Below are 111,187 nucleotides of genomic sequence, written 5' to 3'. Positions count from 1 at the left end.
CCGCCGCCCTCATCGACGGGGCTCTGCGGCTCGACCATTTCGACGAGCGGCCTGTCTTGCCGCGCCTGATGGACCTTGCCCGGCGCGCCGGCCGCCGCCACGACGAGACTGCGCCCCGCATGTCGAGCGATCCACGCACCCGCTTCGTGATCGTCGATATCGTGCTTCGCGACGGCAGCGCGATACAGCGCCGCTTCGACGGCCTGCCGGGGCTGAGCGATCCGGCCGAAAAATTTCGCGACGCAACTGCGCGCAATCCCGCCTTCGCGGATGTCCCGTCGCTCGTCCGGACAATGAGCAGCACGGCCGACCTTCGCCAACTTCTGGCGCTGCTCAACCAGGATGCCGCCCGAAATCCAGAATGACGAAGGATATTGTCATGACTCGCAAAAGAGAAATCCACCTGGGCCTGTTTCTGCAAGGGGCGGGCCACCACGTATCCGGCTGGCGTCATCCTCACGCCGAGGCGGGAAGCGAGAATTTCGACTTGCTGAGACGCGTGTCCCAGATCGCCGAAGCAGCGAAATTCGACATGGTCTTTCTGGCCGACGGATTGACCAGCGGCATCGACGCTCATCCCTCGACGATCGCGCGTTTCGAGCCTTTGACGCTGCTTTCGGCGCTCGCCGTGGTGACAGACAAGATCGGCCTCGCGGCAACCGCATCCACGACTTATGGCGAGCCCTATCACACTGCCCGCGCCTTCGCCTCGATCGACCACCTGAGCCACGGCCGGGCCGCCTGGAACGTGGTCACGACATCCTATGCCCGCACGGCGAACAATTTCTCCAAGGCGCACCCGGAGCACGATGAGCGTTACGCCGTGGCCCAGGAATTCGTCGACGTCGTGCGCGGACTGTGGGACAGCTGGGATGACGACGCCTTCGTCAAGGACAAGCAGAGCGGCGTCTATGCCGACCCTGCCAAGCTCCATGTGCTCGATCACAAGGGCAAGTATTTCTCAGTCAAGGGGCCGCTGAACATTCCGCGCGCACCGCAGGGCCATCCGATCCTGATCCAGGCCGGCTCATCCGGCCCCGGCCAGGATCTTGCCGCCCGCACCGCCGACGTGGTGTTCACCGCGCAGCAGAGCCTCGAAGAGGCGCAGGCCTTCTACAAGAGCGTCAAGGAGCGCGTCGCGCGCTTCGGACGTCAGCCGGACGAGGTCGCCATCATGCCGGGCTTCCTGCCGGTGATTGGCCGCACCGCCAGGGAAGCCGAGGACAAACTTGCAGAACTCGACAAGTGGACTGACATCAAAAGCGCCATGCCGCTTCTGGAAGAACGCATCGGCCACAGCCTTGCCGATTACGATGTCGATGGCCCTCTGCCGGACCTTCCGATCTCCGACCAGTTGCGCAGCCGTGCCGAATTGCTGACCGCGCTTGCAAGGCGCGAGAACCTGACCATCCGTCAGTTGGCGCTGCGCGTTGCCGCCGGTCGCGGCCACCATATCGTGCTTGGCACGCCGGTCGAGATCGCCGACCGGATGCAGCAATGGTTTGAAAGCCGCGCCGCCGACGGCTTCAACGTCATGCCGCCGTTTTTTACCGAAGGGCTCGAAGACTTCACGCAGATGGTCGTGCCGATCCTGCAGGAACGCGGCCTGTTCCGCACCCAATATGATGGCTCGACACTGCGCGAGCATCTCGGCCTTGCGCGGCCGGCACTAATTTCGCCCTAACTGTGCGAAATATTGGCTAGACATACGACGTCAACGGAATCAGGCAGGTCGAACATGAACCTTCATCTCGAAACGGACGACGATCCGCGTACCCGCCAATTCATCGACGAGCATAACGGGCTTTCCGACAAGGAACTGAGAACACCGGAATTCGTTAGGGATCGCGATGCGATAAAAGCATTGATCGAACGGCAGGACAGGCTGATCGTCCCGATGCGCCGAGGCGGGTGGTTGTTCGATTTCCGGCAGAGCAAGGACAATCCTCTCGGCGTCTGGCTCCGCCTGCCGGCCGATCAGCAGCCCTTGCCCGATGCCGGCTGGGAACCGGTCTTCGATCTCGATGCCTTCTGCGTGAGCGAAGGCAAGCGTTGGAACTGGCGCGGCGCCGTCACCTGCCCATGGGAACCGACGCGAGTGCTGCTCACACTTTCGGACGGCGGCTCCGATCTTCTCCGGCTGCTCGAATTCGACGCCGAGAGCAAGCAGATCGTCGAGGGCGGCTTCGATACGCCAGCCGCGCGATCGCATGCCAATTGGCTGAGCCGTGACGAGATCTGCTATTTCGGCTCCATCGACCGATTTTCGGCGACCCGTTCGGGATGGCCGCGGGTCGGGCGGCGATTGAAGCGCGGGCAGCGGCCGGAAGAGGCCGCCGTCATGTTCGAAGCCGCCGACGAGGACGTCTACGGCTTCAATCTCGTCATCGACCCGGCCCTGTCAGGCGCTTCGGCCGATGCCGGATTGATCGACATTTTCGTCGCCGCCCATGAGATCGGCGTCGCCAGCGCGTTCCTGATCGCCAATGACGGCACGCAGCGGCGCATCGATCTGCCTCAGGAGGCCGATTTCCAGTTCAATCACGATCATTGCCTTTGGCGGGCAAAGACCGATGAGCGCGTTGCGTCCGGCAGCCTCGTGCTGCAACGTTTCAACCCCAACTCGGAGACGGCTCTGCTCGGGCCGGAGCGGATTCTGTTTCAGCCTGCCGAGGGCCAGTCCATCTCGCAAATGATGCTGATGCGGGAGTGGTGCGTCTTCATCATCTCCGATCGGCTGCGTCCGCGTCTCATGGTGCTGGACCTGACAAGGCCCGATGCCGAACAGCGCGAAATCGCGCTGCCGGCGGACATGCAGACGGCCCATTTCAGGCCGATGCATGCCGATCTGCATCTTGGCGACGATACGCTCTGCATCGTCGGCCAAGGCTTCCTGCAGCCTCCGGCCTGTTATCGGCTCGAGCTGTCGGAGCGCAGCAGAGAGGCCGAACCGATTTTCGTCGCCGCGGCGCCAAGCTATTTCGATGCGACCGATATGTCATCCGAACTGCTGGAGGCTGTTTCCGAGGACGGGACGAAGGTTGCCTATCGGCTGATCCTGCCGAAGCAGTGGACCAAAGGCGCGCTGCCGGTGCTGCTTTACGGCTATGGCGGCTTCGATGTTTCGCTGTCGCCGAACTATTCCGGCGTGACGGGACGCTGGCTGGAGCAAGGCGGCGCCTATGTGCAGGCCTATATCCGCGGCGGCGGCGAATTCGGACCCGACTGGTATCGCAGCGCCAAGCGGCAGGGGCGAGACCGGGCCTTTGCCGATTTCGTCGCCATTGCCCGCGATCTCGTCGCCCGCGGCTACACCGTGCCGTCGCGGATCGCCTGCCAGGGCGGCAGCAATGGCGGCCTGCTGACCGGCGTGATGCTGACGCGCTACCCGGAGGATTTCGGCGCCGTCTGGTGCCAGGTGCCGGTCCTCGACATGACACGCTTCCACCTGTTCAGCGCAGGACAAGCCTGGATGGACGAATACGGCGATCCGGAGACGCCGGCGGACCGGGATTTCATGCTCGGTTATTCGCCGCTGCACAATGTCGGGCCGGCGACCGAGGTCAGCTATCCGCCGATCTATATCGAAAGCTCCGCCAATGACGACCGCGTGCATCCCTCGCATGCGCGCCGCTTTGCCGCGCGGCTGGAGGAAGCGGGACACCGTTCGCTCTTCCATGAATTCGGCTCCGGCGGGCATGGTGGCGACGGCAATTCCGAAGAGCGCGCCGCCCGCGCGGCGATGGGTTACAGCTTCCTTCGCCAAACCATCATGCGCTAAAGCTCTTTGTTTTATACATGTCGTTATCCCGGAACCGCTGCACACTTCCGGGCGACATGTATTAGGATACAACAGAATTGGAGGAGGACAGCTTGTCGGCGCGCCTCTTTCTGCTACAAACAGGCTCAATAAATCATACTTTTTAACAGGCTCGAGCGAAACACCATGTCCCCTATCAACCTCGCCATCGTCGGCGTCGGCAAGATCGTCCGCGACCAGCATCTTCCCTCCATCGCCAAGAACCCGGATTTTAAGCTCGTCGCCACGGCGAGCCGCCACGGCACGGTCGAAGGCGTCACGAGCTACACCACGATCGAGGCGATGCTCGACGCCGAGCCGTCGATCGATGCGGTTTCGCTCTGCATGCCGCCGCAATATCGCTATGAGGCAGCCTACAAGGCACTCGTCGCCGGCAAGCATGTCTTCCTGGAAAAGCCGCCCGGCGCAACGCTCAGCGAAGTGGCCGATCTCGAGGCGCTTGCGAGCAAGCAGGGCGCGTCGCTCTTTGCCAGCTGGCATTCCCGCTATGCGCCGGGCGTCGAGGCCGCGAAGGCGTTTCTTGCCTCGACGACGATTGAAAGCGTGCATGTGATCTGGAAGGAGGATGTCCGCCACTGGCATCCGAACCAGGATTGGATCTGGCAGGCCGGCGGCCTCGGCGTCTTCGATCCCGGCATCAATGCGCTGTCGATCGTCACCCATATCCTGCCGCGGCCGATCTTCATCACCGAGGCCGTTCTCGAGTTTCCCGAGAATCGCGATGCGCCGATCGCGGCCGACATCCACTTCCGCAATGCCGACGGCCTGCCGGTTCATGCCGAATTCGACTGGCGCCAGACCGGCAAGCAGAGCTGGGACATCGTCGCGGAGACGGCCGCCGGCCAGATGGTGCTTTCCGAGGGCGGCGCCAAGCTTTCCATCAACGGTGCGCTGACATTCGCCGAACCGGAGCAGGAATATCCTTCGCTCTATCGTCGCTTCGCCGAAATCGTCAAAGCCGGCAGATCGGATGTCGACCTCGCGCCGCTGCGCCACGTCGCCGACGCCTTCATGCTCGGCAAGCGGAAGTTCGTCGACGCATTCCACGACTGAGGGTCGCAATAACGTCATAGAAACCGGCAAGATTTGCCGGCCTATGTGCAATAGTGTTCGGGGGCAGCCGCTCATGAGCAACAAAATCCGCCGCAAGGGCCGATTTTTCCGCGTTTTGAAGATTGGCATCCTTGTGGTGCCGCTTCTCGGCCTTGCAGCATGTTCGGGCGAACATGTCGTCATGCCTCCTGATGCACCGGGCGTTTCCCGATCCGAGGAATATTCCTACGGATCTGCGACCCAGGCCCAGGATTGGCAGGCCACCAAAAAGGTGCTGGACCAACTGGAAGGGCGGTTCGGAGAGAAATCCGTGCGTGTCCTGGCGCGCAATCTCGCCAGCACCACCAGCCCGCAGAGCATCAAGGCCTATTATGCCGAACGCCTTGTCCATCAAGCCGGCTGGGCGGAAATGCCGGTCAGCACTTTTGCCGACAGCGCATGGGCATTCGCTTTTGTCAGTCCGAGCGGCAAGCGGGTTTTGGCAGTGGAGGCGCTCAATCCGTCGGAAGATGCGGGAGGGATCGTCCCCCTCAACATCCTGACGAACCTCGACGAAGACAAAGGGTCGAAAGGATAACGGCTTCCGACGGCCGCTGAGAACGACGTCGGAAGACTTCATACAGCAATTCAAGATCTTACAGCGTCAGGCCTTCTTCTCCCACCGCCCCTCCGGCGTCTGCTGCCAATAGGTGAGGTTATGCCCCTCGCCTTTCAGCTTCTTCCATTGCGCACGGGCGGCTTCCAGTTGCTCCTGGTCATGACCGTCGAACATGAAGACGATGCGCTCATAGGCATCGGCCGGCGGCGGCTCGGCGCCGTCGACGATGAAACGCACGGTCGCCGCATTGGCATTGTCTGACGTCACCGTCAAAAGCACAGGCTGGCTTTCGGCGAAATCGGCCTCGTCGGTGCCGTGCGGCAGGAAGCTCTCCTCGCGGAACGTCCAAAGATGCTGATCGAGAGCATCGCGCCGCGCCGGCTCACGCGTCTGGACGGCAACGCGCCAGCCGCGCTCGACGCTTTTGTCGATGAGCGGCGGAAGCGCGTCCTCCAGCCGGCTTTCGGTCAGATGATAGAAGAGAACGTCCGTCATCAGGATTCATAATGGGCGCGGACGAGCTCATCGAGCAGGCGCACACCGAAACCGGAACCCCAGGACTGGTTGATCTCGTCCTGCGGCGAGCCCATCGCCGTGCCGGCAATGTCGAGATGCGCCCAGGGCGTGTCCTGCACGAAGCGCTTGAGGAAATGCGCCGCCGTGATCGAGCCCGCCTGCCGGCCGCCGGTATTCTTCATGTCGGCGAACTTGCTGTCGATCAGCTTGTCGTAGTCCCGGCCGAGCGGCATGCGCCAGAGCTTCTCATTGCTCGAAAGGCCGGCTGCCGTCAGCTGGGCGGAAAGCTGGTCGTCATTGGAGAACAGCCCGGCATGCACGTTGCCGAGCGCCACGACGATCGCGCCGGTCAGCGTGGCGAGATTGATCATGAACTGCGGCTTGAAACGATCGTTGCAGTACCAGAGCGCATCGCAGAGCACGAGGCGGCCCTCGGCATCGGTGTTGATCACCTCGATCGTCTGGCCGGACATCGAGGTGACGATGTCGCCCGGACGCTGGGCGTTGCCGTCGGGCATGTTCTCGACCAGGCCGATGATACCGACGGCGTTGACGGCGGCCTTGCGCGAGGCGAGCACATGCATGAGGCCGGTGACGGCTGCCGCCCCGCCCATATCACCCTTCATGTCCTCCATGCCGGCGGCCGGCTTGATCGAAATGCCGCCGGTATCGAAGACCACGCCTTTGCCGACGAAGGCGACGGGACGATCCTTGGCCTTGCCGCCCTTCCACTGCATGACCGCCAGGCGCGGCGGGCGCACGGAGCCCTGGGCGACGCCGAGAAGGGCGCCCATGCCGAGACGGCGCATCTCCTTCTCGGTCAGGATTTCCACTTCGACGCCGAGCTTTTCCAGCTCTCTCGCCTTGGCGGCGAACTCGACGGGCCCGAGCACATTCGGCGGTTCGTTGACGAGGTCACGGGCCAGATTGACGCCGCCGGCAACCGCTTCGGAATCGGAAAACGCCTTCTTGGCACCAGCCGCATCGGCGGTGACGATCGTCACCTTGACAGATTTCGCCGGCTTCTCCTCCTCGTCGCCCTTCTTCGTCTTGTAGGTATCGAAGCTATAGGCGCGCAGCAGAATGCCGAGCGCGAAGTCGGCGGCGGCCCGCGCGCTCGTCTCGAGCCCAGGCACGTCGATGAAGACAGCGGCCTTGTCGGTATTCTTGATTCTCGATGCCGCGGCACCGCCGGCCTTCAGCCAGTCATGGGCGGTGAGTTCGGCGGCCTTGCCAAGCCCGATGACGACGATGCGCTCGACGGGCGCGCCTTCGGGGGCGACGATATCGAGAGCGCTCATGGATTTCGCGGAGAATCGGGCGATCCTGGCAGCCTTGACGATCACGCCTGCCGGGTCGACCGTTTCGGCGCCGGCAGCGCTGTCGGCCTCCACGGTCTTCAACAGGATCGACAGGCCGCCATTGAGCTTTGCCGACTTTGCGAATGAAATTTCCAACTTTGCTGACATGTCTTCTCCGCTGGGATTCTTTGAAATCCGTCCCTGGCGGATAATTTCGCGTTTGGCGGGTCTGTCAATGGCTTGCGACAATTGTTATGGTCGCCCGCGGCCATCACGGCCCTCATGTTTTCGTCAGTTTCGTAGATATTCGCGTTGACAGTTTTTTCGAAAAATCGATGGCGGGGGCTCGCAATCCGCCTGCCGAAAACGACTTTCGGCGCATTCATGCTGCTGTTCTGGACGTGGTGGGCGCTGCTTGCCGTCTTCCGCGCATTCCCCGGAATAGACATCTATTTTTCCCAGCTTTTTTTCGTGGCCACAGATTGCGGTGCGACTGCCGCCGCCGGGAGCATCTGCGGCGGCTTTCCCTATCGCGACGTCGCGACCTTCGATCTGCTACGCACCATCTTTTTCCGCCTACCCTATGTCGTCGCGATCGTGATGGTGTGGAAAATCATCGAATGCTACCAGCAGCATGGCGCGACCTTCAACGCAGATCGGGCCCGCAAGCTCAAGGTCGCACTCGGAACGCTGCTGATCGGACCGGTGCTGCTCGTCAATGTCGTGCTGAAAGAACATTGGGGCCGGCCGCGGCCGATACAGACGGATATTTTCGGCGGTGCGCTGCATTTCGCCGAGGCGGGTTCGCTTGCCGGAAAATGCGTTTCGAATTGCTCGTTCATATCAGGCGAGGCAGCAAGCGCCGGCTGGCTCTTCTGCCTTCTGATCTTCGTTCCGAAATCCCTGCGTTACGCGCTGGTGCCGCCGGTGGCGGCGATCTCCATCCTCACGCCGGCGATGCGGCTATCCTTCGGCGCGCACTACCTCTCCGACGTCGTTCTTGGATGGCTTTCCTCGCTGGTCGTCTTCGCCGCACTGCTGGCGTTAACTGAGTCGCAACAGCATCAAAAAAATTCTGAAATTTGAATGAATTTTTGACACCAGCTTGTCGCAAAAGCGCGACAAAGAGCGTAGAGGGATTCTCCTGCAAAGCCGTTTGGGCGTGCAGGTGCTTTCAAGGGCAGGCATGAAACTACTCGAGACATACATATTGCGGCGCGTCGGCCAGATGTTTCTCGTGGCGCTCCTGCCCGTTCTGGCGATCATTTGGACGACACAGGTTCTGCAGCGCATCAACCTGGTCACCGACAGCGGCCAGTCGATCGGCTCGTTCGCCAAGCTCGCGACGATGATTCTGCCGTCGATCATTCCCGTCGTGCTGCCCTTCGCACTCGTCATCGCGGTCACCCAGACGCTGACGACGATGAACAACGATTCCGAGCTCACCGTCATCGACGCGGCCGGGGCGCGGCGCAGTGTGCTGATCCGCCCGATCCTGCTGCTTGCCGCCGTCATCAGCGTCTTTTCCTTCTTCGTCGACAACGTCGTCGAGCCGCGTGCAAAGACCGTCGTGCGCCAGATGATCGCCGAGACCTATGCCGACCTGCTGTCTTCGGTGATCGAAGAAAAGACCTTCCGCAAGCTTGATGAAGGTCTTTATGTGCAGATCTCGAAGCGGATGGCGGGCCGCATGCTGAAGGGCCTGTTCGTCGCCGACGAGCGCGATCCGGCCTACGAACTGATCTATTATGCGAAGGAAGGCGCCGTCGACGATACGGGCACGACGCTGATCATGCATGAGGGCGAAGTGCACCGCAAAACGCCCGATGGCAATGTCTCGGTGATCAACTTCGATTCCTATTCCTTCGACCTCTCCGACATGACCGAGAATCGCGGCCAGGCGACGCTGCGTGCCAGCGACCGTGACCTGTGGTTCCTGTTCAACCCGGATCCGGCCGACAAGGACTATACGATCCGGCCGCAGAGCTACCGCGCCGAACTGCACCGCCGGCTGACGGACTGGATCCTGCCGGTCGTCTTTGCCCTGTTTTCGCTGGCGATCGCCGGCGACGCGCGCTCGCACCGCGAAGCGCGGCTGCATCCGATGGTGAGCGCGCTTGCCTATGCCTTCGCGATGCGATGGGCGGCCTTCTACGCGGCCAATCAGATCGACACCGACCCTGAATATATTGCCGTCCTCTACGCCATCCCGATCGTCAGCAGCATCATCTCGATCGTCTTCCTCGGCCTGCACAAACGACTGGTCATGCCGTCGTTCGTTCGGGACCGGATGTCGTCCTTCTGGAGACGAACGCAGGAAAGACTGCTTGCCGCCACCGGCAGGACCGGCGGGGGCACTGCCCAATGATGTTCGGGACATTGTCGCGTTATTTCTTTCGCCGCTACCTGGCGACGACGGGCTGGTTCCTGATCGGCGTCTCGGCGATTTCTTTCCTGCTCGATTTCAGCGAGACGGCGGGCCGCATGTCCGGCCTGCCCGGCTACACGATCAGCGGCGGCATCCTGATGACCGCCGTGCGCCTGCCGCTCATCCTGCAGCAGACCGTGCCGTTCATCGCGCTGTTCGTCGGCATGACGGTGCTGATCGGGCTCAACCGCAAATATGAGCTGGTCGTCACGCGCGCAGCCGGCATTTCGGTCTGGCAGTTCATGTTCCCCTTCATCGCCGGCTCGCTGGCGCTCGGCCTGCTGACGATGACGGCGCTCAATCCGCTCGCGGCCTGGGGACAGCGCCAGGCGCTGCTGGTCGAATCCGACTGGCGCGGCGAGAACGCGGTCCTGCGCAAGGCGCCGCAGATTCCGTGGCTGCGCCAGATCAGTGGCCGAGACGATGTCATCATCGGCGCTCAGACGGTTCAGGAGAACGGAACCAAGCTGATCGACGCCGTGCTGATCCATTTCGATTCAGGTGGTCAGGTCATTCTGAGACAGGATGCCGCCACGGCAAAATTGGAAGATGGTTACTGGCAACTTAACAACGTCGTCGAGCGTAAGCCTGGCGAAATCCCCCTGCGTAAAGCTTCGGTTCAACTTCGCACCAATCTGAAACAGGATTTCGTCCAGGAGCGGCTGACAGCGCCGGAAACAATTGGTTTCTTTGACCTTTCCAACCGCATTGCGGCTGCGAAATCCTTCGGTATTTCAACCAAGGCGTTGGAGACGCAATTCAACTCCCTGTTGTCCCAGCCATTGCTGCTGGTGGCCATGACTCTCATTGCTGCAACAGTGTCCCTAAAATTTAGCCGGTTCAACCAATCCCGCTCCGTGATTCTGGGTGGCATCCTCTCGGGCTTCATGCTTTATGTCATCACCGTGCTTGTAAAGGCATTCGGAAGCAGTGGAGTCGTGCCTCCCTTCGTGGCGACGTGGATACCGGTGGTCGTCGCGCTGGCCTTGGGTGCGACTATTCTGCTTCATCAGGAGGACGGCTAGTGGCGGCAGGCGACCGCAAGTATTTTAGTAAACAGCTGGTTGCCCTGCTTGTCGGCGCGACTGTATCTTCCTATTTCGGCAGTGCCCCGGCCTCTTACGGCCAGGCCAGCGCGCCCGAACAAACGATAAAGAATAAGATTCCTGAAGGGGCGAAGCTTCTGCTTTCGGCCAACGAACTCCTCTACAATCGCGACGCCCAGTTGGTGTCGGCGGTCGGCGGCGTTCAGATCAATTATGGCGGCTACAAAATGGTCGCACAGAAGGTCGAGTACAATCAGAAGACCGGCCGGATGATGGCGCTCGGCAATGTCGAGCTGGTCAGCCCCGACGGCAACCGCATCTATGCAGACAACCTTGACGTGACCGACAATTTCGCGGACGGGTTCCTGAACGAACTGCGCATCGAAACAGCTGACAATACGCGTATCGTCGCCGAGAGCGGCGAGCGTGTCGGCGGCACGCAGATGATTCTGAACAAGGGTGTCTATACGGCCTGCCTTCCCTGCGCCGAAGATCCGAAACGCGCGCCCTTCTGGCAGGTCAAGGCCAAGCGCGTGATCCAGAACGGCGTGACGCACACGATCCGCCTGGAGCGCGCGCGCTTCGAGCTGCTCGGTTATCCGATCGCCTTCGTGCCGGTCATGGAAGTTCCCGACAATACGGTGAAGCGCAAGTCCGGCTTTCTCTTCCCGACGATGAGCCTGTCGCAGAATCTCGGCTTCGGGCTTTCCGTTCCCTATTATTACGTGATCTCGCCGAGCATGGACGCGACGGTCACCGCCACCGGCTACACGGCCCAGGGCTTCCTCGTCGAAGGCGAATTCCGCCAGCGCTTCGAAAATGGCACGCATATCCTGCGCGTCGCCGGCATCGACCAGGCAAAGCCGGACAATTTCAGCTCCGGCACCAGCGATGCCGAAGCCGGCCAGCGTGGCATGGTGGCGTCGAAGGCCGAATTCCGCATCAATCCGCGCTGGACGTTCGGCTGGGACGTCATGATGCAGAGCGACAACAATTTTTCACGCACCTACAAGCTGCGCGGTCTGAGCAGCACGGATCGGACCAACCAGATCTATCTGACGGGGCTTGGAAAACGCAATTATTTCGATATGCGGGCGTTCTATTTCGACGTCCAGGATGCCGACCGGACGAACACGGCCGAGAAAAAGCAGGCGATCGTCTATCCCGCGATGGACTATCACTATGTGGCGCCGCAGCCGCTTGCCGGCGGCGAGCTTTCGGCCGATGTCAACCTGACGAATATTTCGCGCACCCATGACGACTTCTATACCGTCGACGGCTTCGACCGCTTCCGCGGCCTGAAGGGCCAGACCTCGCGGCTGACTGCCGAACTGCAGTGGAAACGCACCTACGTCACGCCGACCGGCCTGGTGATCACGCCGCTGCTGGCTGCGCGCGGCGACGCCTTCGCGCTGAACATGGACGATCCCACGGGCTACACCGGCAACTATGTCGACGGCAATTCCGCCACCCGTTCGATGTTCACGGCCGGGCTGGAGATGCGTTATCCGATCCTGATGACGACGGATAACAGCACGCATATTCTCGAGCCGATCGCACAGATCTATGCCCGCCCCGACGAGCAGCTGGCAGGCCGCCTGCCGAACGAGGATGCGCAAAGCTTCGTCTTCGACGCCACCTCACTGTTCGACCGCGACAAATTCTCGGGCTATGACCGCGTCGAAGGCGGGACCCGCGCCAATGTCGGCGTCCAGTACACCGGTACGTTCGACAGCGGCTACAAGCTGCACGGCATTTTTGGCCAGTCCTACCAGATCGCCGGTCAGAATTCGTTTGCGACCGATGATCTCGTCAATGTCGGCGCGGATTCCGGCCTTGAAACCACGCGTTCCGACTATGTCGGCCTCGGCGGCGTCGAGACACCGTTCGGCCTTTCAGTGACCGCCTCCTACCGCCTCGACGAGAAGGATTTCGATTTCCGCCGCGGCGACCTGACGACGGCTTACCAGAACGACACCTTCTCGACGCAGGTGACCTTCACCCATCTCAGCGCCCAGCCGGAATATGGCTTCGACGAAGACAATGACGAGATCCAGACCAGCAGCAGAATCAAGTTCAAGGATTACTGGGCGATTTTCGGCGGCATCGCCTGGGATCTGAATAATGATGTGATCAGCCGCCGGACGCTTGGTCTCTCCTATGACGACGAGTGCACGATCTTCACGATCGCCTACACCGACAGCAGGGATTCCGACGACGAGACGGCAAGCGACTGGACGATCGGCGCACGGCTGACCTTCCGCACGCTCGGCGACATCAAGATCGGCACCGACAGCCTGGAGTGACGGCAGGCGGGCGCAAACATCGCCTGAAGCCATTCTTTCGCCGTAAGCCTGTGCAGGACATTGCCGCCAGTCGATATCTGAGGCATAGGGGTTTCGCGCCGTGACGGGAGCGATTTCTGCATGTCTCGCACTGTGGTAAGGACGCCGCGAACACGTCTCGCGGCGCTATTGGGAGGTCAACAGATGATTGACGCGAAAAAAGCCATAACCACGTTCCTCGCCGGGGCGGCGCTTGCATTGCTGACAAGCCTCGCCGGTCCCGCGCTTGCGGCAAGCGAAGTCAAGGCCGTGGTCAACGGCACCGCCATCACCAGCGGCGATGTCGCCAAGCGCCAGGCCTTCCTGCGCCTGCAGCACACGAAGGCCGATGCGAAGACTGCGCAGGAGCAATTGGTCGACGAGACGCTCAAGCGGCAGGAGGTCTCCCGCGTCCATATGTCGGTTTCGCAGCAGGACGTCGATGCGTCTTTCGCGCGCTTTTCGAGCGGCAACAAGCTTTCCGTCGAGCAAATGTCGCAGATCCTCGATCGCGCCGGCGTCGGCGTCGATCATTTCAAGGCTTTCATCGCCGTACAGATGAGCTGGCCGCGCGTCGTCAACGCGCGCTACGGCTCGACCTCGCGGCTGTCGAACTATGATCTCGTCTCGCGCATGATGCAGAACAACAAACAGAAGCCGGTGACGACGGAATATATGCTGCAGCAGATCATCTTCGTCATTCCGCAAGCCAAGCGCAGCGCCATCACCGGCAAGCGTAAGGGCGAGGCCGAGGCGTCGCGCTCGAAATTTCCGGGCTGTGATCAGGCAAAGGTCTTTGCCGCGACGATGCGCGACGTGTCTGTGCGCGATCTCGGCCGCATGCTCGCCCCCGAGATCCCGCCGGATTGGAAACCGCTGGTCGAGCAGGCCAAGGGCAATACGACGGGCACCCGCGTCACCGACAAGGGCGTCGAATATCTGGCGATCTGCAGCCAGCGCCAGGTCTCCGACGACCAGGCCGCCGAAATGGTCTTCCGCCAGGAGGATCTCGACAAGTCCAAGGCCGGTAAAAAAGATGCCGGCCCGGAAAATGAAAACAGCAAGAAATACCTGGATGAACTGCGCAAAAAGGCGCAGATCGCCTACCGCTGACCGACGATGGCGACACCGTTTTCGCGACCGCTTGCGCTGAGCCAGGGCGACCCCGCCGGCATCGGGCCGGATATTACGCTGATGGCGTGGCTGCGGCGGCGCGAACTCGGGCTGCCGCCTTTCTTCCTGATCGGCGATCCTGATGTCCTGGCGCTGAGAGCCCGCCAGCTCAATCTGGCGGTTTCGATCCGCGAGACGCACACGGCCAGCGAGGCTGCCGGCCTATTTGCCGACGCGCTGCCGGTCATGACCGTCCCGGCCGGCATCGAAGTGGTGGCCGGCGAGCCGCATGCGGCTACGGCGAAGGGCACGATCGCATCGATCGAGAAAGCCGTGTCGCTCGTCATCAGCGGCGAGGCGCTCGCGGTCGTGACCAACCCGATCGCTAAGGCCGTGCTCTACGAGGCGGGTTTCCGGTTTCCCGGCCATACCGAATTTCTCGCCGATCTCGCCGCCAGGGCGACGGGCCTGCCGGTGACGCCTGTCATGATGCTGTCCGGTCCGAAACTCCGGGCCATTCCCGTCACCATCCACATTCCGGTCCGGGACGTGCCGCAGGCGCTGACCGGCGAACTGATCGTGGAAACCTGCCGCGTTGCCCATGAAGACCTCAGGCACCGCTTCGGCATCGAGGCGCCGCGGCTCGCCGTTGCCGGCCTCAACCCGCATGCGGGCGAAGGCGGGACGATGGGCCGGGAGGACGAGGACATTATCCGTCCGGCGATCGAGCGCCTGCGCGACGAGGGCATCGATGCGATCGGCCCCCTGCCCGCCGATACGATGTTCCATGACGAGGCGCGGGCGCGTTACGACGTCGCCGTCTGCATGTATCACGATCAGGCGCTGATCCCGGCCAAGGCACTCGGTTTCGACGACAGCGTCAACGTGACGCTCGGGCTTCCCTTCGTGCGCACCTCGCCGGATCACGGCACCGCTTTCGGCATCGCCGGCAAGGGACTGGCGCGCGAGCAGAGCCTCATTGCCGCGCTGAAGCTCGCCGCCCAGCTTGGCCGCAGCGCCGAAAGCCGCCGCTGATGGCTGCACTCGACGGTCTGCCACCGCTTCGTGACGTCATCCAACGCCACGGCCTCGATGCGCGCAAGGCGCTCGGGCAGAACTTCCTGCTCGATCTCAACCTCACCCAGAAGATCGCCCGCACGGCGGGGACGCTCGACGAGGCAACCGTCATCGAGGTCGGCCCCGGCCCCGGCGGGTTGACCCGCGCGATCCTGGCGCTCGGCGCCAGGAAGGTTATCGCCATCGAGCGGGATACACGCTGCCTGCCGGCGCTCGCCGAGATCGCCGATCATTATCCCGGCCGGCTCGAGGTGATCGAAGGCGACGCGCTGAAGACGGATTTCGAGACATTGGCGCCGGAAGGCCCGATCAAGATCATCGCCAACCTGCCCTACAACGTCGGCACGCAGCTTTTGGTCAATTGGCTGCTGCCGAAAGCCTGGCCGCCGTTCTGGCAGTCGCTGACGCTGATGTTTCAGAAGGAAGTCGGCGAGCGTATCGTCGCTGGCGAAGACGATGATCACTACGGCCGTCTCGGCGTGCTCTGCGGCTGGCGGACAGAGGCCCGCATGGCTTTCGACGTGCCGCCGCAAGCCTTCACACCGCCGCCGAAGGTGACGTCGACGGTCGTGCATCTCACACCCCGCGAAAATCCCATCCCCTGCGCTGTCGCCGATCTGGAAAAGGTGACGCAGGCCGCCTTCGGGCAGCGCCGCAAGATGCTGCGCCAAAGCCTGAAACCGCTCGGCGGTGAGCGCCTGCTCATCAAGGCCGGGATCGATCCGGCGCGGCGAGCCGAGACCCTTTCCGTCGAAGAGTTCTGCCTGTTGGCGAACAGCCTTCAAAGCTCGGCGAAAAGCCAGCCGTTCTAGAGCATTTCCGTTTTTCTTCGAATCACGAAAATGCTCTATCTCTTTGTTTTCACGCAATTCCGGACGCAAAACCGCTGTGCACTTTTGCTGGAATTGCTCTAAAGCGACGGCGTTTCTTCCAGCAGTCCGCGGACGAAGTCGAACATGCCATGGCGGCGGTCGCGGCGCAGGCGTTCGGCCTTGACGATCGACTGAACGGCGTCGAAGGCGGTGTCGAGGTCGTCGTTTACGATGACATAGTCATATTCGCGCCAGTGGGCGATCTCGGCGCGGCTGTTGGCGAGGCGCGTCTGGATGACCTCTTCGGAATCCTCGGCGCGGCGATGCAGCCGCGACTGCAGTTCGGTCATGGTCGGCGGCAGCACAAAGATCGAGACGACGTCGGCCGACATTTTCTCCTGCAATTGCTGGGCGCCCTGCCAGTCGATATCGAAGAGCATGTCGCGGCCTTCGGCCATGGCCTGCTCCACCGGCTCGCGCGGCGTGCCATAGAAATTGCCGTGCACCTCGGCCCATTCGAGCAGCGCATCGCTGTCACGCAGCCGCTCGAACTCACGCACGCTCTTGAAGTGGTAATGCACGCCCTCAACCTCGCTCGGGCGGCGCGGGCGCGTGGTAACGCTGACGGAAAGGCCGATATTCTTGTCGATCCCCAGCAGCGTGCGCGCGATGGTGGACTTGCCGGCGCCCGACGGCGACGAAATGACAAGCATCAGACCGCGGCGGGCGATCTGCACGGGCGAAGTTTTCGCCGGTTTCATGTCTTACTCCAAATTCTGGACCTGCTCGCGGAACTGGTCGATCACGACTTTCAGCTCGATGCCGGCAGCGGTGACCGCCGAGGCATTCGACTTCGAGCAGATGGTATTCGATTCGCGGTTAAATTCCTGTGCAAGGAAGTCCAACCGGCGCCCTGCAGGGCCACCTTTCACCAGAAGATCGCGCGCGGCGGCGATATGGGCCTTCAGACGATCGATTTCCTCGCGCAGATCGGCCTTGGTCGCCAGCAGCGCGGCTTCGGCATGCAGCCTGTCGCGGTCGAGCGCGGCCATGCCGTCCATCAGCAAGGCGACCTGCCCGGCAAGCCGCGCAGCGATCTCCTGCGGCGAGCGCGACGGATCGGCCTCGATCGTCCGTGCCAGGCCATCGATCGTCGCGACATGGTCGAGAAGAATGCGGGTCAGCGCCGCCCCTTCCTGTTCGCGCATCGCCCTCAGATCGGCAAGCGCGGCCAACAGACCGGCAGCGATATCGGCGTCACGGGCGGCAAGCGCCTCCTCGCCATCCTCGCCTTCGCGGAATTCCACGATGCCGCGCACCAGGAGCAGCGTATCGAGCTTCAGCGGCGACGGATCGATCACCCCGTCCAATTGCTCGCGCATGGCCAGCACGGCGGCGAGCGCCTCCCTGTTCAGCACCGCCTCGAAGCGGTTCTCGTCGGCGGTGACGGATAGGGATGCCTGCAGGTTGCCGCGGCTGAAGCTTTCGCCGGCGAGGCGGCGGACCTCCGCCTCCATGCGTTCGAGGCCGGGCGGCAGGCGCAGGCGCAGATCAAGGCCCTTGCCGTTGACCGAGCGCAGTTCCCATGCCCAGCGCCAGCGGCCGCTCGTTCCCTCGCGCCGCGCAAAACCGGTCATGGACTGCAAAGCCATGCGAACCTCCCGAAGGTATCAGTTGATCTTCTTTTTCTTCGGCGGCACGACGGTCGCGCCACTATCCGCCGGCTGCTCTTCCGGCTGGCCGTCGACTGCGATGTTCGGATCCGAACCCTTGTCGGCTTCGAGCTTGCGCCAGCGCTTGACGTTGGCGTTGTGCTCCTCGAGCGTGGCCGCAAAGACATGGCCGCCGGTGCCGTCGGCAACGAAATAGAGATCCTGCGTCTTCCAGGGATTGGCGACGGCTTCGAGCGCATCCTTGCCGGGATTGGCGATCGGCGTCGGCGGCAGCCCCTTGATGACATAGGTATTGTATGGCGTGTCCCGCTTCAGGTCCGACTGGTAGATCGGCCGGTCGGCCGGTTTACCCTCGCCGCCGAAGAGACCGTAGATGATCGTCGGATCGGATTGCAGGCGCATGCCCTTGCCGAGCCGGTTCAGGAAAACGGAGGCGACATGGGCACGCTCGTCGGGAACGCCGGTTTCCTTTTCGACGATCGAGGCGAGCGTCACGAACTCCTCCTTGGATCGCAGCGGCAGCGAGGAGTCGCGCTTGTCCCAGATCTGATCGACGAGCTTCTGCTGCGCAGCCGCCATCTGGTCGATGATTTCCGAGCGTTTGGTGCCGCGCGAGAATTTGTAGGTATCCGGACGCAGGCTGCCCTCGGTCGGCAGGGCGGCCGGCAAGTCGCCTTCCAGCACAGTATCCTGCAGCATGCGGTCAAACATCTGGCGGACCGTCAGGCCCTCCGGGAAGGAAACGGAATAGAGAATGGACTTGCCCGATTTCAGAAGCTCCATGATATCGCTCATGGAAGCCCTCGCCTTGATCTCGTATTCACCCGCTTTCAGGCTCTCACCGGCAGAAAGATGCGTTGCCGTGAGATAGCGGAAGATGCGGGCATCGCTGATGATCGCATTGCGCTCGAGGTTCGAGGCGATTTCGGCCAGACCAGCGCCGTTGCGGACGATGAAATTGGTGTTGGTCTGCAGCGGACCGGGGTTTCGATAGGTCGATGTGGCATAGTAGAAGCCGATGACGGCGACGACGCAGACCAGAACCGCCATGGTCATGATGAAGTTCAGGAAAAGAACCACCTGTCCGCGGGCTTTCTTGGACCGCTTCGGCGGCTCCGGAACGCGCTCCGGACGCAGGGCTTCGCTCGGCGACTTCGGGATGATCGGTCCCTTCTGTGCCTGCCGGTCGTTCTCGCCCTGCGGGGTATCGTTGCTCTGGTTCGTCGTATCGCTCACCGGCAATCCTCTAAAACTTGACCCTCACTTCGCTATTTCGCGAAGCAATGCGGCAAAAGCAGGTTCTGCCGCCGTTCAACGGCGCCGCTGCCGGTCGTTATGCTCCCGCACGTCCCGCTACGCAACGTAGGGAACGGCCGCCCTGCGGCGCAAGGGACACCCGTTACGCCGCGTAGAGGCCCTTATTGTGCGTAGCGGCGCAGCACGAGCGACGCGTTCGTGCCGCCGAATCCGAACGAATTGGACAGCGCCACATTGATTTCTCGCTCGCGCGCCTTGTGCGGCACAAGATCGATCGCCGTCTCACGTTCGGGATTGTCGAGATTGAGCGTCGGCGGCGCGATATTGTCGCGGATGGCGAGCGTGGTGAAGATCGCCTCGATGGCGCCGGCAGCACCGAGAAGGTGCCCTGTCGCCGACTTGGTCGAGGACATCGAGATCTTCGACGCCGCATTGCCGACCAGCCGTTCGACGGCGCCGAGTTCGATCGTATCGGCCATGGTGGAAGTACCGTGGGCGTTGATGTAATCGATATCGGCCGGCGTCAGCCCGGCCCTCTTCAGCGCCATCGCCATGCAACGGCCGGCGCCCTCGCCGTCCTCGGACGGCGCGGTGATGTGATAGGCATCGCCCGACAGGCCGTAGCCGACGACTTCGGCGTAGATCCTGGCGCCGCGCGCCTTGGCGTGTTCCAGTTCCTCGAGCACGACGATGCCGGCGCCCTCGCCCATGACGAAGCCGTCGCGGTCGCGGTCGTAGGGGCGCGAAGCCTTTTGCGGGTCGTCATTGTGCTGGGTCGACAGCGCCTTGCAGGCGGCGAAGCCGGCAAGCGAAATGCGGCTGACCGGGGATTCCGTGCCGCCGGCGACCATGACGTCGGCGTCACCCAGCGCGATCAGCCGAGCCGCATCGCCGATCGCATGCGCGCCCGTCGAGCAGGCGGTGACGACCGAATGATTGGGGCCGCGCAGCTTGTGGCGGATCGAGACCTGGCCGGAGACGAGGTTGATCAGGCGGCCGGGAATGAAGAAGGGAGAAATGCGGCGCGGGCCCTTGTCGCGCAGGGTGTAACCCGCCTCGACGATGCCTTCGATGCCGCCGATGCCGGAGCCGATCAGCACGCCGGTGGCGATCTGGTCCTCATCGGTTTCGGGGTGCCAGCCGGCATCGGCAAGCGCCATGTCGGCGGCGGCCATGCCGAAGATGATGAAGGGATCGACCTTGCGCTGTTCTTTCGGCTCCATCCACTGATCGACATTGAATGTGCCGTCGGTGCCGTCACCGACAGGGATACGGCAGGCGATCTTGGCGGGAAGGTCGTCGACTTCGAATTCGGTGACGAGGCGGGCGCCGTTCTGGCCGGCAAGCAGCCGGGACCACGTCACCTCTGTTCCGCATCCCAAGGGTGATACCATGCCGGTACCGGTGATGACGACACGTCTCATCGCGTGCTTCCCCCCGTCTCTTATGTTCTATGGAGAAATATGCCGAAAAGAAAAGGGCGGACTCCAGGCCCGCCCTTTCTCAAATGCACAGGATCAGGCCTGGGCCTTCTCAATAAACTTCACGGCATCGCCGACCGTCAGGATCGAGTCGGCAGCGTCGTCAGGAATTTCAACGCCGAATTCTTCTTCGAAAGCCATGACAAGTTCGACCGTGTCGAGCGAGTCAGCGCCCAGATCGTCGATAAAGCTGGCGCTCTCGACGACCTTGTCGGCATCGACGCCAAGATGATCAATAACAATTTTCTTTACGCGTTCTGCGATATCGCTCATGTCGGTTTCCTCGACCTTATGTCCTGATCGGAATGCCATTGCGGCACCCTTACCCTGTTTCAGCCTGCGATGTTTTCAGACATCCTCGGCAAACTCGTTTACCCGGCTTCAGAGATGTCCCAGGCTTGCAAAAAGCCCGCCGGTCCGTCTGCTTTCTCGGGACGACTGTTCACAGTCATGGCCCGCTTAACATGCTTTATGTCTGCCGCAAAGCCAGAAAATCAACGGTTCGTGATTGCTCAACATGCTATTGGCGGAATTATACCCATGCCAACAGTTTGTCGTTTCAGATCATCGCCATGCCGCCGTTTACGTGCAGCGTCTGGCCCGTCATGTAAGCAGCCTCGGAGGAGGCAAGATAAGCGACCGCCGAAGCGACCTCGCCGCCCGTACCCATGCGCTTCATCGGGATCGCTCCCATGATCGCTTCCTTCTGCTTGTCGTTCAGCTTGCCGGTCATGGCGCTCTCGATAAAACCGGGCGCCACGCAGTTGACCGTCACGTTGCGGGTGGCAATTTCCTGCGCCAGCGACTTGGTGAAGCCGATCATGCCAGCCTTGGAGGCGCAGTAATTGGCCTGGCCCGGATTGCCGGTGACGCCGACGACCGATGTGATGTTGATGATGCGGCCATAGCGGCGACGCATCATCGGATGCGTCAATTCGCGCGTCAGGCGGAAGGTCGACGTCAGGTTGACTTCGAGCACGCTGTCCCAGTCCTCGTCGCTCATGCGCACGAACAAGCCGTCGCGGGTGATGCCGGCATTGTTGACGAGAATGTCGACGCCTTCGAGGTCGGCCTCGGCCTTCTGGCCGAGCGCCTTGACCTCATCGCGGTCGGAGAGGTTGGCCGGGAAGATCTTGACGCGCTCGCCGAGTTCGGCGGCCAGCGCTTCCAGCTTCTCGACGCGGGTGCCGTGGAGGCCGACGATAGCGCCCTGCTTATGAAGAAGGCGGGCGATTTCCTCGCCGATACCACCCGATGCGCCGGTGACGAGAGCCTTGCGGCCGGAAAGATCGAACATGGAAACGTTCCTTATATCTGGAGATACCAATCAGGCCATGAGGGCGGCGACGGCCGCGTCGATATCCGCCGGACCGTTGACGGAGATGCCGTTGATCGTTTTGTCGATGCGACGGGCAAGGCCGGTCAGCACCTTGCCGGAACCGAGTTCATAAAGCGTCGTGACGCCATTTCCGGCGAACCATTCCACCGTCTCGCGCCAGCGGACCTGGCCGGTGACCTGCTCGACCAGGAGGCCGGCGATCTCGTCGGCGCCGGTCACGGGGGCGGCACGCACATTGGCAATGAGGGGCACGACCGGATCGGATTTCGAAACCGTTGCCAGTGCTTCGCGCATGGCGTCGGCGGCCGGCGCCATCAGCGTCGAATGGAAGGGAGCGGAGACCGGCAGCAGAATGGCACGCTTGGCGCCCTTGTCGGTCGCAAGGCCGGCGGCCTTTTCGACGGCGGCCTTCTCACCAGAGATGACGATCTGGCCGCCGCCATTGTCGTTGGCGATCTGGCAGGCGCCGACGGCAGCCGCTGCCTCGCAGACGGCAACGACGTCGGCGTGTTCGAGGCCGATGATCGCGGCCATGGCGCCGACGCCGACGGGGACGGCCGCCTGCATGGCATTGCCGCGGATGCGCAAAAGCCGCGCAGTATCGGCGAGCGAGAAAGTGCCGGCGGCGCAAAGTGCCGAATATTCGCCGAGCGAGTGGCCGGCGACATAGGCGACCTTGGACTTCAGATCCAGCCCCTTGGCTTCAAGAACGCGGACGACCGCGATCGAGACGGCCATCAGCGCCGGCTGGGCGTTCGCCGTCAAGGTCAACGTATCCTCGGGACCATTGAACATGACGTCCGAAAGCTTTTCACCGAGTGCCTCGTCGACCTCGTCGAAGACGGCGCGGGCTTCGGCAAAATTCTCGGCGAGATCCTTGCCCATGCCGACGGCCTGACTGCCCTGGCCGGGAAAAGTGAAAGCGATGGTCATTTTCATGTCCCTGATTGCGCCCCTTGAGGCTGTTTTGCCTCCAATTGACATTCTTTCCGGCAGAGTCAAGTGGCGGCCCCTTCTGCGCAAAGCCTTTCGCACGCGCGCAAAAGCCCGGTTTTTGCTCTTGCGCTCGGCCAAATCCAGCCTAGATTTGCGCGGACCCTCCCAAGGCTTTCACCTCTCTTCCAAGGTTTTTCCATGAAGTACAATTCACTAGGCCGCACCGAGATTTCCGTTTCAGAGATCTGCCTTGGCACGATGACCTGGGGTTCGCAGAACAGCGAAGCCGACGCGCATGCGCAGATGGACTACGCCGTCGAAAAAGGCGTCAATTTCTTCGACACGGCCGAGCTTTATCCGACCACGCCGGTTTCGGCCGAAACGCAGGGCTGGACCGAAGACTATATCGGCAGCTGGTTCGAAAAGACCGGCAAGCGCGGGGATATCGTGCTCGCCACCAAGGTTGCAGGCCGCGGCCGCGACTATATTCGCGGCGGCCAAGGCGCCGATGCAAAGAATATCCGACTGGCGCTCGAGGCCAGCCTGGCGCGGCTGAAGACCGATTACGTCGATCTCTACCAGGTCCACTGGCCGAACCGCGGCCATTTCCATTTCCGCCAGAACTGGAGCTACAATCCCTTCAACCAGGATCGCGACAAGGCCGTCGCCAACATGCTCGACATCCTGGAAACGCTCGGCGCGCTGGTGCAGGAAGGCAAGATCCGCGCGATCGGCCTTTCCAACGAAACCACCTGGGGCATACAGAAATATCTGACGCTTTCCGAACAGAAGAGCTTGCCGCGCGTTGCCAGCGTCCAGAACGAATATAACCTGCTCTACCGTCATTTCGATCTCGACCTCGCCGAACTCTCGCATCACGAGGATGTCGGGCTGCTCGCCTATTCGCCGCTTGCCGGCGGCATCCTGTCCGGCAAATATGTAGATGGCGGCAGGCCGAAGGGTTCGCGCGGTTCGATCAACCCCGATATCGGCGGTCGCCTGCAGCCGTTGCAGGAACCGGCGACCAAAGCCTACCTGCAGATCGCCGCAACCTTCGGCCTCGACCCGGCGGCCATGGCGCTCGCCTTCTGCCGATCAAGGCCGTTCATGGCCTCGGTCATCATCGGCGCAACCTCGATGGAGCAGCTGAAAGTCGATATCGGCGCGGCCGAACTGACGCTCTCTCACGAAGTCCTGGCGGAGATCGCCAAGGTGCACCGCCAGTATCCGCTGACGCTTTGATCATCTTGCCGTAACGCCCCCCGACGCCGACCATCGGTTTGCGTCGGGTCCGATTGCACTTGCCTTTGCCCAAAAAATCCGTATAAGCCGCCCTGTTCGTTAACCCGGTCTTCTGGCTGGTGGCTGAACGGAGGGCCGGTTTCTTTTTGGAAATCGTTCGGAACGGAAGCGTTCCAGCCTCCCGTGTCTCCGCTCTCGACCGTCTCGGAAACGCTTTCTTGCCTGGGTTTACCCAATCAGGAGCAGTCGTTGAGGCTTAGCCGCCGAATATCGGGTTGAACCAAACGCAAGAAAGGCAAAGCTGTCATGGCTCTTTATGAACATGTATTCCTTGCCCGGCAGGATATTTCCGCTCAGCAGGTCGATGCCCTCGTAGAACAGTACAAGGGTGTGATCGAAGCAAACGGCGGTAAAGTCGGGCGTATCGAGAATTGGGGCCTCAAGTCCCTCACCTACCGCATCAAGAAGAACCGCAAGGCGCACTACGCCCTGATGGACATCGATGCACCGGCTGCTGCCGTCCAGGAAATGGAACGTCAGATGCGCATCAGCGAAGACGTTCTTCGCTACATGACGATCGCCGTCGAGAAGCATGAAGAAGGTCCGTCTGCCATGATGCAGAAGCGCGACCGTGACGACCGTCCGCGTGAAGGCGGCCGTGGCCCGCGTGAAGGCGGCTTCGGTGATCGCGACCGTGGCCCGCGTCCGCCGCGTGAAGGTGGCTTCGGCGACCGTGACGACCGTCCGCGCCGTCCGCGCGAAGACCGTGTATAAGGGAGATCCGAGATATGTCTGAAACTTCCTCCGCTCCGGTCCGCCGCCCGTTCCATCGCCGCCGCAAGACCTGCCCGTTCTCCGGCGCCAACGCGCCGCGGATCGACTACAAGGACGTACGTCTGCTGCAGCGCTACATTTCCGAGCGCGGCAAGATCGTTCCGTCCCGCATCACGGCGGTTTCCCAGAAGAAGCAGCGCGAACTCGCCCAGGCGATCAAGCGCGCCCGTTTCCTCGGCCTGCTGCCCTACGTCGTCGCCTGATCGGCCGACACCAATACCATTGAGGGAAGGCATTCGTGCCTTCCCTTCTCCCTTTCGCGATGGGCGCGGATCGGAACTCTTAAAACCCATGTTGAGACGTTTCTGAATTCGATTCAGCAACATTCTCTAACTGCTTGATGAAGCAGGACAGCGACCTTGAAACGACTAAACATTAGAACGCTGCTGATCGGCGCACTCGCCGGATTGACCGCCGCCCTGCTGGTGCTGGGCGCGAGCATGCAGCCGTCGTTTTTCAGCGCGCTTCTCTACACGGCTTCAGCGCTGCCGATCCTGATCGTCGGGCTCGGATGGGGCAATGCCGCGGCGATCTCGGCCGTCACCACCGCTGCCGCACTCGGCGCGATCTTGATCTCGCCTTCCTTCGCGCTGATCATGACGCTGGTGACGCTTCTGCCGGCCGGCTGGCTGAGCCATCTCGCCAATCTCGCGCGTCCCGCCTCCGAACTCGGTGGCCCCGACCACCTGCTTGCCTGGTATCCGCTCTCCGATATCCTGCTGCATCTCTGCGGCCTGGTGACGCTCGCCGTCATCGTCATCGGCGTGATCATCGGCTACGGGCCTGAGATCACCGATCCGATCGTCGACCTGCTGATCACCTCGCTCAAACAGCAGCAGCCGGAATTCATGCCCGATCCGGCGGCGACCGCGCAGACCAAATCGCTGATCCTGCTGATGCTGCCGGCTTTGCAGGGCGGCATGTGGGTCTCCATGCTGTTTGCTGCCTATTATTTTGCGGTGCGCATCGTCTCAGCCTCCGGCCGCGGCCTTCGCCCGCGCGAGGACATTCCCTCGTCTCTGCGCATGAACCGCAACTCGATCTTCATCTTCCTGGCCGGGCTTGCCGCCTGCTTCTTCGGCGGCGTTCCGGCGCTGGTCGGCGCGACCGTGATCGGCACCTTCGGCGCCGGTTTCATGCTCTCCGGTTTCGCCTCGCTGCATTTCCGCACGCGCGGCAAGGACTGGCGCATGCCGGCCCTCATCCTTAGCTACCTGGCTTCGATGCTCATGCTGCTGCCAGCTCTCCTCATCCTCGTCCTTGGTCTCAGCGATACGCGCAAGGCGATCGCGCTGACCCCGACGAAAGATGCTGATGCCCCCAAACAACCCGATACGAAAATCTGAGACACAAGAAAGGAAAAAGAAAATGGAAGTCATTCTTCTCGAACGCATCTCCAAGCTCGGCCAGATGGGCGAAACCGTCAAGGTTCGCGACGGCTTTGCCCGTAACTACCTGCTGCCGCTCGGCAAGGCGCTGCGCGCCAACGCCGCCAACAAGACCCGCTTCGAAGCCGAGCGTGCGACGCTCGAAGCCCGCAACCTCGAGCGCAAGTCGGAAGCCCAGAAGGTCGCCGACGTTCTCGACGGCAAGTCCTTCATCGTCGTGCGTTCCGCCGGCGAAACCGGCCAGCTCTACGGTTCGGTCGCCGCCCGTGACGTCGTCGAGATCCTCGCCGCCGAAGGCTTCAACATCGGCCGCAACCAGGTCCACCTCAACACGCCGATCAAGTCGATCGGCCTGCACAAGGTCGAGCTGCAACTGCACGCCGAAGTCGAAATCCACGTCGAGCTGAACGTTGCCCGTTCTGCCGAAGAGGCAGAGCGCCAGGCCAAGGGTGAAGAACTCACCTCGGTCGACGCGATCTACGGCGTCGACGAAGACGCGCTGCGTCCGGAAGACTTCTTCGATCCGGAAGCCGACGGCGTCGACGAAGACGAAGCATAATTTTCGTCGGAGCGATCCACGAGAGAGAAAGCCCGGCCATCGCGCCGGGCTTTTTCGTTTACACACCTTCGACAGACCGTTTTCCACCCCTTCGACAGGCGCGGCCGATCGGGGTCGCTTTTTTAAGGGGATTTCCTGGATGTTTTTGCTGCGCGCCTTATCGCGCCACGCTAAAATACCCTTCTCCGAAACGGATGCGCTGAGTCGGCGCCAGACCGTGTCGTGCGGGTGACACTGCCGGTATTTCTCCTTTGTGTCGCCCAGGGCTGTGGAGAAGTCGAACAACGTGCACAGCGTTCAGGATTTAGGCGAAGAGAGCTCCCGCTCCTTTCGCAGCCTCTTGATTTTCGCGTCCGGAATTGCAAATCCGGAGCTGGAAAAAGACAGAACGGATGATGATGAACGACGCCGCTCGAAAGATTGCAGCCGTTGCTCCGTCGGAGCAGCATTATCGCGAAGCACCCAACAATATCGAAGCCGAGCAGGCGCTTCTGGGCGCGATCCTGATGAACAACGACGCCTATTACCGGGTGTCGGACTTCCTGAAGCCTATCCATCTCTATGAACCGCTGCATCGGAAGATCTTCGAGGTTGCCGGCGATATCATCCGCATGGGCAAGATCGCCAATCCGGTGACGATCAAGACCTTCCTGAAGGCCGACGAGAAGGTCGGCGACATGACGGTTTCGCAATATCTGGCGAGCCTCGTCAGCAACGCCGTCACCGTCATCAATGCCGAGGATTACGGCCGGGCGATCTACGACCTGGCGCTGCGCCGGGCGCTGATCACCATCGGCGAGGACGTCGTCAACATCGCCTATGACGCGCCGCTCGACATGCCGCCGCAGTCGCAGATCGAAGATACCGAACGCCGCCTCTTCGAACTGGCGGAAAACGGCCGCTACGACGGCGGATTCCAGGCCTTCAACGATGCCGTTGCGCTGGCGATCGACATGGCGGCCGTCGCCAAGGAACGCGATGGCGGGCTTTCCGGCATTTCCACCGGCATCCATTCGCTGGATTCCAAGATGGGTGGCCTGCAGCGTTCGGACTTGATCGTGCTGGCCGGACGTCCCGGCATGGGCAAGACCTCGCTTGCCACCAATATCGCCTATAATATCGCCGCCGCCTACGAAGGCGAAGTCCAGTCGGACGGCAGCATGAAAGCGAAGAACGGCGGCGTCGTCGGCTTCTATTCGCTCGAAATGTCGTCCGAACAGCTCGCCACCCGTATCATCTCCGAGCAGACGGAAGTCTCCTCCTCGAAGATCCGCCGCGGCGACATCAACGATGCCGATTTTGAAAAGCTCGTCGCCTGCTCGATGATGATGCAGAAAGTGCCGCTCTATATCGACCAGACCGGCGGTATTTCGATCGCCCAGCTTTCGGCGCGCGCCCGCCGCCTCAAGCGCCAGCGCGGCCTCGACGTGCTTGTGGTCGACTACATCCAGCTGATGACCGGCTCGGGCAAATCCAGCGACAACCGCGTCCAGGAAATCACCCAGATCACCACCGGCCTGAAGGCGCTCGGCAAGGAGCTCAACGTTCCGATCATCGCGCTGTCGCAGCTCTCGCGTCAGGTCGAAAGCCGCGACGACAAGCGCCCGCAGCTTTCCGACCTTCGCGAATCCGGCTCGATCGAGCAGGACGCCGACGTCGTGTTGTTCGTGTTCCGCGAGGAATACTACGTCAAAAATTCGGAGCCGCGCGACATCCACGATCCGAAATATCCGGAATGGGAAGCGCTGTTCGACAAGGTAAAAGGTACGGCCGACGTCATCATCGCCAAGCAGCGCCACGGGCCGACAGGCACGGTGAAGCTCGCCTTCCAGTCGGAATTCACCCGCTTCGCCGATCTCGCCGATCCCTCCTTCACACAGTACGAGGAACATTGACGCGGTTTTCCGGGTCAATTTCCCCTAGAAACCTGTGGCCCGCAACAAGGCCACCGTCACAACGCCGCCGACGACGCTGGCAAGCATCGGCAGGCGGCGGGCGGCCAGCGCCGTTGCGGCACATGCCAGTGTCTCCGCCCAGCCGGTCGCAAAGGCGGTCGGAGCGATCACGGCCATCAGGACCGCAGGCGGGATCGCCTCAATCGCCGTTTTCCAGCGCTCGTCCAGCTGCACGTGACGGATGAGGACGAGACCGCTGATGCGCGTGAAAATCGTCGCGAATGCCATCGCGAGGATGGCAAGCAGGGTATTGATATCAAGCGTCATGCGGCCTGCTCCTGGACCCCACCCTTCCAGAAAGCCATCACCAGTCCGGCCAAAGCGCCGGCTGCGATATACCAGACGCCCGGCACGAAATGATGGACGGCGACGGCTGCAATTCCGCTCGCGGCCAGAATTGCGCCCGTTTCCGGTCCCTTCCAGAAGCCCATGACCAGCACGACAAACACGGCCGGAAAAGCGAAATCGAGACCGATGACCGCCGGATCGCCCAGAAAGACGCCGAGCAACGCGCCTGCGAGCGAAGAGCCGACCCAGGCGACATAGAAGGGCGCGACGATGCCGGCATACCAGACGGGCGTCAGCCGTGTGCTGCCGGCGCGGAACTCCGCCATGGCCCAGAGTTCGTCAGCGAGAAACAGCATGGCGGCATAGCGCTTGATGGTGGAGAAGGACTGCATCTTCATACCGAGCGACGCGCTCATCAGCACATGGCGGATATTGACCAGCAGTGTTGCGAAGCCGACGCCGACCCAGCTTGCCGGATGCGCCCATATATCCATTGCCACGAACTGCGAGCCGCCGGCGAAGACCAGCGCACTCATCAGCGTCGTTTCCAACACCGAAAGACCCTTGGTGGCCGAAATCGCGCCGAAAACCAGACCGATCGGAGCAACGGCGACGACAAGCGGAAAGATGGCGCGCATTCCGGCAAGAAATTCGCCGGTAAGAAATTCGCTGGATGGCCGGCTTTGCTGCAACATGGCAACCTCCTGATTGAGATCACGGAGCAGTAGCCCAGCCCGACACAGCCGTATTGAACGAAAGTGATCAGCCAGTACGGAATTGACCGGGTGTTACGCCTGTCCGCGCCTTGAAGTGCCGGGAGAAATGCGCCTGATCGGCAAAACCGCATTCGAGCGCGATATCGGCGGGCATGCGCCCCTGCCGCAGCAGCCTGCGGGCCACCTGCACGCGCCGGTCCGTCAGGAAGGCATGTGGCGTGATGTGGTATTCCTTGCGGAAGGCGCGGATGAGATGCGCGCGGCTCAACCTCGCCACCCCGGCCAGTTCCTCAAGGCCGACGTCGCTGTCGAAATTCTCGATGAGATATTCGCGCGCGCGGGCGACGGCGCTTCGCTCCTGCGTATCGACAGGCACGACGATTGTGCTGCCGTGGCGCGCAAAGATCGCCGCCAGCACCGAGAACATGCTTTCATCGGACTCCAATGCACCTGCGCCCCTTTCGAGCGTGCGGTGGGCGGCGTGAAAAGCATTGGCGAGTTGCGGATCGCGTGGAAGCCCGCCGGAAAAAGACGGCGTCGCGTGAAAGGCCTTGCCCGTCACATCCTCCAGAATATCGATGAATAATTTCATGTCCGGATAAATCATGCGGTAGCGGTAGCCCTCGCCGCCGGGAGCGCCGTCATGAATGACGCCCGGATCGATAAGATAAAGGTCGCCCGGGCCGGTTTCCTCCCGCCTGCCGCTCAGCGTGGCGATCTGGCTGCCGCTTTCAATCGCGCCGATGCTGAATGTATCGTGCGCATGCGGCGCATATTCATGAGTGAGAAAGGTAGCGCTCAGACACTCCATGTCACGGAAGCGGCTGTCCCGCCAAAAGCGGGCCGATTCCACGTTGGCGAGCGGCATAGCCTCCGCCGCCTCTTTCTGAGATACGTTCTGCATGCGGGTAGATTAGCGCCGAAGCCGCCATGCGTCTTGAACAAAAGTGATCGTACAGGCGGCAAAGGATGGTATGTGACCGCCCGCGCTTTCCCTTGGCCACAATGCTCACTAGACTGGGTGAGGTGATTTTCCTTTCATTTATTCACGGCGATTCATGACAGATTTTCCCATTCCCTTCGACGACGACGATCTTTTCGCTTCCGCAGGCCTGCGGCTGACCGTCGACTTGACCGCGCTTACGGAGAACTGGCGCGATATGGCGCGCCGCTCCGGTGCAGCGCGCGCCTCGGCCGTCGTCAAGGCGGATGCCTATGGCATGGGCATCGAGGATGCCGGCGAAGCGCTCTATATGGCAGGCGCCCGCGACTTCTTCGTCGCGACCGTCGACGAGGGCGTCACCCTTCGCCTCTATGCGCCGGAGGCGCGCATCTTCGTGCTCTCCGGCATCTGGCCGGGCACCGAGCGACGCTTCTTCGACAATGATCTGGTGCCGGTGATTTCTTCCGACGAGCAACTCGCCTTCTGGATGGCGGTGCTGGCCGATTACGGCGACTACCCCTGCGCGCTGCATGTCGATACCGGTTTCAATCGGCTCGGACTACATATCGACGATGCGATCGCGCTCGTCGACGATGTTTCGCGGCCGGCGAGTTTCGCGCCGGTGCTTGTCATGAGCCATCTCGCCTGCGGCGACGATCCCAGCCATGCGATGAACCGGCGGCAGCTCGAATCATTCCACAGGGTTAGCGCCGCCTATGAAGGCATCGATTCAAGTCTTGCGGCCTCGGCCGGCATCTTTCTCGGCGAGGATTATCACTTCGACCTGACCCGCCCCGGCATTGCGCTCTATGGCGGCGAAGCGGTCTGCGGCATGACGAACCCGATGCGGCCGGTGGCAACCGCGGAAGCGCGCATCATCCAGGTGCGAAATGTCGAGGCCGGCGAGACCGTCAGCTATGGGCGGGCGCTGCAGCTCAACCGCAAAAGCCGGCTGGCGATCGCCTCGGCCGGTTATGCCGACGGCTATATGCGCAGCCAGTCGAGCGGCGGCGTGCCGCTGCGCCAAGCGGTGCCGCAAGGCGGGCAAGGCTTTATCGCCGGACACAAGGTGCCGGTTGCCGGCCGGATCACCATGGACCTGACGATCTTCGATATCACCGACCTGCCTGACAATGCCGTGCGCGCCGGGGATTATGTCGAGCTGTTCGGCAAGAATATGCCAGTCGACGACGTGGCGCGGGCAGCAGGCACGATCGGATACGAGATCCTGACCAGCATGGGGCTCCGCCATGAGCGGCGCTATGTCGCCGAGGAGTAGAGTTCGCCCGTCAACGGCTGCTGAGCGCAAGGCGGACGCCGAGCGCTACGAAAAGCGCGCCGAGGCTGCGATCGAGCCATAGCCCGACTTTCTGATTATGCCTGAGCGCATCGGCAAGGCGCCCGCCGAGAAGGACGAGCGGCGGCTCGATGAAGGCAGCGACGACAATGATAAGCCCGCCATGCAGCAGGAGTTGGGCCCATGCCGGTCCTGCCCCTTCGACGACGAATTGCGGCAGGAAGGCCAGGAAGAAGATCGCCACCTTCGGATTGAGCAACGACACCAGGATTCCCTGCCGGTAGATCCTTGCGCTCGGCATTTCTTCACCGGCAGCCTTTATCAGTCCATTGCCGCCGCCGGCGCGCAACGCCTGGATGCCCAGCCAGACGAGATAGGCGGCGCCGATCCATTTGACCGTCGAGAAGGCGGCGGCGGAAGCGGCAAGCACGGCGGAAAGACCGAGTGCCGCCATCAGCACGTGCAGGCAGGCGCCAGACCAGACGCCGAACAACGCGGAAAAACCGGCACGTTTTCCGCCTCTCATCGTGTGACCGAGGATGAAGGCGATGTCGGGGCCGGGCGAGAGGTTGAGCAAAACCGCAGCCGACAGAAATGCAAGCCAGTGCGCGAGCGAATAATCGAACATCTTCCACCGTTCCGGATAAGCAGAGAACAAAGGATAGGCACGGCGCGCGCTGATGGGGAAATCATTAGTTTTGATCCGTCGCGATAGCCATTATCTCAAGCACGACAATGATTCGATGAAGCGGCGCGTCTGCTTGCCTCGGGAATCCGGACTGAAAGAGTAATTGATGGCGAAGGCCAGGACACAATTCATCTGCCAGAATTGCGGCACGGTTCATAACCGCTGGGCCGGCAAATGCGAAAACTGCGGCGAGTGGAACACCATCGTCGAAGAGGACCCGATGGGCGGGATCGGCTCCGGTCCGGGCAAGACGCCGAAAAAGGGCCGCCCGGTGGCGCTGACGGCGCTATCCGGCGAGATCGAGGAGGCGCCGCGCATCCACACCGCCATGTCGGAGCTCGACCGGGCGCTTGGAGGCGGCTTCGTGCGCGGCTCGGCGGTGCTGATCGGCGGCGATCCCGGCATCGGCAAATCGACGCTGCTGATGCAGGCGGCCGCCGCCCTTGCACGGCGCGGCCACAAGATCATCTACGTCTCCGGCGAAGAAGCCGTGGCGCAGGTCCGGCTGCGGGCGCAACGCCTCGCGGCGGCCGATACCGACGTGATGCTGGCGGCCGAAACCAATGTCGAGGATATTCTCGCGACCCTCGCCGAGGGCAAGCGGCCGGACCTCGTCATCATCGATTCCATCCAGACGCTGTGGAGCGAACTGGCCGAATCCGCGCCGGGAACGGTGACGCAGGTGCGCACCGGCGTGCAGGCGATGATCCGTTTCGCCAAGCAGACGGGGGCCGCCATGGTGCTCGTCGGGCATGTGACCAAGGACGGGCAGATCGCCGGCCCGCGCGTCGTCGAGCACATGGTCGATGCCGTGCTCTATTTCGAAGGCGATCGCGGCCATCACTACCGCATCCTGCGCACGGTCAAAAACCGCTTCGGCCCGACCGACGAGATCGGCGTCTTCGAAATGTCCGACAAGGGCTTGCGCGAAGTCGCCAATCCCTCGGAGCTCTTCCTCGGCGAGCGCAACGAAAAATCGCCAGGTGCTGCCGTCTTTGCCGGCATGGAAGGCACACGTCCGGTGCTCGTCGAGGTGCAGGCGCTGGTGGCGCCGACCTCGCTCGGCACGCCGCGGCGCGCCGTGGTCGGCTGGGATTCGGCCCGGCTATCGATGATCCTGGCCGTGCTCGAAGCCCATTGCGGCGTCCGGCTCGGCCAGCACGACGTCTACCTCAACGTTGCCGGCGGTTACCGCATCACCGAACCGGCGGCCGATCTGGCCGTCGCTTCGGCGCTCGTTTCCTCGCTTGCCGGTATTGCCCTTCCTGCCGATTGCGTCTATTTCGGCGAAGTCAGCCTGTCGGGCGCCATCCGGCCGGTTGCGCACACCGCCCAGCGCCTCAAGGAAGCCGAGAAGCTGGGTTTTTCCGCAGCATTGCTTCCATCCGCCTCCGCCGAATTGCCGAAGGGTTCCGGCGGGCGCTGGAGCGAGGTCGAAAGCCTGCCGGATCTGGTCGCGCGCATCGCCGGGTCGAAGGGGGCGTTGCGTGTGGAAGACGAGGTTTGATCCTTTCATTGCCAAGATTGGTGATGATATAGGAGGCACACGATAAGGCACGACACGGCCGCCAAGCGGCAGTCCTGGAGTTGAATTTACATGCCCATTACGATTTTCGACGGTATTGTCATCGGCGTCGTGCTCTTCTCCGCCGTGCTGGCGATGGTCCGCGGCTTTTCGCGCGAGATCCTCTCGATCGCGAGTTGGGGCGGTTCGGCGGCGGCGGCCTATTACCTCTATCCCTACCTGCTGCCCTATGCGAAGAAATACACCGATGACGACCGCATCGCGATCATCGGTTCGGCAGCGGTCGTCTTCCTGATCGCGCTCATCGTGATCTCCTTCATCACGATGAAGATCGCCGATTTCATCATCGACAGCCGCGTCGGCGCGCTTGATCGCACGCTCGGTTTCCTGTTCGGGGCAGCCCGCGGCGTGCTGCTCCTGGTCGTTGCCGTCGCCTTCTGGAACTGGCTGGTCGATGTCGATCACCGCCCGGCCTGGGTCAACGAAGCCAAATCGAAGCCCTTCCTGGATTCGATGGTCGTGAAGCTGAAATCGGCTCTGCCAGAGCAATTTGCCCAGATGATACCGGCGAGCATCCGTGATAAGCTTCAGCCGCAGGCACAGGGCACTGAGGGTACCACGCCGCCGACGGGCGACCAGGCTCCGGCGGAAGACGCACCGAATGCGCCTGCAGACGGCGCACAGCAGCCGTCGAATTGACACAGTGTTCAAGAGCTTGACCCGCCTTAAGGCAATTGCCATTTGAGCGGAATGTGAATGAGGTCCGGTCGGGCATTCCAGCTCCGCCGGGCTTCCGTTATTTCTGGAAATGCCGATCCATTCTTGTGAGAGCAGAGGCCCGCAGAAATGAACCAGTCCCATGCCATCCCGACCGACGATCCGCTCGACGGAGATACGCTGCATGAAGAATGCGGGGTATTCGGAATTTTGGGACATCCCGATGCCGCAGCGCTCACGGCGCTTGGCCTGCATGCGCTTCAGCATCGCGGACAGGAAGCGGCCGGCATCGTCTCCTTCGACGGCAAGCGCTTTTATCAAGAGCGCCATATGGGCCTCGTCGGCGACCACTATACCAATCCGATGACGCTCGCCCGCCTGCCCGGCAGCATGTCGATCGGCCATACACGCTACTCGACGACAGGCGAAGTGGCCATGCGCAACGTGCAGCCGCTCTTTGCCGAACTGGAAGAAGGCGGCATCGCCATTGCCCATAACGGCAATTTCACCAACGGGTTGACGCTGCGCCGCCAGATCATCGCCACCGGCGCCATCTGTCAGTCGACCTCCGATACCGAAGTCGTCCTCCACCTCATCGCCCGTTCCCGCCATGCGTCCACATCCGACCGCTTCATCGATGCGATCCGCCAGATGGAAGGCGGCTATTCGATGCTCGCCATGACGCGCACGAAGCTGATTGCCGCCCGTGACCCCACAGGCATCCGCCCGCTCGTGCTGGGCGAACTCGACGGCAAGCCGATCTTCTGCTCGGAAACCTGCGCGCTCGATATCATCGGCGCCAAGTTCATCCGCGACGTGGAAAACGGCGAAGTCGTCATCTGCGAAATCCAGCCCGACGGCTCGATCAGCATCGATGCGCGCAAGCCCAGCAAGCCCCAGCCGGAGCGCCTCTGCCTGTTCGAATATGTCTATTTCGCCCGGCCGGATTCGGTCGTCGGCGGCCGCAACGTCTATACGACGCGCAAGAACATGGGCATGAACCTCGCCAAAGAATCGCCCGTCGATGCCGACGTGATCGTGCCGGTGCCGGATGGCGGCACGCCCTCAGCCCTCGGCTATGCCCAGCAGAGCGGCATTCCCTTCGAATACGGTATCATCCGCAACCATTATGTCGGCCGCACCTTCATCGAGCCGACGCAGCAGATCCGCGCCTTCGGCGTGAAGCTGAAGCATTCGGCCAACCGGGCGATGATCGAAGGCAAGCGTGTGGTGCTGGTGGACGATTCCATCGTGCGCGGCACGACCTCTCTCAAGATCGTCCAGATGATCCGCGAAGCCGGCGCGCGCGAAGTCCATGTCCGCGTCGCAAGCCCGATGATCTTCTTCCCGGATTTCTACGGCATCGACACGCCCGATGCCGAAAAGCTGCTGGCAAACCAGTATGCCGATGTCGAAGCCATGGCCAAATATATCGGTGCGGATTCGCTGGCTTTCCTGTCGATCAACGGGCTTTACCGCGCCGTCGGCGGCGAGGATCGCAATCCGGCCCGGCCGCAATTCACCGATCACTATTTCACCGGTGACTACCCGACCCGCCTGCTCGACAAGAACGGCGAGTCGATGGGCAACAAGCTTTCGATGCTTGCCAGCAACGGCTAACCAGCAACGGCTGACAAGCAACGGCTGACCGGGGCCGGCTTTCCTATCATCCATCCCGGAGGGGTTCACCGCACCCCTCTCCCTTCGTCGGGGAATACGACATCATGAACATCAATCTTGAGGGCAAGATCGCACTCGTCACCGGCGCGTCGCGCGGCATCGGCTATTTCACGGCGCTGGAACTGGCCAAAGCCGGCGCCCATGTGATTGCCTGCGCCCGCACGGTCGGCGGGCTCGAGGATCTCGACGATGCGATCAAGGCCGTCGGCGGCACGGCGACGCTCGTGCCCTTCGACCTTGCCGACATGAATGCGATCGATGCGCTTGGCGGCTCGATCTTCGAGCGCTGGGGCAAGCTCGACATCCTCGTCGCCAATGCCGGCGTGCTCGGCGTCATTTCGCCGATCGGCCATATCGAAGCGAAAGTGTTCGAGAAGGTGATGAGCATCAACGTCACCGCGACATGGCGGCTGATCCGCTCGGTCGATCCGCTGCTCGCCCGTTCCGATGCCGGCCGAGCGGTCATCCTGTCTTCAGGCGCTGCCCATAAATGCCGCCCCTTCTGGGGCGCCTATTCTGCCTCCAAGGCCGCCGTCGAGGCGCTGGCGCGCACATGGGCGGGCGAAAGTCAAAGCACACCGCTGCGGATCACCAGCGTCGATCCCGGCGCGACACGCACCGCGATGCGGGCGCAGGCGGTCCCCGGCGAAGATCCGCAGACATTGCCGCATCCATCCGAAGTGGCGAAGGCGATCCTGCCGTTGCTCGGTCCCGGAGTAACGGAGACGGGCAAACTGTTTATGGTGCGGGAAAACAAGCTCGTCGATTACCGGCTGCCGGAATAGAAAGACGCGCGGCGCTATAGACGTCTCACTTCGCAGCAACGGCCGGGAACAGATGCGCCAGGCCCGTTTCCGACGGGCATAGGACGTTGAGATCCACCGGTCCCTGAATGCCGTCCAATGTGCCGTTATCGGCAAATTGCCAGATCGACCAACGGCTGCATTCTTCCTGCCTCGGCTCCCTGAACACGCTTCGCAGCCACAGGTAATGATCGGGGAAGCGGGATTCATTGCCTTTCAGATATTGATCGAAGAATTCCTGCGTGACGTAAAAGATAGGCTTTTCGGGAAAGGTGACTTTCAGTTCGGCGAAGAAGGCGCTCACCTCGGCCGCCATTTCCTCGAGCGTCGGGACTCTGTTGCAATTGCCGACAAACTCCAGATCGACGGCGATGGGCAGGGTTCCCTGCTCCTTCGGCACGGTCGCCAGGACATTCTGCGCCTGATCCCTGCCCGGGCGGCAGAAGGTGAAGAAATGATAAGCGCCCCTGACCACGCCGGCATCTCTGGCGCGCTGCCAGTTGTCGGCGAATTTGGAATCCCGATGATCTCCCCCTTCGGTCGCCTTCATGAAGGCGAAGCGGACATTCGCCTGCGTAGCGACCGCCTTCCAATCGATATCACCCTGGTGATGGCTGACATCGATGCCTTGGATCGGATAGCTGTCGAGAGAGGGATTGTTGAAGCGAAGCATCCCGAAATCGTATGCCAGATATGCCGCGAATGCGACCACCAGAATTGCAGTTGCTCCGATCGTCGATCGAGCCAGTTTCCGCATCCCTTCCCCCCAATTTTCGACAGCTTCTCATCTGGCTATGCGAGATTTGCGCCGCGAAAATGGCAGAATCGGATGGATGGATCCTGTTGCCGCCGATCGCTCTTCGTCCCCCTTGACCGGAAGCGCGAACCGGGCCATAAAACCCGCCATGAAAACGGTTATCTGCATTATCTGCCGGAAGATTATTCGCTAGCGCGAGCGCTGGCCCGGCCGTTTTCGTCTCCCAAATAGTCAAGATGAGAAACGCCCCGGTCCGCCGGTCGCATTATTTTTCTGATCGTGCCTTTGGGAGAGTGGAATGGACGCGACGCCGGAACTGAAGCTGTACAACACGCTGACACGGGAAAAATCGGTGTTTTCGCCGATCGATCCCGACGCTGTCCGCATGTATGTCTGCGGGCCGACCGTCTATGACTTCGCTCATATCGGCAATGCCCGGCCGGTCATCGTCTTCGATTTGCTGTTCCGGCTGCTGCGTCATGTCTACGGCAAAGACCACGTCATTTACGCCCGCAACATCACCGACGTCGATGACAAGATCAATGCGCGCGCACTTCGGGACCACCCGGGCCTGCCACTCAATGAGGCGATCCGCGCGGTCACCGAAAAAACCGAAACGCAATTTCACGCCGATGTCGCCGAACTCGGCTGCCTGGAGCCGGATTTCGAACCGCGCGCCACCGACAACATCGCTGAGATGATCGAGATCATCGAGAAGCTGATCGGTAATGGCCATGGCTATGTCGCATCGGGCGAAGTGCTGTTCGACACCAAATCCATGGCGGATTACGGTCAACTTTCGAAGCGCCCACTCGACGAGCAGCAGGCAGGCGCGCGCATCGCCGTCGACGCGCATAAGAAGAACCCGGGCGATTTCGTGCTCTGGAAACTGTCGAGCCACAACGAGCCCGGCTGGGAGAGCCCGTGGGGCCGCGGCCGGCCTGGATGGCACATCGAATGCTCGGCGATGAGCAAGCGTTATCTCGGCGATGTCTTCGACATTCACGGCGGCGGGCTGGACCTGATCTTCCCGCATCATGAAAACGAGATCGCCCAGTCGCGCTGCGCCCATGGTACCCAAGTGATGGCGAATGTCTGGATGCATAACGGCTTCCTGCAGGTCGAAGGCCGCAAGATGTCGAAATCCGAAGGCAATTTCGTCACCATCCACGAATTGCTGCACACGGAAACTTTCGGCGGCCGCCAATGGCCGGGCCAGGTGCTGCGCCTTGCCATGCTGATGACGCATTACCGCGAGCCGATCGATTTCTCGATCAAGCGACTGGAAGAGGCCGAACGCCTGCTCGCCAAATGGCCGGCAACAGATGCCGGCGATGCGGCGCCCGATGAAAGCGTGCTGAATGCGCTGGCGGACGATCTCAACACGGTGGCGGCGGTGCAGGCATTGCATGCACTGGCGCAGGCCGCCCATACGGATCCCGCCGTGGGCGCCACCTTTGCGGCAACGGCCGACCTTCTGGGCCTGCTGCCGAAAAAGATGGAGATCGACGAAGCCGTCGCATCGGCGATCGATGCGCTGGTCGCCATGCGTCTCGAAATGCTGAAGGCGAAGAACTTCACCGAGGCCGACAAGATCCGCGACGAACTGACGGCAAAGGGTATCCAGCTGAAAGATGGCAAGGATCCGGTGACAGGCGAGCGCGTGACGACGTGGGAGGTCAAGAGATGACCACCTACACCGGCGGCTGCCAATGCGGGGCGATCCGTTTCCGGGTCAGCGGGGACATCAAGGATTCGTCGATCTGTCATTGCCGCATGTGCCAGAAGGCGTTCGGGGCTTATTATGCGCCGCTGGTCTCGGTGCGCGGCGCCGATTTCGAATGGACCCGCGGAGAGCGGAAAAGATTTCGCTCTTCCAATTTCGTCGAGCGCGGCTTCTGCGGCGATTGCGGCACGCCGCTCACCTACGAAGCGCCGGATGGAATGGCGATTGCCGCGGGCGCCTTCGACGATCCTTCGGCGTTTCCGCCGCTGGTCCAATTCGGCGTCGAGGGCAAGATCGGTTTCGTCGATCATCTGCACGAATTGCCGGGGCACAGGACGGAGGAGGATGTGCAAGCCGCTCCCTTCCTGCTCGAGCTTGTCTCCTACCAGCATCCAGATCATGAGACGCAGGCATGGCCCCCCAAGGAGCTCGAATGACGACGGAAACGGACAAAAGCGGCGGGTGCCAATGCGGGGCGGTGCGTTACCGCGCCAAAGGCGAACTCGGCTATCCCCATCTTTGCCATTGCCGCATGTGTCAGAAGGCGGCCGGCAATTATTTCATGCCGCTGGCCGGCGTGAAGCGCAGCGATTTCACCATGACGCGCGGCGCGCCAAAATGGTTCCAGTCCTCGGATCTGGTGCGGCGCGGTTTCTGCGGCGATTGCGGCACGCCGCTGTTCTACGACATTCCGGGCGAAGACTTCATCAACCTCACGCTCGGCTCGCTCGACGAGCCCGACGCGGTCAGGCCGGTGGCGCAATCGAATACCGGCCAGAAGATGTCCTGGTTTCATGCGCTGGACGGCCTGCCGCTCGAACCGGAGCCTGAGACGCCCGACCGCGAGAATGCGATCGCGGCGAGCAATCATCAGCACCCCGACCACGACACGAAAAGCTGGCCTTTCGGAGAGACCTCATGACGGACACGATCAAGACAGGCGGATGCCAGTGCGGCGCCGTGCGCTTCCGCATCTCAGGCAAGTTGGGGCGTCCCTCGATCTGCCATTGCCGCATGTGCCAGAAGCAGTTCGGCGGCTTTTTCTCGGCGCTCGTCACCGCGCCTGAGGAAGGCATGGAGTGGACGCGCGGCGAGCCGAGCTACTTCCAGTCCTCGGTCAATATCGATCGCGGCTTCTGCAGCAATTGCGGCACCCCGATGACCTATCGTCATCCGGGCGGACTGGAGCTTGCGATCGGCACCTTCGACGACCGCAGCGACCTCGCACCGCTGATCCAGGTCAACTACGAGGCCCGCCTGCCCTGGGTCGAGGAAATCTTCAAGGCGCCGGTGCTGAAGGATCAGGATTTCTACGCCCGGCAGGAGGCGATCATCTCCTTCCAGCATCCCGATCACGACACAGAAGTTTGGCCCGCGAAAGGCGTGAAGATATGACCGAGATCCTGCGCACGCTCTATCCGGAAATCGAACCCTATGCGTCCGGCCATCTCGATGTCGGCGATGGCCATGTGATCTATTGGGAGCGCTCCGGTACGCCTGGCGCCAAGCCCGCCGTCTTCCTCCATGGCGGTCCGGGCGGCGGTTTTTCGCCCGCACACCGCCGGCTTTTCGATCCCGCGCTTTACGACGTCATGCTGTTCGACCAGCGCGGTTGCGGCAGGTCGACGCCGCATGCGGATCTCAATGCCAACACGACCTGGCACCTCGTCGCCGATATCGAGCGGCTGCGCGAAATGGCCGGCGTCGACAGCTGGCAGGTGTTCGGCGGCTCCTGGGGTTCTACGCTGGCGCTCGCCTATGCCGAGACGCATCCGCAGCACGTGTCCGAGCTCATCCTGCGCGGTATCTACACGCTGACCAAGGCCGAGCTCGACTGGTACTATCAATTCGGCGTCTCGGAAATGTTCCCGGATAAGTGGGAGCGCTTCATCGCTCCCATTCCGCCGGAAGAGCGGCATGAGATGATGCATGCCTATCATCGCCGCCTGACGCACGAGGATAGGAAGGTGCGCCTCGAGGCCGCGCAGGCCTGGAGTATCTGGGAAGGCGAAACGATCACGCTGCTGCCCGAACCTTCGACGAGCGGCAAGTTCGAGGAGCCGGAATTCGCCTATGCCTTTGCGCGCATCGAGAACCATTTCTTCGTCAATGCCGGCTGGATGGACGAGGGACAGCTGATCCGCGATGCCGGCAGGCTCAAGGATATTCCCGGCGTCATCGTGCATGGCCGCTACGACATGCCCTGCCCGGCTAGATATGCCTGGCAGTTGCACAAGGCCTGGCCGAAGGCGGAGTTCCATCTGATCGAGGGTGCGGGCCATGCCTATTCGGAGCCCGGGATTCTCGATCGGCTGATCCGGGCGACGGATCAGTTTGCCGGGAAGGCATAAGCCACACCGTGAAGCCCCCCTCACCCTAACCCTCTCCCCGAGGGGAGAGGGGACAAGGCGAACGACGTGGCTACCCTTCTCCCCTCGGAGAGAAGGTGCCCGTAGCGCGGATGAGGGGGCATCCGCACGACAGAAACAACACCCGCTTGGCGGGAGGAAACGACATGAAAGAACGCATCTATCTCTTTGACACGACGCTCCGGGACGGGCAGCAGACGCCCGGCATCGATTTCTCCGTCGAGGATAAGATTGCGATCGCCGCCATGCTGGACGAGTTCGGCCTTGATTATGTCGAGGGCGGATATCCCGGCGCCAATCCGACGGATACTGCCTTCTTCGGCGAGAAGCGCACCAGCCGGGCCAGTTTCGTCGCCTTCGGCATGACGAAACGGGCAGGCATTTCGGTGTCCAACGATCCCGGCATTGCGGGGCTCTTGCAGGCCAAGAGCGACGCCATCTGTTTCGTCGCCAAGAGCTGGGACTATCACGTCGCGGTGGCGCTCGGCTGCACCAATGAAGAAAACCTCGAATGCATCGGCGAAAGCGTCAAAGCGGCGGTCGGCGCCGGCAAGGAGGCGATCGTCGATTGCGAGCATTTCTTCGACGGCTTCAAGGCCAATCCGGCCTATGCGCTCGCCTGCGCCAAGACGGCCTATGAGAGCGGCGCACGCTGGGTCGTGCTCTGCGATACCAATGGCGGCACGCAGCCCCCGGAGGTGCGGGCGATCGTCGAGGCGGTGATCGCCTCGGGTGTTCCCGGCCACTGTCTTGGCATCCATGCACATAACGACACCGGCCAGGCGGTCGCCAATTCGCTTGCCGCAGTCGAAGCCGGCGTCCGGCAGATCCAGGGCACGCTGAACGGCATCGGCGAGCGCTGCGGCAATGCCAATCTGGTGACACTGATCCCGACCTTGGCGCTGAAGAGCGCCTACAATACACGTTTCGAAACGGCGATTGACGAGGAGCGGCTGCTCAATCTCACCCGGCTCTCGCATGCCTTCGACGAGTTGCTCAACCGCTCGCCCGATCACCAGATGCCCTATGTCGGCGCTTCCGCCTTCGCCACCAAGGCCGGCATCCACGCCTCGGCGCTGCTCAAGGATCCGCGCACCTATGAACATGTGCCGCCGGAAAGCGTCGGCAATTTCCGCAAGGTCATGGTGTCGGACCAGGGCGGCAAGGCAAACTTCATCAATGCGTTGAAACGGCGCGGCATCGAGGTCGCCAAGGACGATCCGAAGCTCGACCTGCTGATCTCGATCGTCAAGGAACGCGAGGCGACGGGCTATGCCTATGAGGGCGCGGATGCGAGCTTCGAGCTGCTGGCGCGCCGCACGCTCGGCACGATCCCCGAATTCTTCACCATCGACGGCTTCCGCGTCATGATCGAGCGCCGCTTCGACAGTCTTGGCCGTGTGAAGATCGTCTCGGAAGCGGTGGTCAAGATTACCATCGACGGCCAAACGCTGATGTCGGTTGCCGATGCCGAAGGTCCCGTCAACGCGCTCGACCTCGCGCTGCGCAAGGATTTCGGCAAGTACCAGCACGAGATCGACGATCTGGTGCTCGCCGATTTCAAGGTGCGTATCCTCAATGGCGGCACGGAGGCGATCACCCGCGTGCTGATCGAATCCACCGACAGCGACGGCGTGCGCTGGTGGACGGTCGGCGTCTCGGAGAACATCATCGACGCTTCGTTCCAGGCGCTGATGGATTCAGTCATCTATAAGCTGATGAAGAACCGGCAGCTGGCGGGCAAGATCGCGGCGGAATAAGTCTATTCCGCCGGTTCGGCGACAAGACCCATCCAAATACCGTTCGTCCCCTTCGGGCGTCGCCGCGGCCGATGCCGGCCGGCGTCTTGCGCTTCAGATCTTCTCACCCTTCATTCAACGAAATGAATTGGCCTATTCACGGCGCTTAAGCTAGGCCGGATCAGAAGAAGAACAAAGATGGAAACACCGATGTCGACCGATGCATCCCTTCCGTTGGCCAAGAACGAAGACAGTCCGCGCGGGTTCGCCTTCGCGCTGACGGCCTATCTGCTCTGGGGCTTCCTGCCGATCTACATGAAGGCGGTGGCGCATATTTCGCCGGCCGAGGTGATCGCCCATCGCATCGTCTGGTCGCTGCCGCTGGCAGGCCTAGTGCTGGTCGTGCTCGGACGCACCGGGGATATCCGTGCCGCGCTCCGCTCGCCGCGCATGCTGGCGATGGGGGCGCTGACGGCGTCGCTGATCACCGTCAACTGGGGCACCTATGTCTGGGCGATCGGCGCCGGCCATTCGCTCGATGCGGCGCTTGGCTATTTCATCAATCCGCTGTTCAGCATCTTTCTCGGCGCGGTGATCCTCAAGGAAAAGCTGCAGCCGCTGCAGATGGCGGCGATCGGACTGGCAGCCCTCGCCGTCGCCGTTCTCGCGCTGGATAGCGGCGGCATCCCGTGGGTGGCGCTGACGCTGGCAATCAGCTGGGGTTTTTATGCCCTGCTGCGCAAGACGCTGCCGCTCGGGCCGAACCAGGGCTTCTTCCTCGAAGTGCTGATCCTGAGCGGCCCGGCCCTGCTCTACATCCTCTATCTCGAATTCGGCAGCGGCCAGGGTCATCTCTACCGCACCGGCCTTGCCGACACGACCCTGCTGCTCGGCTGCGGCGTCATCACCGCCGTGCCGCTGATGATCTATGCGAACGGCGCCAAGCTCCTGAAGCTCTCGACGATCGGCATCATGCAGTATATCGCGCCGACAATGATCTTCCTGATCGCGGTTTTCGTCTTCCACGAGCCACTCGGCACGGCGCGCATGATCGCCTTCCCGCTGATCTGGGCGGGGCTGTTCCTCTATAGCTGGTCGATGCTGAAGGGGAGCCGCGGACGCTGAAGCGCCAAAGGGCGTCGCGTCAAACCGGAGTCACGCGACGCGCTTCAGGTCTTTGTTCTATGCATGCCGTTGTCCCAAAACCGCTGGGGCGACCTGCATTGAAACCCTACATCTTCGAAATCACGTCCTCCTCGCCGTCACGATCGGCGGCGAGCTGGGCTGCCTGGGCCATGATCGCCGGGATGATGCCGGAGATCTCGTCGACGACGAGCGGCTGAACCCGGTGGGCGGTGTGCAGGAAGCCCTCTTCGGTCATATGGCGCATCAGTTCCATCATCGGATCCCAGAAACCGTTGATGTTGGCGAAGACCATCGGCTTCTCGTGGCGGCCGAGCTGCGCCCAGGTCATGATCTCGACGATCTCCTCCAGCGTACCGATGCCGCCGGGCAGTGCGACGAAAGCATCGGAGCGCTCGAACATGGTGTGTTTGCGCGCGTGCATGTCAGGGGTTACAATGAGTTCGTTGAGCTGACCGAGCGAGTGGCGAGTCGCTTCCATATCGATCAGGAATTCGGGAATGATGCCCGTCACCTGACCGCCGCCTGAAAGAACACCGCTCGCAACCGCGCCCATGATGCCTTTGGTACCCCCGCCATAGACGAGGCGCAGGCCGTATTCGGCGATCTCTCTTCCGAGAGCACGCCCGGCCGCCATGTGGGAAGGATCGCGTCCCGGCCTTGAGCCGCAGTAAACGCAGATGGATCGAATCGATACAGATTGTTCGGTCATAGAGGCAAACAACTATTCCATTTCAATGCAGTCAAGAAAATTGACTGAAAAGCAGCATGCCTAGCTTGCCTAATTGCTTTGAATGCTTGTGAAAAGCAACGGGAATCGCTAGCAATTTTGGTTACTACGGCAAATTGCCGCCTTGGGAGACATAATGATGAAGAACCGTGCCGGCTTGCTGGCTCTTGCAGTCCTCGTAATCGCAATCCTATTGATGGTGTTTTTCGTCATGCCGCGCATCGGCGGCGATGCAACCAAGGTCGGCGACGCCATCAACCAGGCAAGCACGGAGCTCAAGAACACGGTCAACGAGGCGGCAAAGACATCACGCTCCACCATCGCCGACACGGCTGCGGTCGCCGATAAGGTGGGTCGTCTTTCGGCCGATGCCGGCGTGTCGCTCAGCGAGCTCAAGGCGCTGTTCGCCGATGGCAAAGGCCCCGCCATCGATGCCTTCACCGCCGCCAAGACCAAGGCCGTCAACGCATTGACGGCACTTGCCGATTTTGCCATCCCCGAGGGTCTCGATCCCGCGACCCAGACCCTTGCCGCCAAGGCCAAGGACGGCGGCACAAAGGCGCTCGCCATCGTTCAGTCGCTGCCAGAGAACATCGCCGATGCGTCTGCCGCGATCGCCAAGGCCGAGGCCGCGCTGACCGGTGCGCCCGAGCCCGCCCCTACTGCGAATAATGCGGCTGCGAATACCGGACCGAAGCTTCCGGCTTTCGACGTCTTGCGCGTCGAACCCGACGGCTCGACGGTGATTGCCGGCTCCGCCGAACCGAACGGCAAACTCGAGGTGCTCGACGGCGAAAAGGTGGTGACGACGGCCAATGTCGATGCGAGCGGCGATTTTGCCGCCGTCCTCGACGATCCGCTTCCAGCCGGCGACCACCAGCTCGTGCTGAAATTCACGGACAAGGACGGCAAGAGCACGCTTTCCGAAGAGGTCGCGACCATATCCGTGCCGAAGGACGGCAATGGCGCCAACCTGCTCGCCATGGTCTCCAAACCCGGCGCGGCGAGCCGGATCATCACCGCGCCGAAGGCCGGAACCGAAGTCGCCGATGCCTCCAATCCGGCGGCGCCGCCTGCGGACAAGCCGGCGGGCGAAACCGCGGCTGCGCCGACCGGCGACCTGGCGTTGCAGACGCCTGGTGTCACCGATACCTCCGGCGGCACGGATACGGCACCGGCCACTCCCGCCACGGCCGCACCTGACAAGACGACTGCGCCCGATGTGATGGTCAATGCCGTCGAGATCGAGGGCAACAAGATCTTCATTGCCGGCACGACGCGCTCCAATGCCAAGGTCATCGGCTATGCAGACGACAACCTCATCGGCCAGGACACGGCCGGCACCGACGGTCATTTCGTCATCGACGGCGTGGTGGCGCTTTCGGTCGGCGACCACAAAATCCGCGTCGACGTCGTCGACCCCACAGGCAAAGTGATCGTGCGCGCGGCGGTGAATTTCAATCGCCCGGCCGGCGATCAGGTGAGGGTCGCGGCGCAATCGGTCCCGGCCGATGCGAGTGGCGCCTCCTCGATGGTGCCGCTCGACGAAGGCGAGCTCGGCAAGCTCCAGGCCGAGGCCGGCAAGGCGTTCGGGCTGCTGAAGGGGCTGTTTGCCGACGGCAAGCTGCCTGGCGCCGAACAGCTTGCGGCGGCGCGCTCGGCAACGGAATTCGCGTTGCGCTCCGTCGCCGACTTCCGCCCGGCGGCCGATGCCCCGGACGCCTTCAAACAAGCCTCCGGCTCTTCGTCGCAGGTCGCCGGCAATGCGCTGAAGCTGCTGCAAAGCCTGCCCGGGGATGCGAAGTCTGTCGGCGCCGCACTCGACAGGCTGGGCGGCATGATTGCCGAACTCACCGCTGCACCCGCTCCGGCGGCACCCACTGCAAACGACATCGGCAGCAATGAGCCGAAGACGATCGAACAGGCGCCGCTGACGGCAAACAACGCGGCGGTCATCATTCGCCGCGGCGACACGCTGTGGCAGATCTCACGCCGCACCTATGGCCTCGGCGTGCGCTACACGACGATCTACATCGCCAACGAAGACAAGATCATCAATCCCGATCGCATCCGCCCCGGCCAGATCTTCGGCCTGCCGAAAGATGTGTTGCCGAATGCCGAAGAGCTGCACCGCAAGCGTCTTTCCGGTCAGCGGCTCTAAGCTCCAACAACAACATGACGAGGCCGGGCGGGATAACCCGCCCGGCTTCTCTTTTCCTGAAGCCCGCACGTGTTGTATTCGTCCGCGCGGCACCCTATCTGGCGGCTGCGGGTTGTGGGAAACGCCTTCAGGCACATTCCGATTCCGCGCTTTGCCGGCATCGAAGCGCCGCTACGACGGTACATTTCGTCCGGGCTGGAGATAAGCATGGCAAACGGCAAGACAGTCTCGGAATCCAATCTGCTGCGCACACTTCTCAACCTCTGGCCCTATATGTGGCCGGCCGGCCGAAGCGACCTCAAGATGCGCGTCGTCTGGGCCTCGGTCTACCTGCTGATCTCCAAATTCGTATTGCTGCTGGTTCCCTATTTCTTCAAGTGGTCGACCGATGCGCTGAACGGCAGGATGGATCTTGCCGGCTCCGTGCCGCCGCTCTTTGCCGGCGCCATCGCCCTTGTCATCGCCTACAACATCACCCGGCTGATCCAGCTCGGCCTCAACCAACTGCGCGACGCGCTCTTTGCCAGCGTCGGGCAACATGCGGTGCGCCAACTCGCCTACAGGACCTTCGTGCACATGCACGAACTGTCGCTGCGCTTCCATCTCGAGCGCAAGACCGGCGGGCTTTCGCGCATCATCGAGCGCGGCACCAAGGGCATCGAGACGATCGTACGCTTCACGATCCTCAATTCGGTCCCGACCGTCATCGAATTCCTGCTGACGGCGGTGATCTTCTGGTGGGGTTACGGTTTCTCCTATCTCGCCGTCACCGCCTTCACCGTCTGGGCCTATATCTGGTTCACGATCCGCGCATCCGACTGGCGCATCGCCATCCGCCGGTCGATGAACGACAGTGATACCGACGCCAACACCAAGGCGATCGACTCCCTCCTCAATTTCGAGACCGTCAAATATTTCGGCAATGAGGAAATGGAGGCAAAGCGCTTCGACAAATCGATGGAACGCTACGAGAAGGCGGCGACCGATGTCTGGACCTCGCTCGGCTGGCTGAACTTCGGCCAGGGCGTCATCTTCGGCATCGGCACGACCATCATGCTGGTGCTGTCGGCACTGGCGGTGCAGCGCGGCGAGCAGACGGTCGGCGATTTCGTCTTCGTCAATTCGATGCTGCTGCAGCTTTCCGTGCCGCTCAACTTCATCGGCTTCGTCTACCGCGAAATTCGCCAGGGGCTGACCGACATCGAGCAGATGTTCGACCTGCTCGAGGTGAAGTCCGAGGTCAAAGACGCACCCGATGCGAGCGAGCTCAGGATCGGCCAGGGCGCAATCTCTTTCAAGGACGTGCACTTCGCCTACGATCCGGCCCGTCCGATCCTGAAGGGCATTTCCTTCGAGGTGCCGGCCGGCAAGACGGTCGCCGTCGTCGGTCCGTCGGGTGCCGGCAAATCGACGCTGTCACGGCTGCTCTATCGTTTCTACGATATTCAGAGCGGCGCGATCACCGTCGACGGCCAGGATATCCGCACGGTGACGCAGAAAAGCCTGCGCTCTCATATCGGCATGGTGCCGCAGGATACGGTGCTCTTCAACGACACGGTCGCCTACAACATCCGCTACGGCCGCACATCGGCCAGCGACGGCGAGGTCTTTGCGGCGGCCGAGGTGGCGCAGATCGCGCATTTCATCGAAACGCTGCCCGAGGGGTTCGAAACCAAGGTCGGCGAGCGTGGGCTCAAACTTTCCGGCGGCGAGAAGCAGCGGGTGGCAATCGCCCGCACCATCCTCAAGGCGCCGCCGATCCTGATCCTCGACGAGGCGACGTCGGCGCTCGACACGACGACTGAGCGTGAGATCCAGACGGCGCTCGACGTGGTCTCGAAGAACCGCACGACGCTTGTTATCGCCCACCGTCTTTCGACGGTCATCAGCGCCGATGAAATCATCGTGCTCAAAAGCGGCGAGATCGCCGAGCGCGGCACACACGCCGCCCTCCTCGAAAGGAACGGCCTCTATGCCTCGATGTGGAACCGCCAGCGCGAGGCGACACAGGCGGAGGAACATCTGAAGCAAGTGCGCGAAAGCGACGACATGGGCGTGATCACGCGGCTTGCTCCGGCAAGCTGAACCTGGAAACCGGCGCCGGCCGGCTTTTGTTGTTCAGAACCCCGGCATGGGAACCGGGGCCAGGGCCACAGCATTGCCCCGGAGACGGTTTTTCGCTAACCAGCAAAAAACGACAACGCAAGGAGACCGGCAGCATGAGCCTGTTCAACACGGTTCGCAACACGATCGTCCCCGTGCACAAGGAGGGTTATCCCTTCGTTGCCGCCTTCTTCGTCGCATCGCTGGTCTTGGGCTGGATCTTCAAGCCGCTCTTCTGGATCGGCATGATCTTCACGCTGTGGTGCGCCTATTTCTTCCGCGATCCGGAGCGCGTGACCCCGCAGGACGACGATCTGGTGATCTCTCCTGCCGACGGCAAGGTCTCGGCGATCCAGATGGTGACGCCGCCGGCCGAGCTCGACCTCGGCTCCGAGCCGATGCTGCGCATCTCGGTCTTCATGAACGTCTTCAATTGCCATGTGAACCGGGCGCCAATGCGGGGGCGGATCGTCAGCATCAACTACCGCCCCGGCAGCTTCGTCAATGCCGAACTCGACAAGGCGAGCGAGGACAACGAGCGCAACGGACTGGTGATCGAAACCCGCCACGGCCAGATCGGCGTCGTGCAGATTGCCGGCCTGGTGGCGCGGCGCATCCTCTGCTGGGCGAACCCGAACGAGCCGGTGGATGCCGGCGAGCGCTTCGGGCTGATCCGTTTCGGCTCGCGACTCGACGTGTTCCTGCCCGCCGGTGCGGCACCACGCGTCTCGCTCGGCCAGACGGCAGTTGCCGGCGAAACCGTGATTGCCGAATTCGCCTCCGCCAAGGGTCCTGTCATCAGCCGCCGCAGCTAAAGCGGTTCAGCTTTTCACGGAAGCGACCGCTGGGCAGTCTTGCTGGAATTGCTTTAGGAACGATTGGAACGCGATATGGAAACGCCTTTTCCGCCTTTCGAGCCCAATGGGCCGGATGATTCCGCCCGCGGCCCGCGTCTGCGCGAAATCCCGCTCCGGCTCGTCTTTCCGAACCTCATCACCATTCTGGCGATCTGCGCCGGGTTGACCGGCATCCGGCTGGCTTTCGAGAATCGTTACGAGCTCGCCGTCGCCATGGTGCTGCTCGCCGCCTTCCTCGACGGCATCGACGGGCGCGTGGCGCGGCTGATGAAGGCGACCTCGAAGTTCGGCGCGCAGATGGATTCGCTTGCCGACATCGTCAATTTCGGCGTCGCGCCCGCCCTCGTCGTCTATGTCTTCGCCCTCGACCAGGCGCGTTCGCTCGGCTGGATCGCCGCCCTGATCTATGCGATCGCCGCCGGACTTCGCCTTGCCCGCTTCAACGTCATGTCAGAACGCGAGAACAAGGCGAGCTGGCAATCGGAATATTTCGTCGGCGTGCCGGCGCCGGCCGGCGCCATGCTGGTGCTGCTGCCGGTCTATCTCGGCTTCCTCGGACTGGCAACGGACCGCACCTTCGCCTATCTCTCGTCGATCTACACGGTGCTGATCGCCTTCCTGCTGATCAGCCGGCTGCCGGTCTGGTCGGGCAAATCGGAAGGCAACCGTCTGCGGCGCGATCTCGTGCTGCCGATGATGCTCGGCGTCGTGCTCTATGTGGCGCTGCTGATGAGCTACACCTGGGAGGTAATGGTCTTTACCGTTGCCGCCTACCTCGTTTCGCTTCCCTTCGGCGCACGGAAATGGCAGCGGAAATACGGGACCCTGACGATCGAGGAACCCGGCGTCGGCGACGACGATATCGGCCGGCACATCTGATCTTCGAGCATTTCCGGATTTCTCCAAATGACGGAAATGCTTCTTTTCCTTCATTCTCAGCTATCCCCGGGAAAGCAGGCGCTTTATCCCGGTGAAAACCGTTGCGCGCTTTTCCCCAGAAAACCGCTTTCGCGCTTTTATTGGAACCGCTCCCTTCAGTAAGTATTAACCAACGTAGGCTTCAGTTAAGCCTCGCGAATTATGGTCGGCGTTTACAAATCCTGATAAGCTACGCCCCCGTTTTGTCGCTATTCGTGACCAAACATCAAACCATAAAATACCCAGGGAAGAACCACGTAAGGAGAGTATCGTGACTTCGAAGAAGAGCAGTACCGGCGAACAGCAGGCGTCCAAGCCAGACCTCGCCGCCAACTATCGCCCCGTCGGCCTGAAGGCTGTTGCCGCAGCATCGCTGATGGCAAAGCATAAGCCGACCAGCGTCAAGAAATCCGCTTGAGGCGGAAGACTTCAAATTGGGATCATGCGTGCTTTCGGGTTACATGCGTTAGGCACCGCTGACGAAGTGAATGACGAGGCGATCGCCGGAAATCTCCTAACAACGCTCTGGCGACATAAGCACAACCCGAAAAACCTGATGGACGAAGCGACGTGACGCCGCCGCTGATGTGAGATGTCGGCGCCGATAGGCCGCCGGCGGCCCTGAACATCTTAGGATATCGTTCAGAAGAAGCTGAGTTGGCCGTCTTCCGGCTTTTGCTTCTCGGGCGCCCTCAGCGGCCTTTCGATGACGACCGGCTGCTGCAGGTCCGGCCCCATATTGGCAACCTTGTTGACCTTGTCGGAGACCGGGACGGCCTCAAAAAAATCATCCTGAACGGGCTGCATCAGGTCGGCCACGTCGCGTGGTTCCTGCGTCTTGCAATCGAGCCAGCGCGAGAAATCCTCAGGTCTGATGACGACAGGCATGCGATCGTGGATCGCCGATATGCCTGAATTGGCCGATGTCGTCAGGATCGCGCCGGTATCGACCTCGGAGCCGTCGGCCGAGGACCATGTCTCCATCAGCCCGGCAAAGGCGATGACCCCGCCCTGGCGCGGCCTGATCCAGTAGGCCTGCGGCCGCTCGCCGCTTTCCTTGGACGGGCGATGCCATTCATAGAAGCCGGAGGCCGGAATGAGCACGCGGCGATGGCGCATGGCGGCGCGGAAGGAGGCTTTGCCGATCGCGGTTTCGGAGCGCGCATTGATCAGCAGCGGGAAATCCTTCGGGTCCTTGACCCAGCCCGGCGTGAGACCCCAGCGCACGAGCACGGCGCGCCGGTCGGGCAGATTGCTACCCTGCTCCCTGCCCTCGCCCGCGATGACGACGAGGATCGGCTGCGTCGGCGCAATATTGTAGCGCGCCGGAAAATCGTCGAGATCGAGACCGGAGAAGAAATCGCGCAGGTCGGCGCGGGAGCTTGTCAGGGAGAAACGTCCACACATCGGCGTGTTTTTGCACCCAGCTCGTGTCCGGTCAAGGCGCCTCAACCTCTCGGCGCGAAGAGGATGAGGCTGGCGCCGGCAAGGCAGATCAGCGCGCCGCCGATGTCGTAACGGTCCGGCACGCGGCTCTCGACCAGCCACAGCCAGAGCAGCGAGGCGAGGATGTAGATGCCGCCATAGGCTGCGAAGGTACGGCCGGCGGCCTCGCTCGGAACCAGCGTCAGAAGCCAGGCGAAAAGCGCCAGGGAGATCATGCCCGGCGCCAGCCACCAGGCGGGCTTTTCGAGCTTCAGCCATGCCCAGAAGGCAAAGCAGCCAGCGATCTCGAAGAGAGCGGCAAACGCAAAGATGATGTAGGTCACGGAAGCACCTTTCGAATCCCCGCCGCACTCTTCATCCGATAAGATGGGCGATCACAGCAAGAGCAGGCCCGATGACATCCACCGCCAAACCCGCCTCATCCGCCATTCTCGAACGTGACGGACGATTCCTTCTGGTGTTGCGACGCAACCCGCCTTCCGCCGACATGTATGCCTTTCCCGGCGGACGTGCCGACCCCGGCGAAACGCCGGAGGAAACGGCATTGCGGGAATTCCGCGAGGAAACCGGCATTTCCGCCCGCAATCCGCGGCTGTTTTCGACCTATGACCTGAAGACGCATGCGGCCGACGGCAGCATCAACAGCCATTTCCTGCTGTCGGTCTTTCGCGTCGACGCGGATCGCGACGCGGTGGCGGAAGCCGCCGACGATGCGGCCGCCCTCGGTTGGTACACGGTGGAGGAAATCCGGCGGCTGCCGGTTCCGCAGAGCGTGCTCGAATGCGCGGAGCGGCTTTCGGGCGGCGAATAGAAGTGGAAACTTTCAGGCACGCCTTGTTGCCGTCATGCTCAGCGTATCAACTACGAGCATGATTCCCGTTCGACGCGTTTTCCTGGCCCTGCTCGTGCTCGCCGGCCCCACGATGGCGCAGGGCAAGAATACGCCGCCTCCACAGGAGGAGGAAATTGCGCCGCCGCCTGCTGTAGCCGTGCCCTATGATGACAAGCTGGCGCGGCTCGCCGAAGTGCTGGGATCGGTGCATTATCTCAGAACGCTCTGCAAGGCGGCGGGCGGCGACGAGTGGCGAGACGGCATGCAGCAACTGCTCGATTCGGAGACCGGCAACGAACCGCAGCGTCGGGAAAAGCTCACAGCGGCCTTCAATCGCGGTTATCGCACCTTCGCCTCGGTCTATACGGATTGCACCCCGGCGGCCATCGTGGCAGAAGAGCGCTACCGTAACGAAGGTGCAACACTCGCCACAGAAATTACCTCGCGCTTTGGAAATTAACCTTAAATTAACCTGTTTTCGCATGCGGACGTGTCGTTTTGGGAAAAGGCTGTTAGTGTTGTTAACGGTGCAGTAAGACATGAGAAGTTCTGAGGAAAAAACAATGGAAGCAAGCCTCAACGACATCGACGACATGATCGTCCACGAAAAGATGCAGGCGGCTCTGGAGTACCAGAACGAGGCTTGGGCCGACGGCATGGCCGACGGAATCGAGCCTGAAATCATCGCTGATGCAGCCATTGCGCATGCGCTGCGCGAGACGATCAGATTGCATGGGGAAAACAGTGCCGAAGCCCTGCTGGATTCGCTGCGTGAGCGCATGCTTGCCGGCGAATTCTCCGCGAACCGCACCCTGCAATAACGACCAATCAGAGAGATTGATGCGCCCCGGTAAAGAGAAAATTTCGCGAACTCCCCTCGCGCCGGTGCTGCTTGCGTTCAGCCTCGCCGCCGGCAATGTTTTCCTCGCGCCGGCAGCCTATGCGCTTTCCGAACTGCACAAGATCCCGGGCCAGGCGGCCAACGACACTCCGCCCGCGCAGGGAAACGCTCAGGGACAGAGCCAGCCGCAAGGCGGGACCACTCCCGGTGTTCCGATGGCTGATCCGCTGGTCAACAGCCAGAACAATCAGGGTGTCGACAAGACGCCCGGCGCCCAGGATGCTTCCAAGCCCGTCGAGGTGATCTACGATATCGGCAAGGTGCCGGAGCCGGTTCGCAAAATGCGTGAGCAGATCGTCGAGGCGGCCGCCTCCGGCGATCTCGAACGGCTGCGGCCGCTGATGGGCACCGGCGCCGAACAGACGCAGGTGACGGTGGGCGAGCCGACCGACGATCCGATCGGCACGCTGAAGGATCTTTCAGGCGATCCTGACGGAGACGAGATTCTTGCCATCATGCTCGACATCGTCTCGACCGGTTTCGTGCATGTCGGCCAGGGCACAGCAGACGACATGTATGTCTGGCCCTATTTTGCCGAGAAGGATCTGAAGTCGCTGACGCCGCCGGAGCGCGTCGAGCTGCTGCGCATCGTCACCGCCGGCGATCTCTCCGACATGCAGGAGTTCGGCGGATATAATTTCTACCGCCTCGGCATCACACCTGCGGGCAAATGGAAATTCTTCACGGCGGGCGACTGACACCCCCGTCTCACTTGCGCCTTTCACATCTCGCATGGCGCTTGCGATCCACCTCATGAAGACATACCTCTGAGCGATGACCAACGCGACAGGTTCCGCCATGCCAGCCGTATTCCTGAAAGACCGCTCATTGCTTCTCGTCAGCGGTGCGGAAGCCCAATCCTTCCTGCAGAACCTGATCACCACCGATATCACCTCGCTCGGCGCCGACGAGGCGCGGCCCGGGGCACTGCTGACACCGCAGGGCAAGATCCTGTTCGACTTCATGATCTGGCAGGACGGCGACGGCTACAGGATCGAAACCGATGCCGGCCAGCGCGACGGCCTGCTGAAGCGGCTGACCATGTACAAGCTGCGCGCAGCCGTCACACTTGCGCCGAGTGCCGAAGAGGGCGTCACCGTTTCCTGGGATGAGGATGCCGACGGCAGCCAAGGCGTGCGAGACAGCCAAGGCGTCCGGGATAGCCGCTTTGCCAAGGCCGGCGTCACGCTGATCCGACGTCCCGGCAAACATGGCGACGGCCAGGAAGCGCTCTACGACGCGCTGCGCATCAGCCACGGCATCGTCACATCGGGATCGGACTTCGCCTTGCAGGACGCCTTCCCGCATGACGTGCTGATGGATTTCAACGGCGGCCTCTCCTTCCGGAAAGGCTGCTATGTCGGCCAGGAGGTCGTCTCGCGGATGCAGCACCGCGGCACCGCGCGCCGGCGCGTCGTCACGGTGTCCGCCGCAACAGCCTTGCCGGAGACCGGGACGGAGATCACCGCCGCCGGCAAACCCGTGGGAACGCTCGGCTCCGTCGAAGGCGGCCATGGGCTTGCGATCGTGCGCATCGACCGCGCCGGCGCCGCGATGGCGGCAGGCACGCCGCTGCTCGCCGGCGAAACGCCTGTTTCCCTCGTCCTGCCGGCATGGTCCGGCCTTGTCTTTCCCGCCAGCGCCGACGAGGCCAGCGCGTGACAACGGCGAAAACTCCGCGTGCCTGGCAGCGCATGCTGTCCGGGCGCAGGCTCGACCTGCTCGACCCCTCACCGCTCGACGTCGAACTCGCCGACATCGCCCATGGGCTTGCGCGCGTCGCCCGCTGGAACGGCCAGACCTCAGGCGATCATGCTTTTTCGGTGGCCCAGCACAGTCTCGTCGTCGAGGATATTTTCCGCCGCTTCAACGACGCGCGGCCGCAGGAGTGCCTGATGGCACTGTTGCATGATGCACCCGAATACGTGATCGGCGATATGATATCGCCGTTCAAATCGGTGGTCGGCGGCGGCTACAAGACGGTGGAAAAGCGATTGGAGGCCGCCGTGCACCTGCGCTTCGGCCTGCCACCGCACCCCTCGCGCGACCTCAAGGACCGGATCAAGAAGGCCGACGCGATCGCCGCCTATTTCGAAGCGACGGTGCTTGCCGGCTTCACGCCCGCCGAGGCGCAGAAATTCTTCGGCCAGCCACGCGGCATCAGCAAGGACATGCTGATGATCGAGCCCTTGCCGGCGATCGAAGCGCAGCGGTTGTTCTGCGAGCGTTTCGCGGCGATCGACGCCGAGCGGGAGACGGTATCGTGAGCTTCATCGTCGTCTCGCCGCTGGCCCGCATCGCGGAAATGGCGGTGCGCCACAAGGCGCGCGACATGATCAGCCTGATTGCCAAGGAGCAGGCCTTTCACCGGCCGGGCGTGATCGCGGCCGATCGCCATCTGACGCTCGGTATGAACGACATCGCCTTCAAGGGCACCGGCAATCTCGTAGCGCCTGACGAGACGCATGTGCGCGGGATTATCGACTTTGCCGCCTCGTGGCGGCAGGAGACGCCGCTGCTCATCCATTGCTGGATGGGCGTGTCGCGATCGCCGGCCGCAGCCCTGATCGCCGCCCTGTCGCTGGCACCGGATCAGAGCGAGGGAACGCTTGCCCGCCGGCTGCGGGCCGCCTCGCCTTTCGCAACACCGAATACCCGGCTGGTCGAGATCGGTGACGCGCTGCTTGACCGCGGCGGCCGGTTGGTCGCGGCGGTGCGGGCGATCGGCCGCGGTGCCGATGCCGACGGCAATGCGCCCTTCGTGCTTGATATCCGGGACACCGCCTGCGGTTGACGCTGCCGCCAGCCGCTCCATCTAGCCCCCGACCAAGCACAACGACAGGGCCAGATCATGGAACAACAGGCAGCCGATGTCCTCCTCGCCACGCAAACCGCACTCAGCCAGGCAAGCGCGCTGGCGGTGCAGTATTCCTTCTCCGTCCTCGGCGCGGTGATCCTGCTTGTTCTTGGCTGGGCGCTTGCCGGCTTTACCAGCCGCTGGGCCTATGAAGGCCTGTCGCGTGTCCGTGGCATAGACGAGACGTTGGCGCGATTCTTCACCAACGTGCTGCGCTATGCGCTGCTCATCCTGGTGTTCATCACCGTCCTCGGCCAGTTCGGCGTCCAGACCGCCTCGATCATCGCGGCACTCGGCGCAGCCGGCCTCGCGATCGGACTGGCGCTGCAAGGGACGCTGCAGAATATCGCTGCGGGCATCATGCTGTTGATCCTCAGGCCGTTTCGCGTCGGGGAATATATCGAAACCAGCAGCGTGGCCGGCACGGTGCGCGAAATCGGATTGTTTGCGACCGAACTCAGGACCGGCGACGGGCTCTACCGATTGGCGCCGAATTCGACGCTCTGGAACACGCCGATTACCAATTTCAGCCGCGAGCCCACGCGGCAGAACGATGTGAAGATCAAGGTCGCCTATGAGGATGATATCGATCTGGCGATGGGGACGCTGATGGGCCTCGCCAAAGCCGATTCGCGGGTGCTGCCATCACCGGCTCCCAGCGTCTTTATCGACAGCATCGCTGACGGCGCGATCTTCGTAACGCTGCGCTACTGGGCAAAGACCGGCGACTGGTGGTCGCTCAGCCGTGACATGGTGAAGCGCGTGAAACTCGCCTTCGACGAGAAGGGTCGTCCGGCCACGCTGTCGGATACCTCAGACGCAACACCGACAAAGAAGTCCAACGGCAGGACGGCGGCCGAAAAGCAGGCGGCGACACGGCAATGAAAGGTTACAGCGCGCCTTGTCGTTCAAGACGTGCAAATAACGATGTAACACCTTGAATTTGTGCATAATTTTGCCCTTGAATCGATCCGATCAAGGAGTTGCCCCGTGGATTATTGGATGACGCCGCAGGACAGTCTTTCCCCGGCATCCCCCGAGGGCTGGCTGCGATAATCATCGGAATTGGCATGCACCATCAAGGCGCGGCCGCGAATGCCGTCGGTCTTGTCGTCGAGCGTGACCATGCTGTCGAAGATCTGCGCCCGGAGCACCCCGTCCTGCCCGACATATTGATTGGGCATATCACCGGCGTGCGGCCCCTTGGCGGCAAGGATGCCGTGCTCGGCCTTGCCAGGGTTGAAGTGGCCGCCTGCCGACTCGTGATGGGTCGCGGCGTCGCATCGGCCGGTCTCATGAACATGGAAGGCCACCCATTTGTTCGCCGGCAGCCCCGATATCTCGACTTCGATCAGCACACCGCCAGTGGCGGCGGCCGTCAGCTGGGCGCGGCCGTCTTCCTTGCCGTCCTTGCCGACGAAATTGGCGACCGCCGTCTGCTTGTCCTGAGCCGCCGCCGGCAATGCGACCGCAAGCAGGCTCAGAGCGGCGATGGTGCGCATGGCTTTCATGGAGATCTCCTTCCATTCGGTTGTCCTCCTGAACGTGTCAAACCGGAAGGTGTTCCTGACCGAGGAAGATCGAACGAAGAAGACGGAACGAGAAAAGCCGGCCAAACGGCCGGCTTGCAGATCACCTGGATCGGGATGCCGTTCAGGCGACGGCGTCGAAATCGAACTGGCCGTAGGTCTTGCGGTAGAGATCCTCGGGCTGATCGCCCGTTGTCGGCGCGGTCTGCTGCAACGGATAGGAAACGGCGATGCTGCTTGCCGTGCCACTGTCACGCGTGTCCATCATCAGCGCAATCAGGCTGCCGGAAAACTTCGGCTGCGTCTCGCTGGCCTTGTCCTCTTCGAGGAGCTCCTTGATGATGCCGGGCTTCTTGTCGGCGGCACGTTCGCCGCGGCTGAGTACGCCATCGCCATTGGCATCGAGCCGCGAAAGCGTCGCCAGATATGCATATGAGGTGTCTGAAACGGATGTGGTGCTGGTCATACAAACCTCCATTCACCGCCTTTTGCCGGTGGTGTTTGTACGCAATACGAAGGTGGAAAATCACTGTTGACTCGGTGGTTAAACTGATTTGCGCAGTGCGTCAATAAGTTGTTAACTTCTCATTAACGATGATTGACAAACGTTAACGGAACGCCTCGGTACAGGCTTCCGCCAGCGTCAACGGGCCGATTTTCTCCGTATTTCAGCGATTTTTCACATAAAAAACAAACGTCTATCGCGTCAACGCCGCTGCTGCACTGCAACCGAATATTAATCCGGCCCGTACAAAATGGGCGTCACAAGGCACCACCCAGGCGTTCAGCTTATAAAAAATCAATTTTAGAGGTTTCCCAACGCAATGAGGTACGTTCATCAATGAAGACGACCATGCCGTCGCAGCCGTCTCGCAAGATGTATCGGCATGAAAGCTGAAGCGCTCTTCTGGCAGCAATGTAGCCAGGCCGTCGCCGCCGATGGATCGATCGATGCGCAGCGACTGATGGAACTTGTGATCGCGACCTATCGCGTCCATGAAAGCGATTATGACGAAATCGAAAGAAGCGCGGAGACGCTGCTCAGGGAAAACCATGCGCTGCGAGGCAATATTTCCGCCCTCAGCCAGGCATTCGACGGACAGACAAAGCTCTTCGAAATCATTCTCAACAATCTGCCGCTCGGTCTCAGCGTCTTCGACGCCGACCAGCGGCTGACGCTTTCCAACATCCGCTTCCGTCAACTCTTCGGCCTGACGCAGGAAGATGTCACTGCCGGCGCGGCAATCGCCGATCTCACGGCCAAAATGCGCGGTACAGAGAGCGCCGGGGCCAAGCCCGGCCGGCGGAGCGGGCGACATTCCTCCGCAACCGCAAGAACCGGCAGCATCCGCCGGCGCGAATGGGTGATGGACGATGGCCGCATCATTCAGAGCATGGTGACCATTCTTGCCGACGGCAGCAACATCGCCATACATGCCGATATTACCGAGGATCGAAGGGCGGCCGAGCGCATCACCTATCTCGCCCACCACGACCCGCTGACCGGCCTTCCGAACCGCATCCATTTCCGCGAGCAGGTCGATGCGACGCTCACCGAGCGCAAGCCGGATGAGCAGATAGCCCTCGTCCACCTCAATCTCGACGGGTTCAAATCGATCAACAACACGATGGGCGTTTCGGCCGGCGACACGATCCTGCAGCAGGTCGCCGCGCGTATCCGAATCTCGGCCGGTTCGGAGAACACCCTGGCGCGCCTCGGTTCGGACGAATTTGCCATCCTGCAGACGGGCAAGCAGCAGCCGTGGAACGTGACGGCGCTTGCAGAGCAGATCCGCCAAGAGCTTTCCGCACCGTTCTTCCACGGCGAAAAACAGGTGGAACTCAGCGTCTCCATGGGCATCGCAGTCGCCCCTGATGATGGGGAGGAAACCGACATCCTGTTGAGGAACGCCGGCGTGGCGCTGTCACATGCCAAGGCAGATGGGCGCAAGCGCGAGCGCTTCTTTACCGGCGAGATGGAAGCGCAGATGCAGCTGCGCCACGCGCTTGAGGCAGACCTCAAAGCCGCCGTTGAGAACGAGGAATTCGAGCTGCACTACCAGCCGCTCTATGATCTCTCGCAGCGGCGCGTCTGCGGCTTCGAAGCTCTGATCCGCTGGAACCACCCCGTCCGAGGCCGCGTTCCGCCGATGGATTTCATTCCGCTTGCCGAAGAGGTCGGCCTCGTCGTCGATATCGGCCGATGGGTTTTGCGCCAGGCCTGCAGCGATGCGGCGCAATGGCCGGAGGGCATCAAGGTCGCCGTCAATGTCTCGGCGATCCAGTTCAGCAGCAGCGACCTGACGCAGGATGTCAGCGAGGCGCTTGGCGCTGCATCGCTGTCGCCGTCGCGGCTAGAGCTCGAAATCACCGAGAGCGTGCTGATGGAAAATCTGGGCGAGGTGCTGCCGATCCTGCATGCGCTGAAGGAGCGCGGCATCCGCATCTCGATGGACGATTTCGGCACCGGCTATTCCTCACTGAGTTATCTCTCGAGCTTCCCCTTCGATAAGATCAAGATCGACAAATCCTTCGTCAACGACATCGTCGACAACAAGGAAGCGCATGCGATCATGCACGCGATCATCCTGCTCGGCGATGCGCTCGGCATGCGCGTCACGGTCGAAGGTGTCGAGACCGCAGCGCAGTTGGCGCTGCTCGAACGCGAGGAATGCGACGAGATCCAGGGCTATCATATCAGCCCGCCAAGACCTGCAGGTGACGTGGCCCATCTTCTCTCCCTGCCGCCAAATAACGGCGCCGTGGCGCATCGTCCTCAAGCCAAGCACTGAGATCCCAATTCAGGGCGTTGCGGCGCTCTCGTCTTCTCAGACGGGCAGTGCCGTCGATTGCGACTCGCACGGCAAGCCGCTACACAATCGGCTACGATTCCCGGTGTCTTCGTTGTCGCATACTTTACCCGCCGGCATCACTTCCGCCCCGATGCCCTGTTGGCGGAAACGATTTTCCTTATGACAGGTGGCGCAATGTTCGAGGCCGAAGCCTTCTCCCCACACGAAACGCTCGCGGCGGCGCTGATTGCGCATGCGACCGACGGCGACGACGGCTCGCACGACCTTGCGCATATCCTGCGCGTCTTCAGGAATGCCATGCGCATCCATGCGGGCGAAGGCGGCGACGGGCGGGTTCTTGCCGCTTCCGTGCTGCTGCACGACTGTGTCGCCGTCGAGAAGAATTCGCCGTTGCGGGCAAAAGCATCGGCTTTGGCGGCGGAGAAGGCATCGGCAATCCTGGCGGAACTCGGCTGGAGCGAAGCGGATATTGACGCCGCGGCCCATGCAATCACCGCGCACAGCTTCTCGGCCGGGTTGGCGCCGCAGACGCTGGAGGCGAAGATCCTGCAAGATGCCGACCGGCTGGACGCGATCGGCATGATCGGCGCCGCACGCTGCTTCTATATCGCCGGGCGACTAGGATCCGGGCTCTACGATCCGTTCGATCCGGTGGCAGCGGACCGTCCGCTCGATGACAAGCGTTATGCCATTGACCATTTCCAGACGAAGCTGTTCAAACTGGCAGAAGGGTTCCAGACCGAGACCGGCCGCAGGCTGGCGGCCGCGCGCGACAAGAGCTTGCGCGACTTCCTCTCGGCCTTCATGGATGAAATCTAGAGTCTTTCCGGGTTAGATTGCAGCATTCTGTTGGCTCAAACGGAGTCGGATGGTCGACCGGCCGGCGCGCGTCGTAGCCCAGTTCTACGGCCAAGCCGGCCGGTCGATCAGACGGCCCGTTTCAGCCAACCCTCCCGCAGATTTGCCTGGCAAATCTGCAAGACTTTAAAATCGCCGGACGCACCTGTTGCTTCGCATGGCGAACCAGTGCGGCCGGTGGGCCGGGCATCTCTACAGGAGCACAACATGCGTGTCAGCGACCTCTTCATCTACCCGCTCAAGAGCGCCCGCGGCATTGCGCTGCCGGCCGCCGACATCGACGCCTACGGGCTTCCCGGCGACCGACGGGCGATGATCACCGATGCGCAGGGGCACTTCATCACCCAGCGCGAGCTGCCAGACCTCGCACGTATCGAGGTGCGACCGGAAGCGAACGCCTTTCGGCTGCTGATGCAGGGAAAGCCTGACATATCGGTTCAGCCGCCTCAGCCTGAAAATCGCATGGATGTGACCGTGTGGAAATCTGCCGTCAGTGCCGCCGTCGCCGATCCGGAGAGCAACCGGCAGCTTTCCGAGTGGCTCGGCCGCGAGGTGCGGCTGGTCTTCTTCGATGGCCAGGCGCGGCGAACGGCGAATGCCGAATGGGCTGGCGAAGGCACGCCCGTCACCTTCACCGACGGCTATCAGATCCTTGTGACGACAACCGGCTCGTTGAAGGCATTGAATGCCGATCTCGCCGCCCATGGCGAAGGCAGTGTCGGCATGGAACGCTTCCGTCCGAACATCGTCATCGATACGGACGAGGCCTGGCCAGAGGACCGCTGGGCGGCAATCGAGATCGCCGGCATCCGCTTCGATCTCGTCAAACCCTGCTCCCGCTGCATCATGACGACGCAAGACCAGCTGACCGGTTCACGCGAGGGGCCAAACCCGATGCCGGCCATGGGCCGCATCCGCATGTCGGCCGACCGGCGCGTGCCCGGCCCACTGTTCGGCTGGAACGTCACGCCGCGCGGCAGCGGCAGGATTACGGTCGGCGACGCCGTCAGCATCGTTGAAGAGAGACCGGAAGGCTGGGCGCTCAAACGTCGCGCCGCAGCCTAGAGCCTTTCCGGGTTAGATTGAAACATTCTGTTGGCTCAAACGGAGTCGGATGGTCGACCGGCCGGCGCGCGTCGTAGCCCAGCTCTACGGCCAAGCCGGCCGGTCGATCAGACGGCCCGTTTCAGCCAACCCGAAGGGCCGGGCATCTTTCCGCCAGGATCAAAGGCGATCGGCTCGAACGTACCAGGAGGTACGCCCTTCGCCAATCGCCTCTGCCCTGACGAAAACCTGCTCCGGCAGAATGCTGCAATCTAACCCGGAAAGGCTCTAGCCTTTTCACACGCGATCAAGCGCGGCATCGATTCCCGCCATGACATCGGCCGGCAGCGGTCCCTTTTCCAGTGCGCCGGCATTTTCCTCCACCTGGGCGACGGTGCGGAAACCCGGAATGGGGAGCGTGCGCGGCGAGCGTGCCCAAAGCCAGGCAAGCGCGCCCTGCGTCAGCGTGCGGCCACCTGAGGTCAGGAGATCACGGACGGCATCGAGCCTTGCGGCGAATTCGGGGGCGATGCGCCCGTCCTTGAAATAGACCATCCAGTCGAGGGCGGCACCGCGGACATCCTTCGCGCCCACCGCCTTGTCGGCGGTGAACTTGCCAGTGAGGAGACCCATGGCCAGCGGGCCGCGATTGATGGAGATCAACCCCTTCCCCTCGATCACCGCAATCATCTCCGGCACCGGCTCGAAGACGTTCATCGTATGCTGGATCGAGACATAGCCCCGGCGGCCGGCATGACGGGCGGCGCGATCGGGAGAATCGGTGCTCCAGCCGAACGCATCGATCTTGCCTTCGGCCCGCAGCGCCTCCAGCGTATCGAAGACGGCATCCGACTGTTCCAGCGGAAAATCATTGATGTGGAACTGCAGCAGATCGAGGCGGTCGCGCTTCAGGCGGCACAACGAGGTCTCGACCGAACGGCGAATGAAGGCCTCATCGGCAAAGGCACCGGTTGCCTGCTTGGTTTCCGGATCGGTGGCAAAGCCGAATTTGGTGGCGATGACGATATCGTCGCGATTGCCGATCGCCCGGCCGAGCATGTCCTCCGAGTGGCCGGCGCCGTAATTCGACGCCGTGTCGAAGAAGCGGATGCCGAGTTCGATGGCGCGATGGATCGCTTCGACGGATTCATCGTCGTCGACATCGCCCCAGCCGAGTGGCGTGTCGCCGGCGAAGAAGGGACCGCCGATCGCCCAGCATCCCATGCCGAGGCGCGGAATTTCGCGGCCGTTCCAGAGCGTGATCGTCGTCGGTGATGCGGTCTTGGTCAGCATGAGGTCCTCCTTGATTGGCAATCCTGTGAAGACATAGGAAGCACTCTTCGGCAGGTAAACCGCCAAATCCGGAGGATGTTTTGCACCCGTAAAAAACGAGGTCAGGCGGAAATACCATTCGGAGGGGAAAGCGTCCGCAAGGCTGGATTGAGCGCCTTGAGCGCGGCCTGAACGAAACCGTCGCGGGCCGCCGCCGCCTCGATGCCACGCGGCTCATAGACGTGGCGATGCAGAAAGAACCCCGTCAGCCGGAATGCTGCTGCGAGACTATCGAAGTCGGCCGCATGATTGCCTTCGGCACTGAGGAACGGCGGCAGGAGCAGCATCTTGTCCGCCCAGGGGGCACCGGCCGTGCGGCTGACGGCACGCCCGGATTTCGGCGAGACATAGACAAGATCGGAACGGGCGCCGGTTGCGGCGCATTCGGCAAGATCGAGTCCAAAGCCGAGATCATTCAGCACCGCAAGCTCGAAACGCACGAAGAGTTCGCCGGCATCGGCCGGGTTGTGCAGGTGATCGAGGATTACTTCAAGCGCATCGAAGAGATGCGGATGCGGGTCACGCTCCGGCAGCAGCCGCAGCAGCGCGCCCATGGCCTGGACGCCGTAGACGGCGGTCGCCGTTTCCATCAGGCGGGCGGCGCGCAGCGTCACCGGCTCGACGCGGAAATCTCCGAGATGCTCGTCAAGCCGAGCGCGCCAGGTGACTTCGACGGCATTGCCCGCCTGCAGCACAGGCTGCATGGCGCGCGAGCGGCCGGAACGCACCAGGCCGAGATGGCGGCCGCGATCACGCGTCATCACCTCGGCGATGACGCTCGTCTCACCGTGGCGCTTGACGCCCAGAATGATCGCATGGTCTTGCCACTGCATCGAAAGAGTCCTTGCGGATGACGAATCCATCCTAATCCAAGGACCGGTTTCTGTCATGGACCGCGTCAGGCGACAGCCGGGAAAAGCCTCAGCAGGAAGTCACGCATCGCCGTTTCGTCGAAAGGCTTGACCAAAAGCGGGATGTGCTGCAGGTCGGGTGGGAAATCGCCCGTATCGGAATAGCCACTGACGAAGCCGAAGGGGATGCCGATATCGAAAAGATGGCGGGCAAATCCGAAGCTCATGCCGTCACCGAGATTGACGTCGAGAAGGGCGAAATCATATGTCTCCGCCGCGATGGCAGCCCTCGCCTGCTCGACGCTGCCGACGATATCGATGCTCTCGACGCCGGCCAGGCGCAGAATATCCTCCGCCTCCATCGCGATGATCAGACTGTCCTCAAGAACCAGAACACGGATTGCGCTCATGATTCGATGCCCCTCGTCGAGCGCCTGTCGCAGCGCCCCGGCCGTTTCGCCAACATCATTGCCCTCCGGTGCCCCGCATGGCACGCTATCGGTGAATTCCGCCACCTTGTCTGAATAAACCATTTTTCTGCCCGGTCGATAAGAATCAAAATCGGAGGAAAGATGATGCCCGACCTTATTTTCCCTGATGCTAATCTGCATTTAAAAAAGACATAACCAAGCTGGTTGGCCAGGGGTCTGTCGACAAATAATCGTGTCCTCAGACGGATGACTGTGATTTGCGCGAAGCCAAGACGGCTACCGGCAGTTTTGTCGTCGCAGGCGGACCGATCTCACAGAAATGCGAGAGTTTGCCCATCAAATGTGGATGGTAGCAAGCGATCGAAATCGATCGCAATAACGCCAAAACAAAGCGATAGAGCATGCCCGGGACGCGGAGAATGGAATTTAGATGAACGGGCGTTTGCCCTCTCCGAGCCCTTCCCAACCGGCGATCGCCATCAACTCTTCGCCGTTCAGCACCTCGCAGCCGCGCTCCTGCCAGCGAATCAACCCACGTTCGGCGAGCTTTTTCAGAGTCTTGTTGGTGTGGACGATGGAAAGACCAAGCGTGTCGGCAATGTGCTGCTGGGTGATGGGGATGAATTTGCGGCCGTTGAAGATATTGAGCTTCCGGCCGCGCTCGAACAGGAAAGCGATCAGGTAGGCGGCTCTTTCCAGCGCCGTGCGGCGGCCGATGCTCAGGAGATGCTCATCCAGGATGCGTTCCTCGCGCGCGGCGATCCAGGTGATGTCGAAGGCGAGCGAGGCATGTTTGTTGTAGAGCGTCATCAACCGGTCACGCTCGAAGACACACAGGGAAACGGGCGAAAGCGCTTCGACGGAGTGCTGCATCTCGCCGGCGATCGTTCCCTGCAGGCCGATCAGGTCGCCCGGCATGATATAATTCAGAATCTGGCGGCGCCCGTCCTCCAGCATCTTGTAGCGGAAGCCCCAGCCGGAAAGCACCGTGAAGAGATGAGCGCTGTGTGCGCCCTCGACGAGGATGGTGGAGCCGGCATCGACGGCAAGCTCGCCCCTCTTGAAACGCGAGACGAATTCCAACTCGTCGCGGCTGAACTCCCTGAAATGCGGCAAGGGGCGCAAAGGACATTGCTCGCAAGGGGTCTTGAAAGAATGGATGGGTCTCGACGTCGCCATATTTGCCCTTGCCGTCGCAAAACCGGCGCGCCAACGTTGGCGCGCCGCTCATCAAAGAATGCGCAGGCCACGGATTTGTTCCACGAGCGAGGCAGATTTTTTATGCGAAAACAAAGGGCTGGCGCGTGCCCGATGAAATCTTTGCCATGCTTTATTTCGGGAAATCGAGGCCCATTTCGCGGAACCGCTCGGGATCATCGCCCCAATTCTCACGAACCTTGACGAACAGGAAGAGATGGACCGGCTGTTCGAGGATTTCCGACAGTTCCTTGCGGGAGGCAGTCGAGATCGCCTTGATGGTTTCACCACCCTTGCCGAGGGCGATCTTCTTCTGGCTGTCGCGCTCGAGATAGATCACCTGCTCGATCCGCACCGAGCCGTCCTTGCGCTCTTCCCACTTCTCCGTTTCGACGTGCGAGGCATAGGGAAGCTCCTGATGGAGGCGCAGAAACAGTTTTTCGCGGGTGATCTCGGCGGCGAGCTGACGCATCGGCAAATCGGAGATCTGGTCTTCCGGATAGTACCACGGCCCCTCCGGGAGGGTCTTCGCCAGATAGTCCATGACGTCGTCGCAACCGGAGCCGTTTTCGGCCGATATCATGAAGGTGCGCTCGAAGGCGATCTTCTCGTTGGCGGCAGCGGCCAGCGCCAGGAGATCCTCGCGATTGACGCGGTCGATCTTGTTGAGCAACAGGATCTTCGGCTGCCGGACCTCCTTGAGGCCTTCGAGGATGGCTTCGGCATCGCCGCGCAGACCGCGCTCGCTGTCGATCAAGAGCACGATCAGATCGGCATCCTTGGCACCGCCCCAGGCCGAGGTCACCATGGCGCGGTCAAGCCGGCGACGCGGCTTGAAGATACCAGGCGTGTCCATGAAGACGATCTGGGCATTGTCGTGGATGGCGATGCCGCGCACGATCGCCCGCGTCGTCTGCACCTTATGGCTGACGATCGAGACCTTGGCGCCGACGAGGCGGTTTACCAACGTCGACTTGCCGGCATTGGTCGGCCCGATCAGCGCGACGAAGCCCGAATGCGTCGGACCACTGGTTTCTGCGGCAGCTTCGGCCGCGATATCTTCTTCTTGTGTCATTGTCCCGTCAGTTTCCGGCAGGCGATTGCTGCCAAATGCCTTCGCGCTCAAGCATCTTCGTCGCCGCAACCTGTTCGGCGGCACGCTTCGACCGCTCTACGCCGGTTTCGGGCTTAATGCCAGCAACTTCCACCGTCACCTTGAAACGCGGATCATGATCCGGTCCGCTGCGTTCATCAACCCGGTAGATCGGAGTGACGCCGAATTTCGCGTGCGACCATTCCTGCAGCTCGGTCTTGGCGTCGCGCTTGGCGCCATCGGCCCGCGCCGCCCTGCCCTGCCAATAGCGCAGTATGAACCGACGGGCGACCTCAAGGCCGCCGTCGAGATAGATCGCGGCGATCAGGCTTTCAACGACATCGGCGCGCACGTTCATCATGCGCTTGCCGGTCAATTTCTTCACATCGGCGCCGGTGCGGATATAGAGGTGAAGATTGAGTTCGTCGGCGACCGCTGCGCAGGTTTCGGCGCTGACGAGCTGGTTGAGGCGAACCGAGAGCTCGCCTTCGCCTGCCGTGCCGAAGGTGCGGAACAGAAGCTCAGCGATGCAGAGCCCGAGGACCCTGTCGCCGAGGAATTCCAGCCGTTCGTAATTGCCGCCCTTTTCCGTGCGGGCGCTGGCATGGGTCAGCGCCCGATCGAGGCGTTCCTTTTCGGCGAAGTCGTGACCGATCAGGCCTTCAAGCTTTGCGCGGTCCGCCGCAGAAAGCGTCTGCGCCTTGCTCATTCAACAACCTTGAAGAGGCGGTCCCAACGCATGTTCGTCGGCCACTTCCAGATTTCTCGGAAGGAGGTGTCGTTGCCGAGCGAGAAGAAGATGACGCTGGCACGGCCGACAAGATTTTCGGCAGGCACGAAGCCGACGTCGAACCGGCTGTCGAGCGAGTTGTCGCGGTTGTCGCCCATCATGAAATAATGGCCTTCCGGCACGATGAATTCACGGGTGTTGTCACCCCGCGACACCGGAGACTGATCGAGCGTGTCGTAGGTCTTGCCGCTGTCGAGCGTTTCGCGGAACACCGGCACATCGGCGCCCGGATCGAGCTTGTAATCCGACGTGAAGGTCCCGTCCGCCACCTTCGGAACCGGCTTACCGTTGACGTAGAGCACGCCGTCGGTCACCTGGATGTGATCGCCCGGCAGGCCGATGCAGCGCTTGATGTAATCAACCTCGGGGTTTGGCGGGAAGCGGAAGACGACGATGTCGCCACGCTTCGGATCGGCGCCGAACAGGCGGCCGCTGAAGATGTCGGGGGAGAACGGCAGCGAATATTTCGAATAGCCGTAGGCGAACTTGTTGACGAAGATATAATCGCCGACGAGCAGCGTCGGCATCATCGAACCGGACGGAATGGTAAAGGGCTGGAACAGCACCGTTCGGATCACCATCGCCAAAATCAGCGCCTGGATGATGACTTTGATATTTTCCCAGAGGGCGTTCGGCTTGGCTTCGACTTTTTCGGACACGCAGTCTTATTCCTTCAAGACGCCGCGGAGGCGCAATTCTTTCTGTCGTTCTCTCTAGCGGCTTCGGCCGATTGCGGCAATGGCGACAACGTCAAAAGCGACGAGAGGTCGCGACTACAGGCTTACGGGGGTCGCGATAACACTCCGGATCAAAGGTTCTCCGGCAACGCCTCGATAATGACGAAGGCCTGCGCCAAGGGATAATCATCGGTTATTGTCAAATGAATGGCGGGCTTGTGGCCTGCGGGCAGCAGCGATTCGAGGATCAGGGCGGCGGCGCCTGACAAAACCATGGTCGGTTTGCCGCTCGGCAGGTTGACGACGCCCATGTCCTTCCAGAAAACGCCCTGGGCGATACCGGTGCCGAGTGCTTTGGAACAGGCCTCCTTGGCGGCGAAACGCTTGGCATAGGATTCGGCGCGATTTGCCCGACGGTCGGAACGCGCGCGTTCGACCTCGGTGAAGCAGCGTTGGGTGAAGCGCTCGCCGAAGCGCTCGATGGATTTCTCGATGCGGCGAATGTCGATCAGATCGCTGCCAATGCCGATGATCATGCCGGAACCTTCCGTCGCTTGAGAATTCTCGATCGGGTTCAAACGCTCGGCATGTCGCCGGCCGGGCTGGCAAGGCGCAGGCGCGCCCGCTCGATCAGCCGTATGTGGCGACGCGTCTGAAAACCCTTCACGGTGTAGAACGTCAGCGCATAGAGCGCAACGGAGGTGACGATCGCCGGCGGAATGGCGCCTACCAGCATCGGTTCCAGCACCGGCTTCCACAGCTCGGTGAAATTCAGCTTATGGAAAAGCGCGGCCAGATCCACCGTCTGACCGGCCAGATGATCCTCGCGGCTGAGCAGCAGATGTCCGATCTCCCAGGTGATGCCCCAGATGAAGGGATAGGTCAGCGGATTGCCGAAGGCCGCGCAGCCGAGGGCGGCGGCCACCATGCTGCCGGAGAGGAAATAGGTGATGACGAAGGCCATGACGAAATGCACGCCGATGAACGGCGTCCACGAGACGAAGACACCCGCGGCGACGCCAGCCGCAACCGCGTGCGGCGAGGCGCTCAGGCGCAGGATGCGCATTGTCAGGTAACGGATCGGGCGAAGGAAACCTTTGCGGGGCCATAAAAGCTCTCGCATCTTTTCCTTGAATCCCGCAGGCTTGCGACGGCGAAACAACATGGCCGGTATTTAGTGCAGCGCACATGACCATGACAAGAGCGGCAAATGATACCGCCCGAAAAACAGCTCAGCTCTCTCAGCGGAGAGGAACTTCTTCAGCCGAGGGGCGTCCGTTATGCAAAACGTCCCTCACTCGCCTCAAGTATAAAGCTCAGTATTAGCGATTGCGGAATAGACCGCGGTCGACCTGGCGCTGACGAAACTCGAGATCGATACGATCGAGCGAGCCATTGAGATATGCCATTTCACGTTCCTGCGTGGTCTGAGCGCGGAAGGCACGAGCGATTTTCCTGATAGGGTCAAACATTATCTTGTCTCATCTTCTGTTTGCGTTTCGATGATCAGAAGATAGGCCCGGCGCAGGTTAATTACTACAGCCGCAACATGGAGACAGCCATGTGCCTAATGCATTGCTTGCCTTTTTGGTGCTCCACATTGCGCACAAAACGATCATAAAATATGCAATCTCTCGCCCAGCCCACTGACAGGCTTAACAAAAGCTTACTCGTAAAGCCGCCGAACGGTGGCGATGCAATCCAGTTCCTTCATCTGGGCGAGCAGCTGATTGAGCTGGCGCAAGTCCCAGACCTCGACCTCGAGCATCATTTCGGTGAAATCGGCCGCCACCCGCACCGTGTTCAGAAGGCGAATATTGACGTCGAGGCCTGCGACCGTCTGGGCGACCTTGGCGAGCGTGCCGGGCTCATTCAACCCATTGACCATGATGCGCGCCATGAAACGCGACTTGTTGGCTTCGTCGAGATCCCAGCGGACGTCGATCCAGCGGTCGGGCTGATCGTCGAAGCGCTGCAGGCTCGGCGACTGGATCGGATAGATGGTGATGCCGTTGCCCTGGTCCATGATGCCGACGATGCGATCGCCAGGCACAGCACCAGTCGGCGCGAACTTGACGTCGACATTGCCGGACAGACCGCGGATCGGACCGATATCGGCATGCGTGTCGACTTCCGAATGGCCGCCGTCGGGCCCGGCCTTGGTCTTGCCGGGGATCTTGAAGATCATGCCGGCCGCACTGCGCACGTTGAACCAGCCGTCGTCGCCTGATGGTTTCACGGTGACGCGCTCGTCCTGATGATCGGGATAGACGGCGCGAAGCACATCGAGCGAGGACATCTCGCCACGGCCGACGGCGGCAATCGCATCCTCGACATCCTTCTGGCCGAGACGGTGTAGCGCCGGCTTCATCGCCTCGCGCGAGAAGATCTTGCCGGCCCTGTCGAAGGTACGCTCGAGAATGCGGTGACCGAGGCCGGCATATTGCTTGCGGATCGCCATGCGGGTGGCGCGGCGGATGGCGGCGCGCGCCTTGCCGGTCACGACGATCTCTTCCCAGGCGGCGGGCGGAACCTGCACGCCGGAGCGGATGATCTCGACCTCGTCGCCATTGGCAAGCCGCGTCACCAGCGGCATGATACGGCCGTTGATCTTGGCGCCCACCGTGGTGTCGCCGATATTGGTGTGCACCGCATAGGCGAAATCGATCGGGGTGGCGCCACGCGGCAGGGCAATCAGCTTGCCCTTCGGCGTGAAGCAGAAGACCTGGTCCTGGAAGAGCTCAAGCTTGGTGTGTTCGAGGAATTCTTCCGGGCTGTCGCCCTCGGCGAGCGCCTCGATCGTATGGCGCAGCCAGGAATAGGCGTTGGATTCGCGCGAAAGGATGTCGCCGTCGGCATTGGTGGCGCCGTCCTTGTAAAGCGCGTGGGCGGCGATGCCGAATTCGGCGATTTCGTGCATGCGCTTGGTGCGGATCTGCAGTTCGATGCGCTGGCTGGACGGACCGACGATGGTGGTGTGCAGCGACCGGTAATCATTCTGCTTTGGCGTCGAAATATAGTCCTTGAAGCGGCCGGGCACGACGCGCCAGCGCGTGTGGACGATGCCGAGCGCCCGATAGCAGGACGGGATGTCCTCGACGATCAGGCGGAAGCCGTAGACATCGGAAAGCTGCTCGAAGGAAAGAGACTTCGACTGCATCTTGCGAAAGACCGAATAGGGCTTCTTCTGTCGGCCCTTGACATAGGCGCTCGTCAACCCGCTTGCGACCAGCAGGTCGCGCAGTTCGGCCTCGATCTTCTTGACGATGCCCTCGTTGCGCTTCGAAAGCTCTTCCAGCCTTTTGGTGACGGTCTCGTAGGCTTCCGGGTTCATATGCCGGAAGGAGAGTTCCTCGAGTTCCTCACGCATGTCCTGCATGCCCATGCGGCCGGCCAGCGGCGCATAGATTTCCATCGTCTCCTCGGAGATGCGGGCGCGCTTGTCGGCCGACATGTGATCGAGGGTGCGCATATTGTGCAGGCGATCGGCAAGCTTGACGAGCAGCACACGCACATCATCGGATATGGCGAGCAGCAGCTTACGCAGGTTTTCCGCCTGCTTGGCCTTCTTGGTGACGAGATCGAGCTTCTTGATCTTCGTCAGCCCCTCGACCAGGCGGCCGATATCCTCGCCGAACAGTTCGTCGATCTCGGCGCGCGTCGCCGTCGTATCCTCGATCGTGTCGTGCAGAAGGGCAACCGCGATCGTCGATTCATCGAGGTGCATGTCGGTGAGGATGGCGGCGACTTCGAGCGGATGAGAAATATAGGGATCGCCGCTCGCGCGCTTTTGCTGGCCATGCTTCTGCATGGCGTAGACATAGGCTTTGTTCAGCAGTGCTTCATTGGCATCGGGCTTGTATTGCTGAACCCGCTCCACGAGCTCGTACTGCCGCATCATTCCAAAGCCACTCCGATAAAAATAAAAGCGCGCCAATCAACGATTGGCGCACACATGGGCAATAATATGCCTAAGCAATAAAGGCGCAAGATTGACGATTGGTAATCATCGCTCTTTTGCATCGCATGAAGCTGTTTCGGTATCACATCTGACCGATGTGACCGGGATCCGGCCTATGCGCTTAGTAGTCGTCGCTCTTTTCCGGCGGCACCAGGCCTTCGATGCCGGCAAGCAGCTCTTCTTCCGACATCTGGTCGAAAGTGATCGTCTCCGGCAGGTCGTCCTGCTCCTCGCTGTCGGCTGCGGCGACGCCGCCGGCGGCGATCATGCTTGCCGGATCGGGCTCGGGCTCGTCGACTTCGACATGCTTCTGCAGCGAATGGATCAGATCTTCCTTGAGGTCATCGGGCGAAAGCGTCTCGTCGGCGATTTCGCGCAGGGCCACGACAGGATTCTTGTCATTGTCGCGATCGATGGTGATCGAGGCACCCTGGGAAATCAGCCGGGCGCGGTGGCTGGCGAGCAGAACCAGCTCGAAGCGGTTCTCCACCTTGTCGATGCAATCTTCAACTGTGACACGGGCCATTGCCTGTCCTTTGCGGTCGTCATTTCGGGATTAGCACGCCCGATACAATTAAAACCGGGCAAATACAAGTTTTTCATTCCGGCGCCCCTCGTCTTTATCCGCGACTGAGCTAAATTTCCATGGAGAATGTCATAATTCCACCGAAGGTTGCTTGGAATATGCCGAATCGTGCCCTAAATCTTTCATATATGAATAATTCATAAAGTAAGGATCAAAGCGAAATAGAAACGCAAGATATTGTTTTTATTGAAGTTTGTCACCTGCGGATTTCGATTGCTCTCATTGGATTGGTAAGCGATGTTTGACCCACGCGAAAAAATTGCACTCTTCATTGACGGCGCCAACCTCTACGCTGCATCCAAGAGCCTCGGCTTCGACATAGATTACCGCAAGCTGTTGAAAGCATTCCAGAAACGCGGTTATCTGCTGCGCGCTTATTATTATACCGCTCTGATCGAGGATCAGGAATATTCATCGATCCGGCCGCTGATCGACTGGCTCGACTACAACGGCTACAAAGTCGTGACCAAGCCCGCCAAGGAATTCACAGATTCCATGGGTCGCCGGAAGATCAAGGGCAACATGGACATCGAGCTTGCGATCGACGCCATGGAACAGTCCGAGACGGTCGATCATCTTGTCATCTTCTCCGGCGACGGCGATTTCACCAATCTGGTCGAGGCGCTGCAGCGCAGAGGCCGCAAGGTCTCGGTGATCTCAACCATGGCGACGCAGCCGCCGATGATCGCCGACGACCTGCGTCGGCAGGCCGATCATTTCATCGATCTCTTGTCTTTGAAGGCTGAAATCGGTCGTGATCCTTCCGAGCGGGCGCCACGTCCGGTCGAAGTCGTCCCGGCCAGCGATTTCGAGGAGTGATCTCTCCACCATCTCGAAGCGGAGCTGCGAAGCTCCGCGGCACGGCAGCCGCGTTCCCGCATCGCCATGCTTTGGCATGCGTGCTGAACGACAGCGGCCGATCTTAGATCAGCCATTGTCCTTCAGCAGGCGGCTCTTCTGCCGGTTCCAATCGCGTTCTTTCTCCGACTCGCGCTTGTCATGCAATTTTTTACCCTTGGCGAGCGCCAGTTCCATCTTCGCCCGACCGCGATCGTTGAAATAGATCTTCAGCGGGATCAGCGTCATGCCTTCACGGTTGACGGCAGAACGCAGGCGATGAATCTCACGGCCCGACAGCAGCAGCTTGCGGCGTCGGCGCGGTTCGTGATTGAAGCGGTTGGCCTGCAGATATTCCGGCAGATAGGAATTGATCAGCCAGATCTCGCCCCCCTCATCCGAGGCATAGGATTCGGCGATATTGGCCTTGCCCTCGCGCAGCGATTTGACCTCCGTGCCCATCAGCACGAGGCCGGCCTCGTAGGTATCGATGATCTCGTAGTTGAAGCGGGCCTTGCGGTTTTCGGCCACGACCTTGTTCACCACGCGCTGGCTGCCTTTGGGGGCCATGACGACATTCCATTCATTTAGAGCGCGAAAAGCCGCGCCCTCATTCCCGACCTCTATGTGAGGGCTTGCCCTTTATGTAAGGGAGCGACCCGGCCTTGTGAAGATGGCCGGTCTTTTCAGTTCAGCAGGCCGGCATGGCGCAGCGCGGCGTCGATTGCCGTTTCCGTGGCCGGCTCCAGCGTCGAAAGCAGCGGCGAGCGGACGTTGCGGCTCATGCGGCCAAGCCTGGAGAGCCCGTATTTGGCGCCGCAAAGACCCGGCTCGAGGAAGATCGCCTTGTGCAGCGGCATCAGCCGATCCTGATATTCCAGGGCGCGGGCATAATCGCCTGCGAGCGTCGCCGCCTGGAACTCGGCGCAGAGCCGCGGGGCGACATTGGCCGTTACCGAAATACAGCCGACACCGCCATGGGCGTTGAAGCCGAGCGCCGTCGCATCCTCGCCGGACAACTGCCGGAAATCCGTGCCGCAGGTGATGCGCTGTTCGGAGACGCGCTCGATCTTACCCGTTGCATCCTTGACGCCGACGATATTGCTGTGCGCCTTGGCGAGCGCCCCCATCGTTTCCGGCGTCATGTCGACCACCGAGCGGCCGGGGATGTTATAGATATAGATCGGCAGATCGACGGCCTCGGCGATCGCCGAAAAATGCGCGATCAAACCCTTCTGCGTCGGCTTGTTGTAATAGGGAGTGACGACCAGAACGGCGTTCGCACCGACCTTTTCGGCATGCTGGGCAAGCTCGATCGCCTCACGCGTATTGTTCGAGCCGGCGCCGGCCATGACGGGGACGCGTTTTGCAGCAACCTCGATGCAGAGTTCCACGACCCGCTTGTGTTCGGCATGCGACAGCGTCGGGGATTCGCCCGTCGTGCCGACCGGAACGAGACCGGCGCTGCCTTCCTTGATCTGCCAGTCGACATGAGCGGCGAAACTATCTTCGTCGATCAGTCCGGCGTCGGTGAAGGGGGTGACGAGGGCGGGAATGGACCCATTGAACATGCAAAGCTCCTCACGACCAAATCCTTGCTTCGGCCGCATTCCATGAATAAGAGTTGCGCACCATAGAGCGCCGAAATCATCGCGACAAGCGCGGAGAGTTCGGTTTAGGGCAAATTCCGATAGCAGATGTGAATGAATTTTACCTGGTACGGTAAGGTTTCGTTAAGATGCCTCTAGCCTAATGGCAGGGCGTGTTTTCGGTGCGAGATCCCGGATGAAGAAAGCTGTCCTGATTCTGTCCGCCTTCGGCTTCATTGCCGCCGCGTGGGGCAGCGTTGCGTCGCCGCTTCCCGGCGAGAGCGCTGCCATGCCTGATGTCAAGCCGCTCGGCTTCATCCCCGAGACATCCATACCGGAAGCGATCACAACAGGCGCCATCCCGCGCAATCCGGCAGTGGCGCCTGTCAACAGCGACCTGAAAACCGGCCTCGACGCGCTTTCCGACAAGGACCCGCAGCTGGCGCTTTCGATCCGCGACAGCATGCGCGACGATACGCTTGACCGCCATATCCTCACCTGGGCGATCGCCGTTTCTGGATTGAAGGGCGTTCCCTCCTATGAAATCGCCAGCGCCGCGCAGGAGCTCAAGGGCTGGCCGGGTCTTTCGCGGCTGCGCGCCTATTCCGAGCGCGCGCTCTATGACGAAAATCCCGCCCCTTCCGCCGTGCTCGCCGCCTTCGGCGATACTGCGCCTGAGACGATGCAGGGCGCCGTCATCCTCGGCCGGGCGCTGGTTGCGACAGGCAAGCAGGCGCAGGCAGCAAAATATATCCGCAAGGTCTGGCGCGGAGAGGCTCTCGACAAGGCGACGGAAGACAAGATCCTCATCGAGTTTTCCGCGCTGCTGACGCCTGCCGACCATAAGGCGCGGATGGACTATCTGATGTATCGCGGCCGGGTGGCGCAGGCCAAGCGCTTCGGCGACATGGGCCAGGCGCAGTCGCTCTACAAGGCCTGGGCTGCCGTCGACGCCAAGGCCGGCAATGCCGGCGCCCTGCTTAACGCCGTCGATGCGAGATGGCGCGGCGATGCCGGCCTGCTGTTTGCCCGGATCGAATATCTGCGCAAGCAGGACAAATATGCCGAAGCGGCGGCGCTGCTGGAGCAGATGCCGCCCGAGCGCAGCGAACTCGTCAATTCCGGCGAGTGGTGGAACGAGCAGCGGATCATCAGCCGCGGCCTCGTCGACCAGGGGCAATTCAAGCCCGCCTATCGCATCGTCGCAAACTACGCCGCAACAAGCCCGACGGATATCGTCGAGGCCGAGTTCCATGCCGGATGGTACGCGCTTCGCGGCCTGCAGGACCCGACAACGGCGGAAAGACACTTCCGCAAGATCCTCCAGACATCAAACGGGCCGATCTCGGTTTCACGCGCCTGGTATTGGCTGGGCCGGGCAGCGGAGGCCGGCGGCCCCGGCCAATCCAGTGAATTCTATACGAAAGCCGCGAGTTTTCCCGGCACCTTCTACGGTCAGCTCGCGGCCGAACGGCTGGGGCGAAAGACGCTGAACGTCGCCTATCCCTCACCGAGCACGGCCGACCGGCAACGCTTCCAGGCGCGCGAAGCCGTGCAGGCGATCGCCCGGCTGGAAGCCGCAGGCCATGGATGGCGGGCCGATATTCTCTATCTCGCGCTCGCCGATCAGCTGCAGAGCCCCGGTGAATTGGCCGTCCTTGCAGCAAAGGCCGAGCAATCCGGCGATCATCATCTCTCGTTGCAGATCGGCAAGATCGCTTACGGGCGCGGCATCGATGTCGCAGCGCTGGCCTTTCCGGTCGGCGTGATCCCAGCGAACGCCAATATATCAGGCTCCGGCAAGGCACTCGCCTATGCCATCGCCCGGCAGGAAAGCGCCTTCAACCCGGCCGCCGTTTCGGCGGCGAATGCGCGCGGCCTGCTGCAGCTTCTGCCGGGAACAGCCCAGGCGGTGGCCAAGCGCCACAATATTACCTATTCCAAAGACAAACTGACGGCCGATGCCGGCTACAACGCGACGCTCGGCGCGCATTATCTCGGCGAGCAGATAGACGCCTTTGGCGGCTCCTATATCCTCACCTTCATTGCCTACAATGCCGGGCCGAAGCGGGTGCCGGAATGGATCGGCCGCTACGGCGATCCGCGCGGCAGGCCGATCGACGAGATCGTCGACTGGATCGAGCGCATCCCCTTCCCCGAAACGCGCAACTATGTGCAGCGGGTGATGGAGAATTACGAAGTCTACAAGGCCCGCCTTGGCCAGCCGACCGATATCGAACGCGACCTGATCGGCGGACGCAGCGCCTCCTGAAGCCGTTTGGTGCGGCTCGCAAAGCAGGCTACATCTTCGGGATCAACAGATCTCGAGGGGATGCGATGCCGGATACTTACGCAGGCGATTTCCAGGAACGGTTTTACACATCTTCCGACGGGCTGAGGCTTTATGCCCGCGACTACCGGCCCGACGAGGCCCTAACAGGCGGACGGCTGCCGGTAATCTGCCTGCCCGGGCTGACCCGCAATACGCGGGATTTTCATCGGCTGGCGCTGCTTCTCTCCCGCGACAGAACATCGCCGCGCAGGGTCATCGCACTCGATTCGCGCGGCCGGGGAAACTCGGCATGGGACGAGAATAAGGCGAACTACAATCTCGCCGTCGAAGCCGGCGACGTCATAGCCGCCTGCGCGGCGCTCGGCTTCGAGCGGGCGATCTTCATCGGCACATCGCGCGGCGGGCTGATCCTGCATCTGATCGCAGCGACGCGTCCGGCTCTCCTCGAAGCCGTCATCCTCAACGATATCGGGCCTGTGATCGAAGCTGAGGGGCTGGCACGAATCCGAGATTACCTCAACAACGGCAGGCAGCCGGCGGAGTGGAGCGAGGCGGCCGATATATTGAAGGAAAATCATGGGGCGTCGTTTACCGCACTTGCGGGGGAAGACTGGCGCGAGATGGCGCTTGCGCTTTATCGCGACGTCGGCGGAAGGCCGGTCGCCGATTTCGATCCGGCGATCGCAGAGGCACTCAAATCGGTCGATTTCAGCCAGCCGCTACCCGATCTGTGGGAGCAATTCGAAAGCCTGAGCCGGTTGCCGCTCATGTTGATCCGCGGCGAGAATACGTCGCTGCTCTCAAAGCAGACGGCCGACGAAATGGCACGCCGCCATTCCGGACTGGTTCTGCACACCGCGGCGAAGCAAGGGCATGCACCGCTCCTCCATCTCGGCAGAATCCCCGCAATGATTCAGGCTTTTCTCGCCAATTGCCGATAAGCGCTTTGATCTCCATCTATCGAGACAGTGACCAAAAGCAGAAAGCCCGGCTCAAGAGCCGGGCTTTCCGTATTGCCTAATCTGGTCAGATTAGAACGCACGCTGCAGGCGGAAGTAGCCCGTCGTGGAGTCGTCAGCATCTTCCGGATCGAGGTACTGAACCGAAGCCTTGGCGTAGAAGTTGTCGACGATCTGGTAATCAACCGTCAGACCGGCCTTCCAGGCATCGCCGTTGCCGAAGTCGTCGCCAGAAACGTAGTAGTCGCTGTAGTACTGGACGCCAGGGGTGATCTTGAGCTTGTCGGTTGCCTTGATTGCGTATTCGGCAGCAACAGCCCATTCAGCCTTGGTGTAGTAGGAGCTCGGGCCGGTAGCGTATACGGCAGCGAGGCCGAGCGTGCCGGGACCGATGTCAACCGTACCCATTGCACGGACAGCACCTTCTTCGTTGTCGACGTCGTAGCCGGCAGTGATCTGGTAGCTGAACGCGCCAGCCTTGCCGCCGAGACCGACTGCAACACCAACGTTGTTGGCTTCTTCGTCCGTCTTGTAGAAGCCGTCTTCGAGTTCATCGACGCTGATGCCAGCGTAGAAGTCAGAGGTTTCGTACTGATAACGGATGGAGTTATGCAGGGTGACCGGAGAGCCGATATCGTCGGTTTCGCCAGAGAGGCCATCGTCCCACCAGCTGTAGAACAGACCAGCGCGGAAGCCGGCGATGTCGAGGTAAGCGGAGTCGAGCTTGGCACCCTGAGAGGAGGCATTGTCAGCATTGAACTGCATGACGATGACGCCGGTCAGCGGACCGTATTCGGTGTCGCTCTTGGCCGTGAACTGAACCTGACCGCGGCTGAAGGCATCCCAGTCAGAGTCGCCGCCGACATCTTCGCCGACGTTAACCTGGAAACGGATGTAGCCGTTGATCTTGAGGCAGGTTTCGGTGCCCGGGATGTAGAAATAGCCGGTGCCGTAAGCGTCGCAAACGCGGACGTATTCAACCGGTTCCGGCTCGGCAGCAACGATAGCGTCAGCAGCCTGAGCACCGGAAACTACTGCGAGAGCAGCAGCGGAGCCGAGAAGAAGGCTCTTGATGTTCATAAATGACCTCCAATTCAAAGTTTCGATCGGGTTTGGGATCTTTCGCTGAGCAGCGTTCCCTGCCCCATCCCCGTGTTTCAAGAAGTGGACGATCAGTCGCCCTTGCTTCCGACGCTGAAAATACAAGACGGAAGCCGTCACGCAATCACCAACTTACTCGGATGGGGGGTTTGCGGGAGCCTTCCCGACATTCTGTTGCTGAAAGGACACAAGTCGGGCAACCAGCCCCGATTTCCTTTATGCTTTGTTAAGAAAACCCTGATTTTGCGGCTGCTTAGCTCTGATCGACAAAGAATTGGACATGCGCTTTGTGACACATTCGCGACACTTTTTTGACAAAATCCGGTTCTTTCTGGGATACCGTAGCGCTGGGAAGCGTAACCGGAGGTGCACCAATCCGCTTTCGTCACCTGCCGATGCAGGGCGCGGGAAGTGATTCCCGCAAAGCGATTCTCTCGCTCGAGGCGGAGAGACCTTCCCGTCGCGTGGCCGCAAAGCCCCGCTGCATCATTCAATAAAACCGGCAACCGATTTAAGGAATTACGCAGCGACTCAAAGTCGCTTCAGCGTCCATTGTCCGCCTGAAAAGACGCGCGGCGCTGTAATCGACGAAGCGAATATGATTCCTGGCAGGAACTAAGAAGCGGCAGACTCTTGGAAAATCGGAATGGCGGAGAAGATGGGATTCGAACCCACGATACGCTTTTGACGTATACTCCCTTAGCAGGGGAGCGCCTTCGACCACTCGGCCACCTCTCCGGTGCGGCCTAACTATGGTGACCGGCCTGTGAATGCAAGAGTTTTTTGAATTTTCACCAGAAGAAATACAGCAGGCAGCCTTTCGGCTGGCTGCGCAAACAGAACGGCATTTCCTGCCGTGATCAGAAGAAATTAATCGCGCTTCGTTGTCTTGGCGAAAGACGCCGAGCCTTGCCGCCCGGCCTCCGGCAGGATCAGCGAATCCAGGACGGCGTTACCGCCGGCGCCAACAGGTGCTGATTTAGCCGAGCAGCCTCTTGAGGTCGGCAGAGGGGTCGGCGAGAATCGATCTGTCGGGATTGATCCCGGATTCCAGCAGTTTCTTTCCGGTCACATAGGCTTTCGCGTCGTTTATCGCATCGACGGCAATCAGCAGGCCATCCCTGAAGTACCAGACGGAGTGGGCGCCTTCGCGGGCGCCGGGGCGCAGCAGCGTCTCATCATAGCCGAGATTGAAGCCGGCGATCTGCAGCTTGACGTCATACTGATCGGACCAGAACCATGGCTTCGGCTCATAAGGCTCGCTGCCGCCGGCGATGACGGCAGCCGCCGCTTCGGCCTGGTCGACGGCGTTCTGCACCGATTCGAGCCTGATGCGGCCGCCCTGCCAGGGAAGGGCCGCGCAATCACCGGCGGCAAAGATCGACGGATCGGAGGTGCGGGCGAATTCGTCGACGACAATGCCGTTGGCGACTTCGAGTCCGGCTTCCTTGGCGAGCTGGTCGTTCGGCGCAACGCCGATGCCGACGACGGCGAAGTCGATATCGATGACCGAACCGTCGGAAAGTGCGGCGCCGGTGACGCGGCCATCCGTGCCGATCAGATGCTTGAGCCCCGTCTTTTCCCGAATCATCACGTCATGGCTTTCATGGATCCCGCGCATGATGTCGGCGGTCTCCTTCGCCGCGACGCGCTGCAGGATACGGTCGGCCATCTCGATGACGGTCACCTCAAGGCCGCGATGGCGGGCGACGGCTGCCGCCTCGAGACCGATATAACCGCCGCCGATGATGAGGACGCGGCGACCGGGACGCATCTCTTCGGCGAGCAGATCGGCATCGCGCTTGTCGCGGGCGACATAGACGCCTTCGAGATCACCGCCGATTGCGGCCGGCAGCCGGCGCGGCGTCGAGCCGGTGGCCAGCGCCAGCGTGCCGTAATCGAGAACGGAGCCGTCCTGCAGGAGAACCTGCTTGGTGTCAGGCTTGATCTGCTCGGCCCAGGTCGAAACGCGAAGGTCGACATCGTTGTCGGCATACCAGTGCTCGGCGCGGAACAGCAGACGGTCGAATGCCATTTCGCCGAGCAGGTATTTCTTCGAAAGCGGCGGGCGCTGATAGGGCGCCACGTCCTCCGCGCCGATAAGGGTGATCGGGCGCGCGTCCTTCAACGCACGCAGCTTGGCCGCCAATGCGAAACCGGCCTGTCCCGCGCCGATGATCACCAGTCTATCCGTCACGATCTCACTCCTGAAGCTGCGCCCGACACTCGCGCCGAGGCTATCCCCTCCAACGCCGCACGTTTTTCAGACGCGCAAAGGACGCTGTAGCACTTTCAATTTGCCGCATACTCTTCAAATCGATTCCGATTTAAGGATTATGCAGCGGCCTGATACGCCGTCAACGGAAAGCGGCCTCTTACATTCAGCCGATCTCGATCCAGCGGCGCTCATGGAAGGACTGTGCCATGGCATGCACCGACTTCTCTATCCTGAGACCGTCTTCGAATGTCACGATCGACGACGGCTCGCCTGAAATTGCCCGGATCAGCTCGCGGCATTCGATGATCTTCAGATCGTTGAAGCCGAGGCCATGGCCGGGCGCCGGGATGAAGCGATCATAGGGCCGATGGGCGGGCGCCGCCAGTATCTTGCGGAAGCCCTGTTCGGAGCCGCGGCCCTCGGCCTGATAGAGTTCGAATTCGTTCATGCGCTCCTGGTCGTAGACGATCGAGCCTTTCGAGCCGAAAATCTGCAGGGCGATGCGGCCCTTGCGGCCCCAGGCGGCGCGATTCGCCATCAACACGGCGGAGATGCCGCCGCCAAGCCGCATCAGCACGTTGGCGCCATCGTGGTTTTCGACGGCACGGCGACCACCTTCGGTCAAAGGGCGATCGGCATAGGGTTTCACCATATCCGTTATGACGGCCTCGACATGGCCGAAGAGATACCAAAGCAGCGATAGCGGATGCACGGCGAAATCGTCGAGGGCGCCGTAGCCGGCGGAAAGCTCGCTCTTCCAATAAAAGAAGACATCGGGATCGGCCATGAAGTCCTCGTCCATCTCGACGCGGATGTGGTTGACCGTACCGATGGCGCCCTCCCCAATCAGCGTCCTGATATGCCGCATGACGGGATTCTGGATGTAATTGTAACCAAGGGCGGCGACCTTGCCGGACCGCTTTGCGGTTTCCAGCATGCGCTCGGCATCGGCATAGACCGGCGCCATCGGCTTTTCGCACCAGACATGCTTGCCGGCTTCGAGGGCTGCAATCGCCATCTCGGGGTGGAACTGATTGGGCGTCGTGACGGAGACGACGTCGACCTCGGGGTCGGCGATCAGCGCCCGCCAGTCCGCCGTCGCCTTCTCGAAGCCGAATTCACCGGCACGGGCCTCAGCAAGCCCGGCATTGGCTTCGGCCAGATGCACGAGACGCGGACGCTCGACATCGCCGAACACAGTCTTCACCGCATTCCACGCCAGCGCATGGCATTTGCCCATATAACCGGTGCCGATCAAACCGATGCCGAGTGGCTTCATTTCCGTCTCCTCCAGAGCTGCGCGCGGATTTTTGGAATATTTGGATCATTTTGACAAGAGACCTACGCATGGCATTTCTCGCGCCCTTCCCCGCACAACTGTCCAAAAGCCTTCAATTACAGGCGATTAAAAACAATTAGGCGTGTCGTTTGAAATCGTCTATGTTCGACAATATGGAATATTTGTTTCATCTCGTGAGCCGCAAGCATGGATAACGATCCCAAGAGGCACGCGCGTGTGCCGCGCGATTTTGAAAGCCTGCGCAGCACCATCATCGAGCGCAAGGCGAACATGCCGAAGCGGCTGGCGCAGGTCGCAGCCTTCGCGCTCGGCAATCCCGACGAAATCGCCTTCGGCACGACGGCGAGCATCGCGGCCGCCTCGGACGTCCAGCCCTCGACGCTGGTGCGCCTGGCGCATCATCTGGGGTATGGAGGCTTTTCCGACCTGCAGAGCATCTTTCGCGAAAGATTGCGCGACCGGACGCTGAGTTACGAAGAGCGGCTCGTCACGCTGGAGCAATCGAGCGGCGACGATGAGGACGCCAATCTGCTTTCCGGCTTCATTGCCGCGGCCAACCAGTCGGTCAACCGGTTGGCGGCGACAGTGCAGAGCGATACTTTCACGAAAGCGGTGAATATCCTTGCCGGCGCCGAGACGATCTATCTGATCGCCAAACGGCGCTCCTACCCGCTGACGGCGCACATGACCTACGCTTTTTCCAAGCTCAACATCCGCCACCAGATCGTCGCCTCGCCGAACGGCGTCGATCCGGAGATGGTGCAGTTTGCAACACCCAAGGATGCGGCGATCGCGGCGAGCTTCTCGCCCTATGCGGCCGACAGCCTCAGCCAGAGCCAGGAACTTGCCGACCGCGGCGTGCCCGTTATCGCGATCACCGATTCGGCTTTCTCGCCGCTTGCCGCCTGTGCCACGCACTGGTTCGAGGTGGCGGAGGCCGATTTCGCCGGCTTCCGCTCGCTTTCGGCTTCGATGGCGCTCACCATGGCACTGCCGGTTGCAATTGCCGAGCGGCGGCGCAAGCGGCAGCAGTCAAAACCTGTAAAAGGCAAAATGGAATAAACATTCCGAATTGACAAAATATCGGAACCAATGTTTCATTATTGAAAATTCGCAGGCACTGGAAGCCGCGCAAAATCTAGCGGGAGGACATCATGGTACAATCGAATCCGGGTTCGCAGCCGGAGCCGGCGCTTGATGTGATCACCATCGGCCGTTCCTCGGTCGATCTTTACGGTCAGCAGATCGGTTCACGGCTGGAGGATATCGCCTCCTTCGCCAAGTCCGTCGGTGGCTGCCCGGCCAATATCGCTATCGGCACGGCGCGGCTCGGCCTCAAATCCGGCCTCATCACCCGCGTCGGCGACGAGCAGATGGGACGCTTCATCCGCGAGCAGTCGGCGCGCGAAGGTGTCGCCACAGACGGTATCATCACCGACAAGGAGCGGCTGACGGCGCTGGTGCTGCTTGCGGTCGAGGCCGAGGGCGTCTCGCCGATGATCTTCTATCGATCGGACTGCGCCGATATGGCGCTCGATGAAGGCGATATCGACGAAAATTTCATCAGATCGTCGCGCGCCGTTCTCGTTTCCGGCACGCATTTCTCGCGGCCGAATACCGAGGCCGCGCAGCGCAAGGCGATCCGTATCGCCAAGGCGAACGGCCGCAAGGTAATCTTCGACATCGATTACCGGCCGAATCTCTGGGGACTTGCCGGCCATGCGGAAGGCTTCGAGCGCTACGTGAAATCCGACCGGGTCTCCTCGAAGATGAAGGAGACGCTGCCAGACTGCGACCTCATCGTCGGGACAGAAGAGGAAATCCTGATCGCTTCCGGCGCCGACGACGTGCTCGGTGCGCTGAAGGAGATTCGCCGCCTGTCGCCGGCAACGATCGTACTGAAGCGCGGCGCGATGGGCTGCATCGTCTATGACGGGCCGATTGCCGACGATCTCGAGGCCGGCATCGTCGGCCAGGGTTTCCCGATCGAAGTCTTCAACGTGCTCGGTGCCGGCGATGCCTTCATGTCCGGCTTCCTGCGCGGCTTCCTGCGCGACGAGCCGCTGAAGACGTGCGCCACCTGGGCCAATGCCTGCGGCGCCTTCGCCGTTTCCCGCCTGCTCTGCTCGCCGGAATATCCGACCTGGGCGGAACTCGACTTCTTCCTGACGAACGGCAGCAAACACCGGGCACTGCGCAAGGACGAGGCGATCAACCATATCCACTGGGCCTCGACCCGGCGCGGCGAAGTCCCGCTTCTGATGGCGCTGGCGATCGACCACCGCTCGCAGCTCGTCAGCGTCGCCGATGAGCTCGGCGTCGGCCATGAGAAGATCGGCGCCTTCAAGCGGCTGGCGGTCGCGGCGGCGGCGCGGGTGTCGAACGGCCGCGACGGCTACGGCATGCTGATCGACGAACGTTTCGGCCGCGACGCCTTCTTCGACGCGGCAACGAAGAATTTCTCCTGGATCGGCCGACCGGTGGAATTGCCGGGCTCGAAGCCGCTGCGCTTCGAATTCAGCCAGGATATCGGCTCGCAGCTTGTGGAATGGCCGCTCGGTCATTGCATCAAGTGCCTGTGCTTCTATCATCCCGATGATCCGGCTGACCTGAAGACGGAGCAGCAGGAGAAACTGCGCACGCTGTTCGAGGCCGCCCGCAAGGTCGGCCGCGAGTTGCTGGTGGAGATCATCGCCGGCAAGAACGGGCCGCTCACCGACGATACGATCGCGACCGCGCTGGAAGAGCTTTATGCGCTCGGCATCAAGCCGGACTGGTGGAAACTCGAGCCGCAGGCATCGAGCCAAGCCTGGAAGAAAATCGATGCGGTGATCGCCAATAATGATCCATGGTGCCGCGGTATCGTGCTCTTGGGCCTCGAGGCGCCCGCCGACGAGCTGATCTCCTGCTTCGAGGCGACGCTGGCGGCTCCCTCCGTCAAGGGCTTCGCCGTTGGCCGGACGATCTTTGCCGATCCGGCGCGCGCCTGGCTTTCGGGCGAAATAAACGACGAGGAGGCGATCGCCGACATGGCCGGCCGCTTCCGGCAACTGACCGAAGCGTGGCTGAAGACGCGTGGGCGTCACTGAGAATTAAGACCCTCCCCAACCCCTCCCCGCAAGGGGGAGGGACTTAACTTGAGGCTCGCCTCACGCCATGAGCGAACGTTCTTTTGGACGAGATCCTGCGGCGAGAATGGTGAGAGCCCGCCAGGTTAACCCCTCCCCTTGTGGGGAGGGGTTGGGGAAGGAAAAAACGTGAAAGAAAGATTGCGGGAGGACCCGATGGGCAAGACGATACGGTTGACGATGGCGCAGGCCGTCGCGCATTTCCTCAAGAAGCAGATGACGATCGTCGACGGCAAGAAGGTGCAGATCTTCGGCGGCGTCTGGGCGATCTTCGGTCACGGCAACGTCGCCGGCATCGGCGAGGCGCTCTATCAGGTGCGCGGCGAATTGACGACCTATCGCGCCCACAACGAACAGGGCATGGCGCATGCCGCGATCGCCTATGCCAAGGCGAATTTCCGCACGCGCTTCATGGCCTGCACGACCTCGATCGGCCCCGGCGCACTGAACATGGTGACGGCCGCGGGCGTCGCGCATGTCAATCGTATTCCCGTTCTCTTCCTGCCGGGCGACGTCTTTGCCAACCGTGCGCCGGATCCGGTGCTGCAGCAGATCGAGGATTTCGGCGATGGCACGGTTTCGGCCAATGATGCGTTCCGTCCAGTTTCGCGCTATTTCGACCGCATCACCCGGCCCGAGCAGATCATCACGGCGCTGAAGCGCGCCATGCAGGTCCTGACCGACCCCCTGGATTGCGGCCCGGTGACATTGTCGCTCTGCCAGGACGTTCAGGCGGAAGCCTATGATTATCCGGAAAGCCTGTTCGATGAAAAGGTCTGGACAACCCGCCGGCCGCAGCCGGATGCGGACGAGCTGGCAAATGCCATTGCGCTGATCAAGGCGTCGCGGAAGCCGGTGATCGTTGCCGGCGGCGGCGTGCTTTATTCGCAGGCGACGCAGGAGCTTGCCGCTTTTGCCGAAGCCCACGGCCTTCCCGTCGTCGTCACCCAGGCCGGCAAGTCATCGATCAACGAGACCCATCCGCTGGCGCTCGGCTCGGTCGGCGTCACCGGCACCTCGGCAGCAAATGCGATCGCGGAAGAGACGGACCTCGTCATCGCCGTTGGCACCCGCTGCCAGGATTTCACCACCGGCTCCTGGGCGCTGTTCAAGAACGACAGCCTCAAGATGGTCGGCCTCAATATCGCCGCCTATGACGCGGTGAAGCACGATAGCCATCCGCTGGTGGCCGATGCCCGCGAAGGGCTGAAGGCGCTTTCGGCAGGGCTTTCCGGCTGGAAGGCGCCGGCAGCACTCGTGGAGAAGGCGGCCGCGGAGAAGAAGGTCTGGATAGAGGCTGCGGCCAGGGCGATGGCCACGAGCAATGCCGCCCTGCCCTCCGATGCGCAGGTGATCGGCGCGGTGGCACGCACGATCGGCGGCGAGAATACGACGGTTCTTTGCGCTGCAGGCGGCCTTCCCGGCGAATTGCACAAGCTCTGGCCGGCGACCGCGCCTGGCAGCTATCATATGGAATACGGCTTCTCCTGCATGGGCTATGAGATTGCCGGCGGTCTCGGCGCCAAGATGGCGCATCCCGAACGGGATGTCGTCGTCATGGTCGGCGACGGCTCCTACATGATGATGAATTCCGAGATCGCCACGTCGGTCATGCTCGGCCTCAAGCTCAACATCGTCGTGCTCGACAATCGCGGTTATGGCTGCATCAACCGATTGCAGATGGGCACCGGCGGCGCCAACTTCAACAATCTGCTGAAGGACTCCTATCACGAGGTGATGCCGGAGATCGATTTCCGCGCGCATGCCGAAAGCATGGGCGCCATCGCCGTCAAGGTCGGTTCCATCGCGGAACTCGAGCAGGCGATCATCGATTCGAAGACGAACGACCGCACCTCGGTCTTCCTCATCGACACCGATCCGCTCATTACCACGGAAGCCGGCGGCCATTGGTGGGATGTCGTGGTGCCTGAGGTCAGTCCTCGCGAACAGGTCAACGAAGCGCGCAAGGGCTATGTCGAAGCACGCGCCGCCCAGCGCATCGGCTGATCGACTGCTGTCATTTTTTCGGAAGAGCGTCCCGGCTCTTCCGCAATACTTTTAAGGAGAATGTTGATGAAGGCCAAACTCGGCATGTCGCCCATCGCGTGGTGGAACGACGATCTTCCTGAGCTCAGCGACGATGTGTCCCTCGAGGAATGCCTGCGGCAATCGCGCAGCGCCGGTTTCACCGGCATGGAACAAGGCCGCCGTTTCCCCAGCAATCCGGAAGAAATGCTCCCGATTCTGCGCGCCGCCGACGTGACGCTATGCGGCGGCTGGTTTTCCGGCACGCTTGTCAATGAGGAGCTTGCCGCCAACAAGGACCGCATCGCGCCGATGATTGCGCTGTTCAAGGCGGTCAATGCGCCTTGCATCGTTTATGGCGAAGTCGGCCGCTCCATCCAGGGCGATCGCTCCAAGCCGCTCGCCACCAAGCCGCGCCTCTCCGATGACGAGATGAAGGCCTATGCGCGGCGCGTCACGGAATTCGGGGAATGGTGCGCCGAGCAGGGCATGCCGCTTTCCTATCATCACCACATGGCGGCCGTGGTCGAAACCGAGCCGGAACTCGACGCCTTCATGCGCTCTTCGGGTGAAGGCATTCCGCTGCTGCTCGATGCCGGGCATCTCGCCTTTGCCGGCGGCGACGTGCTGCGCGCCATCGACAATCACCACGCCCGCATCAACCATGTTCACGTCAAGGACATCCGCAAGCCCGTGGTCGATGGGCTGGACCGCAGCCGGCAGTCCTTCCTCGATGCGGTGGCGCTCGGCGCCTTCACGGTGCCCGGCGACGGTTCGCTCGATTTCGGCGCCATCGTCCAGCGGCTGGCCGATCACGGCTATGAAGGCTGGTTCGTCGTCGAGGCCGAACAGGATCCGCGCAAGGCGCCGCCGCAGAAAATGGCCGAGATCGGCCATGCCGAATTGATGCGCGTCATGACCGCCGCGGGTTACACCGTGGAAACGGAAGGCTTTCCGAAGGGATAACCGAAAAGAAAGCCCTCTCCGCCAGGGGCGGCTGAATAGCATCGTCAGGGCAAGAAGCGCCCTCATCCGCCCTTCGGGCACCTTCTCCCCCAGGGGAGAAGGGCGAACAAGGTAGGTGCGGCATATCCCTTCTCCCCTCGCGGAGAAGGTGGCGGCAGCCGGATGAGGGGGCCGCATCCGTCAATTTACGAGGAGAAATACCAATGCCAAACCTCAAGGTGAAACCGTCCGGCGCGCATGGCCGCGTCACCCATGTCACTCCGGAAAATGCCGGCTGGACCTATGTCGGCTTCGATCTGCATCGGCTGAAGCCGGGCGAGACTGTTTCGGGAGAGACGGGCGATCGCGAAGTCTGCCTCGTCTGGGTGACCGGCAAGGGCAAGGCATCGGCCGGCACCAAGGATTTCGGCACGCTCGGCGGCCGTATGAGCCCGTTCGAAGGCGCGCCGCATGCGCTCTACATCCCGATGGAATCGACATGGTCGGTGACGGCCGAGACCGATCTGGAGCTTGCCGTCTGCTCGGCGCCCGGCGGCGGCACCTATGAGGCAAAGGCCATCCCGCCCGGCACGCATCCGCAGGCGACGCGCGGCAAGGGTACGAATGTGCGCTACGTCAACAATATCATGCCGGAAGACGACAGCTCGGCGCATTCGCTGCTCGTCGTCGAGGTGATCACGCCGGGCGGCCATACCTCCTCCTATCCGCCGCACAAGCACGACCAGGACGACCTGCCGAACGAGAGCTTCCTGGAAGAGACCTATTACCACCGCCTCAACCCGCCGCAGGGCTTCGGTTTCCAGCGCGTCTATACCGACGACCGCTCGCTCGACGAGGCGATGGCGATCGAGGACGGCGACGTGACGCTGGTACCGAAGGGCTATCATCCCTGCGCGGCTACCCACGGCTACGATCTCTATTACCTCAACGTCATGGCCGGGCCGAAGCGGATCTGGAAATTCCACAATGCCGCCGAGCATGAGTGGTTACTGAAGGCGTGAAGGCTGATTCAGATCGCTAAATAATCTGACAGCGCGAAATCGCCGCTGATGGTTCACTGCCTCCATCCAAACACGGATGGAGGATCACCATGCATAGTTCGAATTCCACAATCTCGGCCCGCAATATGCGGCCCGGCTTGTTCCTTGCCATCATCACCGCAGCACACTGGCTGGCGCGCAAGATGAACGAACGGCGCAACTGCAATGCGCTGATGGAGCTGTCCGACGAGCAGCTGAAGGATATCGGCCTTTCCAGGGGGCAGACCGAAAGCGACGTCCATGTCTACAGTCGCTACTGAAACTTGAGCGTGATATTGTGCCGGCAGGTCGCCTCACCGGCGACCTGCCTGACCCGGAACATGCCATGTCGCAGTTTTCAACAGCACCGCTCCTGAAAACGAAGACGGTCACCATTCGTGACATCGTCTGCAATGGCGAATGCCGCCACAAGAGCGACGAGGAATGCGCCCACAGGACGAGCCTCGTCTATCCCTATCGCGGCGTATTCATGCGGCATGTCGGCCGCAACGACACGGTGGCCGAAGCCAATCAGGTCGTGTTCTTCAATGCCGGCCAGGGATATCGGATCAGCCACCCCATCGAGGGCGGCGATGCTTGCATCGATCTGGCGATCGACGAATCCATGCTCGAAGAACTCACGCCGAAGGATCAGGTGCAGCCCGGCCAGGCGTTTTCCTTCCGCCGTCAGCGCCGGCGGATCGATCCGCGGGCGCAGGCGCTGGTCGCGCTCCTGCGTCATGGTCTGCGCCGCAACGTCGCCGAAACGCTGGAGGCGGAGATACTGGCGCTGACGCTGGTGCGCCGCTCGCTCGGCGAGCGCACATCGCACGCAGCGGGCGCCAGCGCCGGCCGGCAGAAACTTGTCGACCGGGCCAAGCTGGTGCTCTCCTCCGATCTCGCACGACGCTGGACGCTTGCGGAAATCGCCTCGGAAGTCGGCGTGTCGCCGGTTTATCTCACCCAGGTCTTCCAGCAGGTCGAGGCCACACCGCTTTATCGCTACCAGTTGCGGCTGCGGCTTGCCCGGGCGCTCGATCTGCTCGGCCAGTATGAGGATCTGACGGCGCTCGGTCTCGATCTCGGCTTTTCCAGCCACAGCCATTTCAGCGCGTCCTTCAAGCAGTCCTTCGGGCAGACTCCGGCCGAATTCCAGCGCTCGGCGCAACTACGGCTGAGGTAAAAGCCTCCGTAAATCGCTAAAGATTTCGACAGCGGCGATGCGGTCTTCGATGATCTTATGAGCCTGTCCCGATCTGGGGACGATAACCGGAGGATCACCAGATGAAGAAGACCACATGCGCTGCCTGCGACTGCGAACTCGGTCCGGAAACCATCACCGTCAAGCTCGGGGGCAAGACTGTCGAGGTCTGCTGCCAGGAATGCGCCGAGGCGTTGAACGAGGCGGAAGCTGCGACATCGGCCGCTTCGAGCGCCAATGAATGACGGTATCAGATAGAGCCGCCAGTGAACTGACCTCGAGGGTTGATGTTAACCTTCGAGGGTCAATTCACGAGGCGGCACGGCTTTGCCGTATCAGGCGGGCAGAAGCCCATAGCGCCAGCCGCGGCGTTTGGCGTTCTGCGACAGCACCAGGACGGCAAGGATGACCATGCCTGCCTCGGCAAAGACCGGCACCATCCAGATTCCCTGCTCGCCGAAGATGAAGGGAAGCAGGAAGGTGAGCGGCAGGGTCAGCAGATAGGGCCGCGACAGGCCGAAGATCGCGGCGCGCGGCGCATCGCCGATCGATTGGAAATAGGACGACAGGATCAGCATCTGCCCAAAGAGAAAATAGGCGGCGATCGTCCAGGGCAGAATTCGCCTGACCTCGGCTGTTATGGCGGGATCGGCGACGAAGACGGCGCCAAGGCGGCCAGCCAGCAACTCGACGGTAACCTCCACCAAAGTGCAATAGACGAGTGCTGCGAGCATGGCGATCTGCAGGCTGCGGCCGACGCGAAGCCCGAGGCCGGCACCGTGATTGTTGCCGGCGATCGTCTGCAGGGCGATGCTGAGGCCAAGCAGCGGCAGATAGGTGAAGGTCATGATCCGGGTGATGATGCCGTAGGCGGCAATCGTGGCGACATGATCTGCGACGCTCCAGAGCGAGACATTGATCAGAATGGCGGCCGAGGCCAGCGATATGCCGATGAAGCCGAGGCTCATCGGCGCGCCGAAGGCGACGATGCCACGCCATTCGGCAAGTGCTGCTCCAGAGGACGGCCTGAGTGCCGTGGGCCGACGCCAGCGGTAGGCGAGCACGGCTGCAAGACAGACGAATTGCGAGGCGATAGAGCCGGCTGCCGAACCGAGCACGCCCCAATGCATCACCGCCATGAACAGCCAGTTGGCGAAGATGTTGAGCAGCGAGGCCGACAGCGTCACCAGCGTCATGAAGCCGATCTTGCCTTCGCAGCGCAATCCGTCGAGATGCAGTGACAGAAAGAAGCTGACCGGCGCACAGGCGATCATCGCGCCCATGAACAGCGTTGCGCCATCGGTTACGGCGGAATTGCCGGCAGCACCGACACCGATGATCTGCCGGCCCACCGTCCAGTAGACCAGATTGAGGATAAGGGTAACGGCGAGCGCCAGCGCATGCGCGCCGGCAAAGACCCGACGCGCACCATCGCGATTGCCGGCACCCAGCCGGCGGGCGAGGATGCTTGCCATGCCGTTCGAGACGAGCGATTGCAGGGCGATCAGCAGCATCAGCCCCGGGAAAATCAGGCTGACGGCAGAGAGCGCGTCGGGGCCGACATAGGCACCGAGGAAATAGGCGTCGACGACGGTGAACAGGCCGTTGACGGTGGTGATCGCGACGATCGGCGCCGCCGTCTTGATGAAGACGCCCGGCAGCCAGCCGGTGAGGAAGGCATTGCCTTGGGAAAGATCGGTCATGGAGAAATCCGTGTCATATCGGCGAGTCCCGAGCCCGGCTTGTAACCATGCGGATTCGGGCCGCCTCAAAAGAAAGAGAGAAGCAACTTACAGGTCGAGCACCAGATGCGGCAGACCGTTCGAGGTCTTTCTCGGCGACACGCCGTCGGCATCGATCTGCGCGTTCACGCGCCTGCGAAAGGCCGAGAAGCTCTCGAAGGTGACGACATCCACCGGCTCGTCGAAATGGATGGTGATCCTGTGGAGATCGCCGCCCGGCAGGGCCGAAAGCGCCAGAACCTCGCCGGTGAACGGCTGGTTGAGATAACGGCCGCGAATATGCGCGCCGACGAAAAGCGGCGCCTTTGGAGCGGCATTAGGCTTTGCCGCAAGGGCTGCGAGCGTGTTCCAGTCGCGCACGCCGTGCTGGCGGGCGATCATTTCCAGCGCCGCACTGTGGGTCAGCGGAGTGCCGCGATCGTTCATCGCCTGGCGCAGACGCTTGGCCTGAGCCTTCAATTCTTCAATGGCAGGATAGGTCGTCATGGAGTGAGCCTTCACAAGGCATGCTCTTCGACTGCGGATGGGAGCTCGCATTGCCGCCAGTCAGCATGCACAAGGGGCCGTGACCATGATCGCGAGGGCTTCACCATGGATTTTCATCCGCGAGCGGCCGGTGCCTCGAACCGACCCTTGTATGCGGCAAGGACGCAGGCATGTCAAGAATGGCGCATATGCGCTGGGAAATGAGCAAATTTGGAGCAAACCTGCCCGAAATCGGTGCGATTTTCCCGCAGATTTCGCGGACGCATTCAATTCTAACGATGTTCTTCAGCAAGCGTCAGCATTCCTAAGCTAATATCCTGTCCTATACCAGCGGAGGCTAAAAGGGCCTTTCAGATGCACCTCGACACAGAACACTCCAAGCCGGAACGTGCTTACAGGGAATTCAATCTCGACAGGCCGGGCAACATCATCTTCGTCGGCCATCATCTCAGCACCGGAACGCAGGTGCGCTGCCTGATCCGCACGATCACGCTCGCCGGCGCCCTGCTCGAAGTCAGCCCCAACCTGGAAATGCCGAGCCATTTCTTCCTCGAAATCCTCGGCATCCATGACGAGATCGGCTCGACCGTCGTCAAGCGCGAAGGCGAATTGGTGACGATCAGCTTCAACATGCTGCTCAATCCGGAATTCCTGCACCACGTGCTGCGGCTGAGTTTCGAAAGCTGAGGCCTTTGGCGATCCGCGAAGCATCGCGGCGCATCGCCTTTGTTTCGGCGCCCCGCCGCGCAGCGAGACGCGCGATGATCGGAACGACCCAGAGAAATCCGCGCCATTCCGGCCTATCAAGCGGATCGGCAAAGCGATCGCGGCGGATCCGGCGATTGCGGGTTTCGACTTCCTTAAAGAGAGTAACCCAGTTGAGATCCATTGCTTCGTCCTCCATCTATTGGCTCGTGCACTTGAGCTAAGCCTTCGCGCCCATCCGATGTAGAGGCGTGGGGGAAAGGGGGTTTTCATCCATGAAAGATGCCAGCTGGGACGACCTGCAGCTTTTCTTCCATGTCGCGACCGGCGGCGGGCTTTCGGCGGCGGCTCAGCGCACCGGGCTCAGCGCCCCGACCATCGGCCGGCGCATGCTGGCGCTCGAACGGGTGACGGGCCGCTCGCTGTTCAGCCGCGGCCCCACCGGTTATCTGCTCGCCAAGGATGGGCAGGAACTGCTCGATCGCGTCCGGCTGATGCAGGATGCCGCGCGTGCGATCTCGGACTGGCGCGGTGAGGTGCTGACACTACCGATCGTCTCGACGGCCGCCGACAGCTGGACCTTGCGCTTCATCGCCGATCATCTGGCCAGCGTCTGGACGCCGAAGGACAGCTTCCGCATGTGCTACAAAACCTCAGATGCGAGTGTCGATTTCACCTATCGGCAAGCGCATATCGCCGTTGGCCACAGCCGGCCGGAGAGCGGCAACGTCGCGATCCGCCGTTCGGTCAAGGTGGCACATGCGGCCTATCAGGCGGCAGATTATGACGAGGCCAATTGCAACTGGATCTCGCTCGGCACCGATACCGCCATCACGCCGGCCGACAAATGGACTTTCGAACAGCCGGATTACTGGATCACCAGCTGGACGAACACGCCGCATATGCTGTTTCACCTGATCCGCGGCGGTGCCGGCCGTGGCGTGCTTCCCTGTTTTATCGGCGATCAGGAGCGCAGGCTCGTCCGCGCCGGGCCTGTGATCGACGAGCTGACGTATGAGATGTGGATTGTTGCGCATGATGACGAGCGGCAACGGCCGGAGGTCAGGATCGTCATCGACCGCCTGGCGGCGCTCTTTGCCGATCGTGAAGAGCTGTTTGCTGGGCGGATGCCGTTGGTATAACGCGAAAACGCGGGCCTCTCGACCCGCGTTTCCTCAAGTTACTGCGAACGGACTCAGGCCGCGAGATGCCGCTCGATCTCGTCGACCGGCATATTGGTATAGTCCTTCGCCAATTCCGCGGAGATCGCTGCCTGCGTATCGGCGCTGAGGGCCGGCCGCAACGCGCCGAGCGCCTTCGGCGGCGCAACGAGGATGATGCGGCGGGCATCCTTTTCCTGCGCCAATTCGTCCAGCCTTTCGGCCAGTTGTTTCAGAAACTGGGCTTCGGCCTGATCCTGCCAGTTGGTCTCCTCGACGGCGCTGCCGCTGAAGCCGTTGGCGGCATGGCTGCGGCCGGGCTTATCGGCGCCAATCTCGCGATCGGGCGCGCTCGGCTGCGTCAGGGTTTCCAGCACCTTCAGGTTCATCAGTTGGGCATCGCCGGCATTCTGCATGATCAGAGCCTTGGCTCCATTGCAGACCACGACCCATGATTTCCAAGGGACTTTGACATCAGTCATCTTCAATTCCTCACTGTCGTCATTCGAAGCGCGCCATGCTTCATCGATCAAGGCAGAACGCCTGGCTATTGAAAGAGTTCGGGAAAATTGCACCGAAATCGAACGGGCAGCGATCCGGCCGGCCTTTGCTGCGTAAAAAGGGCCAAGTTCGGGAGACTGACGATGAAGACATCACTGCTCGCCTATGCCGGCGCCGTTCTCACCCTTCTCGCCTGCGACGGAATCTGGCTCGGCCTCATCGCTCGCAATTTTTATCGCGACCAGCTGGGCGCGCTGATGCTGCCCTCGCCCAATCTTGCGATCGCCGCCCTGTTCTACCTGCTCTTTGCCGCGGCAGTGGTCGTGCTCGCCGTGCTGCCGGCGCTGTCGACAGGCTCGATCGTCACCGCATTTCTCCACGGTGCCATTCTGGGACTGGCGGCCTATGGCACCTATGACATCACCAATCTTGCCACGCTTCGCAACTGGCCAGTCGTCATGAGCCTGGTCGACATGGCCTGGGGCACGGCTCTGACGGCGCTGACCGCCGCCGGCGGATATCTTGCCGTCAGATTTCTGGGCTGAAACCGGAAAACCGCGTCCCGATAATGAACATGAAGGCGTCCCGCTTGGGAACAAAGTTTGAACTCGTTAAAATTGTAATTTTATATTTGACGAATGTGCAAAACATTCATGTGACGTTGGTTGGGATCAAGACCAGTTGCTCGATCAAGCCAGCCTGAATGAGATCAAGGTCAGCTTGATTGAAATTAACCCCAATGCGTCCTGACTGACGGAGAATGTGAATGACTATGCTCCGCGCTACACACCTTGCCACGGTCAAGTCCGCCGTCTACGACCAGCGCTGGGAAGAATTCATCGTCAAACGGCCAGCCCGCATCGTCGCCGTCCGGCCGTGCCTGACGGGCGTCTCGATGCGAAGCGCCGAGATCATCGATATATCCCAAGGCGGCGCCACCTTCATCGTCTCGACCACGGCCGGCCTGCCGAAGCATTATTATCTCAACATTCTCGGCCTCGCCTATCGCATCGGCTGCGCCGAGGTCTATCGCCACAAGGAACGCATCGGCGTCCGGTTCATCAACATCATGGACCCCGAGGTTCTGCGCCGCGTCGTGCGCACCGATTTCCTCGTCGGCAACATGGAAGCGATCGCCGCCCGACGTGCGCCGATCTTCAGGGCGTGAACCGTCCCATAACAGGCTTGTTGCAGAAATAATCTTGCTTGCGTTGGCCGTGCCCGGGCCTATTGTTTCGTCAATTGTCAATATGCTCGGGAACCCGCTTTCGCATGTCCGCCTTTTCGCGCTTCACCCCCCTTGCCAGCGCCCTGCCCTCCACAGTTCCCTTTGTCGGCCCCGAGGCGATCGAACGCCAGCGCGGACTTGCCGTTTCGGCACGCATCGGCGCCAATGAGAACGGCTTCGGCCCAGCCGCTTCCGTGTTTGCCGCGATGCGCGAAGAGGCCGGCAATATCTGGAAATACAATGATCCGGAGAATTTCGCGCTCAGGGAAGCGCTTGCCGCCCATCTCGGCGTCTCGGCCGCCAACATCGCCATCGGCAGCGGCATCGACGAATTGCTCGGCCAGATCGTCCGGCTGGTGATCGAACCGGGCGCGCCCGTCGTCACCTCGCTCGGCGCCTATCCGACCTTCAATTTCCACGTCGCCGGTTTCGGCGGCCGGCTGGTGACCGTTCCCTACGCCAACGACCGCGAGGACCTCGACGGCCTGCTCGATGCCGTGAAGCGGGAGAATGCGCCGCTCGTCTATTTTGCCAATCCCGACAATCCGATGGGAAGCTGGTGGGATGCCAAGAGCATCGTCGCTTTCGCCCGGGCGCTGCCCGAGACGACGCTGATGGTGCTCGACGAGGCCTATAGCGAGACGGGGCCGGCAGGGTCGCTGCCGTCGATCTCCTCGCTGATCGAGCTGCCGAACGTCGTTCGCACCCGCACCTTCTCCAAGGCCTACGGACTTGCCGGCGCACGCATCGGCTATGTGATCTCGACGCCAGGCACGGCGCAGGCCTTCGACAAAATCCGCAATCATTTCGGCATGAACCGGCTGGCGACGGCAGCAGCGCTGGCCGCCCTCAAGGACCAGGCCTATCTCGTCGAGGTGGTCGGGAAAATCCATGCGGCGCGGGAGCGGATCGGCGCTATCGCCCGGGCGAACGGTCTCGAGCCCCTGCCCTCGGCGACCAATTTCGTGGCGATCGACGCCGGACGCGACGGCGTTTATGCCCGCGCGATCGTCGACGGGCTGATGGAGCATGGCGTCTTCATCCGCATGCCTGGCGTGGCGCCGCTCAATCGCTGCATTCGCATCAGCGTCGGGCCGGAGGCGGATATGGCGCTCCTCGAAAACGCGCTGCCGCAGGTGCTGAAAAAGATCGGCCGATAAGGGCAAGAACCGCGGCCGGTGGAGGATCCGGTCGCGGTTCCCTTCTCCCGGCGTCGGCCCCGTCCAAAGCGCCCCGCCAGCTCCCTCTTTCCGAGGTTGTTATATCGTTCCTACCGAATTGCCGGCAGGTGGGTGTCAGTGAACCGTCATCCACTCGCGGGCGGCGCGCAGCGCTGCCACGAGCTGCATCTTGTCCATGGCGGCGGCCACGTCGGCACGAAGCTCGGCGGCGCGATCGTTGCCCTTGATGGCAGCGATGTTCAGCCATTTGTGGGCGGCGACGAGATCGACTTCACAGCCGCGGCCGGTCGCATACATCAGACCCATTTCGCAGAAGACATCGGCGTTGTTGTCGCCACCCATGGTGGCCGTTTCAGCATTGTGCATTTCAAAGCGTGCCATCGGTTTTATCCCTGTTAGCCTGTTTATGACTTACCCTGTTTTACCTCCGGGCCTTGCCGTCTATCGCGGCTTGGCGGCCCTTCCGGTCCGGCGGGTTTGCCCCGCTCGTTTGATGGCTTCACTATGCCGAACGGCCTTCAAAAAACGCCTAAAATGCATGATTAATTCTAGACAAACAAAGTGCAAATGCTTGGTAAATTTGGGTTTTTGTTAAACATCAGATTCCTTGCGAATTAAGGATTTTCGCGCCAATTTTACGAAAGATTCAGATTTGAAAATAAAGGGATCGTTCATCATGAAATCAGCAGGCGATATCTTTGCAAGCTCGCCGCATGGCTTTTTTCTCCGGTTTTTCACTCGATCCGCAGAACAACGATCGGGCTTATTTACCTTTACGTTCGCGTTAGTTATTTTCGCGGCCGATCAAGGGACATCATGGAGGAAAAGATGATCCGCAGCTTCGTTCTCGCCGGCACTATTGCAATGATCGCGGGTATCGCGCATGCCGAGGAGCCGATCGTCGGCAGCTGGAAGACGGCCGCCGGCGATACGGCGGTGATCGCATCCTGCGGCGGCAGTTATTGCGTGACGCTGAAGACCGGCAAATATGCCGGCCGGAAGATCGGCACGCTTGCGGGAACCGGCGGCAGCTATGCCGGCGAGATCACCGACCCGGCGGCCGAAAAGACCTATAGCGGTTCGGGCAAGATTTCCGGCAATTCGCTGAGGATGCAGGGCTGCGTGATGAAGATCCTTTGCAAGTCGCAGACCTGGACGCGGCTCTGAACCATAGACAACTCATCCCAATTATAGAAGCATGCCGGCACACCGGCATGCTTCTATGCTCTTTACCGCCCCATTTGGTAAGCCGTCCGGCGATGGCCGAAGGGGGCGATCCGCCCGACGAACCCTTATAAATCCTCTCCGCACCCCTCCCGAGCCTGCCCGGCAAGCTGAACGGTGGATGAACCGGCATCTCAGCACTCGTTCAGCCGCGGCATGGCAAAACTCTTGTCACGATAGAGTTGCGATCGGGGGCAAGGCAATGGACCTCTATATTCTGGCAAGACGCTTTAGCATCATCACGCTGTTTGCGGCGATCTTCGCGGTCACATTTTCGGCGGTCGTGGTGCACGAAGGCGGTGGCGGTGCCCAGTCGCATTTCGGGGCGAGCTATACCTGCCTGGAGAGAAACGGCACCTTCTGCGCGCCTGCGGTGCGCTGACCAATGCGCATCGTACGACGCGCTTTAAATCTTTGATTTACGCATGTCGTTGTCCCAATACCGCTGCGCAGTTTTGGGCGACAGGCATCCGCACCAGACGCGGAAGAGGATAAAAAATCGGAATCCGCCGGCGCGTCGTTTGCTTGTCAAAAACAACTCTCTATAATGCGTCATGAACAAACGAATCTCCCCTTTGTCGCCCCTCGACACATCCTCTCCACCCCCTTTCCAGCCTGAGAGTTTCGATGATCCCGCCAAGGCGGTCGAGGCGCTGACGGCGCTTTACGAGCGCAATACGGCGTTTCTGATCCAGAACTTCAGCGAACTCGCACAGGGCGCACCGATTTCCTCGCGCTACCGCGCTTTTTATCCGCAGGTCAGCATCGAGACGACAAGCTTCGGCCATGTCGATTCGCGGCTTTCCTATGGTCATGTCACGGCGCCCGGCATCTATACGACGACAGTCACCCGGCCGAAGCTCTTCAAGCATTACCTGAAGGAGCAGCTGGCGTTGCTGATGAAGAGCCACAATGTTCCTGTCATCGTCTCGGAATCGACGACGCCGATCCCCTTGCACTTCGCCTTCGGCGAGGGTGCGCATGTGGAAGCATCGACCAACGCCTTCATCGACGTTCCGATGCGCGATATCTTCGACACGCCCGATCTCAACACCACCGACGACGAGATCGCCAACGGCGAATATATCCCGCCGCCGGGAGAGCCCTCGCCGCTTGCGCCGTTTACCGCGCAACGCATCGACTATTCGCTCGCCCGGCTGTCGCATTATACGGCGACGCATGCCGAGCATTTCCAGAATTTCGTGCTGTTTACGAACTACCAGTTCTATATCGACGAATTCTGCGGCTGGGCGCGCAAGCTGATGGCCGAGGGCGGCGGCGATGGCTATACCGCCTTCGTCGAGCCCGGCAATGTCGTCACCCTGCCCGGCTCGAACGCGCCGGAAACGGATGCGGCGCTTACCCGCCTGCCGCAGATGCCGGCCTACCATCTGAAGAAGAAGGGCCATGCCGGGATTACCATGATCAATATCGGCGTCGGCCCCTCCAACGCCAAGACGATCACTGACCACGTCGCCGTGCTGCGCCCGCATGCCTGGCTGATGCTCGGCCACTGCGCCGGTCTTCGCAACAGCCAGCGGCTCGGCGATTATGTTCTCGCCCATGCCTATATGCGCGAGGACCATGTTCTCGACGACGACCTGCCGGTCTGGGTGCCGATCCCGGCGCTGGCCGAAGTCCAGGTGGCGCTGGAAGCGGCCGTTGCCGAAATCACCGGCTATGAAGGTTTCGAGCTGAAGCGCATTATGCGCACCGGCACGGTCGGCACGATCGATAACCGCAACTGGGAACTGCGTGACCAGCGCGGGCCGGTGAAGCGGCTCTCCCAGGCGCGCGCCATCGCGCTCGATATGGAATCGGCGACGATCGCCGCCAACGGCTTCCGCTTCCGCGTGCCCTATGGCACGCTGCTCTGCGTCTCCGACAAGCCGCTGCACGGCGAATTGAAGCTGCCAGGCATGGCGACGGCCTTCTACCGGACGCAGGTCAACCAGCATCTGCAGATCGGCATCCGCGCCGTCCAGAAGCTGGCCGCCATGCCGAAGGAAGCGCTGCATTCACGTAAGCTGCGCAGCTTCTTCGAAACGGCCTTCCAATAGGCCGTCACCTGCCTGTCACAACAGACGCCGAGCCGTCCGCTAGCATCTGCGGCCTGCCCGCGGCAAGGTTCAGCCCTGAAATCAGCAGGGTGAAGGCGGCGATGACGAAAGCGATGCGCAGAAGAGCCTTCAGCGCGTCGGCATCGTCCAGCCCCAATTGACGCTTCTCGCGGCGGCGTGCCCAGATCTGGCTTGCCAGGGCGATTTCAAGAATGCTCATTGTCGTTCTCCTCGACAGGTTTCGATGAAGCCTTGTCGAGCGCTGCCTTGCGATTTCGACAGCCGGCCGGAACAAAGATTTTTTCCGCCGCTGTCGAATTGCGTGGAGCTCGGTCGTCCAGGGTTATTGAATACTCACAAGGAGGCTGCCTGCGATGAAATATCTCTGTCAGGTCTGGTTCGATGGCGGTGTGCTCGACGCCATGACGAAAGAGGAGAAGGCCGAACTCGACACCAATTCCCTGGCCTATGACAAGGACCTTGCCGAAAGCGGGCATATGATTGTCGCGCAGGCGCTGCAGCCGCCGACATCGGCGGTGACCGTGCGGGTGCGGGGCGGCGAGATGTCGGTGACGGACGGTCCCTTCGCCGAGACGAAGGAGGCGCTCGGCGGCTTTATCCTGATCGAGGCAAAGGATCTCAACGAGGCGATCCGCATCGCCGCCGGCATTCCGCTCGCCAGGCTCGGTGCGATCGAAGTGCGGCCAATCCACGAATTCGGAGCTAAATGAGGAGAGACCGATGAAATTTCTATGCCAGATCTGGTTCGACACGGAAAAAAGCAAGCTGGTCCCTCAGACCGAATGGGATGCGCTCACACAGGAGTGCATCACCAGCGACAATCGCTGGCGCGAGAGCGGTCATCTGCAGGTGGCGCTCGCCTTGCATGAACCGTCAACGGCGATCACGGTCCGCCTGCGCAATGGCGAGGCCTTTGCGACCGATGGCCCATTTGCCGAAATCAAAGAGCACCTCGGCGGTTTTGTGCTGATCGAAGCCGAGAACATCGAGGAGGCGAAGACGATCGTGTCGAGTTTTCCGATCCTCAAATATTGCTCAATCGAAGTGCGCCCGACTTACTCCATCCAGGATGGGAAATAGCCATGCGCTACATCTGCCTGATTTATAACAGTGCCGACACCGACGGCAGGCTGACCGCGGCGGAAACCGATGAACTCGTCAAAGCGCATTTCGCCTTCGACGAGGAGCTGCGCCGCGACGGCATCATGATCCATGCCGATGCGCTTGAGATGCCTGATAAGGCGACCGTGCTGCGTGTTCGAAACAACAGCCTGTCAGCTACCGACGGCCCCTATGTCGAAACCAAGGAGCATCTGGCCGGCTTCTACGTCATCGAGGCGCCTGACATGGTGAAAGCCAGGGAGATTGCCGGGCGGATCCCGTCGGCACGTTTCGGCGCGGTCGAACTGAGGCCCGTGCGAATGCTGACCCTGCCGGACTGAGGTGGCCCGTTGGAACGCGTGATCGAGGAGATCTATCGAACGCAGTCGCGCCGGGTGCTGGCGACGCTGATCCGCCTGCTCGGCGATTTCGACCGGGCGGAGGAAGCGCTGCACGACGCCTTCGCTGCGGCCGCCCGGACATGGCCGACGGACGGCATTCCCGGCAATCCCTTCGCCTGGCTCGTTTCGACGGGACGCTTCAAGGCGATCGACACGATCCGGCGGCGGGCGCGTTTCGATGCTTCGCAGCATCACATCGAAGACGGCCTCTACTCCCCCGACGCAACGGAGATCGGCGACATGGAACCGATCGAGGACGATATGCTGCGGCTGATCTTCACCTGCTGCCATCCGCTAATTCCGGCCGATGCGCAGATGGCGATGGCACTCAGAGAAATCTGCGGACTGACCACCGAAGAGATCGCCCATGCCTTCCTCATTCCGGCGCCGACGGTGGCGCAGCGGATCGTGCGCGCCAAGGGCAAGATCCGGGCGGCGAAGATCCCCTACGAGGTGCCGGGCCGCGAAGCGCTGCCGCCGCGGCTCGACCGGGTGCTGCACGTCATCTACCTCGTCTTCAACGAGGGCTATTCCGCCTCTTCGGGCGAAGACGTGGTCCGCGCCGACCTGACCGCAGAGGCGATACGTCTGGCGCGGCTGCTTCTGGCGCTGCTGCCGCATCCCGACGTCTCCGGCCTGCTGGCTTTGATGCTGCTGCAGGACTCCCGCCGCGCCGCCCGCCGCGGCGAAGAGGGATCGCTGGTGCTGCTTGCCGATCAGGACCGTTCGCTCTGGGATCATGCGAAGATTAGGGAAGGCCTGGCGCTGCTCACCGAGGCGATGCGGGCGGGAGAGATCGGCACCTATACGCTGCAGGCGGCGATCGCCGCCGAGCATGCCAGGGCGCCCGCTGCCGAAGACACCGACTGGCGGCGGATCGCCTTTTATTACGATCTGCTTCTGGCAGCCCAGCCCTCCCCGATCGTCGAGCTCAACCGCGCCGTGGCGATCGCGATGGCGGACGGGCCGGCAAAGGGGCTGGAACTGATCGATGCCATTCTGGCCCGCCGGGAGCTGCAGGCCTATCACCTCGCCCATTCGGCGCGCGCCGATTTCCTGCGCCGTCTCGGCCGGAGACAAGAGGCGATCGCCGCCTATGAAACGGCGCTGTCGCTCTGCCGGCAGGAGCCGGAGCAGGCGTTTCTGAGAAAACGGATTTCAGAGCTTGCCGCGGCGTCCGAGCGGCAGTGAGATCGCCGTGCCGGTGAGCGCCGAGACGATGATCAGCAGGTGGGCATTGATGCTCGCCTGCGCCAGCGCGGCCAGAGCCATCCGCTCGCTCGAGGCACCGAGAGCGATGGCGCCGGCGGTGATGCCGGCCGGATAGGTGCCGACGCCGCCCGGCGCATGCATCGGCAACACGGAGGAGAGCTCGCCGCCGAGCGCGCCACCGAAGCTTGCCGCCATCGGCGACACGCCCATCAGGCCGAGAGCCCAGGCAAGCACCATCACCTTCACCAGCCAGTTGACGATGGTCATCGCCCAGGCGCGCGCAAAGGTCACGGCATCGAGCGGCAAACCGTTTTCGATCTCGGCGACGAATTTCTGCGCCTTATTGGGCAGCAGCCGGGCGGCGAGGCGCAGCAGCGGCTTGCGGGCGGCAAAGGCTGCGACCGGCAACAGCAGAAAGGCGGTCCAGAGCGACCAGGCAACAGCCGCATTGGCGGCGGCGACGGCAAAGCCGATGCCAGCGGCGGCCAGAAGCGCGTGCAGGTCGAGCAGCCGCATGACGAAGAGCGCCGAGGTTCCGCGCGTCAGCGGAATGCCGAATTCGGTGCGCATCAGCAGCGGAAAGCTGGTCTCGCCGGTGCGGAAGGGCAGCATGATGTTCAAGAGGTTGTGGATCTGCGTGACGCGGAAGAGGACGGCGAACCGGCCGGCCGTTTCCTTTGGAAAATAATCATAGATGCGCCAGGTGCGCAGGAAATAGGTGCTCGTCAAAAGCACGAGCGCGCCGATCACCGGACCTGCGCCGACATCGGCCCATTGCCTGATGATGACGGGCCACCCCCAGAACCATTGGATGAAGAGCGCATAGGCTGCGACGATGACGACCGTCAGAATGGTCATGCGATTGCGCATAAACCAGGATTGCCGGCTTTCAACGATCGAGCTCTTCATGTAGTAGGCATTCCTCGCTTGGGTCGGCATGGGACCGGTCCCGTCGCCAGGCCTTTTAAGAGAAATGCAGGTTGCGCACAACGGCGGAGTTGATGGCGATGGAGGCGAAGGCGCCTTCCCGCCGACGATCCGGGCGCTGACCGGTATATGATACGCCTTGCCGGCTTGACGTGGAGATCGATGTTGGAGCGGATTACCAGAAGCATTACGAGCGCCAGCATGTTTCTGGCAGTCTATTTCCTGCTGAACATCGCGCTGCGCATCGCCTTGCCTCATACGCTCGATCTCGACGAGGCGGAGCAATCCTTCTACTCACAATACCTGCTTGCCGGCTATGGCCCGCAGCCGCCTTTCTATAACTGGATACAATATGCCATCGTTTCGGTGACCGGCATATCGATGTGGGTGCTGTCGGTGCCGAAGAACATCATTCTCTTCGGCTGCTATCTGTTCTACGGGCTTGCAGCCCGCGAGGTGCTAAAGGGCCGCTCGCTCGCAGCCGTCGCCATGCTGAGCCTGATCACTCTGCCGCAAGTGGGTTTGATGGCGCAGCGCGAATTGACGCATACCGTCGCGCTGCTGTTTGCAACCTCGCTTTTCCTCTTCGGCTTTTTCCGCACACTGCGCCAGCCGACGATCGGGAGCTACCTGATCATCGGCATCGCCACCGGCATCGGGCTGATCTCGAAATATAATTTCGCCATCCTGCCGGCTGCCGCCCTGATCGCCGTGCTGCCGGACCGGAAATGGCGCGGCCGTCTGATCGACTGGCGTTTGCTGCCGGCGGTCGTCCTCGCCATTCTGATCGTGCTGCCGCATGCGCTCTGGCTGCCTGACAATCTCGCCAGCGCCTCTGCGCCGACACTGGAGCGGATGACCGCCGAAGACCTGGCCCCCGCCGGCCTGCCGCGCATCGGACAGGGGTTGCTGTCTCTCGTCATCGCCGTCCTCGGCTTCGTCGCATTGCCGATCGTTCTCCTCGCGGCCGCCTTCCGGCGCGATTTGTTTCGCGCGCTCTCCTCGTCCAGCCCGATGATCCGGGTGATCGAGCGGATGATGGTCATCAGCCTGGTCGCCTTCGTCGGCGTGGTCCTCTTTGCCGGCGCCAGTGATATCCACGAGCGCTGGCTCGACCCGTGCCTGCTCGTCCTGCCGCTTTATCTGTTCCTGAAACTGGAAACCGCCGATCTCGATCTTTCTGCCGGCCTCGCCCGCTTCCGGCCCGTGGTGCCGGTCTTCATGGTCGTCATCCTGTCGATCCTTCTTTTCCGGATCGTCGGCATTCAATACATCGGCACTTACACGAGAACGAACGTGCCCTTCTCCGGTTACGTCGCTGAATTGACCGCGACCCGCAAGCCGGTTCTGATCGTGGCGGGGACGAAGTTCGTGGCCGGCAATCTGAGGCTGGCCTTTCCCGATGTTCCCGTCGTGATACCGTTCTTCCCGGGTGCCGGGGTTCCCGAATATGCGACGGCGAAGGGGCCGGTGCTGGTAATCTGGCGCGGCGAGACCGCAGACGACCCGACAATTGCCCCCGGTTTCGCCCGCGATCTCGTCAAATCGGGCATTCATCTGCAAGAGTTGAACACGCTGACGCTGCCCTATCTCTTCGGTGACGGCAAACGTAGCTTCTCCATCGGTTACTCCTGGGTGGAGGGAGGCGCGAAATAGCGCCCCGGCAGCGCAGCCGATTGCTGGGAAACCGCCATTGCCGCTGGCAACCGGCGGACACTTCATGTAGTAGCCTTCCGCAAGCGCGGCGGCAGCAGTAAAGAATACTCGGCCGCCCGGCCTTTTGGAGATGAAAGTTGCAGACAACGGTAGAGCCCATTCGCGACACGAATGATCCGGTACAATCGCTCGAACTGTCGCTGGTCGTGCCCATTTTCAACGAAGAGGAAAGCGTCGGTCCGCTTGTTGAGCGTGTCGCGGTCGCGATGGCCGGCTACCCGCATCGCTGGGAGCTGATCCTCGTCGATGACGGCAGCACCGATGCGACGCTCGTCAACGCCCGCAAGTTTGTCGGACGCGAGGGGCTGGCGCTCAGAATCGTCGAGCTGCAGCGCAACTTCGGCCAGACCGCCGCCATGCAGGCCGGTATCGACACCGCGCGAGGCCGGCTGATCGCGACGATGGACGGCGACCTCCAGAACGATCCGAAGGACATTCCTTCGATGGTCGCCGAACTGGAACGGCGCGAACTCGACCTTTTGGTCGGCTGGCGCAAGAACCGTAAGGACGGTCTGTTCTTGCGCAAGATCCCGTCGTGGTGCGCCAATTACCTGATCGGCCGTATCACCGGCGTCAAGTTGCACGATTACGGCTGCAGCCTGAAGATCTACCGTGCCTCGATCATCAAGCAGGTGAAGCTGATGGGCGAAATGCACCGCTTCATCCCGGCCTGGGTCGCCGGTGTCGTCCCGAGCTCGCGCATCGGCGAGATGGCCGTCACCCATCATGCCCGCGAGCACGGTGTTTCGAAATACGGCATTTCGCGCACCTTCCGCGTCATCCTCGACCTGCTGTCGGTGATGTTCTTCATGCGCTACAAGGCACGGCCCGGGCATTTCTTCGGTTCTCTGGGTCTTGGCCTCGGCGCGGTCGCCATGCTGATCCTGCTCTATCTCGGCTTCGACAAGTTCATCCTGGGCAACGATATCGGAACGCGACCGATGCTGATGGTCGGCGTCGTGCTGCTGCTGTCGTCGGTGCAGATGATCACCACCGGCATTCTGGCTGAGATGATCGCGCGCACCTATTATCGCGACGACGCCTCTCCGAACTACATCGTGCGACAGATCTTCGACGATCACAGCCAAGCCTAAGCCGGCAGCCCGATGCTGGAGCGCGCAACGAGGACGATCAAGACCGCGGGCCTGCTGCTTGCAGCCTATTTCGTGCTCAACATCGTGCTTCGCATCGTGCTTCCGCATTCGCTGGAGCTCGACGAGGCCGAGCAATCCTTCTTCTCGCAATATCTGCTGGCCGGCTACGGCCCGCAGCCGCCCTTCTACAACTGGATGCAATATGCCGTCGTTTCGGTGACGGGCATGTCGATCGGCGCGCTTATTGTCCCGAAGAACATCCTCCTGTTCCTATCCTATCTCTTCTATGGCCTTGCCGGGCGGCGCGTGCTGAAGGACCAGGCGCTTGCCGCCGTCGCCATGCTGGCGCTGATCACCCTGCCCCAGGTCTCCTACATGGCCCAGCAGGATCTCACCCACACGACGGCGCTGCTCTTTGCCAGTTCGCTGTTTCTCTACGGCTTCTTCCGCACGCTCGACCGACCCGATATCGGCAGCTATCTCGTGCTCGGGCTGGCGACCGGCATCGGACTGATCTCGAAGTATAATTTCGCGCTGATGCCCGTCGCCGCCTTGATCGCCATCCTGCCCGATGCCGAATGGCGGCGCAGGGCGCTCGACTGGCGCATGCTGGCCGCAGTCGCCGTTGCGCTCGTCATCGTCCTGCCGCACGCGATCTGGCTGCAGGGCAATCTGGCATTCG

At 61.7% G+C, this 111,187-nt stretch carries 115 protein-coding genes and 1 tRNA gene (2 of these 116 only partly in view); 72 read left to right on the top strand and 44 right to left on the bottom strand.

Going from position 1 to position 111,187, the window contains the following annotated elements; translation table 11 throughout:
• The 5 genes from ACMUVN_RS14460 to ACMUVN_RS14440 all read left to right on the top strand — a co-directional run.
• Positions 1-365, top strand: partial view of an MmgE/PrpD family protein gene (locus tag ACMUVN_RS14460; RefSeq protein WP_414815201.1) — the 3' portion only. The gene continues 994 nt to the left of window position 1, outside the view; 365 of the gene's 1,359 nt are visible here — the last part of the coding sequence; its start codon lies off the left edge, out of view; its stop codon occupies positions 363-365.
• A gap of 14 nt (positions 366-379) precedes the next feature.
• Entirely contained in the window at positions 380-1,684 is a 1,305-nt protein-coding gene (locus ACMUVN_RS14455; protein ID WP_414815200.1) for an LLM class flavin-dependent oxidoreductase, read from the top strand.
• 54 nt (positions 1,685-1,738) lie between these two features.
• The gene (locus ACMUVN_RS14450; protein ID WP_414815199.1) at positions 1,739-3,781 is read left to right on the top strand and encodes a prolyl oligopeptidase family serine peptidase; all 2,043 of its coding nucleotides are present in this window, start codon (positions 1,739-1,741) and stop codon (positions 3,779-3,781) included.
• Positions 3,782-3,946: 165 nt separating this feature from the next.
• The gene (locus tag ACMUVN_RS14445) at positions 3,947-4,873 is read left to right on the top strand and encodes a Gfo/Idh/MocA family protein (protein ID WP_028758450.1); all 927 of its coding nucleotides are present in this window, start codon (positions 3,947-3,949) and stop codon (positions 4,871-4,873) included.
• A 73-nt stretch (positions 4,874-4,946) separates the two neighbouring features.
• Positions 4,947-5,450, top strand: a complete 504-nt coding sequence (locus tag ACMUVN_RS14440) for a hypothetical protein (protein ID WP_183905313.1) — start codon at positions 4,947-4,949, stop codon at positions 5,448-5,450.
• Positions 5,451-5,516: 66 nt separating this feature from the next.
• On the opposite strand, the gene ACMUVN_RS14435 is transcribed toward ACMUVN_RS14440, so the two are convergent.
• Positions 5,517-5,966 carry a DNA polymerase III subunit chi gene (locus ACMUVN_RS14435; protein ID WP_028758448.1) on the bottom strand — a complete coding sequence of 150 codons (450 nt, stop codon included), beginning with the start codon at positions 5,964-5,966 and terminating at the stop codon, positions 5,517-5,519.
• The gene (locus ACMUVN_RS14430; RefSeq protein WP_414815198.1) at positions 5,966-7,456 is read right to left on the bottom strand and encodes a leucyl aminopeptidase; all 1,491 of its coding nucleotides are present in this window, start codon (positions 7,454-7,456) and stop codon (positions 5,966-5,968) included. The genes ACMUVN_RS14435 and ACMUVN_RS14430 overlap by 1 nt, the downstream gene beginning before the upstream one ends.
• Before the next feature lie 144 nt (positions 7,457-7,600).
• Here ACMUVN_RS14430 and ACMUVN_RS14425 point away from each other — a divergent pair, with 144 nt between their 5' ends.
• The 7 genes from ACMUVN_RS14425 (at position 7,601) to rsmA (ending at position 16,088) form a co-directional block, all read left to right on the top strand.
• On the top strand, positions 7,601-8,374 hold the full coding sequence (locus ACMUVN_RS14425) for a phosphatase PAP2 family protein (protein WP_028758446.1): 774 nt from the start codon (positions 7,601-7,603) through the stop codon (positions 8,372-8,374).
• 100 nt (positions 8,375-8,474) lie between these two features.
• On the top strand, positions 8,475-9,656 hold the full coding sequence (lptF, locus tag ACMUVN_RS14420; protein WP_028758445.1) for an LPS export ABC transporter permease LptF: 1,182 nt from the start codon (positions 8,475-8,477) through the stop codon (positions 9,654-9,656).
• Positions 9,653-10,741 (top strand): LPS export ABC transporter permease LptG, encoded by a 1,089-nt coding sequence (gene lptG, locus ACMUVN_RS14415; RefSeq protein ID WP_028756981.1) that lies wholly within the window; start codon positions 9,653-9,655, stop codon positions 10,739-10,741. Before lptF ends, lptG begins: the two co-directional genes overlap by 4 nt.
• Positions 10,741-13,068, top strand: a complete 2,328-nt coding sequence (locus ACMUVN_RS14410) for an LPS-assembly protein LptD (RefSeq protein WP_028756980.1) — start codon at positions 10,741-10,743, stop codon at positions 13,066-13,068. The genes lptG and ACMUVN_RS14410 overlap by 1 nt, the downstream gene beginning before the upstream one ends.
• Before the next feature lie 183 nt (positions 13,069-13,251).
• The gene (locus tag ACMUVN_RS14405) at positions 13,252-14,199 is read left to right on the top strand and encodes a peptidylprolyl isomerase (protein WP_047616325.1); all 948 of its coding nucleotides are present in this window, start codon (positions 13,252-13,254) and stop codon (positions 14,197-14,199) included.
• A 6-nt stretch (positions 14,200-14,205) separates the two neighbouring features.
• Positions 14,206-15,234, top strand: a complete 1,029-nt coding sequence (gene pdxA / locus ACMUVN_RS14400) for a 4-hydroxythreonine-4-phosphate dehydrogenase PdxA (RefSeq protein ID WP_047616323.1) — start codon at positions 14,206-14,208, stop codon at positions 15,232-15,234.
• Positions 15,234-16,088: a 16S rRNA (adenine(1518)-N(6)/adenine(1519)-N(6))-dimethyltransferase RsmA gene (rsmA, locus tag ACMUVN_RS14395; protein ID WP_028756977.1), complete on the top strand. Its 855-nt coding sequence runs from the start codon at positions 15,234-15,236 to the stop codon at positions 16,086-16,088. The genes pdxA and rsmA overlap by 1 nt, the downstream gene beginning before the upstream one ends.
• Before the next feature lie 98 nt (positions 16,089-16,186).
• Here the strand turns inward: rsmA and gmk are convergent, their stop codons facing one another.
• From gmk to fabD, 7 genes are all read right to left on the bottom strand, one after another.
• The gene (gene gmk / locus ACMUVN_RS14390) at positions 16,187-16,849 is read right to left on the bottom strand and encodes a guanylate kinase (RefSeq protein WP_028756976.1); all 663 of its coding nucleotides are present in this window, start codon (positions 16,847-16,849) and stop codon (positions 16,187-16,189) included.
• Positions 16,850-16,852: 3 nt separating this feature from the next.
• The gene (locus ACMUVN_RS14385) at positions 16,853-17,740 is read right to left on the bottom strand and encodes a YicC/YloC family endoribonuclease (protein ID WP_028756975.1); all 888 of its coding nucleotides are present in this window, start codon (positions 17,738-17,740) and stop codon (positions 16,853-16,855) included.
• An 18-nt stretch (positions 17,741-17,758) separates the two neighbouring features.
• Positions 17,759-18,997 (bottom strand): endolytic transglycosylase MltG, encoded by a 1,239-nt coding sequence (gene mltG, locus ACMUVN_RS14380; protein WP_028756974.1) that lies wholly within the window; start codon positions 18,995-18,997, stop codon positions 17,759-17,761.
• 182 nt (positions 18,998-19,179) lie between these two features.
• Positions 19,180-20,442 carry a beta-ketoacyl-ACP synthase II gene (gene fabF, locus ACMUVN_RS14375; RefSeq protein ID WP_028756973.1) on the bottom strand — a complete coding sequence of 421 codons (1,263 nt, stop codon included), beginning with the start codon at positions 20,440-20,442 and terminating at the stop codon, positions 19,180-19,182.
• Positions 20,443-20,535: 93 nt separating this feature from the next.
• Complete coding sequence (locus ACMUVN_RS14370; RefSeq protein ID WP_003547058.1) at positions 20,536-20,772, bottom strand: acyl carrier protein; 237 nt, start codon at positions 20,770-20,772, stop codon at positions 20,536-20,538.
• Between the two features lie 286 nt (positions 20,773-21,058).
• Positions 21,059-21,796 carry a 3-oxoacyl-[acyl-carrier-protein] reductase gene (gene fabG / locus ACMUVN_RS14365; protein WP_028756972.1) on the bottom strand — a complete coding sequence of 246 codons (738 nt, stop codon included), beginning with the start codon at positions 21,794-21,796 and terminating at the stop codon, positions 21,059-21,061.
• 30 nt (positions 21,797-21,826) lie between these two features.
• Entirely contained in the window at positions 21,827-22,771 is a 945-nt protein-coding gene (fabD, locus tag ACMUVN_RS14360) for an ACP S-malonyltransferase (protein ID WP_097595056.1), read from the bottom strand.
• 201 nt (positions 22,772-22,972) lie between these two features.
• Between fabD and ACMUVN_RS14355 the strand changes: the two genes are divergently transcribed.
• From ACMUVN_RS14355 to ACMUVN_RS14330, 6 genes are all read left to right on the top strand, one after another.
• Positions 22,973-24,016: an aldo/keto reductase gene (locus ACMUVN_RS14355; RefSeq protein ID WP_028756969.1), complete on the top strand. Its 1,044-nt coding sequence runs from the start codon at positions 22,973-22,975 to the stop codon at positions 24,014-24,016.
• Between the two features lie 306 nt (positions 24,017-24,322).
• On the top strand, positions 24,323-24,790 hold the full coding sequence (rpsF, locus tag ACMUVN_RS14350) for a 30S ribosomal protein S6 (RefSeq protein ID WP_003547040.1): 468 nt from the start codon (positions 24,323-24,325) through the stop codon (positions 24,788-24,790).
• Positions 24,791-24,804: 14 nt separating this feature from the next.
• Positions 24,805-25,053 (top strand): 30S ribosomal protein S18, encoded by a 249-nt coding sequence (rpsR, locus tag ACMUVN_RS14345; protein WP_003547038.1) that lies wholly within the window; start codon positions 24,805-24,807, stop codon positions 25,051-25,053.
• 156 nt (positions 25,054-25,209) lie between these two features.
• Positions 25,210-26,196, top strand: coding sequence for a DUF2232 domain-containing protein (locus ACMUVN_RS14340; protein ID WP_047616315.1), 987 nt, complete (start codon positions 25,210-25,212; stop codon positions 26,194-26,196).
• Between the two features lie 22 nt (positions 26,197-26,218).
• Entirely contained in the window at positions 26,219-26,797 is a 579-nt protein-coding gene (rplI, locus tag ACMUVN_RS14335) for a 50S ribosomal protein L9 (RefSeq protein ID WP_028756952.1), read from the top strand.
• A gap of 398 nt (positions 26,798-27,195) precedes the next feature.
• A complete protein-coding gene (locus ACMUVN_RS14330; RefSeq protein ID WP_025393962.1) occupies positions 27,196-28,692 on the top strand; it encodes a replicative DNA helicase in 1,497 nt (498 codons plus the stop codon).
• Positions 28,693-28,716: 24 nt separating this feature from the next.
• Here the strand turns inward: ACMUVN_RS14330 and ACMUVN_RS14325 are convergent, their stop codons facing one another.
• The 3 genes from ACMUVN_RS14325 to ACMUVN_RS14315 form a co-directional block, all read right to left on the bottom strand.
• Positions 28,717-29,019 (bottom strand): AzlD family protein, encoded by a 303-nt coding sequence (locus tag ACMUVN_RS14325; protein ID WP_028756953.1) that lies wholly within the window; start codon positions 29,017-29,019, stop codon positions 28,717-28,719.
• Entirely contained in the window at positions 29,016-29,735 is a 720-nt protein-coding gene (locus ACMUVN_RS14320; RefSeq protein WP_028756954.1) for an AzlC family ABC transporter permease, read from the bottom strand. The genes ACMUVN_RS14325 and ACMUVN_RS14320 overlap by 4 nt, the downstream gene beginning before the upstream one ends.
• Positions 29,736-29,802: 67 nt before the next feature.
• The gene (locus ACMUVN_RS14315; protein WP_028756955.1) at positions 29,803-30,624 is read right to left on the bottom strand and encodes an AraC family transcriptional regulator; all 822 of its coding nucleotides are present in this window, start codon (positions 30,622-30,624) and stop codon (positions 29,803-29,805) included.
• A 190-nt stretch (positions 30,625-30,814) separates the two neighbouring features.
• On the opposite strand from ACMUVN_RS14315, the gene alr reads away from it, so the two are divergent.
• Positions 30,815-31,978, top strand: a complete 1,164-nt coding sequence (alr, locus tag ACMUVN_RS14310; protein WP_018241436.1) for an alanine racemase — start codon at positions 30,815-30,817, stop codon at positions 31,976-31,978.
• 10 nt (positions 31,979-31,988) lie between these two features.
• On the opposite strand, the gene ACMUVN_RS14305 is transcribed toward alr, so the two are convergent.
• Positions 31,989-32,624 carry a LysE family translocator gene (locus tag ACMUVN_RS14305; protein WP_028756956.1) on the bottom strand — a complete coding sequence of 212 codons (636 nt, stop codon included), beginning with the start codon at positions 32,622-32,624 and terminating at the stop codon, positions 31,989-31,991.
• A gap of 166 nt (positions 32,625-32,790) precedes the next feature.
• Here ACMUVN_RS14305 and radA point away from each other — a divergent pair, with 166 nt between their 5' ends.
• The 4 genes from radA (at position 32,791) to ACMUVN_RS14285 (ending at position 37,391) form a co-directional block, all read left to right on the top strand.
• On the top strand, positions 32,791-34,191 hold the full coding sequence (radA, locus tag ACMUVN_RS14300) for a DNA repair protein RadA (RefSeq protein ID WP_028756957.1): 1,401 nt from the start codon (positions 32,791-32,793) through the stop codon (positions 34,189-34,191).
• 90 nt (positions 34,192-34,281) lie between these two features.
• Entirely contained in the window at positions 34,282-34,908 is a 627-nt protein-coding gene (locus tag ACMUVN_RS14295; protein ID WP_414815197.1) for a CvpA family protein, read from the top strand.
• A gap of 147 nt (positions 34,909-35,055) precedes the next feature.
• Positions 35,056-36,546 (top strand): amidophosphoribosyltransferase, encoded by a 1,491-nt coding sequence (gene purF, locus ACMUVN_RS14290; protein WP_414815196.1) that lies wholly within the window; start codon positions 35,056-35,058, stop codon positions 36,544-36,546.
• Between the two features lie 104 nt (positions 36,547-36,650).
• A complete protein-coding gene (locus ACMUVN_RS14285; RefSeq protein WP_028756960.1) occupies positions 36,651-37,391 on the top strand; it encodes an SDR family NAD(P)-dependent oxidoreductase in 741 nt (246 codons plus the stop codon).
• 25 nt (positions 37,392-37,416) lie between these two features.
• On the opposite strand, the gene ACMUVN_RS14280 is transcribed toward ACMUVN_RS14285, so the two are convergent.
• Complete coding sequence (locus tag ACMUVN_RS14280; protein WP_028756961.1) at positions 37,417-38,166, bottom strand: GH25 family lysozyme; 750 nt, start codon at positions 38,164-38,166, stop codon at positions 37,417-37,419.
• Positions 38,167-38,464: 298 nt separating this feature from the next.
• Between ACMUVN_RS14280 and cysS the strand changes: the two genes are divergently transcribed.
• The 7 genes from cysS to rarD all read left to right on the top strand — a co-directional run bounded on the left by cysS (position 38,465) and on the right by rarD (position 45,125).
• A complete protein-coding gene (gene cysS / locus ACMUVN_RS14275; protein ID WP_414815195.1) occupies positions 38,465-39,856 on the top strand; it encodes a cysteine--tRNA ligase in 1,392 nt (463 codons plus the stop codon).
• Positions 39,853-40,329, top strand: coding sequence for a GFA family protein (locus ACMUVN_RS14270; RefSeq protein ID WP_414815194.1), 477 nt, complete (start codon positions 39,853-39,855; stop codon positions 40,327-40,329). Before cysS ends, ACMUVN_RS14270 begins: the two co-directional genes overlap by 4 nt.
• Positions 40,326-40,814: a GFA family protein gene (locus ACMUVN_RS14265; protein ID WP_063474252.1), complete on the top strand. Its 489-nt coding sequence runs from the start codon at positions 40,326-40,328 to the stop codon at positions 40,812-40,814. Before ACMUVN_RS14270 ends, ACMUVN_RS14265 begins: the two co-directional genes overlap by 4 nt.
• Positions 40,811-41,287 carry a GFA family protein gene (locus ACMUVN_RS14260; protein ID WP_028756965.1) on the top strand — a complete coding sequence of 159 codons (477 nt, stop codon included), beginning with the start codon at positions 40,811-40,813 and terminating at the stop codon, positions 41,285-41,287. Before ACMUVN_RS14265 ends, ACMUVN_RS14260 begins: the two co-directional genes overlap by 4 nt.
• Entirely contained in the window at positions 41,284-42,243 is a 960-nt protein-coding gene (gene pip / locus ACMUVN_RS14255) for a prolyl aminopeptidase (RefSeq protein ID WP_028756966.1), read from the top strand. The genes ACMUVN_RS14260 and pip overlap by 4 nt, the downstream gene beginning before the upstream one ends.
• A 164-nt stretch (positions 42,244-42,407) precedes the next feature.
• The gene (gene cimA, locus ACMUVN_RS14250) at positions 42,408-44,021 is read left to right on the top strand and encodes a citramalate synthase (RefSeq protein WP_047616297.1); all 1,614 of its coding nucleotides are present in this window, start codon (positions 42,408-42,410) and stop codon (positions 44,019-44,021) included.
• A 189-nt stretch (positions 44,022-44,210) separates the two neighbouring features.
• A complete protein-coding gene (rarD, locus tag ACMUVN_RS14245) occupies positions 44,211-45,125 on the top strand; it encodes an EamA family transporter RarD (RefSeq protein ID WP_097595046.1) in 915 nt (304 codons plus the stop codon).
• Between the two features lie 106 nt (positions 45,126-45,231).
• On the opposite strand, the gene ACMUVN_RS14240 is transcribed toward rarD, so the two are convergent.
• Positions 45,232-45,855 (bottom strand): TIGR00730 family Rossman fold protein, encoded by a 624-nt coding sequence (locus tag ACMUVN_RS14240; protein WP_080759971.1) that lies wholly within the window; start codon positions 45,853-45,855, stop codon positions 45,232-45,234.
• Between the two features lie 154 nt (positions 45,856-46,009).
• Between ACMUVN_RS14240 and ACMUVN_RS14235 the strand changes: the two genes are divergently transcribed.
• The 5 genes from ACMUVN_RS14235 (at position 46,010) to ACMUVN_RS14215 (ending at position 52,330) form a co-directional block, all read left to right on the top strand.
• The gene (locus tag ACMUVN_RS14235; RefSeq protein ID WP_184389514.1) at positions 46,010-48,034 is read left to right on the top strand and encodes a LysM peptidoglycan-binding domain-containing protein; all 2,025 of its coding nucleotides are present in this window, start codon (positions 46,010-46,012) and stop codon (positions 48,032-48,034) included.
• Between the two features lie 207 nt (positions 48,035-48,241).
• Entirely contained in the window at positions 48,242-50,119 is a 1,878-nt protein-coding gene (locus ACMUVN_RS14230; RefSeq protein ID WP_047616292.1) for an ABCB family ABC transporter ATP-binding protein/permease, read from the top strand.
• On the top strand, positions 50,017-50,952 hold the full coding sequence (locus ACMUVN_RS14225) for a phosphatidylserine decarboxylase (RefSeq protein ID WP_280952055.1): 936 nt from the start codon (positions 50,017-50,019) through the stop codon (positions 50,950-50,952). Before ACMUVN_RS14230 ends, ACMUVN_RS14225 begins: the two co-directional genes overlap by 103 nt.
• 75 nt (positions 50,953-51,027) lie before the next feature.
• On the top strand, positions 51,028-51,873 hold the full coding sequence (pssA, locus tag ACMUVN_RS14220; protein WP_048338675.1) for a CDP-diacylglycerol--serine O-phosphatidyltransferase: 846 nt from the start codon (positions 51,028-51,030) through the stop codon (positions 51,871-51,873).
• 310 nt (positions 51,874-52,183) lie between these two features.
• Positions 52,184-52,330 carry a hypothetical protein gene (locus tag ACMUVN_RS14215; RefSeq protein ID WP_164735938.1) on the top strand — a complete coding sequence of 49 codons (147 nt, stop codon included), beginning with the start codon at positions 52,184-52,186 and terminating at the stop codon, positions 52,328-52,330.
• A gap of 224 nt (positions 52,331-52,554) precedes the next feature.
• On the opposite strand, the gene ACMUVN_RS14210 is transcribed toward ACMUVN_RS14215, so the two are convergent.
• Positions 52,555-53,319 (bottom strand): SOS response-associated peptidase, encoded by a 765-nt coding sequence (locus tag ACMUVN_RS14210; RefSeq protein ID WP_183905322.1) that lies wholly within the window; start codon positions 53,317-53,319, stop codon positions 52,555-52,557.
• Between the two features lie 41 nt (positions 53,320-53,360).
• On the bottom strand, positions 53,361-53,681 hold the full coding sequence (locus ACMUVN_RS14205; protein WP_183905323.1) for a YnfA family protein: 321 nt from the start codon (positions 53,679-53,681) through the stop codon (positions 53,361-53,363).
• A 71-nt stretch (positions 53,682-53,752) separates the two neighbouring features.
• Between ACMUVN_RS14205 and ACMUVN_RS14200 the strand changes: the two genes are divergently transcribed.
• The 8 genes from ACMUVN_RS14200 (at position 53,753) to ACMUVN_RS14165 (ending at position 58,833) form a co-directional block, all read left to right on the top strand.
• Positions 53,753-54,169: an NUDIX hydrolase gene (locus tag ACMUVN_RS14200; protein WP_183905324.1), complete on the top strand. Its 417-nt coding sequence runs from the start codon at positions 53,753-53,755 to the stop codon at positions 54,167-54,169.
• 34 nt (positions 54,170-54,203) lie between these two features.
• The gene (locus tag ACMUVN_RS14195) at positions 54,204-54,650 is read left to right on the top strand and encodes a TIGR02301 family protein (RefSeq protein ID WP_063474246.1); all 447 of its coding nucleotides are present in this window, start codon (positions 54,204-54,206) and stop codon (positions 54,648-54,650) included.
• A gap of 103 nt (positions 54,651-54,753) precedes the next feature.
• Positions 54,754-55,011 (top strand): hypothetical protein, encoded by a 258-nt coding sequence (locus ACMUVN_RS14190; RefSeq protein WP_047616277.1) that lies wholly within the window; start codon positions 54,754-54,756, stop codon positions 55,009-55,011.
• Positions 55,012-55,030: 19 nt separating this feature from the next.
• Positions 55,031-55,789 carry a hypothetical protein gene (locus tag ACMUVN_RS14185; RefSeq protein ID WP_063474245.1) on the top strand — a complete coding sequence of 253 codons (759 nt, stop codon included), beginning with the start codon at positions 55,031-55,033 and terminating at the stop codon, positions 55,787-55,789.
• A gap of 100 nt (positions 55,790-55,889) precedes the next feature.
• Entirely contained in the window at positions 55,890-56,753 is an 864-nt protein-coding gene (locus tag ACMUVN_RS14180) for a YgfZ/GcvT domain-containing protein (RefSeq protein WP_097631121.1), read from the top strand.
• A complete protein-coding gene (locus tag ACMUVN_RS14175; protein WP_047616273.1) occupies positions 56,750-57,358 on the top strand; it encodes a YfbR-like 5'-deoxynucleotidase in 609 nt (202 codons plus the stop codon). Before ACMUVN_RS14180 ends, ACMUVN_RS14175 begins: the two co-directional genes overlap by 4 nt.
• The gene (locus ACMUVN_RS14170) at positions 57,355-57,885 is read left to right on the top strand and encodes a tyrosine phosphatase family protein (RefSeq protein WP_063474244.1); all 531 of its coding nucleotides are present in this window, start codon (positions 57,355-57,357) and stop codon (positions 57,883-57,885) included. Before ACMUVN_RS14175 ends, ACMUVN_RS14170 begins: the two co-directional genes overlap by 4 nt.
• A gap of 57 nt (positions 57,886-57,942) precedes the next feature.
• Entirely contained in the window at positions 57,943-58,833 is an 891-nt protein-coding gene (locus ACMUVN_RS14165) for a mechanosensitive ion channel family protein (RefSeq protein ID WP_063474243.1), read from the top strand.
• Positions 58,834-58,943: 110 nt separating this feature from the next.
• On the opposite strand, the gene ACMUVN_RS14160 is transcribed toward ACMUVN_RS14165, so the two are convergent.
• Positions 58,944-59,459, bottom strand: a complete 516-nt coding sequence (locus ACMUVN_RS14160; RefSeq protein ID WP_063474242.1) for a superoxide dismutase family protein — start codon at positions 59,457-59,459, stop codon at positions 58,944-58,946.
• Between the two features lie 142 nt (positions 59,460-59,601).
• Complete coding sequence (locus tag ACMUVN_RS14155) at positions 59,602-59,955, bottom strand: hypothetical protein (RefSeq protein ID WP_174824458.1); 354 nt, start codon at positions 59,953-59,955, stop codon at positions 59,602-59,604.
• Positions 59,956-60,364: 409 nt separating this feature from the next.
• Between ACMUVN_RS14155 and ACMUVN_RS14150 the strand changes: the two genes are divergently transcribed.
• The 3 genes from ACMUVN_RS14150 to ACMUVN_RS14140 all read left to right on the top strand — a co-directional run bounded on the left by ACMUVN_RS14150 (position 60,365) and on the right by ACMUVN_RS14140 (position 64,213).
• Positions 60,365-62,269: a putative bifunctional diguanylate cyclase/phosphodiesterase gene (locus tag ACMUVN_RS14150; RefSeq protein ID WP_063474241.1), complete on the top strand. Its 1,905-nt coding sequence runs from the start codon at positions 60,365-60,367 to the stop codon at positions 62,267-62,269.
• A gap of 180 nt (positions 62,270-62,449) precedes the next feature.
• Positions 62,450-63,109 (top strand): HD domain-containing protein, encoded by a 660-nt coding sequence (locus tag ACMUVN_RS14145; protein WP_174824459.1) that lies wholly within the window; start codon positions 62,450-62,452, stop codon positions 63,107-63,109.
• 246 nt (positions 63,110-63,355) lie between these two features.
• Entirely contained in the window at positions 63,356-64,213 is an 858-nt protein-coding gene (locus ACMUVN_RS14140) for an MOSC domain-containing protein (protein WP_048338678.1), read from the top strand.
• Positions 64,214-64,489: 276 nt separating this feature from the next.
• On the opposite strand, the gene ACMUVN_RS14135 is transcribed toward ACMUVN_RS14140, so the two are convergent.
• The 12 genes from ACMUVN_RS14135 to rpoZ all read right to left on the bottom strand — a co-directional run bounded on the left by ACMUVN_RS14135 (position 64,490) and on the right by rpoZ (position 75,050).
• Positions 64,490-65,485, bottom strand: coding sequence for an aldo/keto reductase (locus ACMUVN_RS14135; protein ID WP_127430669.1), 996 nt, complete (start codon positions 65,483-65,485; stop codon positions 64,490-64,492).
• A gap of 101 nt (positions 65,486-65,586) precedes the next feature.
• Positions 65,587-66,357: a DNA repair protein RecO gene (gene recO / locus ACMUVN_RS14130; protein ID WP_047616261.1), complete on the bottom strand. Its 771-nt coding sequence runs from the start codon at positions 66,355-66,357 to the stop codon at positions 65,587-65,589.
• Positions 66,358-66,422: 65 nt separating this feature from the next.
• Positions 66,423-66,908 carry a response regulator gene (locus tag ACMUVN_RS14125; protein ID WP_063474238.1) on the bottom strand — a complete coding sequence of 162 codons (486 nt, stop codon included), beginning with the start codon at positions 66,906-66,908 and terminating at the stop codon, positions 66,423-66,425.
• A gap of 324 nt (positions 66,909-67,232) precedes the next feature.
• Complete coding sequence (locus ACMUVN_RS14120; protein WP_047616257.1) at positions 67,233-67,985, bottom strand: Crp/Fnr family transcriptional regulator; 753 nt, start codon at positions 67,983-67,985, stop codon at positions 67,233-67,235.
• Between the two features lie 151 nt (positions 67,986-68,136).
• On the bottom strand, positions 68,137-69,078 hold the full coding sequence (gene era / locus ACMUVN_RS14115) for a GTPase Era (RefSeq protein WP_047616255.1): 942 nt from the start codon (positions 69,076-69,078) through the stop codon (positions 68,137-68,139).
• A 7-nt stretch (positions 69,079-69,085) separates the two neighbouring features.
• Positions 69,086-69,805 (bottom strand): ribonuclease III, encoded by a 720-nt coding sequence (gene rnc / locus ACMUVN_RS14110; protein ID WP_047616253.1) that lies wholly within the window; start codon positions 69,803-69,805, stop codon positions 69,086-69,088.
• Positions 69,802-70,545, bottom strand: a complete 744-nt coding sequence (gene lepB, locus ACMUVN_RS14105; RefSeq protein ID WP_028759159.1) for a signal peptidase I — start codon at positions 70,543-70,545, stop codon at positions 69,802-69,804. Before lepB ends, rnc begins: the two co-directional genes overlap by 4 nt.
• A 149-nt stretch (positions 70,546-70,694) precedes the next feature.
• The gene (gene acpS / locus ACMUVN_RS14100; protein ID WP_063474237.1) at positions 70,695-71,099 is read right to left on the bottom strand and encodes a holo-ACP synthase; all 405 of its coding nucleotides are present in this window, start codon (positions 71,097-71,099) and stop codon (positions 70,695-70,697) included.
• A gap of 38 nt (positions 71,100-71,137) precedes the next feature.
• Positions 71,138-71,728 (bottom strand): DUF2062 domain-containing protein, encoded by a 591-nt coding sequence (locus ACMUVN_RS14095; RefSeq protein ID WP_028759157.1) that lies wholly within the window; start codon positions 71,726-71,728, stop codon positions 71,138-71,140.
• Between the two features lie 157 nt (positions 71,729-71,885).
• Entirely contained in the window at positions 71,886-72,035 is a 150-nt protein-coding gene (locus ACMUVN_RS14090; protein ID WP_080759973.1) for a DUF3563 family protein, read from the bottom strand.
• 194 nt (positions 72,036-72,229) lie between these two features.
• Positions 72,230-74,464 carry a RelA/SpoT family protein gene (locus ACMUVN_RS14085; RefSeq protein ID WP_047616251.1) on the bottom strand — a complete coding sequence of 745 codons (2,235 nt, stop codon included), beginning with the start codon at positions 74,462-74,464 and terminating at the stop codon, positions 72,230-72,232.
• 181 nt (positions 74,465-74,645) lie between these two features.
• Complete coding sequence (gene rpoZ, locus ACMUVN_RS14080) at positions 74,646-75,050, bottom strand: DNA-directed RNA polymerase subunit omega (RefSeq protein ID WP_003574261.1); 405 nt, start codon at positions 75,048-75,050, stop codon at positions 74,646-74,648.
• Between the two features lie 297 nt (positions 75,051-75,347).
• Here rpoZ and ACMUVN_RS14075 point away from each other — a divergent pair, with 297 nt between their 5' ends.
• Positions 75,348-75,929 carry an NYN domain-containing protein gene (locus tag ACMUVN_RS14075; protein ID WP_028758247.1) on the top strand — a complete coding sequence of 194 codons (582 nt, stop codon included), beginning with the start codon at positions 75,348-75,350 and terminating at the stop codon, positions 75,927-75,929.
• 108 nt (positions 75,930-76,037) lie between these two features.
• Here the strand turns inward: ACMUVN_RS14075 and smpB are convergent, their stop codons facing one another.
• Positions 76,038-76,517, bottom strand: coding sequence for an SsrA-binding protein SmpB (smpB, locus tag ACMUVN_RS14070; RefSeq protein ID WP_012557117.1), 480 nt, complete (start codon positions 76,515-76,517; stop codon positions 76,038-76,040).
• A gap of 116 nt (positions 76,518-76,633) precedes the next feature.
• On the bottom strand, positions 76,634-77,518 hold the full coding sequence (gene dapA / locus ACMUVN_RS14065) for a 4-hydroxy-tetrahydrodipicolinate synthase (RefSeq protein WP_028758248.1): 885 nt from the start codon (positions 77,516-77,518) through the stop codon (positions 76,634-76,636).
• Between the two features lie 214 nt (positions 77,519-77,732).
• On the opposite strand from dapA, the gene ACMUVN_RS14060 reads away from it, so the two are divergent.
• Positions 77,733-79,808: a lytic transglycosylase domain-containing protein gene (locus tag ACMUVN_RS14060; RefSeq protein WP_048338679.1), complete on the top strand. Its 2,076-nt coding sequence runs from the start codon at positions 77,733-77,735 to the stop codon at positions 79,806-79,808.
• A gap of 65 nt (positions 79,809-79,873) precedes the next feature.
• Entirely contained in the window at positions 79,874-80,770 is an 897-nt protein-coding gene (locus ACMUVN_RS14055) for an alpha/beta fold hydrolase (RefSeq protein ID WP_047616240.1), read from the top strand.
• 90 nt (positions 80,771-80,860) lie between these two features.
• On the opposite strand, the gene ACMUVN_RS14050 is transcribed toward ACMUVN_RS14055, so the two are convergent.
• The 4 genes from ACMUVN_RS14050 to ACMUVN_RS14035 form a co-directional block, all read right to left on the bottom strand.
• Entirely contained in the window at positions 80,861-81,868 is a 1,008-nt protein-coding gene (locus ACMUVN_RS14050; protein ID WP_047616236.1) for a porin, read from the bottom strand.
• Between the two features lie 668 nt (positions 81,869-82,536).
• Positions 82,537-82,627, bottom strand: a tRNA-Ser gene (locus tag ACMUVN_RS14045).
• A 241-nt stretch (positions 82,628-82,868) separates the two neighbouring features.
• Positions 82,869-84,086: an NAD(P)/FAD-dependent oxidoreductase gene (locus tag ACMUVN_RS14040; protein WP_127430673.1), complete on the bottom strand. Its 1,218-nt coding sequence runs from the start codon at positions 84,084-84,086 to the stop codon at positions 82,869-82,871.
• Positions 84,087-84,270: 184 nt separating this feature from the next.
• Complete coding sequence (locus tag ACMUVN_RS14035) at positions 84,271-85,386, bottom strand: Gfo/Idh/MocA family protein (protein ID WP_183908333.1); 1,116 nt, start codon at positions 85,384-85,386, stop codon at positions 84,271-84,273.
• 207 nt (positions 85,387-85,593) lie between these two features.
• Here ACMUVN_RS14035 and ACMUVN_RS14030 point away from each other — a divergent pair, with 207 nt between their 5' ends.
• The 8 genes from ACMUVN_RS14030 to ACMUVN_RS13995 all read left to right on the top strand — a co-directional run bounded on the left by ACMUVN_RS14030 (position 85,594) and on the right by ACMUVN_RS13995 (position 93,991).
• The gene (locus ACMUVN_RS14030) at positions 85,594-86,469 is read left to right on the top strand and encodes a MurR/RpiR family transcriptional regulator (RefSeq protein WP_097623044.1); all 876 of its coding nucleotides are present in this window, start codon (positions 85,594-85,596) and stop codon (positions 86,467-86,469) included.
• Positions 86,470-86,561: 92 nt separating this feature from the next.
• The gene (locus ACMUVN_RS14025) at positions 86,562-88,496 is read left to right on the top strand and encodes a bifunctional 5-dehydro-2-deoxygluconokinase/5-dehydro-2-deoxyphosphogluconate aldolase (protein WP_414815193.1); all 1,935 of its coding nucleotides are present in this window, start codon (positions 86,562-86,564) and stop codon (positions 88,494-88,496) included.
• A 195-nt stretch (positions 88,497-88,691) separates the two neighbouring features.
• On the top strand, positions 88,692-90,542 hold the full coding sequence (gene iolD, locus ACMUVN_RS14020; RefSeq protein WP_414815192.1) for a 3D-(3,5/4)-trihydroxycyclohexane-1,2-dione acylhydrolase (decyclizing): 1,851 nt from the start codon (positions 88,692-88,694) through the stop codon (positions 90,540-90,542).
• A 66-nt stretch (positions 90,543-90,608) separates the two neighbouring features.
• On the top strand, positions 90,609-91,526 hold the full coding sequence (gene iolE, locus ACMUVN_RS14015) for a myo-inosose-2 dehydratase (RefSeq protein ID WP_063474230.1): 918 nt from the start codon (positions 90,609-90,611) through the stop codon (positions 91,524-91,526).
• Positions 91,527-91,729: 203 nt separating this feature from the next.
• The gene (iolB, locus tag ACMUVN_RS14010) at positions 91,730-92,527 is read left to right on the top strand and encodes a 5-deoxy-glucuronate isomerase (RefSeq protein ID WP_097623046.1); all 798 of its coding nucleotides are present in this window, start codon (positions 91,730-91,732) and stop codon (positions 92,525-92,527) included.
• Positions 92,528-92,616: 89 nt separating this feature from the next.
• A complete protein-coding gene (locus tag ACMUVN_RS14005) occupies positions 92,617-92,826 on the top strand; it encodes a DUF1127 domain-containing protein (RefSeq protein ID WP_063474228.1) in 210 nt (69 codons plus the stop codon).
• A 65-nt stretch (positions 92,827-92,891) separates the two neighbouring features.
• Complete coding sequence (locus ACMUVN_RS14000) at positions 92,892-93,728, top strand: helix-turn-helix transcriptional regulator (protein ID WP_028755931.1); 837 nt, start codon at positions 92,892-92,894, stop codon at positions 93,726-93,728.
• A 101-nt stretch (positions 93,729-93,829) separates the two neighbouring features.
• On the top strand, positions 93,830-93,991 hold the full coding sequence (locus ACMUVN_RS13995; RefSeq protein ID WP_164735939.1) for a hypothetical protein: 162 nt from the start codon (positions 93,830-93,832) through the stop codon (positions 93,989-93,991).
• 90 nt (positions 93,992-94,081) lie between these two features.
• Here the strand turns inward: ACMUVN_RS13995 and ACMUVN_RS13990 are convergent, their stop codons facing one another.
• Together ACMUVN_RS13990 and ACMUVN_RS13985 are read right to left on the bottom strand one after the other, a co-directional pair.
• Positions 94,082-95,449 carry an MATE family efflux transporter gene (locus tag ACMUVN_RS13990; RefSeq protein WP_414815191.1) on the bottom strand — a complete coding sequence of 456 codons (1,368 nt, stop codon included), beginning with the start codon at positions 95,447-95,449 and terminating at the stop codon, positions 94,082-94,084.
• A gap of 87 nt (positions 95,450-95,536) precedes the next feature.
• Entirely contained in the window at positions 95,537-95,974 is a 438-nt protein-coding gene (locus ACMUVN_RS13985; RefSeq protein WP_047616216.1) for a glyoxalase superfamily protein, read from the bottom strand.
• Positions 95,975-96,328: 354 nt separating this feature from the next.
• Here ACMUVN_RS13985 and ACMUVN_RS13980 point away from each other — a divergent pair, with 354 nt between their 5' ends.
• Complete coding sequence (locus ACMUVN_RS13980; protein WP_127430678.1) at positions 96,329-96,661, top strand: hypothetical protein; 333 nt, start codon at positions 96,329-96,331, stop codon at positions 96,659-96,661.
• Here ACMUVN_RS13980 and ACMUVN_RS13975 read toward each other — a convergent pair.
• Positions 96,612-96,863, bottom strand: coding sequence for a hypothetical protein (locus ACMUVN_RS13975; RefSeq protein WP_080759974.1), 252 nt, complete (start codon positions 96,861-96,863; stop codon positions 96,612-96,614). The two genes, ACMUVN_RS13980 and ACMUVN_RS13975, sit on opposite strands and share 50 nt — an antisense overlap.
• Before the next feature lie 91 nt (positions 96,864-96,954).
• On the opposite strand from ACMUVN_RS13975, the gene ACMUVN_RS13970 reads away from it, so the two are divergent.
• Positions 96,955-97,821 (top strand): LysR family transcriptional regulator, encoded by an 867-nt coding sequence (locus ACMUVN_RS13970; RefSeq protein ID WP_097542952.1) that lies wholly within the window; start codon positions 96,955-96,957, stop codon positions 97,819-97,821.
• Positions 97,822-97,874: 53 nt separating this feature from the next.
• Here the strand turns inward: ACMUVN_RS13970 and ACMUVN_RS13965 are convergent, their stop codons facing one another.
• Positions 97,875-98,321: a host attachment protein gene (locus tag ACMUVN_RS13965; protein ID WP_028755926.1), complete on the bottom strand. Its 447-nt coding sequence runs from the start codon at positions 98,319-98,321 to the stop codon at positions 97,875-97,877.
• Between the two features lie 162 nt (positions 98,322-98,483).
• On the opposite strand from ACMUVN_RS13965, the gene ACMUVN_RS13960 reads away from it, so the two are divergent.
• The 3 genes from ACMUVN_RS13960 to ACMUVN_RS13950 all read left to right on the top strand — a co-directional run bounded on the left by ACMUVN_RS13960 (position 98,484) and on the right by ACMUVN_RS13950 (position 100,728).
• On the top strand, positions 98,484-98,885 hold the full coding sequence (locus ACMUVN_RS13960; RefSeq protein WP_047616207.1) for a DUF2177 family protein: 402 nt from the start codon (positions 98,484-98,486) through the stop codon (positions 98,883-98,885).
• A gap of 221 nt (positions 98,886-99,106) precedes the next feature.
• The gene (locus ACMUVN_RS13955) at positions 99,107-99,508 is read left to right on the top strand and encodes a pilus assembly protein PilZ (RefSeq protein WP_028755924.1); all 402 of its coding nucleotides are present in this window, start codon (positions 99,107-99,109) and stop codon (positions 99,506-99,508) included.
• A 104-nt stretch (positions 99,509-99,612) separates the two neighbouring features.
• Entirely contained in the window at positions 99,613-100,728 is a 1,116-nt protein-coding gene (locus ACMUVN_RS13950) for a pyridoxal phosphate-dependent aminotransferase (RefSeq protein ID WP_047616205.1), read from the top strand.
• Between the two features lie 135 nt (positions 100,729-100,863).
• On the opposite strand, the gene ACMUVN_RS13945 is transcribed toward ACMUVN_RS13950, so the two are convergent.
• On the bottom strand, positions 100,864-101,130 hold the full coding sequence (locus ACMUVN_RS13945; RefSeq protein ID WP_028755922.1) for an SEL1-like repeat protein: 267 nt from the start codon (positions 101,128-101,130) through the stop codon (positions 100,864-100,866).
• A gap of 447 nt (positions 101,131-101,577) precedes the next feature.
• On the opposite strand from ACMUVN_RS13945, the gene ACMUVN_RS13940 reads away from it, so the two are divergent.
• The 3 genes from ACMUVN_RS13940 to ACMUVN_RS13930 all read left to right on the top strand — a co-directional run bounded on the left by ACMUVN_RS13940 (position 101,578) and on the right by ACMUVN_RS13930 (position 104,033).
• Entirely contained in the window at positions 101,578-101,916 is a 339-nt protein-coding gene (locus ACMUVN_RS13940; RefSeq protein ID WP_028755921.1) for a DUF2147 domain-containing protein, read from the top strand.
• 259 nt (positions 101,917-102,175) lie between these two features.
• Complete coding sequence (locus ACMUVN_RS13935; RefSeq protein ID WP_028755920.1) at positions 102,176-102,355, top strand: hypothetical protein; 180 nt, start codon at positions 102,176-102,178, stop codon at positions 102,353-102,355.
• Positions 102,356-102,527: 172 nt separating this feature from the next.
• Complete coding sequence (locus ACMUVN_RS13930; RefSeq protein WP_028827834.1) at positions 102,528-104,033, top strand: AMP nucleosidase; 1,506 nt, start codon at positions 102,528-102,530, stop codon at positions 104,031-104,033.
• Between the two features lie 4 nt (positions 104,034-104,037).
• On the opposite strand, the gene ACMUVN_RS13925 is transcribed toward ACMUVN_RS13930, so the two are convergent.
• Positions 104,038-104,253 carry a hypothetical protein gene (locus ACMUVN_RS13925; protein ID WP_244604802.1) on the bottom strand — a complete coding sequence of 72 codons (216 nt, stop codon included), beginning with the start codon at positions 104,251-104,253 and terminating at the stop codon, positions 104,038-104,040.
• Positions 104,254-104,407: 154 nt separating this feature from the next.
• Between ACMUVN_RS13925 and ACMUVN_RS13920 the strand changes: the two genes are divergently transcribed.
• Genes ACMUVN_RS13920 through ACMUVN_RS13905 form a run of 4 tightly spaced genes read left to right on the top strand, consistent with a single transcriptional unit; the run spans position 104,408 to position 106,747 of the window.
• A complete protein-coding gene (locus ACMUVN_RS13920; protein WP_028755917.1) occupies positions 104,408-104,764 on the top strand; it encodes a YciI family protein in 357 nt (118 codons plus the stop codon).
• A 10-nt stretch (positions 104,765-104,774) separates the two neighbouring features.
• Entirely contained in the window at positions 104,775-105,134 is a 360-nt protein-coding gene (locus ACMUVN_RS13915) for a YciI family protein (protein ID WP_028755916.1), read from the top strand.
• Between the two features lie 2 nt (positions 105,135-105,136).
• The gene (locus ACMUVN_RS13910; RefSeq protein ID WP_028755915.1) at positions 105,137-105,496 is read left to right on the top strand and encodes a YciI family protein; all 360 of its coding nucleotides are present in this window, start codon (positions 105,137-105,139) and stop codon (positions 105,494-105,496) included.
• A gap of 9 nt (positions 105,497-105,505) precedes the next feature.
• A complete protein-coding gene (locus ACMUVN_RS13905) occupies positions 105,506-106,747 on the top strand; it encodes an RNA polymerase sigma factor (RefSeq protein WP_414815190.1) in 1,242 nt (413 codons plus the stop codon).
• Here the strand turns inward: ACMUVN_RS13905 and ACMUVN_RS13900 are convergent.
• Positions 106,715-107,677 (bottom strand): lysylphosphatidylglycerol synthase domain-containing protein, encoded by a 963-nt coding sequence (locus ACMUVN_RS13900; protein WP_414815267.1) that lies wholly within the window; start codon positions 107,675-107,677, stop codon positions 106,715-106,717. The genes ACMUVN_RS13905 and ACMUVN_RS13900 overlap by 33 nt on opposite strands.
• Positions 107,678-107,857: 180 nt before the next feature.
• Between ACMUVN_RS13900 and ACMUVN_RS13895 the strand changes: the two genes are divergently transcribed.
• The 3 genes from ACMUVN_RS13895 to ACMUVN_RS13885 form a co-directional block, all read left to right on the top strand.
• Positions 107,858-109,351 (top strand): ArnT family glycosyltransferase, encoded by a 1,494-nt coding sequence (locus tag ACMUVN_RS13895; RefSeq protein ID WP_414815189.1) that lies wholly within the window; start codon positions 107,858-107,860, stop codon positions 109,349-109,351.
• A 137-nt stretch (positions 109,352-109,488) separates the two neighbouring features.
• The gene (locus ACMUVN_RS13890; protein ID WP_414815188.1) at positions 109,489-110,505 is read left to right on the top strand and encodes a glycosyltransferase family 2 protein; all 1,017 of its coding nucleotides are present in this window, start codon (positions 109,489-109,491) and stop codon (positions 110,503-110,505) included.
• A 12-nt stretch (positions 110,506-110,517) separates the two neighbouring features.
• Positions 110,518-111,187 carry the 5' end (the start) of a glycosyltransferase family 39 protein gene (locus ACMUVN_RS13885; RefSeq protein WP_063474216.1) on the top strand. It continues 830 nt past the right edge of the window, so 670 of the gene's 1,500 nt are visible here — the first part of the coding sequence; the start codon lies at positions 110,518-110,520; the stop codon falls past the right edge of the window.

Source organism: Rhizobium sp. IY2 (assembly GCF_047532935.1).
Classification (GTDB): Bacteria; Pseudomonadota; Alphaproteobacteria; order Rhizobiales; family Rhizobiaceae; genus Rhizobium; species Rhizobium anhuiense.
This window is presented reverse-complemented; position numbering and strand designations above follow the sequence as displayed.

Coding starts and splice junctions, on each gene's coding strand:
- ACMUVN_RS14455 (WP_414815200.1), top strand. CDS start 380: ATGACTCGCAAAAGAGAAATCCACCTGGGCCTGTTTCTGCAAGGGGCG.
- ACMUVN_RS14450 (WP_414815199.1), top strand. CDS start 1,739: ATGAACCTTCATCTCGAAACGGACGACGATCCGCGTACCCGCCAATTC.
- ACMUVN_RS14445 (WP_028758450.1), top strand. CDS start 3,947: ATGTCCCCTATCAACCTCGCCATCGTCGGCGTCGGCAAGATCGTCCGC.
- ACMUVN_RS14440 (WP_183905313.1), top strand. CDS start 4,947: ATGAGCAACAAAATCCGCCGCAAGGGCCGATTTTTCCGCGTTTTGAAG.
- ACMUVN_RS14435 (WP_028758448.1), bottom strand. CDS start 5,966: ATGACGGACGTTCTCTTCTATCATCTGACCGAAAGCCGGCTGGAGGAC.
- ACMUVN_RS14430 (WP_414815198.1), bottom strand. CDS start 7,456: ATGTCAGCAAAGTTGGAAATTTCATTCGCAAAGTCGGCAAAGCTCAAT.
- lptF (WP_028758445.1), top strand. CDS start 8,475: ATGAAACTACTCGAGACATACATATTGCGGCGCGTCGGCCAGATGTTT.
- lptG (WP_028756981.1), top strand. CDS start 9,653: ATGATGTTCGGGACATTGTCGCGTTATTTCTTTCGCCGCTACCTGGCG.
- ACMUVN_RS14405 (WP_047616325.1), top strand. CDS start 13,252: ATGATTGACGCGAAAAAAGCCATAACCACGTTCCTCGCCGGGGCGGCG.
- pdxA (WP_047616323.1), top strand. CDS start 14,206: ATGGCGACACCGTTTTCGCGACCGCTTGCGCTGAGCCAGGGCGACCCC.
- rsmA (WP_028756977.1), top strand. CDS start 15,234: ATGGCTGCACTCGACGGTCTGCCACCGCTTCGTGACGTCATCCAACGC.
- gmk (WP_028756976.1), bottom strand. CDS start 16,849: ATGAAACCGGCGAAAACTTCGCCCGTGCAGATCGCCCGCCGCGGTCTG.
- ACMUVN_RS14385 (WP_028756975.1), bottom strand. CDS start 17,740: ATGGCTTTGCAGTCCATGACCGGTTTTGCGCGGCGCGAGGGAACGAGC.
- fabF (WP_028756973.1), bottom strand. CDS start 20,442: ATGAGACGTGTCGTCATCACCGGTACCGGCATGGTATCACCCTTGGGA.
- ACMUVN_RS14370 (WP_003547058.1), bottom strand. CDS start 20,772: ATGAGCGATATCGCAGAACGCGTAAAGAAAATTGTTATTGATCATCTT.
- fabG (WP_028756972.1), bottom strand. CDS start 21,796: ATGTTCGATCTTTCCGGCCGCAAGGCTCTCGTCACCGGCGCATCGGGT.
- fabD (WP_097595056.1), bottom strand. CDS start 22,771: ATGACCATCGCTTTCACTTTTCCCGGCCAGGGCAGTCAGGCCGTCGGC.
- ACMUVN_RS14355 (WP_028756969.1), top strand. CDS start 22,973: ATGAAGTACAATTCACTAGGCCGCACCGAGATTTCCGTTTCAGAGATC.
- rpsF (WP_003547040.1), top strand. CDS start 24,323: ATGGCTCTTTATGAACATGTATTCCTTGCCCGGCAGGATATTTCCGCT.
- rpsR (WP_003547038.1), top strand. CDS start 24,805: ATGTCTGAAACTTCCTCCGCTCCGGTCCGCCGCCCGTTCCATCGCCGC.
- rplI (WP_028756952.1), top strand. CDS start 26,219: ATGGAAGTCATTCTTCTCGAACGCATCTCCAAGCTCGGCCAGATGGGC.
- ACMUVN_RS14330 (WP_025393962.1), top strand. CDS start 27,196: ATGAACGACGCCGCTCGAAAGATTGCAGCCGTTGCTCCGTCGGAGCAG.
- ACMUVN_RS14325 (WP_028756953.1), bottom strand. CDS start 29,019: ATGACGCTTGATATCAATACCCTGCTTGCCATCCTCGCGATGGCATTC.
- ACMUVN_RS14320 (WP_028756954.1), bottom strand. CDS start 29,735: ATGTTGCAGCAAAGCCGGCCATCCAGCGAATTTCTTACCGGCGAATTT.
- ACMUVN_RS14315 (WP_028756955.1), bottom strand. CDS start 30,624: ATGCCGCTCGCCAACGTGGAATCGGCCCGCTTTTGGCGGGACAGCCGC.
- alr (WP_018241436.1), top strand. CDS start 30,815: ATGACAGATTTTCCCATTCCCTTCGACGACGACGATCTTTTCGCTTCC.
- ACMUVN_RS14305 (WP_028756956.1), bottom strand. CDS start 32,624: ATGTTCGATTATTCGCTCGCGCACTGGCTTGCATTTCTGTCGGCTGCG.
- radA (WP_028756957.1), top strand. CDS start 32,791: ATGGCGAAGGCCAGGACACAATTCATCTGCCAGAATTGCGGCACGGTT.
- ACMUVN_RS14295 (WP_414815197.1), top strand. CDS start 34,282: ATGCCCATTACGATTTTCGACGGTATTGTCATCGGCGTCGTGCTCTTC.
- purF (WP_414815196.1), top strand. CDS start 35,056: ATGAACCAGTCCCATGCCATCCCGACCGACGATCCGCTCGACGGAGAT.
- ACMUVN_RS14285 (WP_028756960.1), top strand. CDS start 36,651: ATGAACATCAATCTTGAGGGCAAGATCGCACTCGTCACCGGCGCGTCG.
- ACMUVN_RS14280 (WP_028756961.1), bottom strand. CDS start 38,166: ATGCGGAAACTGGCTCGATCGACGATCGGAGCAACTGCAATTCTGGTG.
- cysS (WP_414815195.1), top strand. CDS start 38,465: ATGGACGCGACGCCGGAACTGAAGCTGTACAACACGCTGACACGGGAA.
- ACMUVN_RS14270 (WP_414815194.1), top strand. CDS start 39,853: ATGACCACCTACACCGGCGGCTGCCAATGCGGGGCGATCCGTTTCCGG.
- ACMUVN_RS14265 (WP_063474252.1), top strand. CDS start 40,326: ATGACGACGGAAACGGACAAAAGCGGCGGGTGCCAATGCGGGGCGGTG.
- ACMUVN_RS14260 (WP_028756965.1), top strand. CDS start 40,811: ATGACGGACACGATCAAGACAGGCGGATGCCAGTGCGGCGCCGTGCGC.
- pip (WP_028756966.1), top strand. CDS start 41,284: ATGACCGAGATCCTGCGCACGCTCTATCCGGAAATCGAACCCTATGCG.
- cimA (WP_047616297.1), top strand. CDS start 42,408: ATGAAAGAACGCATCTATCTCTTTGACACGACGCTCCGGGACGGGCAG.
- rarD (WP_097595046.1), top strand. CDS start 44,211: ATGTCGACCGATGCATCCCTTCCGTTGGCCAAGAACGAAGACAGTCCG.
- ACMUVN_RS14240 (WP_080759971.1), bottom strand. CDS start 45,855: ATGACCGAACAATCTGTATCGATTCGATCCATCTGCGTTTACTGCGGC.
- ACMUVN_RS14235 (WP_184389514.1), top strand. CDS start 46,010: ATGATGAAGAACCGTGCCGGCTTGCTGGCTCTTGCAGTCCTCGTAATC.
- ACMUVN_RS14230 (WP_047616292.1), top strand. CDS start 48,242: ATGGCAAACGGCAAGACAGTCTCGGAATCCAATCTGCTGCGCACACTT.
- pssA (WP_048338675.1), top strand. CDS start 51,028: ATGGAAACGCCTTTTCCGCCTTTCGAGCCCAATGGGCCGGATGATTCC.
- ACMUVN_RS14210 (WP_183905322.1), bottom strand. CDS start 53,319: ATGTGTGGACGTTTCTCCCTGACAAGCTCCCGCGCCGACCTGCGCGAT.
- ACMUVN_RS14200 (WP_183905324.1), top strand. CDS start 53,753: ATGACATCCACCGCCAAACCCGCCTCATCCGCCATTCTCGAACGTGAC.
- ACMUVN_RS14195 (WP_063474246.1), top strand. CDS start 54,204: ATGCTCAGCGTATCAACTACGAGCATGATTCCCGTTCGACGCGTTTTC.
- ACMUVN_RS14190 (WP_047616277.1), top strand. CDS start 54,754: ATGGAAGCAAGCCTCAACGACATCGACGACATGATCGTCCACGAAAAG.
- ACMUVN_RS14185 (WP_063474245.1), top strand. CDS start 55,031: ATGCGCCCCGGTAAAGAGAAAATTTCGCGAACTCCCCTCGCGCCGGTG.
- ACMUVN_RS14180 (WP_097631121.1), top strand. CDS start 55,890: ATGCCAGCCGTATTCCTGAAAGACCGCTCATTGCTTCTCGTCAGCGGT.
- ACMUVN_RS14165 (WP_063474243.1), top strand. CDS start 57,943: ATGGAACAACAGGCAGCCGATGTCCTCCTCGCCACGCAAACCGCACTC.
- ACMUVN_RS14160 (WP_063474242.1), bottom strand. CDS start 59,459: ATGAAAGCCATGCGCACCATCGCCGCTCTGAGCCTGCTTGCGGTCGCA.
- ACMUVN_RS14155 (WP_174824458.1), bottom strand. CDS start 59,955: ATGGAGGTTTGTATGACCAGCACCACATCCGTTTCAGACACCTCATAT.
- ACMUVN_RS14150 (WP_063474241.1), top strand. CDS start 60,365: ATGAAAGCTGAAGCGCTCTTCTGGCAGCAATGTAGCCAGGCCGTCGCC.
- ACMUVN_RS14145 (WP_174824459.1), top strand. CDS start 62,450: ATGACAGGTGGCGCAATGTTCGAGGCCGAAGCCTTCTCCCCACACGAA.
- ACMUVN_RS14140 (WP_048338678.1), top strand. CDS start 63,356: ATGCGTGTCAGCGACCTCTTCATCTACCCGCTCAAGAGCGCCCGCGGC.
- ACMUVN_RS14135 (WP_127430669.1), bottom strand. CDS start 65,485: ATGCTGACCAAGACCGCATCACCGACGACGATCACGCTCTGGAACGGC.
- recO (WP_047616261.1), bottom strand. CDS start 66,357: ATGCAGTGGCAAGACCATGCGATCATTCTGGGCGTCAAGCGCCACGGT.
- ACMUVN_RS14125 (WP_063474238.1), bottom strand. CDS start 66,908: ATGGTTTATTCAGACAAGGTGGCGGAATTCACCGATAGCGTGCCATGC.
- ACMUVN_RS14120 (WP_047616257.1), bottom strand. CDS start 67,985: ATGGCGACGTCGAGACCCATCCATTCTTTCAAGACCCCTTGCGAGCAA.
- era (WP_047616255.1), bottom strand. CDS start 69,078: ATGACACAAGAAGAAGATATCGCGGCCGAAGCTGCCGCAGAAACCAGT.
- rnc (WP_047616253.1), bottom strand. CDS start 69,805: ATGAGCAAGGCGCAGACGCTTTCTGCGGCGGACCGCGCAAAGCTTGAA.
- acpS (WP_063474237.1), bottom strand. CDS start 71,099: ATGATCATCGGCATTGGCAGCGATCTGATCGACATTCGCCGCATCGAG.
- ACMUVN_RS14095 (WP_028759157.1), bottom strand. CDS start 71,728: ATGTTGTTTCGCCGTCGCAAGCCTGCGGGATTCAAGGAAAAGATGCGA.
- ACMUVN_RS14090 (WP_080759973.1), bottom strand. CDS start 72,035: ATGTTTGACCCTATCAGGAAAATCGCTCGTGCCTTCCGCGCTCAGACC.
- ACMUVN_RS14085 (WP_047616251.1), bottom strand. CDS start 74,464: ATGATGCGGCAGTACGAGCTCGTGGAGCGGGTTCAGCAATACAAGCCC.
- rpoZ (WP_003574261.1), bottom strand. CDS start 75,050: ATGGCCCGTGTCACAGTTGAAGATTGCATCGACAAGGTGGAGAACCGC.
- ACMUVN_RS14075 (WP_028758247.1), top strand. CDS start 75,348: ATGTTTGACCCACGCGAAAAAATTGCACTCTTCATTGACGGCGCCAAC.
- smpB (WP_012557117.1), bottom strand. CDS start 76,517: ATGGCCCCCAAAGGCAGCCAGCGCGTGGTGAACAAGGTCGTGGCCGAA.
- dapA (WP_028758248.1), bottom strand. CDS start 77,518: ATGTTCAATGGGTCCATTCCCGCCCTCGTCACCCCCTTCACCGACGCC.
- ACMUVN_RS14060 (WP_048338679.1), top strand. CDS start 77,733: ATGAAGAAAGCTGTCCTGATTCTGTCCGCCTTCGGCTTCATTGCCGCC.
- ACMUVN_RS14055 (WP_047616240.1), top strand. CDS start 79,874: ATGCCGGATACTTACGCAGGCGATTTCCAGGAACGGTTTTACACATCT.
- ACMUVN_RS14050 (WP_047616236.1), bottom strand. CDS start 81,868: ATGAACATCAAGAGCCTTCTTCTCGGCTCCGCTGCTGCTCTCGCAGTA.
- ACMUVN_RS14035 (WP_183908333.1), bottom strand. CDS start 85,386: ATGAAGCCACTCGGCATCGGTTTGATCGGCACCGGTTATATGGGCAAA.
- ACMUVN_RS14030 (WP_097623044.1), top strand. CDS start 85,594: ATGGATAACGATCCCAAGAGGCACGCGCGTGTGCCGCGCGATTTTGAA.
- ACMUVN_RS14025 (WP_414815193.1), top strand. CDS start 86,562: ATGGTACAATCGAATCCGGGTTCGCAGCCGGAGCCGGCGCTTGATGTG.
- iolD (WP_414815192.1), top strand. CDS start 88,692: ATGGGCAAGACGATACGGTTGACGATGGCGCAGGCCGTCGCGCATTTC.
- iolE (WP_063474230.1), top strand. CDS start 90,609: ATGAAGGCCAAACTCGGCATGTCGCCCATCGCGTGGTGGAACGACGAT.
- iolB (WP_097623046.1), top strand. CDS start 91,730: ATGCCAAACCTCAAGGTGAAACCGTCCGGCGCGCATGGCCGCGTCACC.
- ACMUVN_RS14005 (WP_063474228.1), top strand. CDS start 92,617: ATGCATAGTTCGAATTCCACAATCTCGGCCCGCAATATGCGGCCCGGC.
- ACMUVN_RS14000 (WP_028755931.1), top strand. CDS start 92,892: ATGTCGCAGTTTTCAACAGCACCGCTCCTGAAAACGAAGACGGTCACC.
- ACMUVN_RS13995 (WP_164735939.1), top strand. CDS start 93,830: ATGAAGAAGACCACATGCGCTGCCTGCGACTGCGAACTCGGTCCGGAA.
- ACMUVN_RS13990 (WP_414815191.1), bottom strand. CDS start 95,449: ATGACCGATCTTTCCCAAGGCAATGCCTTCCTCACCGGCTGGCTGCCG.
- ACMUVN_RS13985 (WP_047616216.1), bottom strand. CDS start 95,974: ATGACGACCTATCCTGCCATTGAAGAATTGAAGGCTCAGGCCAAGCGT.
- ACMUVN_RS13980 (WP_127430678.1), top strand. CDS start 96,329: ATGCACCTCGACACAGAACACTCCAAGCCGGAACGTGCTTACAGGGAA.
- ACMUVN_RS13975 (WP_080759974.1), bottom strand. CDS start 96,863: ATGGATCTCAACTGGGTTACTCTCTTTAAGGAAGTCGAAACCCGCAAT.
- ACMUVN_RS13970 (WP_097542952.1), top strand. CDS start 96,955: ATGAAAGATGCCAGCTGGGACGACCTGCAGCTTTTCTTCCATGTCGCG.
- ACMUVN_RS13965 (WP_028755926.1), bottom strand. CDS start 98,321: ATGACTGATGTCAAAGTCCCTTGGAAATCATGGGTCGTGGTCTGCAAT.
- ACMUVN_RS13960 (WP_047616207.1), top strand. CDS start 98,484: ATGAAGACATCACTGCTCGCCTATGCCGGCGCCGTTCTCACCCTTCTC.
- ACMUVN_RS13955 (WP_028755924.1), top strand. CDS start 99,107: ATGACTATGCTCCGCGCTACACACCTTGCCACGGTCAAGTCCGCCGTC.
- ACMUVN_RS13950 (WP_047616205.1), top strand. CDS start 99,613: ATGTCCGCCTTTTCGCGCTTCACCCCCCTTGCCAGCGCCCTGCCCTCC.
- ACMUVN_RS13945 (WP_028755922.1), bottom strand. CDS start 101,130: ATGGCACGCTTTGAAATGCACAATGCTGAAACGGCCACCATGGGTGGC.
- ACMUVN_RS13940 (WP_028755921.1), top strand. CDS start 101,578: ATGATCCGCAGCTTCGTTCTCGCCGGCACTATTGCAATGATCGCGGGT.
- ACMUVN_RS13935 (WP_028755920.1), top strand. CDS start 102,176: ATGGACCTCTATATTCTGGCAAGACGCTTTAGCATCATCACGCTGTTT.
- ACMUVN_RS13930 (WP_028827834.1), top strand. CDS start 102,528: ATGAACAAACGAATCTCCCCTTTGTCGCCCCTCGACACATCCTCTCCA.
- ACMUVN_RS13925 (WP_244604802.1), bottom strand. CDS start 104,253: ATGAGCATTCTTGAAATCGCCCTGGCAAGCCAGATCTGGGCACGCCGC.
- ACMUVN_RS13920 (WP_028755917.1), top strand. CDS start 104,408: ATGAAATATCTCTGTCAGGTCTGGTTCGATGGCGGTGTGCTCGACGCC.
- ACMUVN_RS13915 (WP_028755916.1), top strand. CDS start 104,775: ATGAAATTTCTATGCCAGATCTGGTTCGACACGGAAAAAAGCAAGCTG.
- ACMUVN_RS13910 (WP_028755915.1), top strand. CDS start 105,137: ATGCGCTACATCTGCCTGATTTATAACAGTGCCGACACCGACGGCAGG.
- ACMUVN_RS13900 (WP_414815267.1), bottom strand. CDS start 107,677: ATGAAGAGCTCGATCGTTGAAAGCCGGCAATCCTGGTTTATGCGCAAT.
- ACMUVN_RS13895 (WP_414815189.1), top strand. CDS start 107,858: ATGTTGGAGCGGATTACCAGAAGCATTACGAGCGCCAGCATGTTTCTG.